Source organism: Escherichia sp. KTE172 (genome assembly GCF_000408845.1).
In the GTDB taxonomy this organism is placed as follows: Bacteria; Pseudomonadota; Gammaproteobacteria; order Enterobacterales; family Enterobacteriaceae; genus Escherichia; species Escherichia coli.
The window spans coordinates 1,105,076-1,220,418 of record NZ_KE137316.1 but is presented as its reverse complement, the minus strand read 5'-3'; the positions used below and the strand labels follow the sequence as shown (position 1 = coordinate 1,220,418).

109 protein-coding genes, 2 pseudogenes and 1 riboswitch are annotated in these 115,343 nt (G+C 51.2%); of the genes and pseudogenes, 72 read left to right on the top strand and 39 right to left on the bottom strand.

The window, feature by feature from the left end; genetic code table 11:
• Positions 1-31: 31 nt before the first annotated feature.
• The 3 genes from cdd to G434_RS17715 all read right to left on the bottom strand — a co-directional run bounded on the left by cdd (position 32) and on the right by G434_RS17715 (position 2,136).
• On the bottom strand, positions 32-916 hold the full coding sequence (cdd, locus tag G434_RS17705) for a cytidine deaminase (protein ID WP_000553553.1): 885 nt from the start codon (positions 914-916) through the stop codon (positions 32-34).
• Between the two features lie 129 nt (positions 917-1,045).
• Positions 1,046-1,741 carry a CidB/LrgB family autolysis modulator gene (locus G434_RS17710; protein WP_000968208.1) on the bottom strand — a complete coding sequence of 232 codons (696 nt, stop codon included), beginning with the start codon at positions 1,739-1,741 and terminating at the stop codon, positions 1,046-1,048.
• Positions 1,738-2,136 (bottom strand): CidA/LrgA family protein, encoded by a 399-nt coding sequence (locus tag G434_RS17715; RefSeq protein ID WP_001295452.1) that lies wholly within the window; start codon positions 2,134-2,136, stop codon positions 1,738-1,740. The genes G434_RS17710 and G434_RS17715 overlap by 4 nt, the downstream gene beginning before the upstream one ends.
• Positions 2,137-2,374: 238 nt before the next feature.
• Here G434_RS17715 and dusC point away from each other — a divergent pair, with 238 nt between their 5' ends.
• The gene (gene dusC, locus G434_RS17720) at positions 2,375-3,322 is read left to right on the top strand and encodes a tRNA dihydrouridine(16) synthase DusC (RefSeq protein ID WP_001264851.1); all 948 of its coding nucleotides are present in this window, start codon (positions 2,375-2,377) and stop codon (positions 3,320-3,322) included.
• Between the two features lie 372 nt (positions 3,323-3,694).
• On the opposite strand, the gene yohP is transcribed toward dusC, so the two are convergent.
• Entirely contained in the window at positions 3,695-3,778 is an 84-nt protein-coding gene (gene yohP, locus G434_RS0125045; protein ID WP_000691708.1) for a small membrane protein YohP, read from the bottom strand.
• Positions 3,779-4,001: 223 nt separating this feature from the next.
• On the opposite strand from yohP, the gene mdtQ reads away from it, so the two are divergent.
• Positions 4,002-5,438, top strand: coding sequence for a multidrug resistance outer membrane protein MdtQ (mdtQ, locus tag G434_RS17725; RefSeq protein ID WP_001078160.1), 1,437 nt, complete (start codon positions 4,002-4,004; stop codon positions 5,436-5,438).
• Between the two features lie 52 nt (positions 5,439-5,490).
• A complete protein-coding gene (locus tag G434_RS17730) occupies positions 5,491-6,252 on the top strand; it encodes an SDR family oxidoreductase (protein WP_000079540.1) in 762 nt (253 codons plus the stop codon).
• 118 nt (positions 6,253-6,370) lie between these two features.
• Here G434_RS17730 and G434_RS17735 read toward each other — a convergent pair whose 3' ends face one another.
• Positions 6,371-6,949 (bottom strand): DedA family protein, encoded by a 579-nt coding sequence (locus G434_RS17735; protein WP_000365433.1) that lies wholly within the window; start codon positions 6,947-6,949, stop codon positions 6,371-6,373.
• A gap of 169 nt (positions 6,950-7,118) precedes the next feature.
• Here G434_RS17735 and G434_RS17740 point away from each other — a divergent pair, with 169 nt between their 5' ends.
• Positions 7,119-7,706 (top strand): Yip1 family protein, encoded by a 588-nt coding sequence (locus G434_RS17740; protein WP_001295454.1) that lies wholly within the window; start codon positions 7,119-7,121, stop codon positions 7,704-7,706.
• A gap of 173 nt (positions 7,707-7,879) precedes the next feature.
• Positions 7,880-8,812: a D-alanyl-D-alanine endopeptidase gene (gene pbpG / locus G434_RS17745; protein ID WP_001295432.1), complete on the top strand. Its 933-nt coding sequence runs from the start codon at positions 7,880-7,882 to the stop codon at positions 8,810-8,812.
• A gap of 37 nt (positions 8,813-8,849) precedes the next feature.
• Here the strand turns inward: pbpG and dld are convergent, their stop codons facing one another.
• A complete protein-coding gene (gene dld, locus G434_RS17750) occupies positions 8,850-10,565 on the bottom strand; it encodes a D-lactate dehydrogenase (RefSeq protein WP_000097398.1) in 1,716 nt (571 codons plus the stop codon).
• Between the two features lie 195 nt (positions 10,566-10,760).
• On the opposite strand from dld, the gene bglX reads away from it, so the two are divergent.
• From bglX to yehW, 5 genes are all read left to right on the top strand, one after another.
• The gene (gene bglX / locus G434_RS17755; protein ID WP_000871518.1) at positions 10,761-13,058 is read left to right on the top strand and encodes a beta-glucosidase BglX; all 2,298 of its coding nucleotides are present in this window, start codon (positions 10,761-10,763) and stop codon (positions 13,056-13,058) included.
• 148 nt (positions 13,059-13,206) lie between these two features.
• On the top strand, positions 13,207-14,124 hold the full coding sequence (gene osmF, locus G434_RS17760; RefSeq protein ID WP_001131232.1) for a glycine betaine ABC transporter substrate-binding protein OsmF: 918 nt from the start codon (positions 13,207-13,209) through the stop codon (positions 14,122-14,124).
• 6 nt (positions 14,125-14,130) lie between these two features.
• Positions 14,131-15,288, top strand: coding sequence for a glycine betaine ABC transporter permease YehY (yehY, locus tag G434_RS17765; protein WP_000220845.1), 1,158 nt, complete (start codon positions 14,131-14,133; stop codon positions 15,286-15,288).
• The gene (yehX, locus tag G434_RS17770; RefSeq protein WP_000569372.1) at positions 15,281-16,207 is read left to right on the top strand and encodes a glycine betaine ABC transporter ATP binding protein YehX; all 927 of its coding nucleotides are present in this window, start codon (positions 15,281-15,283) and stop codon (positions 16,205-16,207) included. Before yehY ends, yehX begins: the two co-directional genes overlap by 8 nt.
• 4 nt (positions 16,208-16,211) lie before the next feature.
• Positions 16,212-16,943 (top strand): glycine betaine ABC transporter permease YehW, encoded by a 732-nt coding sequence (yehW, locus tag G434_RS17775; RefSeq protein ID WP_000783145.1) that lies wholly within the window; start codon positions 16,212-16,214, stop codon positions 16,941-16,943.
• Here yehW and G434_RS17780 read toward each other — a convergent pair.
• Both G434_RS17780 and mlrA read right to left on the bottom strand, forming a co-directional pair.
• Positions 16,924-17,031 (bottom strand): protein YohO, encoded by a 108-nt coding sequence (locus G434_RS17780; protein WP_001216963.1) that lies wholly within the window; start codon positions 17,029-17,031, stop codon positions 16,924-16,926. The two genes, yehW and G434_RS17780, sit on opposite strands and share 20 nt — an antisense overlap.
• 59 nt (positions 17,032-17,090) lie before the next feature.
• Positions 17,091-17,822 carry an HTH-type transcriptional regulator MlrA gene (gene mlrA, locus G434_RS17785; protein ID WP_001240398.1) on the bottom strand — a complete coding sequence of 244 codons (732 nt, stop codon included), beginning with the start codon at positions 17,820-17,822 and terminating at the stop codon, positions 17,091-17,093.
• 221 nt (positions 17,823-18,043) lie between these two features.
• Between mlrA and btsS the strand changes: the two genes are divergently transcribed.
• The 3 genes from btsS to G434_RS17800 are packed head-to-tail and all read left to right on the top strand — an operon-like array spanning position 18,044 to position 20,962.
• Positions 18,044-19,729 carry a two-component regulatory system sensor histidine kinase BtsS gene (btsS, locus tag G434_RS17790; RefSeq protein ID WP_001309587.1) on the top strand — a complete coding sequence of 562 codons (1,686 nt, stop codon included), beginning with the start codon at positions 18,044-18,046 and terminating at the stop codon, positions 19,727-19,729.
• On the top strand, positions 19,726-20,445 hold the full coding sequence (gene btsR / locus G434_RS17795; RefSeq protein ID WP_000598641.1) for a two-component system response regulator BtsR: 720 nt from the start codon (positions 19,726-19,728) through the stop codon (positions 20,443-20,445). The genes btsS and btsR overlap by 4 nt, the downstream gene beginning before the upstream one ends.
• Before the next feature lie 46 nt (positions 20,446-20,491).
• Positions 20,492-20,962, top strand: coding sequence for a YehS family protein (locus tag G434_RS17800; protein WP_001295430.1), 471 nt, complete (start codon positions 20,492-20,494; stop codon positions 20,960-20,962).
• A 41-nt stretch (positions 20,963-21,003) separates the two neighbouring features.
• Here the strand turns inward: G434_RS17800 and G434_RS17805 are convergent, their stop codons facing one another.
• The 12 genes and pseudogenes from G434_RS17805 to metG form a co-directional block, all read right to left on the bottom strand.
• Positions 21,004-21,465 carry a YehR family lipoprotein gene (locus tag G434_RS17805; RefSeq protein ID WP_001295429.1) on the bottom strand — a complete coding sequence of 154 codons (462 nt, stop codon included), beginning with the start codon at positions 21,463-21,465 and terminating at the stop codon, positions 21,004-21,006.
• A gap of 124 nt (positions 21,466-21,589) precedes the next feature.
• Positions 21,590-23,590: an SWIM zinc finger family protein gene (locus G434_RS17810; protein ID WP_001309586.1), complete on the bottom strand. Its 2,001-nt coding sequence runs from the start codon at positions 23,588-23,590 to the stop codon at positions 21,590-21,592.
• The gene (locus tag G434_RS17815) at positions 23,587-24,723 is read right to left on the bottom strand and encodes a VWA domain-containing protein (protein WP_001292789.1); all 1,137 of its coding nucleotides are present in this window, start codon (positions 24,721-24,723) and stop codon (positions 23,587-23,589) included. Before G434_RS17815 ends, G434_RS17810 begins: the two co-directional genes overlap by 4 nt.
• The gene (locus G434_RS17820; protein WP_001294442.1) at positions 24,716-26,995 is read right to left on the bottom strand and encodes a DUF5682 family protein; all 2,280 of its coding nucleotides are present in this window, start codon (positions 26,993-26,995) and stop codon (positions 24,716-24,718) included. The genes G434_RS17815 and G434_RS17820 overlap by 8 nt, the downstream gene beginning before the upstream one ends.
• 10 nt (positions 26,996-27,005) lie before the next feature.
• On the bottom strand, positions 27,006-28,094 hold the full coding sequence (locus tag G434_RS17825) for an ATP-binding protein (protein WP_001309585.1): 1,089 nt from the start codon (positions 28,092-28,094) through the stop codon (positions 27,006-27,008).
• A 1,183-nt stretch (positions 28,095-29,277) separates the two neighbouring features.
• Positions 29,278-29,583 (bottom strand): hypothetical protein, encoded by a 306-nt coding sequence (locus G434_RS17840; protein WP_000116029.1) that lies wholly within the window; start codon positions 29,581-29,583, stop codon positions 29,278-29,280.
• 60 nt (positions 29,584-29,643) lie between these two features.
• Complete coding sequence (yehI, locus tag G434_RS17845) at positions 29,644-33,276, bottom strand: DUF4132 domain-containing protein YehI (RefSeq protein WP_000356851.1); 3,633 nt, start codon at positions 33,274-33,276, stop codon at positions 29,644-29,646.
• A gap of 9 nt (positions 33,277-33,285) precedes the next feature.
• Positions 33,286-37,047: a DUF4132 domain-containing protein gene (locus tag G434_RS17850; protein ID WP_000860760.1), complete on the bottom strand. Its 3,762-nt coding sequence runs from the start codon at positions 37,045-37,047 to the stop codon at positions 33,286-33,288.
• 12 nt (positions 37,048-37,059) lie between these two features.
• Positions 37,060-39,069 (bottom strand): annotated as a pseudogene (locus G434_RS17855) (DUF4132 domain-containing protein); the annotation flags it as partial.
• Positions 39,070-39,126: 57 nt separating this feature from the next.
• Positions 39,127-40,095, bottom strand: a complete 969-nt coding sequence (locus G434_RS17860; protein ID WP_073970534.1) for an IS5 family transposase — start codon at positions 40,093-40,095, stop codon at positions 39,127-39,129.
• A gap of 25 nt (positions 40,096-40,120) precedes the next feature.
• Positions 40,121-41,923 (bottom strand): annotated as a pseudogene (locus G434_RS17865) (WGR domain-containing protein); the annotation flags it as partial.
• A gap of 140 nt (positions 41,924-42,063) precedes the next feature.
• Positions 42,064-44,097 carry a methionine--tRNA ligase gene (metG, locus tag G434_RS17870; RefSeq protein ID WP_001306372.1) on the bottom strand — a complete coding sequence of 678 codons (2,034 nt, stop codon included), beginning with the start codon at positions 44,095-44,097 and terminating at the stop codon, positions 42,064-42,066.
• Between the two features lie 131 nt (positions 44,098-44,228).
• Between metG and apbC the strand changes: the two genes are divergently transcribed.
• The 6 genes from apbC (at position 44,229) to G434_RS17900 (ending at position 51,020) form a co-directional block, all read left to right on the top strand.
• Complete coding sequence (gene apbC / locus G434_RS17875; protein WP_001005448.1) at positions 44,229-45,338, top strand: iron-sulfur cluster carrier protein ApbC; 1,110 nt, start codon at positions 44,229-44,231, stop codon at positions 45,336-45,338.
• A gap of 262 nt (positions 45,339-45,600) precedes the next feature.
• Positions 45,601-45,882 (top strand): YehE family protein, encoded by a 282-nt coding sequence (locus G434_RS17880; RefSeq protein WP_001046488.1) that lies wholly within the window; start codon positions 45,601-45,603, stop codon positions 45,880-45,882.
• A 294-nt stretch (positions 45,883-46,176) separates the two neighbouring features.
• Positions 46,177-46,719, top strand: coding sequence for a fimbrial protein (locus tag G434_RS17885; protein WP_000830468.1), 543 nt, complete (start codon positions 46,177-46,179; stop codon positions 46,717-46,719).
• Between the two features lie 80 nt (positions 46,720-46,799).
• The gene (locus G434_RS17890; protein ID WP_000677328.1) at positions 46,800-47,474 is read left to right on the top strand and encodes a fimbria/pilus periplasmic chaperone; all 675 of its coding nucleotides are present in this window, start codon (positions 46,800-46,802) and stop codon (positions 47,472-47,474) included.
• A 15-nt stretch (positions 47,475-47,489) separates the two neighbouring features.
• A complete protein-coding gene (locus G434_RS17895) occupies positions 47,490-49,970 on the top strand; it encodes a fimbrial biogenesis outer membrane usher protein (protein WP_000945425.1) in 2,481 nt (826 codons plus the stop codon).
• A gap of 15 nt (positions 49,971-49,985) precedes the next feature.
• Positions 49,986-51,020, top strand: a complete 1,035-nt coding sequence (locus G434_RS17900; RefSeq protein WP_000702202.1) for a putative fimbrial-like adhesin protein — start codon at positions 49,986-49,988, stop codon at positions 51,018-51,020.
• An 81-nt stretch (positions 51,021-51,101) separates the two neighbouring features.
• Here the strand turns inward: G434_RS17900 and rcnB are convergent, their stop codons facing one another.
• A complete protein-coding gene (gene rcnB, locus G434_RS17905) occupies positions 51,102-51,440 on the bottom strand; it encodes a Ni(II)/Co(II) efflux transporter accessory subunit RcnB (protein ID WP_000153073.1) in 339 nt (112 codons plus the stop codon).
• 218 nt (positions 51,441-51,658) lie between these two features.
• Positions 51,659-52,483, bottom strand: a complete 825-nt coding sequence (gene rcnA / locus G434_RS17910; protein WP_000134561.1) for a nickel/cobalt efflux protein RcnA — start codon at positions 52,481-52,483, stop codon at positions 51,659-51,661.
• A 120-nt stretch (positions 52,484-52,603) separates the two neighbouring features.
• Between rcnA and rcnR the strand changes: the two genes are divergently transcribed.
• The 5 genes from rcnR to G434_RS17935 all read left to right on the top strand — a co-directional run bounded on the left by rcnR (position 52,604) and on the right by G434_RS17935 (position 56,365).
• Positions 52,604-52,876: a Ni(II)/Co(II)-binding transcriptional repressor RcnR gene (gene rcnR / locus G434_RS17915; protein ID WP_000019944.1), complete on the top strand. Its 273-nt coding sequence runs from the start codon at positions 52,604-52,606 to the stop codon at positions 52,874-52,876.
• A 91-nt stretch (positions 52,877-52,967) separates the two neighbouring features.
• Positions 52,968-53,064: riboswitch (TPP riboswitch) on the top strand.
• Between the two features lie 34 nt (positions 53,065-53,098).
• Positions 53,099-53,887, top strand: a complete 789-nt coding sequence (gene thiM, locus G434_RS17920; protein WP_001195596.1) for a hydroxyethylthiazole kinase — start codon at positions 53,099-53,101, stop codon at positions 53,885-53,887.
• On the top strand, positions 53,884-54,684 hold the full coding sequence (gene thiD / locus G434_RS17925) for a bifunctional hydroxymethylpyrimidine kinase/phosphomethylpyrimidine kinase (protein WP_000822280.1): 801 nt from the start codon (positions 53,884-53,886) through the stop codon (positions 54,682-54,684). The genes thiM and thiD overlap by 4 nt, the downstream gene beginning before the upstream one ends.
• A gap of 64 nt (positions 54,685-54,748) precedes the next feature.
• The gene (locus tag G434_RS17930; protein ID WP_001306379.1) at positions 54,749-55,567 is read left to right on the top strand and encodes a glycoside hydrolase family 25 protein; all 819 of its coding nucleotides are present in this window, start codon (positions 54,749-54,751) and stop codon (positions 55,565-55,567) included.
• A gap of 51 nt (positions 55,568-55,618) precedes the next feature.
• Positions 55,619-56,365, top strand: a complete 747-nt coding sequence (locus tag G434_RS17935; RefSeq protein ID WP_000434038.1) for a GntR family transcriptional regulator — start codon at positions 55,619-55,621, stop codon at positions 56,363-56,365.
• Here G434_RS17935 and G434_RS17940 read toward each other — a convergent pair.
• From G434_RS17940 to G434_RS17950, 3 genes are read right to left on the bottom strand one after another with little or no spacing between them, the layout of a single operon-like run.
• Positions 56,339-57,304 carry a carbohydrate kinase family protein gene (locus G434_RS17940; RefSeq protein ID WP_000011941.1) on the bottom strand — a complete coding sequence of 322 codons (966 nt, stop codon included), beginning with the start codon at positions 57,302-57,304 and terminating at the stop codon, positions 56,339-56,341. The genes G434_RS17935 and G434_RS17940 overlap by 27 nt on opposite strands.
• Positions 57,301-58,305, bottom strand: coding sequence for an ADP-ribosylglycohydrolase family protein (locus G434_RS17945; protein WP_000846212.1), 1,005 nt, complete (start codon positions 58,303-58,305; stop codon positions 57,301-57,303). Before G434_RS17945 ends, G434_RS17940 begins: the two co-directional genes overlap by 4 nt.
• Positions 58,302-59,579: a nucleoside permease gene (locus G434_RS17950; RefSeq protein ID WP_000858471.1), complete on the bottom strand. Its 1,278-nt coding sequence runs from the start codon at positions 59,577-59,579 to the stop codon at positions 58,302-58,304. Before G434_RS17950 ends, G434_RS17945 begins: the two co-directional genes overlap by 4 nt.
• 256 nt (positions 59,580-59,835) lie before the next feature.
• Here G434_RS17950 and fbaB point away from each other — a divergent pair, with 256 nt between their 5' ends.
• The 8 genes from fbaB (at position 59,836) to G434_RS17990 (ending at position 67,364) form a co-directional block, all read left to right on the top strand.
• Positions 59,836-60,888 carry a class I fructose-bisphosphate aldolase gene (gene fbaB / locus G434_RS17955; RefSeq protein WP_000129551.1) on the top strand — a complete coding sequence of 351 codons (1,053 nt, stop codon included), beginning with the start codon at positions 59,836-59,838 and terminating at the stop codon, positions 60,886-60,888.
• A gap of 227 nt (positions 60,889-61,115) precedes the next feature.
• Positions 61,116-61,970, top strand: a complete 855-nt coding sequence (gene gatY / locus G434_RS17960; protein WP_001306380.1) for a tagatose-bisphosphate aldolase subunit GatY — start codon at positions 61,116-61,118, stop codon at positions 61,968-61,970.
• Positions 61,971-61,998: 28 nt separating this feature from the next.
• Complete coding sequence (gatZ, locus tag G434_RS17965) at positions 61,999-63,261, top strand: tagatose-bisphosphate aldolase subunit GatZ (protein WP_000853852.1); 1,263 nt, start codon at positions 61,999-62,001, stop codon at positions 63,259-63,261.
• 9 nt (positions 63,262-63,270) lie between these two features.
• Positions 63,271-63,723 carry a PTS galactitol transporter subunit IIA gene (gatA, locus tag G434_RS17970; RefSeq protein ID WP_000182900.1) on the top strand — a complete coding sequence of 151 codons (453 nt, stop codon included), beginning with the start codon at positions 63,271-63,273 and terminating at the stop codon, positions 63,721-63,723.
• Positions 63,724-63,753: 30 nt separating this feature from the next.
• Positions 63,754-64,038 (top strand): PTS galactitol transporter subunit IIB, encoded by a 285-nt coding sequence (gene gatB / locus G434_RS17975; protein WP_000823282.1) that lies wholly within the window; start codon positions 63,754-63,756, stop codon positions 64,036-64,038.
• 3 nt (positions 64,039-64,041) lie between these two features.
• Positions 64,042-65,397, top strand: a complete 1,356-nt coding sequence (locus tag G434_RS17980) for a PTS galactitol transporter subunit IIC (RefSeq protein WP_000490661.1) — start codon at positions 64,042-64,044, stop codon at positions 65,395-65,397.
• Positions 65,398-65,444: 47 nt separating this feature from the next.
• Positions 65,445-66,485, top strand: coding sequence for a galactitol-1-phosphate 5-dehydrogenase (gene gatD, locus G434_RS17985; RefSeq protein ID WP_000844212.1), 1,041 nt, complete (start codon positions 65,445-65,447; stop codon positions 66,483-66,485).
• A 105-nt stretch (positions 66,486-66,590) separates the two neighbouring features.
• Positions 66,591-67,364 (top strand): DeoR/GlpR family DNA-binding transcription regulator, encoded by a 774-nt coding sequence (locus G434_RS17990; RefSeq protein ID WP_001295426.1) that lies wholly within the window; start codon positions 66,591-66,593, stop codon positions 67,362-67,364.
• Between the two features lie 81 nt (positions 67,365-67,445).
• Here G434_RS17990 and yegS read toward each other — a convergent pair whose 3' ends face one another.
• Positions 67,446-68,345, bottom strand: a complete 900-nt coding sequence (yegS, locus tag G434_RS17995; protein ID WP_000807371.1) for a lipid kinase YegS — start codon at positions 68,343-68,345, stop codon at positions 67,446-67,448.
• A 414-nt stretch (positions 68,346-68,759) separates the two neighbouring features.
• Here yegS and yegR point away from each other — a divergent pair, with 414 nt between their 5' ends.
• Positions 68,760-69,077, top strand: coding sequence for a protein YegR (gene yegR, locus G434_RS18000; protein ID WP_001303579.1), 318 nt, complete (start codon positions 68,760-68,762; stop codon positions 69,075-69,077).
• A gap of 263 nt (positions 69,078-69,340) precedes the next feature.
• Here yegR and G434_RS18005 read toward each other — a convergent pair whose 3' ends face one another.
• Both G434_RS18005 and G434_RS18010 read right to left on the bottom strand, forming a co-directional pair.
• Positions 69,341-70,354, bottom strand: a complete 1,014-nt coding sequence (locus tag G434_RS18005) for a site-specific integrase (protein WP_000985256.1) — start codon at positions 70,352-70,354, stop codon at positions 69,341-69,343.
• A gap of 115 nt (positions 70,355-70,469) precedes the next feature.
• Complete coding sequence (locus G434_RS18010) at positions 70,470-70,769, bottom strand: helix-turn-helix domain-containing protein (RefSeq protein WP_001306384.1); 300 nt, start codon at positions 70,767-70,769, stop codon at positions 70,470-70,472.
• 114 nt (positions 70,770-70,883) lie between these two features.
• Between G434_RS18010 and G434_RS18015 the strand changes: the two genes are divergently transcribed.
• From G434_RS18015 to G434_RS18050, 11 genes are all read left to right on the top strand, one after another.
• Complete coding sequence (locus G434_RS18015) at positions 70,884-71,159, top strand: regulatory phage cox family protein (protein WP_000043869.1); 276 nt, start codon at positions 70,884-70,886, stop codon at positions 71,157-71,159.
• A 10-nt stretch (positions 71,160-71,169) separates the two neighbouring features.
• A complete protein-coding gene (locus tag G434_RS30300) occupies positions 71,170-71,340 on the top strand; it encodes a hypothetical protein (RefSeq protein ID WP_001005162.1) in 171 nt (56 codons plus the stop codon).
• The gene (locus G434_RS18020; protein WP_016239056.1) at positions 71,337-71,837 is read left to right on the top strand and encodes a hypothetical protein; all 501 of its coding nucleotides are present in this window, start codon (positions 71,337-71,339) and stop codon (positions 71,835-71,837) included. The genes G434_RS30300 and G434_RS18020 overlap by 4 nt, the downstream gene beginning before the upstream one ends.
• Positions 71,838-71,900: 63 nt before the next feature.
• Positions 71,901-72,125, top strand: coding sequence for a DUF2732 family protein (locus tag G434_RS18025; protein ID WP_000557701.1), 225 nt, complete (start codon positions 71,901-71,903; stop codon positions 72,123-72,125).
• Entirely contained in the window at positions 72,125-72,427 is a 303-nt protein-coding gene (locus G434_RS18030) for a DUF5405 family protein (RefSeq protein ID WP_000458750.1), read from the top strand. The genes G434_RS18025 and G434_RS18030 overlap by 1 nt, the downstream gene beginning before the upstream one ends.
• Positions 72,427-72,651: a TraR/DksA C4-type zinc finger protein gene (locus G434_RS18035; protein ID WP_001113264.1), complete on the top strand. Its 225-nt coding sequence runs from the start codon at positions 72,427-72,429 to the stop codon at positions 72,649-72,651. The genes G434_RS18030 and G434_RS18035 overlap by 1 nt, the downstream gene beginning before the upstream one ends.
• Positions 72,648-72,923 carry a DUF5405 family protein gene (locus G434_RS18040; protein WP_000027668.1) on the top strand — a complete coding sequence of 92 codons (276 nt, stop codon included), beginning with the start codon at positions 72,648-72,650 and terminating at the stop codon, positions 72,921-72,923. The genes G434_RS18035 and G434_RS18040 overlap by 4 nt, the downstream gene beginning before the upstream one ends.
• Complete coding sequence (locus G434_RS18045) at positions 72,913-75,201, top strand: replication endonuclease (protein WP_016239055.1); 2,289 nt, start codon at positions 72,913-72,915, stop codon at positions 75,199-75,201. The genes G434_RS18040 and G434_RS18045 overlap by 11 nt, the downstream gene beginning before the upstream one ends.
• A 416-nt stretch (positions 75,202-75,617) precedes the next feature.
• Entirely contained in the window at positions 75,618-75,773 is a 156-nt protein-coding gene (locus G434_RS30295) for a hypothetical protein (RefSeq protein WP_001754918.1), read from the top strand.
• Positions 75,774-75,809: 36 nt separating this feature from the next.
• The gene (locus G434_RS27265; protein ID WP_016239054.1) at positions 75,810-76,130 is read left to right on the top strand and encodes a helix-turn-helix domain-containing protein; all 321 of its coding nucleotides are present in this window, start codon (positions 75,810-75,812) and stop codon (positions 76,128-76,130) included.
• On the top strand, positions 76,096-77,046 hold the full coding sequence (locus tag G434_RS18050) for a reverse transcriptase family protein (protein ID WP_023148839.1): 951 nt from the start codon (positions 76,096-76,098) through the stop codon (positions 77,044-77,046). Before G434_RS27265 ends, G434_RS18050 begins: the two co-directional genes overlap by 35 nt.
• 108 nt (positions 77,047-77,154) lie before the next feature.
• Here the strand turns inward: G434_RS18050 and G434_RS18055 are convergent, their stop codons facing one another.
• The 3 genes from G434_RS18055 to G434_RS18065 all read right to left on the bottom strand — a co-directional run bounded on the left by G434_RS18055 (position 77,155) and on the right by G434_RS18065 (position 81,838).
• Positions 77,155-78,519 carry an FRG domain-containing protein gene (locus G434_RS18055; protein ID WP_016239053.1) on the bottom strand — a complete coding sequence of 455 codons (1,365 nt, stop codon included), beginning with the start codon at positions 78,517-78,519 and terminating at the stop codon, positions 77,155-77,157.
• 512 nt (positions 78,520-79,031) lie between these two features.
• Entirely contained in the window at positions 79,032-80,066 is a 1,035-nt protein-coding gene (locus G434_RS18060) for a phage portal protein (protein ID WP_000038161.1), read from the bottom strand.
• Positions 80,066-81,838, bottom strand: a complete 1,773-nt coding sequence (locus G434_RS18065; RefSeq protein WP_000156865.1) for a terminase ATPase subunit family protein — start codon at positions 81,836-81,838, stop codon at positions 80,066-80,068. Before G434_RS18065 ends, G434_RS18060 begins: the two co-directional genes overlap by 1 nt.
• 173 nt (positions 81,839-82,011) lie before the next feature.
• On the opposite strand from G434_RS18065, the gene G434_RS18070 reads away from it, so the two are divergent.
• The 27 genes from G434_RS18070 (at position 82,012) to ogrK (ending at position 101,742) form a co-directional block, all read left to right on the top strand.
• The gene (locus G434_RS18070; protein ID WP_001607695.1) at positions 82,012-82,866 is read left to right on the top strand and encodes a GPO family capsid scaffolding protein; all 855 of its coding nucleotides are present in this window, start codon (positions 82,012-82,014) and stop codon (positions 82,864-82,866) included.
• 58 nt (positions 82,867-82,924) lie between these two features.
• Complete coding sequence (locus G434_RS18075; RefSeq protein ID WP_016239052.1) at positions 82,925-83,998, top strand: phage major capsid protein, P2 family; 1,074 nt, start codon at positions 82,925-82,927, stop codon at positions 83,996-83,998.
• 3 nt (positions 83,999-84,001) lie between these two features.
• Positions 84,002-84,745: a phage terminase small subunit gene (locus G434_RS18080; protein ID WP_016239051.1), complete on the top strand. Its 744-nt coding sequence runs from the start codon at positions 84,002-84,004 to the stop codon at positions 84,743-84,745.
• Between the two features lie 99 nt (positions 84,746-84,844).
• The gene (locus tag G434_RS18085) at positions 84,845-85,354 is read left to right on the top strand and encodes a head completion/stabilization protein (RefSeq protein WP_000988636.1); all 510 of its coding nucleotides are present in this window, start codon (positions 84,845-84,847) and stop codon (positions 85,352-85,354) included.
• Positions 85,354-85,557 carry a tail protein X gene (locus G434_RS18090; protein ID WP_000846409.1) on the top strand — a complete coding sequence of 68 codons (204 nt, stop codon included), beginning with the start codon at positions 85,354-85,356 and terminating at the stop codon, positions 85,555-85,557. Before G434_RS18085 ends, G434_RS18090 begins: the two co-directional genes overlap by 1 nt.
• Positions 85,558-85,560: 3 nt before the next feature.
• On the top strand, positions 85,561-85,842 hold the full coding sequence (locus tag G434_RS18095; RefSeq protein ID WP_000123123.1) for a phage holin family protein: 282 nt from the start codon (positions 85,561-85,563) through the stop codon (positions 85,840-85,842).
• Positions 85,842-86,339, top strand: a complete 498-nt coding sequence (locus G434_RS18100; RefSeq protein WP_001144101.1) for a glycoside hydrolase family 24 protein — start codon at positions 85,842-85,844, stop codon at positions 86,337-86,339. The genes G434_RS18095 and G434_RS18100 overlap by 1 nt, the downstream gene beginning before the upstream one ends.
• Positions 86,340-86,353: 14 nt before the next feature.
• Positions 86,354-86,779, top strand: a complete 426-nt coding sequence (locus G434_RS18105) for a DNZ54_00345 family protein (RefSeq protein ID WP_016239050.1) — start codon at positions 86,354-86,356, stop codon at positions 86,777-86,779.
• Positions 86,767-87,192 (top strand): Rz-like lysis system protein LysB, encoded by a 426-nt coding sequence (lysB, locus tag G434_RS30695; RefSeq protein ID WP_016239049.1) that lies wholly within the window; start codon positions 86,767-86,769, stop codon positions 87,190-87,192. The genes G434_RS18105 and lysB overlap by 13 nt, the downstream gene beginning before the upstream one ends.
• Positions 87,074-87,337, top strand: coding sequence for an Rz1-like lysis system protein LysC (gene lysC, locus G434_RS30460; RefSeq protein ID WP_225855581.1), 264 nt, complete (start codon positions 87,074-87,076; stop codon positions 87,335-87,337). The genes lysB and lysC overlap by 119 nt, the downstream gene beginning before the upstream one ends.
• The gene (locus G434_RS18120) at positions 87,300-87,767 is read left to right on the top strand and encodes a phage tail protein (protein ID WP_000917152.1); all 468 of its coding nucleotides are present in this window, start codon (positions 87,300-87,302) and stop codon (positions 87,765-87,767) included. Before lysC ends, G434_RS18120 begins: the two co-directional genes overlap by 38 nt.
• Positions 87,760-88,212, top strand: a complete 453-nt coding sequence (locus G434_RS18125) for a phage virion morphogenesis protein (RefSeq protein ID WP_001001780.1) — start codon at positions 87,760-87,762, stop codon at positions 88,210-88,212. Before G434_RS18120 ends, G434_RS18125 begins: the two co-directional genes overlap by 8 nt.
• Positions 88,213-88,278: 66 nt before the next feature.
• Entirely contained in the window at positions 88,279-88,914 is a 636-nt protein-coding gene (locus G434_RS18130; RefSeq protein WP_001093757.1) for a phage baseplate assembly protein V, read from the top strand.
• Entirely contained in the window at positions 88,911-89,258 is a 348-nt protein-coding gene (locus G434_RS18135) for a GPW/gp25 family protein (RefSeq protein WP_000127143.1), read from the top strand. The genes G434_RS18130 and G434_RS18135 overlap by 4 nt, the downstream gene beginning before the upstream one ends.
• A 4-nt stretch (positions 89,259-89,262) precedes the next feature.
• A complete protein-coding gene (locus G434_RS18140) occupies positions 89,263-90,171 on the top strand; it encodes a baseplate assembly protein (RefSeq protein WP_016239048.1) in 909 nt (302 codons plus the stop codon).
• Positions 90,164-90,694: a phage tail protein I gene (locus G434_RS18145; protein WP_001285345.1), complete on the top strand. Its 531-nt coding sequence runs from the start codon at positions 90,164-90,166 to the stop codon at positions 90,692-90,694. Before G434_RS18140 ends, G434_RS18145 begins: the two co-directional genes overlap by 8 nt.
• Before the next feature lie 10 nt (positions 90,695-90,704).
• Positions 90,705-93,464, top strand: coding sequence for a phage tail-collar fiber domain-containing protein (locus tag G434_RS18150; protein WP_016239047.1), 2,760 nt, complete (start codon positions 90,705-90,707; stop codon positions 93,462-93,464).
• A gap of 3 nt (positions 93,465-93,467) precedes the next feature.
• Positions 93,468-93,995: a tail fiber assembly protein gene (locus G434_RS18155; RefSeq protein WP_001164156.1), complete on the top strand. Its 528-nt coding sequence runs from the start codon at positions 93,468-93,470 to the stop codon at positions 93,993-93,995.
• A gap of 221 nt (positions 93,996-94,216) precedes the next feature.
• Positions 94,217-94,810: a hypothetical protein gene (locus G434_RS18160; protein WP_042209895.1), complete on the top strand. Its 594-nt coding sequence runs from the start codon at positions 94,217-94,219 to the stop codon at positions 94,808-94,810.
• Between the two features lie 329 nt (positions 94,811-95,139).
• Entirely contained in the window at positions 95,140-96,330 is a 1,191-nt protein-coding gene (locus G434_RS18165) for a phage tail sheath protein (protein WP_001286691.1), read from the top strand.
• 12 nt (positions 96,331-96,342) lie between these two features.
• Complete coding sequence (locus G434_RS18170) at positions 96,343-96,861, top strand: phage major tail tube protein (RefSeq protein WP_001251408.1); 519 nt, start codon at positions 96,343-96,345, stop codon at positions 96,859-96,861.
• A gap of 56 nt (positions 96,862-96,917) precedes the next feature.
• Entirely contained in the window at positions 96,918-97,193 is a 276-nt protein-coding gene (locus G434_RS18175; protein ID WP_001031303.1) for a phage tail assembly protein, read from the top strand.
• Positions 97,190-97,345, top strand: coding sequence for a GpE family phage tail protein (locus G434_RS0125025; RefSeq protein ID WP_000143830.1), 156 nt, complete (start codon positions 97,190-97,192; stop codon positions 97,343-97,345). The genes G434_RS18175 and G434_RS0125025 overlap by 4 nt, the downstream gene beginning before the upstream one ends.
• Positions 97,338-99,785 (top strand): phage tail tape measure protein, encoded by a 2,448-nt coding sequence (locus G434_RS18180; protein WP_016239045.1) that lies wholly within the window; start codon positions 97,338-97,340, stop codon positions 99,783-99,785. Before G434_RS0125025 ends, G434_RS18180 begins: the two co-directional genes overlap by 8 nt.
• A gap of 14 nt (positions 99,786-99,799) precedes the next feature.
• Positions 99,800-100,279: a phage tail protein gene (locus G434_RS18185; protein ID WP_000978896.1), complete on the top strand. Its 480-nt coding sequence runs from the start codon at positions 99,800-99,802 to the stop codon at positions 100,277-100,279.
• Positions 100,279-101,442 carry a phage late control D family protein gene (locus tag G434_RS18190; RefSeq protein ID WP_000882975.1) on the top strand — a complete coding sequence of 388 codons (1,164 nt, stop codon included), beginning with the start codon at positions 100,279-100,281 and terminating at the stop codon, positions 101,440-101,442. Before G434_RS18185 ends, G434_RS18190 begins: the two co-directional genes overlap by 1 nt.
• Positions 101,443-101,523: 81 nt before the next feature.
• Complete coding sequence (gene ogrK / locus G434_RS27260) at positions 101,524-101,742, top strand: prophage transcriptional regulator OgrK (RefSeq protein ID WP_000468308.1); 219 nt, start codon at positions 101,524-101,526, stop codon at positions 101,740-101,742.
• Positions 101,743-102,014: 272 nt separating this feature from the next.
• Here ogrK and yegQ read toward each other — a convergent pair whose 3' ends face one another.
• The 8 genes from yegQ to mdtA all read right to left on the bottom strand — a co-directional run bounded on the left by yegQ (position 102,015) and on the right by mdtA (position 115,018).
• Complete coding sequence (yegQ, locus tag G434_RS18200) at positions 102,015-103,376, bottom strand: prephenate-dependent tRNA uridine(34) hydroxylase TrhP (protein WP_000476039.1); 1,362 nt, start codon at positions 103,374-103,376, stop codon at positions 102,015-102,017.
• A 147-nt stretch (positions 103,377-103,523) separates the two neighbouring features.
• On the bottom strand, positions 103,524-103,856 hold the full coding sequence (locus G434_RS18205) for a YegP family protein (RefSeq protein ID WP_000929408.1): 333 nt from the start codon (positions 103,854-103,856) through the stop codon (positions 103,524-103,526).
• Positions 103,857-104,035: 179 nt separating this feature from the next.
• Complete coding sequence (baeR, locus tag G434_RS18210; RefSeq protein ID WP_000137877.1) at positions 104,036-104,758, bottom strand: envelope stress response regulator BaeR; 723 nt, start codon at positions 104,756-104,758, stop codon at positions 104,036-104,038.
• Entirely contained in the window at positions 104,755-106,158 is a 1,404-nt protein-coding gene (baeS, locus tag G434_RS18215; RefSeq protein ID WP_000675148.1) for an envelope stress sensor histidine kinase BaeS, read from the bottom strand. The genes baeR and baeS overlap by 4 nt, the downstream gene beginning before the upstream one ends.
• Positions 106,155-107,570, bottom strand: coding sequence for an MFS transporter (locus G434_RS18220; protein ID WP_000130817.1), 1,416 nt, complete (start codon positions 107,568-107,570; stop codon positions 106,155-106,157). The genes baeS and G434_RS18220 overlap by 4 nt, the downstream gene beginning before the upstream one ends.
• Complete coding sequence (mdtC, locus tag G434_RS18225) at positions 107,571-110,648, bottom strand: multidrug efflux RND transporter permease subunit MdtC (RefSeq protein WP_000667525.1); 3,078 nt, start codon at positions 110,646-110,648, stop codon at positions 107,571-107,573. It abuts the gene before it with no gap.
• A complete protein-coding gene (gene mdtB, locus G434_RS18230; protein ID WP_001197910.1) occupies positions 110,649-113,771 on the bottom strand; it encodes a multidrug efflux RND transporter permease subunit MdtB in 3,123 nt (1,040 codons plus the stop codon).
• Positions 113,771-115,018, bottom strand: coding sequence for a multidrug efflux RND transporter subunit MdtA (gene mdtA, locus G434_RS18235; RefSeq protein WP_000678993.1), 1,248 nt, complete (start codon positions 115,016-115,018; stop codon positions 113,771-113,773). The genes mdtB and mdtA overlap by 1 nt, the downstream gene beginning before the upstream one ends.
• 278 nt (positions 115,019-115,296) lie before the next feature.
• Between mdtA and G434_RS30290 the strand changes: the two genes are divergently transcribed.
• A partial coding sequence (locus G434_RS30290) for a type I toxin-antitoxin system Ibs family toxin (protein ID WP_157779319.1) occupies positions 115,297-115,343 on the top strand: 47 nt, incomplete at its 3' end.

Below are 115,343 nucleotides of genomic sequence, written 5' to 3'. Positions count from 1 at the left end.
CAAGGCGTTCACGCCGCATCCGGCACCAGGCTTAAGCGAGAAGCACGCGGTCGATATTGTGACAGCCGAGAGCTTTCAGCGTTGCGGAGGTGGCATCCCACTGAATCAACGGCGCATCGGCTTTTTCTGCCAGAACCGCGCGCTGGATATCCGGGTAATCATAACCCTTGAGATTCAACAGAATTAACGCCCCCTGCAACGGTGGCAGAGTCGGGTTGAATGCGGCGTTTTCAGCGTAGCTGCCGCTGAAAATACGACCGTCTTTACATTCCAGCGCGACACCGCTTGGCGACTTACTGTAAGGCATGTGCGAACGGTTTGCCGCTGCAATCGCCGCCTGAGAAAGCGCATCACCCGTCAGCGCATAGCCGTGATCCTGCTCGTCCATCAGCAGCGTTTTAATCTCCAGATCTTTCGGCCCAAAGGCATCCGGCAGATAGTCACGCAGCGCGTGTGCCTCGCGGCCCGGCAGATGAATACGCAGATCCAGACCGCTGTTTAGTTCATTCATAAACTGACGGCAGTGACCACAAGGCGTGTAGTTAACGGTGATGGCTGCAAGCGCTTTTTCACCACTCAACCAGGCGTGGCTGATCGCGCTTTGTTCGGCATGAACGGTTTGCTGCATTGTCGCACCAATAAATTCCATATTGGCACCAAAATACCAGGTTCCGCTCACACCGCGCGCAATTGCGCCAACATTAAAATTCGACAATGGCGTACGCGCACAGGCCGCCGCCAGCGGAAGTAGTGCGAATGCCAGCGCGTCTTCGTCCAGCCCCGTTGCGCTCTTTAGCGATGAGACTTGCTCCCCGGTCAACAAAGCGGGGAAGTACTTGTCTGCCAGAATAGGTTCCAGTGCAGATTGCAAGTTATCCGCAAGTTGGGCAAAAGCGGTTTGAAAACGTGGATGCATGGCGTTGCCTCATAATCATGTAATGGGATAACAGTTTACGAACCCGTTATGGCTTTATATGTGATCTGAATCTCATTAATTATGCAACGCGTGAAACTTACATCAAAAATGCGCGACGCATCGCAAATTTTAGCCCATTACTGCCAGAATAATCGGGAAAAGGAACGGTGCGATCAGCGAAGTAATAATCCCGCATAACACCAGTGCCAGCGAACTAAACGCACCTTCCTGATAATCCAGCTCGGCGCAGCGCGCCGTACCGAGGGCGTGCGAGGCTGTCCCCATCGCCAGACCGCGCGCAGCTTTGGTACGAATACGCATCGCATTAAGCAATGTATGGCCAAACACAGCGCCGAGGATGCCGACGAAAATGACGCAAACTGCGCTGATTGCCGGAATACCGCCAATACTGCCGCCAACCGCCATTGCAATAGGCGTGGTGACTGATTTCGGCAGGATTGACGCGGCGATTTCCGGAGAAGCGCCCATCAACAATGCCACGGAAGTCCCCGTCACCATCGCAACCACGCTGCCGATAAAACAGATGGTGATGATCGATTTCCAGCGCGCGCGGATCTGGTGTAGCTGCTCATATAAAGGATAGGCCAGCGCGACGACCGCCGGTTGCAGCAGATCGTTTAGCACTTCGCTACCTTTAAAGTAGCTGTCGTAGGAGATGCCGGTCAGCATTAAAAAAGGAATGATCACCACCATTGCTACCAGCAACGGGTTAAGCAAGGGAAACTTATACCGTGCCGCCAGTTTGCGGGCGGCAAAAAAGACAATCAATGTCAGCGGTAATGACCACCAGATATTCGCCATCATTCTTCTGATCCTTTCTGACCTACGACTTTACGTTCACCATGCACCAGTTGCGAACTCCAGCTCACCACCAGAAAAACCACCAGCGTACTGACTGCACAGGAAACCACTACCGGGCCAAACTGTGCGCGGAGCAAATCAAAATATTGCATGACGCCTACGCCAATCGGCACAAACAATAGCGCCATATAGCGAATCAGTACGTAGCACCCCGGATTGACCCATTTCGCCGGAAGTATTTGCAAGGCCAGCAGGACAAACAGGATTAGCATCCCGATGATGCTGCCCGGAATGGTTACCGGTAGCAGTGAAGCAATGAAAATGCCTGCATACAGGCAGGCATAAATCAGGACGAAAGCGCGTAAATATTGCCAGATAATGTTCAGTGTCTTACTCATAATCAACACCCCAGATGAGATGGATTCATCATACAATTAATTCGTAAAACGTGCTACCGATCACATTAAGAAATCAGCGCTTATTTTTTCGCTCCCGGGCATTACGCAATGAGCAGCGAACTCAGGCATACATCAAGCATAGAGAGGGAATGCAGTTTGCAGCAATCCCTCTTTGCAGACCTTTAATCCGTTGACCATAGGCGCTAACATAGCGCCTCATTTTTTTGCGGGTGATGATATGCGTGTGTTACTGGCTCCGATGGAGGGTGTACTCGACTCTCTGGTGCGTGAATTGCTGACCGAAGTTAACGACTACGATCTGTGCATCACCGAGTTTGTCCGCGTGGTGGATCAACTGCTGCCAATAAAAGTCTTTCATCGCATTTGCCCTGAGCTACAAAATGCCAGCCGGACACCTTCCGGTACGCTGGTGCGCGTGCAGTTGTTAGGTCAGTTCCCACAATGGCTGGCAGAGAATGCCGCCCGTGCGGTCGAGTTAGGTTCCTGGGGTGTGGATCTCAATTGCGGCTGCCCGTCGAAAACGGTTAACGGTAGCGGCGGCGGCGCGACGTTACTCAAAGATCCTGAACTCATCTACCAGGGGGCAAAAGCGATGCGTGAAGTTGTACCGGCGCATTTGCCCGTCAGCGTAAAAGTGCGTCTGGGCTGGGACAGCGGTGAGAAGAAATTTGAAATCGCCGATGCGGTTCAACAGGCTGGTGCTACAGAGCTGGTGGTGCATGGGCGGACGAAAGAGCAGGGTTACCGCGCGGAGCATATTGACTGGCAGGCGATTGGCGAGATTCGCCAGCGGCTGAATATTCCGGTGATTGCCAACGGTGAAATCTGGGACTGGCAGAGCGCGCAACAATGCATGGCGATCAGCGGCTGTGACGCAGTGATGATTGGTCGCGGGGCGCTCAATATTCCCAACCTGAGCCGGGTGGTAAAATATAACGAACCGCGAATGCCGTGGCCGGAGGTAGTTGCTTTGCTGCAAAAATATACCCGTCTGGAAAAGCAGGGCGATACCGGGTTATATCACGTTGCGCGGATTAAACAGTGGTTGAGTTATTTGCGTAAAGAATACGATGAAGCAACGGAATTATTTCAGCATGTTCGGGTGTTGAATAATTCCCCTGATATTGCAAGGGCTATTCAGGCAATTGATATCGAGAAACTCTAAAAAACCATAGTGATGTTTTTTGACAATGTGTTAGCTCTTTATCAATAGGCCGCACGGTTGTTTGGTGGCGTCAAAATCGCCGAGGCGTTCCCCGAAGGCCGGGGCAGCCCACATGGATGTGGGCTGAGGGCGCGTTTTACAGGGATGTTACCTCGCGCCCGACCCGGTAGCCGTAAGGGATAAGCCGAGGGCACCGCGCAGCGGCGATTTTGTTCGCCAGAGCCCGGGGGTGCAGGGGGCGGCGGCGATTGGTCGCCCCCTGCGCGCTCCTTGCGCCAGTGATTATATGAAGCAATGCACATGACAGGAGCGCAACAGGATGAGAGACTGAAATATTCTCGTTATTTTCGGATCTGATGACATTAATTAATTTTAAAATATCATCTTAAATACGCCAGTCACCACCAGTAGCCCAATCAGGAAAATAATCAATACAGCCCAGAGTATAATTTTCATTGGCGTTCCTTTATTTGTGAGTGCTGAATAAGTATAGGAAAAAACGAAGCCCTTTGCCGTTATCCATAAACGATTAAGATAAATCGGAAGATATCATTCACTTAGTGTATATTTTTCTGGATATGTCGTTTTATTGCTACTGATGTATTGCCACGCGAAACTAAAAAATATATCGCAACACACGGTAATCTCCGCGCACCTTTTCTTACCTGATTATTCCCCCATGAATCGTGATTCCTTTTATCCCGCCATCGCCTGTTTTCCGCTGTTACTGATGCTGGCCGGGTGTGCGCCTATGCATGAAACCCGCCAGGCGTTAAGCCAGCAAACGCCCGCTTCACAAGTTGACACCGCATTACCCACGGCGCTGAAAAATGGTTGGCCAGACAGCCAATGGTGGCTGGAGTATCACGATAATCAACTCACTTCATTAATTAACAATGCACTACAGAACGCACCGGATATGCAGGTGGCTGAACAGCGCATTCAGCTGGCTGAAGCCCAGGCGAAGGCAGTTGCCACTCAGGATGGTCCGCAGATCGACTTTTCTGCGGATATGGAGCGGCAAAAAATGTCGGCAGAAGGGTTAATGGGGCCGTTTGCTCTGAACGATCCTGCCGCAGGTACGACCGGTCCGTGGTACACCAACGGTACTTTTGGCTTAACGGCGGGCTGGCATCTCGATATCTGGGGAAAGAATCGGGCGGAGGTTACTGCTCGCCTGGGTACGGTTAAAGCACGGGCGGCGGAACGCGAGCAAACCCGCCAATTGCTGGCTGGCAGCGTAGCCCGTCTGTACTGGGAGTGGCAAACCCAGGCGGCGTTAAACACTGTCTTACAGCAAATCGAAAAAGAGCAGAACACCATTATCGCCACCGATCGCCAGCTATATCAGAACGGGATTACTTCTTCAGTTGAAGGTGTGGAAACCGATATTAATGCCAGCAAAACCCGGCAGCAGCTCAACGATGTCGCGGGGAAAATGAAAATTATTGAGGCACGGTTAAATGCACTCACAAATCACCAGACAAAGTCACTGAAGCTTAAACCGGTCGCGTTGCCGAAAGTGGCAAGCCAGCTTCCTGATGAACTGGGGTACTCCTTACTGGCCCGGCGGGCAGATTTGCAGGCGGCGCACTGGTACGTTGAGTCATCGCTAAGCACCATTGATGCGGCAAAAGCGGCATTTTATCCTGACATCAACCTGATGGCCTTCCTGCAACAGGATGCGTTGCACTTAAGCGATCTGTTCCGTCATTCCGCGCAGCAAATGGGCGTTACGGCAGGCCTGACGCTACCCATTTTCGATAGTGGTCGTCTTAACGCCAACCTCGATATCGCAAAAGCCGAAAGCAACTTGTCTATCGCCAGCTACAACAAAGCGGTGGTTGAAGCGGTGAATGACGTGGCGCGGGCAGCCAGTCAGGTTCAGACACTGGCGGAGAAAAACCAGCATCAGGCGCAAATTGAGCGCGATGCCTTGCGTGTAGTAGGTCTTGCGCAGGCGCGCTTTAACGCGGGCATCATTGCCGGTTCCCGCGTCAGCGAAGCCAGAATCCCGGCGCTTCGCGAGCGGGCCAATGGCCTGTTATTGCAAGGGCAGTGGCTGGATGCCTCCATTCAACTCACTGGTGCGTTGGGCGGGGGTTACAAACGCTGATGATATGCGCCTTCTATACTTAACGTTTATTCAGCGTTAAGTGGAGAACTCGATGGCACAGGTTGCGATTATTACCGCCTCCGATTCGGGGATCGGCAAAGAGTGCGCGTTATTACTGGCGCAGCAGGGGTTTGATATTGGTATTACCTGGCACTCTGATGAAGAAGGGGCAAAAGATACCGCGCGTGAGGTGGTTAGCCACGGCGTACGTGCGGAGATCGTGCAGCTGGATCTCGGCAATCTACCAGAAGGGGCACTGGCGCTGGAGAAACTCATTCAACGGCTGGGGCGTATTGATGTGCTGGTGAATAATGCGGGCGCAATGACCAAAGCGCCGTTTCTTGATATGGCTTTCGATGAGTGGCGCAAGATTTTTACCGTTGATGTCGATGGTGCATTTTTATGCTCGCAAATTGCTGCCCGCCAGATGGTGAAACAAGGGCAGGGTGGTCGCATCATCAACATTACGTCGGTGCATGAACATACGCCGTTGCCGGATGCCAGCGCCTACACAGCCGCTAAACATGCGCTCGGCGGGTTAACCAAAGCGATGGCGCTGGAGCTGGTCAGGCATAAGATTTTGGTGAATGCGGTTGCACCTTGGGCGATCGCCACGCCAATGAACGGCATGGATGATGGCGACGTGAAGCCCGGCGCGGAGCCTTCGATTCCCTTGCGGCGTTTTGGCGCAACGCATGAGATTGCCAGCCTGGTGGTGTGGCTTTGTTCGGAGGGCGCAAATTACACCACTGGGCAGTCGTTGATAGTGGATGGCGGCTTTATGTTGGCGAATCCGCAGTTCAACCCAGAATAGCGCAGTGAGGTGCGTGGTTATTTCATTGGGTTAGGCCAGATAAGACACGCCAGCGTCGCATCAGGCATGGAACATCCGGTGCCGGATGTGGCGTGAATGCTTATCTGTGGCAACTGCTTTATGCCTGATTATCCGGCTTTTTCTTCCCGCGCCGTTTCAGCCACCAGCGCACGCCTACCACCAGAACCACGACCAGAATCAACCAGACCCAGTGCTTCAAATGCTGGTCGAGATTGTGCAACCACGGCGCAATCACCTGACCACCAGCGTAACCGATAGTGGTAAAAATCAACGCCCAGGCAAATGCGCCAAGGATATTCAGTGGCAGAAAGATTTTCGGCGGCAGCTGGCTGGCACCAATCAGCGTCGGGCCAATCACCCTAAAGCCATACATAAAACGCGTACCAATGACAAACAGATACGGATGGCGTTGGATAAGTTTCTGCGCCCGCTCAATTTTATCCTGATGTTTCGAGAAACGGCGTAATAGCTTGCCGCCAAAGCGCCGCCCGCACAGATAAAGCACCTGGTCGCCAATCATGCCGCCAAGCGCCACAGAAAGTACCACCAGCGGGAACTTTAATAGCCCCTGATGTGCCGCAACGCCTCCCAGCAAAGTCACGGTTTCACCTTCCGCCAGGCTACCGATCACCAGCGCGGCATAACCATATTGTGAGATGAGTGTATTGAGATCCATAGGCCAGTCTGTCTCCCTTTGCTTGCCTGTAAGCATACACCCTGTGAATAGTTCACGCTGAAAAAGGACGTACATCAGACGGTGCAAATTACATGAACGAACAAAAAATAATCACAAGCTGACTTATACTTGAACTGTCAGGTTCATGAACTCACAACAAGGGGGCGGTATGAGCCATGTCTGGGGACTGTTTTCCCATCCCGATCGTGAAATGCAGGTGATTAATCGCGAAAACGAAACGATTTCTCACCATTACACCCACCACGTTTTGCTGATGGCGGCGATTCCGGTGATTTGCGCCTTCATTGGCACTACACAGATTGGCTGGAATTTTGGCGATGGCACTATCCTGAAGTTATCCTGGTTTACCGGACTGGCGCTGGCTGTCTTGTTTTATGGCGTTATGCTGGCTGGGGTCGCGGTGATGGGGCGGGTCATCTGGTGGATGGCGCGCAATTATCCGCAACGTCCATCACTTGCGCACTGCATGGTCTTCGCGGGCTACGTTGCAACTCCGCTGTTTTTAAGCGGTCTGGTGGCGCTTTATCCACTGGTCTGGTTGTGTGCGCTGGTCGGCACGGTGGCGCTGTTTTACACCGGCTACCTGCTTTATCTCGGTATTCCGAGCTTCCTGAATATCAACAAAGAGGAAGGCCTTAGCTTCTCCAGTTCGACGCTGGCGATTGGCGTGCTGGTGCTGGAAGTGCTGCTCGCCCTTACCGTTATACTATGGGGCTACGGTTATCGTTTGTTCTAGAAAGTACTTTTGTGTTGCATTGCTGGCGTAAATGTCAGCAATGCAGCATTTCCTCACGATTCTCCTTTGACGATCGCACTTTTTGCTCGTTATGATGGCGTCGCTAGCCTCAGTAAATCCTTACTCCGGCGGTGCGCAACCCGTGCGCGTGAACCACTATCTGAATGCTCATCATGCCGAAATTTCGAGTTTCTTTATTTAGCCTGGCCCTGATGCTGGCTGTGCCTTTGGCACCGCAGGCCGTTGCGAAAACGGCAGCCGCTACCACCGCTTCACAGCCGGAAATTGCCTCCGGTAGCGCGATGATTGTTGATCTGAATACCAACAAAGTGATCTATTCGAACCACCCGGATCTGGTGCGTCCGATTGCGTCTATCAGCAAATTAATGACCGCGATGGTCGTGCTGGATGCGCGACTGCCGCTGGATGAAAAACTAAAAGTGGATATCAGCCAGACGCCGGAGATGAAAGGGGTCTATTCGCGCGTACGACTGAATAGCGAAATCAGCCGTAAAGATATGCTGTTGCTGGCGCTGATGTCTTCAGAAAACCGCGCGGCGGCAAGCCTTGCGCACCATTATCCCGGTGGTTACAAAGCCTTTATTAAGGCGATGAATGCGAAAGCGAAATCGCTCGGAATGAACAACACGCGCTTTGTTGAACCGACCGGATTGTCGGTGCATAACGTTTCAACCGCCCGTGACTTAACCAAACTGCTCATTGCCAGCAAACAATATCCGTTGATCGGGCAGTTAAGTACCACCCGGGAAGATATGGCAACCTTCTCTAACCCGACGTATACGCTGCCGTTCCGCAATACTAACCATCTGGTGTATCGCGATAACTGGAATATTCAGTTAACCAAAACCGGCTTTACCAATGCGGCGGGCCATTGTCTGGTGATGCGTACGGTTATCAATAATAAACCGGTGGCGCTGGTAGTGATGGACGCGTTTGGCAAATATACCCATTTTGCCGATGCCAGCCGCCTGCGTACCTGGATTGAGACCGGTAAAGTGATGCCTGTTCCGGCAGCAGCGTTGAGCTATAAAAAACAAAAAGCCGCCCAAATGGCGGCGGCGGGGCAGACGGCACAGAACGATTAAGTGAATTCGGATGGCGATACTCTGCCATCCGTAATTTTTACTCCACTTCCTGCCAGTTTTTCCGCTTACTGGTTTTACCGATCCCCGGATTCATACTGTTGGTCGGATCGTTCTCGCGATAAAACTTCTGCAACGTCTCCGGTGCTTTATACAAATGACCGACGTTATGTTCGGCAGGATATTGCGCGCCACGCTGCTGCAGCAGTTCCAGCATCTGTTCTTTCAACGCATGCACATCCACGCCTTTTTTAACGATGTAATCCTGATGGAAGACATAGCACATAAAATGGCCGTAATAGAGCTTGTGCACCAGCTGGCTGTCGATTTCCGGCGGTAAATGCTCATACCACTCGGTGTCGTTACGCCGCAGAGCGATATCCAGTGCCAGAATGTCTTCGACTTCATCGGAATGCACCGCCTGATAACGAATTGCTGCGCCCGCAGCGGCGAAACGGTGTAAAAACGCTTTGCTACCTTCCTCCGGCGTACAGACAAAGAAATCGCCTTCGGCCTGTTTGAAATAATCCACCAGCCACGATTTGGCTTCACCGACGCCATCGCCCGCCATTTTTAACAGCAGATGATGCTCGTATTTATCGCGCCAGTTTTTCATGCGCGGCGGTAAATGGCTGGGGAACAGGTGACCGAATTTTTGCATCGCACGGTCGGTAAAATGCGGACGGAAGAATTTCACTTTCTCCAGCATCGCATCGGTGCGCCCCTTGAGATTAAAGAAGAACGGCATCTTGTCGCTGCCTAACTTATCAATCATCAGGAAGGTGTCTTTGCCGTATTTTTCCGCAATATCGTAGATATCCCGGTGCATATATTCCCCGGCAACCGGCAGATTTTCGAAATTAGCCAGAATATGACGGCGGATTTCGGTCAGTACTTCTGGCTGGTTGGTGCCGATATAAAACACCTGCTGATTTTTTTCCGCTTCGAAGGTATCAAGACGTACCGCAAAGACGGCCAGCTTCCCGGCGCAACCAGAAGATTCAAATAACCGATCCGGATCGGCGTTATAACGTGCGGGCGTGTCGGCTTCAATATCACGAACGCGGTGGACATAGTCATAATCGTGGGCGTGACGACCATCGTGGCGCACATCGTCATCTTTGATGCGATCGTCATCCAGCTTGCTAAGGATCTGCTCCGGCGTTTCGCCCAGATCAATCCCCAGATGGTTCACCAGCGTCAGTTTGCCGTCTTCATTTATACGCGCGAATAACGACATTTCGGTATACGCCGGGCCACGCTGCACCAGCGAGCCGCCGGAGTTGTTACAAATACCGCCGATGACCGATGCGCCTATACACGATGAGCCAATCACCGAGTGCGGTTCGCGTCCCAGCGGTTTGAGGGCTTTTTCCAGCGAATAAAGCGTGGTGCCCGGATAGGCCAGCACCTGTTCGCCCTTGCCAAGAACGTGCAGCTTGTCGAGACGCAGGGTGCTGATGATCACGATATCGCGATCATAGTCGTTACCGTTTGGCGTCGAGCCTTCGGTCAGACCTGTATTGGCTGCCTGCATCAGAATAATTTTGTCGGCGGTGACGCAGGCTTTCAGCACCCGCCACAATTCCAGTAGTGAGCCAGGGAAAACGACAGCCAGTGCATCGCCCTGACCAGAACGGAAGCCCTTGCGATAGCGGGCCGTTTTTGCGGGATCGGTGAGCAGGTGTGAAGAACCCACCAGTCGGGCAAGTTCATTCAAAAAGGCTTTATTATCAGTTGTTGTCATGGAAGACATTTTCCACTCCTTGTGGTGGCGAAAAAATATCACAAACTAGAATAGCGCCTTGTATGACAATTCAGCGAGTGAATATTTTGAAAATTCAGACAATAAACTGAGCATTCTTTTTCTCTCTCTATCATGCTTATGGCAAACTACGGTTTTTGCACTATTTTCGCTGCCTCGTCGGGCAACAGAGGAAGAAAAATCCATATGAAATGGCTATGTTCAGTAGGAATCGCGGTGAGTCTGGCCCTGCAGCCAGCACTGGCAGATGATTTATTCGGCAACCATCCATTAACGCCCGAAGCGCGGGATGCGTTCGTCACCGAACTGCTTAAGAAAATGACAGTTGATGAGAAAATTGGTCAGCTGCGCTTAATCAGCGTCGGCCCGGATAATCCGAAAGAGGCGATCCGCGAGATGATCAAAGACGGTCAGGTTGGGGCGATTTTCAACACCGTAACCCGTCAGGATATCCGCGCCATGCAGGATCAGGTGATGGAATTAAGCCGCCTGAAAATTCCTCTTTTCTTTGCTTACGACGTGCTGCACGGTCAGCGCACGGTGTTCCCGATTAGCCTCGGCCTGGCCTCGTCTTTTAACCTCGATGCGGTGAAAACAGTCGGGCGTGTCTCTGCTTATGAAGCGGCAGATGATGGCCTGAATATGACCTGGGCACCGATGGTCGATGTCTCGCGCGATCCGCGCTGGGGACGTGCTTCCGAAGGTTTTGGCGAAGATACGTATCTCACTTCAACAATGGGTAAAACCATGGTGGAAGCGATGCAGGGTAAAAGTCCGGCAGATCGCTACTCGGTGATGACCAGCGTCAAACACTTTGCCGCATACGGTGCGGTAGAAGGCGGTAAAGAGTACAACACCGTCGATATGAGTCCGCAGCGCCTGTTTAATGATTATATGCCGCCGTACAAAGCGGGGCTGGACGCAGGCAGCGGCGCGGTGATGGTGGCGCTGAACTCGCTGAACGGCACGCCAGCCACCTCCGATTCATGGCTGCTGAAAGATGTTCTGCGCGACCAGTGGGGCTTTAAAGGCATCACCGTTTCCGATCACGGCGCAATCAAAGAGCTGATTAAACATGGCACGGCGGCAGACCCGGAAGATGCGGTGCGCGTGGCGCTGAAATCCGGCATCAACATGAGTATGAGCGACGAGTACTACTCGAAGTATCTGCCTGGGTTGATCAAATCCGGCAAAGTGACGATGGAAGAGCTGGATGACGCTACCCGTCATGTACTGAACGTTAAATATGATATGGGGTTGTTTAACGACCCATACAGCCATTTGGGGCCGAAAGAGTCTGACCCGGTGGATACCAATGCCGAAAGCCGCCTGCACCGCAAAGAAGCGCGTGAAGTGGCGCGTGAAAGCCTGGTGTTGCTGAAAAACCGTCTCGAAACGTTACCGCTGAAAAAATCGGCCACCATTGCGGTGGTTGGGCCACTGGCGGACAGTAAACGTGACGTGATGGGCAGCTGGTCCGCAGCCGGTGTTGCCGATCAATCCGTGACCGTACTGACCGGGATTAAAAATGCCGTCGGTGAAAACGGTAAAGTGCTGTACGCCAAAGGGGCGAACGTCACCAGTGACAAAGGCATTATCGATTTCCTGAATCAGTATGAAGAGGCGGTCAAAGTCGATCCGCGTTCGCCGCAAGAGATGATTGATGAAGCGGTGCAAACCGCGAAACAATCTGATGTGGTGGTGGCTGTGGTCGGTGAAGCTCAGGGGATGGCGCACGAGGCCTCCAGCCGTACCGATATTACTATTCCGCAAAGCCAACGTGACTTGATTGCGGCGTTGAAAGCCACTGGTAAACCGCTGGTGCTGGTGCTGATGAATGGGCGTCCGCTGGCGCTGGTGAAAGAAGATCAGCAGGCTGATGCGATTCTGGAAACCTGGTTTGCGGGTACGGAAGGGGGTAATGCGATTGCCGATGTATTGTTTGGCGATTACAACCCGTCCGGTAAGCTACCGATGTCCTTCCCGCGTTCTGTCGGGCAGATCCCTGTGTACTACAGCCATCTGAATACCGGGCGTCCGTATAATGCCGACAAGCCGAACAAATACACTTCGCGTTATTTTGATGAAGCTAACGGGGCGCTGTATCCGTTCGGTTATGGTCTGAGCTACACCACTTTCACCGTCTCTGATGTGAAACTTTCTGCGCCGACCATGAAGCGTGACGGCAAAGTGACCGCCAGTGTGCAGGTGACGAACACCGGTAAGCGCGAAGGGGCGACGGTAGTGCAGATGTACTTGCAGGATGTGACGGCTTCCATGAGTCGTCCGGTGAAGCAGCTGAAAGGCTTTGAGAAAATCACCCTGAAACCGGGCGAAACTCAGACCGTCAGCTTCCCGATTGATATCGAGGCGCTGAAGTTCTGGAATCAACAGATGAAATATGACGCCGAGCCTGGCAAGTTCAATGTCTTCATCGGCACTGATTCCGCACGCGTTAAGAAAGGCGAGTTTGAGTTGCTGTAATGCTTTAGTAAGGGCGCGACGTTTGCGCCCTTTAAGTATTTATCTGATTCTGCAACTGAATCTGCCCAGACAGGCTAACCCTGTCATTATCAACTATGCTTTTCTCTTAATTCGCTGAAAACAACAGTAAAAGAATGAGGAAAGCATCATGCCACTCTCAAAGCTCTGGGCAGGTTCATTGGTTTTGTTGGCAGCCGTGAGCCTGCCGCTACAGGCGGCTTCCCCCGTTAAGGTCGGTTCAAAAATCGATACCGAAGGCGCGCTGCTCGGCAATATCATTTTGCAGGTGCTGGAAAGTCACGGTGTTCCTACGGTAAATAAAGTGCAACTGGGAACGACTCCCGTGGTGCGCGGGGCGATTACTTCCGGTGAACTGGATATCTATCCGGAATATACCGGCAATGGCGCGTTTTTCTTTAAAGATGAAAACGATGCGGCATGGAAAAATGCCGGGCAAGGCTACGAGAAAGTCAAAAAACTCGATGCAGAGCAAAACAAGTTAATCTGGCTGACGCCCGCGCCTGCAAATAACACCTGGACTATCGCCGTGCGTCAGGATGTGGCAGAGAAAAACAAACTCACTTCGCTTGCCGACCTGAGTCGTTATCTGAAAGAGGGCGGCACCTTCAAACTGGCGGCCTCGGCAGAATTTATTGAACGCGCCGATGCGTTACCCGCGTTTGAAAAAGCCTATGGCTTTAAGCTCGGTCAGGATCAGTTGCTGTCACTGGCTGGTGGCGACACGGCGGTGACGATCAAAGCCGCTGCCCAGCAAACCTCTGGCGTTAATGCGGCGATGGCTTACGGCACTGACGGCCCGGTCGCGGCGCTGGGGCTGCAAACCTTAAGCGATCCGCAAGGCGTGCAACCTATCTACGCGCCTGCACCAGTGGTGCGTGAGTCGGTGTTGAAAGAGTATCCACAAATGGCACAGTGGCTACAGCCAGTCTTCGCCAGCCTCGATGAAAAAACATTGCAGCAACTGAATGCCAGCATTGCTGTGGAAGGACTGGATGCCAAAAAAGTGGCTGCCGACTACCTGAAACAAAAAGGGTGGACGAAGTAATTTCCCGTGACTTATTTCCGTATTAATCCTGTTCTGGCGCTGCTGCTGTTGCTGACGGCAATCGCAGCGGCGCTGCCGTTTATCAGTTACGCGCCTAATCGTTTAGTTTCGGGTGAGGGGCGTCATCTCTGGCAGCTGTGGCCGCAAACGATCTGGATGCTGGTGGGCGTTGGTTGCGCCTGGATGACAGCCTGTTTTATTCCCGCTAAAAAAGGCAGCATTTTTGCACTCATTCTGGCGCAATTCGTCTTCGTATTGCTGGTGTGGGGAGCAGGAAAGGCGGCGACACAACTGGCACAAAATGGCAGTGCGCTGGCGCGTACCAGCCTCGGCAGTGGTTTCTGGCTGGCTGCGGCGCTGGCATTGCTGGCCTGTAGCGATGCCATCCGCCGAATCTCCACGCATCCGCTGTGGCGCTGGTTGTTGCATATGCAGATTGCCATCATTCCGCTGTGGTTGCTGTATTCCGGCGCGCTTAACGATCTCTCGCTAATGAAAGAATACGCCAACCGTCAGGATGTGTTTGACGACGCGCTGGCACAACATCTGACGTTGCTGTTTGGTGCGGTGCTGCCTGCGTTAGTGATTGGTGTGCCGTTGGGCGTCTGGTGCTACTTTTCCACTGCGCGGCAGGGGGCGATTTTTTCGCTACTCAATGTCATTCAGACCGTGCCTTCGGTGGCGCTCTTTGGCCTGTTGATTGCGCCGCTTGCCGCGCTGGTTACGGCCTTTCCGTGGCTGGGTAAGCTCGGCATAGCAGGAACCGGAATGACACCCGCACTGATTGCGCTGGTGCTCTATGCCTTGCTGCCGCTGGTGCGCGGCGTGGTAGTCGGCTTGAACCAGATCCCGCGCGATGTGCTGGAGAGCGCCAGAGCGATGGGGATGAGCGGGGCGCAGCGTTTCCTGCATGTTCAGTTACCGCTGGCGTTACCGGTATTTCTGCGCAGCCTGCGGGTGGTGATGGTGCAAACTGTAGGTATGGCGGTGATTGCGGCGTTAATCGGTGCAGGCGGTTTTGGTGCGCTGGTTTTCCAGGGGCTGCTAAGCAGTGCCATTGATTTAGTGTTGCTGGGGGTGATCCCGGTAATTGTTCTGGCGGTGCTGATCGATGCGCTGTTCGATTTGCTTATCGCACTGCTGAAGGTGAAACGTAATGATTGAATTTAGCCATGTCAGCAAACTGTTCGGCATACAAAAAGCCGTTAACGATCTCAATCTCAATTTTCAGGAGGGGAGTTTTTCGGTGCTGATTGGTACATCAGGCTCCGGTAAATCCACCACTCTGAAAATGATTAACCGCCTGGTGGAGCATGACAATGGCGTGATCCGCTTTGCCGGAGAAGAAATTCGCTCGCTGCCAGTGCTGGAGTTGCGCCGCCGGATGGGCTATGCCATTCAATCTATTGGCCTGTTTCCCCACTGGAGCGTGGCGCAAAATATTGCCACCGTGCCGCAATTACAAAAATGGTCACGGGCGCGGATCGACGATCGTATCGACGAATTAATGGCGCTACTGGGGTTGGAGCCAAATTTGCGTGAGCGTTATCCGCATCAGCTTTCCGGTGGTCAGCAGCAACGTGTGGGAGTGGCGCGCGCACTGGCTGCCGATCCGCAAGTCTTACTGATGGATGAACCTTTTGGCGCGCTGGACCCGGTAACGCGCGGCGCGTTGCAACAAGAGATGACGCGCATACACCGTTTGCTGGGGCGTACCATTGTGCTGGTCACTCATGATATTGATGAGGCGCTACGACTGGCAGAACATCTGGTGTTGATGGATCACGGTGAAGTGGTGCAGCAGGGCAATCCGCTGACGATGCTGACTCGTCCGGCGAATGATTTTGTCCGCCAGTTTTTTGGGCATAGTGAACTGGGTGTCCGCCTGCTTTCGTTACGTAGTGTGGCGGATTACGTGCGTCGCGAAGAACGGGCAGAAGGTGAGGCACTGGCAGAAGAGATGACGCTACGCGATGCGCTCTCCCTGTTTGTCGCGCGGGGATGCGAGGTGCTGCCGGTGGTGAACACGCAGGGCCAGCCTTGCGGCACGCTGCATTTTCAGGATCTGCTGGTGGAGGCGTAAGCGTATGAAGATGTTGCGCGATCCGCTGTTCTGGCTCATTGCTTTGTTTGTGGCACTGCTTTTCTGGCTGCCTTACAGCCAGCCGCTGTTTGCTGCCTTGTTCCCACAACTGCCACGACCCGTTTATCAGCAGGAAAGCTTTGCAGCTCTGGCACTGGCTCATTTCTGGCTGGTGGGAATTTCGAGTTTGTTTGCGGTGATCATTGGTACTGGTGCCGGAATTATTGTTACTCGCCCGTGGGGCGCGGAATTTCGCCCACTGGTGGAAACTATTGCCGCCGTTGGGCAGACTTTTCCGCCCGTTGCGGTGCTGGCGATTGCCGTTCCGGTGATCGGCTTTGGTCTGCAACCCGCGATTATCGCCTTGATCCTTTACGGCGTGCTGCCCGTCCTGCAGGCGACACTTGCCGGGCTGGGAGCGATTGATGTCAGCGTGACAGAAGTTGCGAAAGGTATGGGAATGAGCCGTGGTCAGCGACTGCGTAAGGTCGAGCTACCGCTGGCGGCTCCGGTGATTCTGGCGGGCGTGCGAACTTCGGTGATTATCAACATTGGTACGGCGACGATCGCCTCAACGGTAGGGGCCAGCACGCTGGGTACGCCCATCATCATCGGGCTTAGCGGATTTAATACCGCGTATGTGATCCAGGGGGCGTTACTGGTGGCACTGGCGGCGATCATTGCAGACCGCCTGTTTGAAAGGCTGGTGCAGGCGCTTAGCCAGCACGCAAAATAAAGGTATAACCTGCGAGCATGACGCCACCAATTCCGCCTAACGCCATAAACAGGAACAGGGCGATGACCCCAATTTTAGCTATGCGCATGATGCACTCCTTATGTTAACGAAAGGATTGTACAGTAAAGCGCATTTGTTAACGAATGATTAAATGCCGAGTGGGAAAATATCATGGCCTTGTTCCTGCCAACTGGTGAGTTGCTGCTGTTGGGCGGAGGTTCGATTTTCACCGCACCACACCAGCAATGTACGGCCTTCGAACAGTTCAGGGCGTAGTTGATTGAGCGAGTGGGCGAGGACATCAATGCGCCATCCTTGTTGACTGGCAATCCAGCCCTCCAGCCACAGACGGGTGGTATCGTGAATATTCCAGCCAACCACCAGCGCATCTTTACCCTGTTTTTTACGTGCCGAAGCCAGGCAAATGGCGATGTAGTTGATCAGTACGCCGTCGAGGATCGCCAGCAGCGCCTGGAGAGTCGGTTGTTGGCACTGAAGTCGTCGGCGCAGAGGAATAAACAGATGTGTGGTGAGCGTCTGGGCGGGGTAATCCTGACCGCGCTCTTTGATCCACGTTCGCAGGCTATGCAGATTGCCGCTTTGCAGGTAAGTCAGTAATGTTTCTTGCTGATCGCGCCAGCCGTTCTGCACATCAACATTTTCATTACTGAGCAGCATTTTAACTTTGCTGACCTGCACGCCGTTGTCGATCCAGCGTTTGATCTCGCGGATCCGGTCAATATCGGCATCGTTGAACAGCCGATGGCCGCCGTCTGTCCGTTGCGGTTTCAGCAATCCGTAACGCCTCTGCCACGCGCGTAACGTGACAGGGTTAATATCACAAAGCAACGCCACTTCACCAATTGTGTAAAGCGCCATCGTCTCACCCTTGCTCGCGAGGTCCCGGTTTAACTTTAGACGCAGTTTTGCGAACCAGGTAGTTTTGCCCGTTTTTTGTGCATCTATAGGGTGATTTTATTTTTGCCAGGCGATTTTGAGTGATCGTACTCACGAATTCTCATTTTTCTGCAAGAGTTCAAAGAAAGTTAAACGCAGGCAATGTATGTTACGCGTTTTAAAGGGAAGTGTGGTTTGCGGGTATGTACGATTTTAATCTGGTGTTGCTGCTGCTTCAGCAGATGTGCGTTTTTTTAGTCATTGCGTGGTTAATGAGTAAAACGCCATTATTCATACCGTTAATGCAGGTCACGGTTCGTCTGCCGCATAAATTTCTCTGCTACATCGTCTTTTCCATCTTCTGCATCATGGGCACCTGGTTTGGGTTGCACATTGACGATTCTATTGCCAATACCCGTGCGATAGGCGCGGTAATGGGCGGCTTACTCGGCGGTCCGGTCGTCGGTGGGCTGGTTGGTCTGACCGGCGGGTTACATCGATATTCGATGGGGGGCATGACCGCGCTAAGTTGCATGATCTCGACCATCGTTGAAGGGTTGCTCGGCGGCCTGGTACACAGCATCCTGATCCGTCGCGGGCGCACTGATAAAGTCTTTAACCCCATTACCGCCGGTGCCGTCACGTTCGTCGCTGAAATGGTGCAAATGTTGATCATCCTGGCAATCGCCCGACCTTATGAAGATGCGGTGCGTCTGGTGAGTAATATTGCTGCGCCAATGATGGTCACCAATACCGTCGGCGCGGCGCTGTTTATGCGTATATTGCTCGATAAACGCGCGATGTTTGAAAAATACACTTCGGCTTTTTCTGCCACTGCGCTAAAAGTGGCTGCCTCGACGGAAGGCATTTTGCGCCAGGGGTTTAACGAAGTGAACAGCATGAAAGTGGCACAGGTGCTGTATCAGGAGCTGGATATTGGTGCAGTCGCGATTACCGATCGAGAGAAATTGCTGGCCTTTACCGGAATTGGTGACGATCACCATTTACCCGGCAAACCGATTTCTTCGACTTACACCTTAAAAGCGATTGAAACCGGTGAAGTGGTCTACGCTGATGGCAACGAAGTACCTTATCGTTGCTCTTTGCATCCGCAATGCAAACTGGGGTCGACGCTGGTAATTCCGTTGCGTGGTGAAAATCAGCGGGTGATGGGTACCATCAAATTGTATGAAGCCAAAAACCGTTTATTCAGTTCAATCAATCGCACGCTGGGTGAGGGGATTGCGCAACTGCTTTCGGCGCAGATCCTCGCCGGGCAATATGAGCGGCAAAAAGCGATGCTCACCCAGTCAGAGATCAAACTGCTTCACGCCCAGGTGAACCCCCATTTTTTGTTTAATGCGCTTAACACCATTAAAGCGGTGATCCGCCGCGACAGCGAACAGGCCAGCCAGCTGGTGCAGTATCTTTCCACTTTTTTCCGCAAAAACTTAAAGCGGCCTTCGGAGTTTGTTACTCTCGCCGACGAAATTGAACATGTGAACGCTTATCTGCAAATTGAAAAGGCGCGCTTCCAGTCGCGGTTGCAGGTCAATATTGCTATTCCGCAAGAATTATCCCAGCAGCAATTGCCCGCGTTTACCCTGCAACCGATAGTGGAAAACGCCATTAAACATGGGACATCACAACTGCTGGATACAGGGCGAGTGGCGATCAGCGCCCGACGTGAGGGGCAACATTTGATGCTGGAGATCGAAGACAATGCCGGTTTGTATCAACCGGTAACCAATGCCAGTGGGCTGGGGATGAATCTGGTGGATAAGCGTTTACGTGAACGGTTTGGCGATGACTATGGGATAAGCGTCGCCTGTGAGCCTGATTGTTACACCCGAATAACGTTACGACTACCATGGAGGGACGAGGCATGATTAAAGTCTTAATTGTCGATGATGAACCGCTTGCACGGGAGAACCTGCGCGTATTTTTGCAGGAGCAGAGCGATATTGAAATCGTTGGAGAGTGTTCAAACGCCGTAGAAGGGATCGGCGCGGTGCATAAACTGCGCCCGGATGTGCTGTTTCTCGATATCCAGATGCCGCGCATCAGTGGTCTGGAAATGGTGGGGATGCTCGACCCCGAACATCGACCGTATATCGTTTTTCTCACCGCGTTTGACGAATACGCTATTAAAGCCTTTGAAGAACATGCCTTTGATTATCTGCTGAAGCCAATTGATGAAGCGCGACTGGAAAAAACGCTGGCGCGATTGCGTCAGGAGCGCAGCAAGCAGGATGTTTCGCTGTTACCGGAAAATCAACAGGCGCTGAAGTTTATCCCTTGTACGGGGCATAGTCGGATTTATTTGCTGCAAATGAAAGATGTGGCATTTGTCAGCAGTCGGATGAGCGGTGTCTACGTTACCAGCCACGAAGGGAAAGAGGGCTTTACCGAATTGACATTACGTACCCTGGAAAGTCGTACACCACTACTGCGCTGCCATCGTCAGTATCTGGTTAACCTCGCGCATTTACAGGAGATTCGTCTGGAAGATAACGGCCAGGCCGAGTTGATTTTGCGTAATGGCTTAACCGTGCCGGTCAGCCGCCGTTATCTGAAAAGCTTAAAAGAGGCGATTGGCCTTTAAAAGACTGCTAAAATGGCTTTTTGCCTCATCAACACCTGAAGGCCTCATGCTAAGTAACGATATTCTGCGCAGCGTGCGCTACATTTTGAAAGCCAATAATAATGACCTGGTGCGTATTCTGGCGCTGGGTAATGTCGAAGCCACCGCGGAACAGATCGCCGTCTGGCTACGTAAAGAAGACGAAGAGGGTTTTCAGCGTTGTCCGGACATTGTTTTGTCGTCATTCCTCAATGGCCTGATTTATGAAAAACGCGGCAAGGATGAGTCTGCTCCGGCACTGGAGCCGGAACGTCGCATTAATAACAACATCGTGCTGAAAAAATTACGCATCGCGTTTTCGCTGAAAACCGATGACATTCTGGCGATCCTTACCGAACAGCAGTTCCGCGTTTCGATGCCGGAAATTACGGCGATGATGCGTGCACCGGATCATAAAAACTTCCGCGAATGCGGCGATCAATTTTTACGTTATTTTCTGCGTGGACTGGCAGCGCGCCAGCATGTGAAGAAAAGCTAAGACGGGTATGGCGGCCATGCAAAAACATGGCCGCCGACAGATTATTTCACTTCTTTAAAACCAGCGGCTTTCATCACCAGTTCCATTTGCGCCATAGTGATACCTTTTTTGGCATCTTCAGCAGAAACGTTGATTCCTGAAATACCCTGCAGGGCTTTAAAATCCACTTTTTCCATATCGATAGTCACGTTTTCCTGCGCGTAAGTATCGGTATAGGTTAATTTTTCTTCAACACCCGCGATGTTTTTGTATTTGGCGCTTAACGGCTCAAGTGTCTTGGCAGCATCTTCTTTGGTGGTTGCACCAATGGAGGCAAATTGAATTTTGGTTTCAGAAGATTGCTTAAGCACCTTGTCACCTTTGTAGACATAGGTAATGGCAATTTCAGTACCGTTCAGATTGGCGCTGAATTTTTTCGATTCTTCTTTGTCACCGCAGCCAGCAAGAGAGAAAACCAGAACAGATGCAACAACGAGGGAAAACAGCTTATTGAAAGCCTTCATGTAAAACTCCATTTTATTTAATCAAGAAACTGGTGACTCTCACCAGGGGCTATATAGGATATGCCTAATACCGTGGCGTGAGCAGTCCGGAACTGGAGTGGAACTCTTAGTAAAAAGCACTATTTCATCCTTGTTGCTGAAGCATGGGGAATAATTGTTCGCAAATCAAAACACCGTTATTCATTGCTTCTACCCGTGCCTCGCTTTCTGTATTACGAAATTGTGCCAACACATGTGCCAGCCGATAAAAACCGACCGCGGTGAGGTCATTCGCCAGCAACTCTGCCTGACCAATAGCACTCTGTTCCTGATAGCGCCAGCCGTTATGGAGCAGTTGAATAAGTAACGCCTGGCAGCGCATCAGCAACTGATGAGCGGTAGACGGCACAGGCAAAACGCTGGCAGAAGGTAGCGGTGCCACAGGCGCAGTTTCTGCGTCCAGCGCCCAGGCGCGGGTTTTTGTCATCATCACCCGTGGTTCCAGTGTCAATTGCCCCTCTACAAAGCTGACAAAGCCAGAAACCAGACTCACGGGGTCGTCTGTTTGTTGCAAAAGCGCCGCCATGCGTTCAACGGCAAAAGGAGAACAGGCAGATGCCGGAAGGGATAACGTCAGCACATTATCTTCCCCTTCGCCGCTAATGACCTGCGCATCCAGTGTCTGGCGGCTGCTATCCCAACCGAGCGAAATACACTCAGCGACCGGCAGAATAAATAAGTTATCGACCTGGTTGAGTGGTCGTATGCAGGCGGGGGGACGCTGGCGTAAATATTCCCGCAAAGCCACAATGCCTGGCTGGCGCAGCGGCGCACTCAACATTTGCCAGGCGTCTGGCGACAGTGGAACAACACTACTCAAGCGGTTGCGGGTAGCTAATAGCAGTTCGCCATCGGCACTGCGTTTTGCTGCTTGTGAAACAATTTGCCCACCTGCCAGTGCGCCAGCCTGAAAACTAAACAGCCGACGTTTTGCAGCGGGAGCGTTTTCTTGTTCGCTTCTCGGCCAACTACGCGAAAGATGCAAAATACTGCCGGTGTCGGGATCGGTGAACCAGATGCGTAAACCATACTGCTCAATATCCTGCCAGCAACGCATACCTAAAGACACCAGCCGCAGATGATCAAGCTTTGCTTCTCCGGCAATGCCAGCGCCAACGACCGTGCGCCACGGTACAGGAGGAACTTCACCGATACTGTCGCGCCGGGCCATCTCTTGTGCGCAATTTAATCGACTGTTTAATGCCGCAAGCTGACGTAAGCATTCTCCGGCATGATAGTGGCTGGCGCGGGCGTGGAAGGCATCAACGCTGGCGCGCAGTTGCCGTAGCGATTCACTCACCCATCGCCAGTTGCAGCGTTCCGCCGTCTGCTGTGCGCGGCTGAAAGCGGCCTCGTAATGGATTGGCGGCTGGCTGATGCCGCCCAGCCATAATGCCTGACTTAATTGCTGAACATATTGACGACACGCGTTGCCCTCTTCGCTGGCAAACGGATCGTCAGATGGTGTGACGTGTTCGCTGCGCATCTGCCAGATTAAATGAGTAAATTCCGCTTGCTGAGTTTTGGCCTCGACGAAGGCCTGCACAGCCAGTACGACATGTTCGCAAAGTGTGCCGTCAATACAATCACAACGGGCGAAACGAATACTGCTGCGGGAATAAAAACGCACATCGCTCATCGGTAAGCGGGCAGAGGGAATTTCGCCCGGCGTACAGAACAACTCAATGGTGATGCCTTTAGCGACCAGCGCCTGTGCGCGTTTGCGGGTGGCATCGGGAAGGGTAGCCAGTTCTTCCAGCCAGATTGCCGGATCCCACTCTTCTTCTTTTTCCGTAGGCTGGGTGGTGGCGCAAAGTCGCTGATAACTTAAAACCAGCATCACGCGATGGCGGCACATGCCGCTGGCCCCGCAGCTGCACTGAGCCTCTTTCAGTGCCTGACCGTTCGCCAGCTGGGTGCGGACACCGTCACTGAAGGTGGCGATTAAAGCGCCGTTCTCATGGCTGATCTCCGGGACGTTGCCATTTTCCAGTTCCTTAAGACTGCGCTTAACAAAACCGGCATTGCTTAACGCCGTCAGGGCCTGCGGCGTGAGTTCTAATAATTCCGGACGTAGTGAATTCATGACTGCAAATTCTCCGCAAGCCAGGTAGCGAGTTCGCCCGGCGTCATCGCGGCTATTTGTGCGCCGACATTAACCAGCGTCAGGGCCATATCGCGGTCATAGCAAGGCGTTGCGGTGCTATCGAGCGCCGCCAGTCCCAGCACTTTGATGCCGCTCTGGACACACTTTTTCACCTGATGCGTCAGCATGGATGATGAACCCCCTTCATAAAAATCGCTCACGAGGATAATGACACTTTTCGCTGGTTGTTCAATAAGTTGCCGACCATACTCCACGGCACTGGCGATATTGGTCCCGCCGCCCAGTTGTACTTTCATTAATAACTCTACCGGATCAGCAACGTCTGCCGTGAGATCAACGACGCTTGTGTCAAACGCCACCAGATGGGTACGAATGCCGGGTAACTGCCATAAACAGGCCGCCATCACCGCTGAGTGGATCACCGAGTCAACCATCGATCCGCTTTGATCAACCAGTAAGACCAGTTGCCATTGATCGCTATGGCGCTTAATACGGCTGTTAAAGCGGGGGGATTCGATATACAACTTGCCGTGTTGCGGATGCCAGTGTTGCAGGTTGGCACGCAGCGTACTTTTGAAATCGAAATTACGCGCCAGTGGAATAAATGAGCGACGGCGGCGATCGCGGACACCAGAAAAAGCCTGGCGAACTTCCTTTGCCAGTCGCGCCATAATTTCTTCAACAACCTGGCGCACTATCCGGCGGGCGGCAGCCAGCACTTCGGGATTCATCAGATGTTTGGTGTGCAAAACGGCGCGTAGCAGGCTTTCAGAAGGCTGCATACGTTCCAGCACGTCGAGATTCGTCACCACATCTTCAATGCCGTAGCGCAGTACGGCATCGCTTTCCAGCCGCTCAATCACCTGTTGCGGAAACAGCGTGTGAATACTGTTGATCCACTCAGGGGTAGTGAGATTTGAGCCACCTAATCCACCGGAGCGTTCACCACGCTGGAGCCGTTCAGGATCGCGCCCATACAGCCACTCCAGCGCGTGATCTATTTGCCGGGCATTGCCATCCAGCCCACAAAGCGTCGTTTCTGCCGCTTCGCCAAGAATTAATCGCCAGCGTTGTAGCTCACGGGTGGTCAGAAGATCGTTCAGTTCAGACATGGAAAACTCCCCAGTGTTGCAGCGATCCCAGTGCCTGCTGTTCGAGTTGTTGATGATGTGCAATGGCTTGCGGTGGACAATGCAACGGCATTTGCAGCGCTGAAACGGGAAGCTGTGCGAGCTGGTAATGCTCAAGCACCTGATGCGCCAGCGTCCCGCGTTCTCGTGGCGGTAGCCAGGCCATCGCCGCGCGTAAATCGGGCAGGGCGTTAATAAAATCGGCATCACTCAGTTGATTTAAATGACTACTGAAACCGGCGATAAATGCCGGCTGACAGGCCAGTTGATGGCGGGCCAGCGCCAGCAAACCGTGCAGCGCCTCGCCGGATTGTGCCGGGGATAATTGCGCCAGCATCGTCAGCGCCGCTTCGGCACTGGCGTTGGGATGTTCCAGACGCATCAGTGCGCCAAGAGCCGCGCCGCGATCCAGTGCCGGGGCATGAACCGCCTGACTGCAGCGCTCCAGTAAGGCCACCGCCGCAGAAAGCGAAACGCCGGGTAAATTAACGCCGCTATGTAGATCGCGCAGGATATGGCAAAGCGCCTGCCAGCTATGCAGGTGAGCGTGAAACTCCTTTTCCTCCGGTCTGCCGTTGGATTCACACAGCCAGAGTGTGCGATCGATGGCCGCGCATAATGTCGTTTGTAATATCTGCGCGCCTTGCATACCGCTAATTTCATCCAACCGCCATAAGGCATATAGCACTTCCAGCGCCTGGCCCATTTCGGCAAACTGATTTTCCTGGGCGATTAATAATGTAAGTTGCTCCAGTAATTGTTGACTGAAGGACGCCAGACCCGCTAACGCCGCCTGGCTAAGACATGTGGTGATACTGCCGATTCCACCCGCGTCCAGCATATCGGCTTCTAATTTATTACGTGCGGCTTCCTGGAGTGTGGCGCCAAAGCATGCGGCCTCAATTAATGCCGCATGCTGGCTAAGCGGCTGGGTTAATTTCCACTGTTCTTCACCGTTACCCGCAAGCGTCAGTGTACTTCCGTGCTGGCGCACAATGCCGGGAATCTCCAGTATTGCCAACCGATGCAGCACCTGGCTTTGCGCCAGTCCATCGGGGGTAAAGCGATTTAAGGTAAGCTCCGCCGGAAAAGAGATTCCTGTACGTTCCAGTTCGCAGGTGACATCTTTTGGCAGAGGCGGCTGTGGCGTAGAGGGGGCAAGTTTACCGAATCCGTCACCCGCTAATGTGTCTATCAACGTTAGCAGAATCGGATCGGTATCGGGATGAATAACTCCGCGATAGCTCCACGGCAACGGCGCGTTCAAGGCTTCTTTAATCAGCGAGCCTGCTATGGCATCCAGCCAGTCAGTGCGTAACGGTAGTGTATGACCGCGCAACTGTGCCAGCGCCATCGCATGCAGATGAGCGGCAGCCATATCAGCGGTAGAAGCGGGCAATTTGTGCTGGCGCAAACGGGTAAGAACCGTTTTCAGCAGTTGTTCACCTGCCTGCTGCAAGCCCCACCGCCAGCACCAGTTTTGCCAGACCGGGGCAGGCATACCGGAAAGGTATCCTGCCAGCACATCAAGGCGCTTTTCACTGTAGGGGGTGAGATAACAACCTGTAACGGCATCTGCCAGCGAGGGCAATTCCGGCGTGTTAATTTCCTGCGTGTATTCGCGCCACATCTTTGCCAGTGCCGGAGCATGCCAGCCGCCGCAGACGACTAACACGTCCCCATTATTTTGCTGCATCGCCCATCCAATCCAGCGGGCCATAAAGGCTTCGCGCTGACGATTGAGAGCATCTCCGGGGGAATCGCCCCGCAGTTGTGCAAAATAGTGCGCCAGTGCAGAGGGTAATATAGTTTGCTGGCTTTCATCTTCGAATAAGTGATCCCACAGGGTATCGCTGTTATCCATGCGGGTGGCACGCAGCAGTAAGGTCTGGATTTCCTCTTGCGTATCAGGCGAATCGTCCTCTTCTTCACTCTGTGCCCAGCAAGGCAAATCGATGAAGTAAGTTTGTGCCTGAATACGACGTGCGGCTTGTAGCGCCTGCCACTCCGGCGAAAATTCAGCAAATGGCGTCCAGGCACCACGCCCGGGGGCCGCACCGTCCTGATACTGGCAATAACTGTAAATAGCTACCGGAAGCTGGTGGGCTAACAACAGTTCGTCTACCCGGTCATTAAAATCAGCCGGGCCTTCAATCAACACGTATCGTGGCCGCTGGCTTTCGATTAACGATTTCACCAGCCGGGCGCAGGCCGGACTATGATGCCGGATGCCGACAATTAACGGCTCGCTCATGCATCTTTCCTCACGGCAAGCGGTGGCGAGCTTGATAATAAGCCTGCCAGTGAGCTTCTTTATGTGTGGCGACGCGCTGTTCGAAGTAACGGCGCAGACGCGCGCGATCTTCTTCGTTATCTTTGACGATGGTTCCGGCAATACAGTCCACCAGGTCGGCAGGCTCCCCCGCGCGATTCGCTAAAAACCAGGCGCGGACGCCCACTGCGTGGGCCACGTTCACGGCTTCAGCGGTGGACATAATCGCTGTCAGTGTATCCATTGACGTTTTCTTTTCGCCGTTGGCACGCAGATCGCGGAAGGTGCGGACCAGTAACTCCAGTACCGCGTCAGGCACTTTATGCGGAATACCGCTATGGGCCATCAAACGCGCCGAAGCACTGGCGACAAGCTCCAGCTCCTGAGCGAAATCCATAATCGGAAAGACAGTTTCAAAATCGAAACGACGCTTTAGCGCAGCACTCATTTCATTGACGCCGCGATCGCGGGTATTGGCAGTGGCAATAATGTTAAAGCCTTCTCGCGCATAGAGTTGACTGGCTTCACCAGTGAGTTCCGGCACCGTCATCACCCTGTCAGAAAGCATACCTAACAGACAGTCTTGTACTTCCAGCGGTGTACGCGTTATCTCTTCAAAACGGACGATTTTGCCGTCGCGCATTCCCTGGTAAAGCGGGGCAGGGACCAGTGCTTCCGTTGACGGACCATGGTTGATAAGCAGGGCGTAGTTCCAGCCGTACTTGATTTGATCTTCAGTAGTAGATGCGCCGCCCTGGATGGTTAACCCGGCATCGCCGCTAATAGCGGTTGCCAGTAATTCAGACAGGAGAGATTTTGCGGTGCCAGGTTCCCCCACCAACATCAAACCGCGCCCGGTGGCAAGAGTGACTAACATACGTTCGACAGCGGAGGGACTAATCACCACTTTACGGCTAATATTTTGCGCGCTATCGCCAAGGATAAAAGCACGGGCCGCAGGTAAACTTAACTGCCAACCGGGCGGGCAAGGAGCGTTATCATTTTGTTTTAATTTTGCCAGTTCATCGGCGTATAACACAGCAGCAGGCGGACGCTGCAGATGATTATTCTGCGGTGACATATATTCATCCCTGAAATGTATTAATGAAATAAACGATATTTTACGCGCAATAAATGTTTGGCGCATTAGTTGTTTGAGCGAAAAATATCTGGAAAGCAGATCACAGTAAATAAAAAAACCTGCTGGTGAGGCAGGTTCTTTTATTTACTATTTTCAGGCCCAACACCGCAGCCTGTGCAACATCGTGTTCCAACGAACGAATTATAACCATCGGTGGACCCCGTTGCAATTAAGATAATGAGATTTATAATCCAGACGGTTGGGACGTTGCGCCGGATCGGACCAATTTTAAGTCCTGGCTACCGGACGGGTGGTGCTGCAGGTGGTGCCCTGATCCGGAGTGCAACATCGTGGTCCAACATACGTAAACCGGTATCGACAGGCAGTGTAAGGGTAAGGTGCTGGTGTTGCGCTCCTTAATAAGGAGAGCGAATGGACACGCTGACACAAAAGTTAACCGTGCTCATTGCTGTACTGGAGCTATTAGTGGCTCTGTTACGGTTGATTGATTTGTTGAAGTAACGGGCAAATTGAAACGCATCTAAGGGGGAAAACCGCTTCCCCCTTTAATAAAATGATTACTGTTTTTATTAATTCATCATATAACTCATTTTTATTTATAAATTCATCGATTTTATATTCAACGTACCGTTTAACCGGGATGTGAATATTTATGGTGGGCTATTGGCAAAAAATATCTGGAAAGTAGATCGCAGAAAATAAAAAAACCTGCTGGTGAGGCAGGTTCTTTTATTTACTACTTTGATGTTAAGTTACTGATAGTGCAACATGGCATCTCAACGAACGAATTATAACCACCTCTGGACAGTGTTGCAATTAAGATAATGAGATTTATAATCCTGACTGTTGGGAAGTTGCGCCGGATCGAACCCATTTCAAGTCCTGGCTACCGGACGGGTGGTGCCGCAGGTAGTGCTCTGATCCGGAGTGCAACATGGCGACTCAACATACGTAAACCAGTATCGACAGGCAGCGTAAGGGTAAGGTGCTGGTGTTGCGCTCCTTAATAAGGAGAGCGGATGGACACGCTGACACAAAAGTTAACCGTGCTCATTGCCGTACTGGAGTTATTAGTGGCTCTGTTACGGTTGATTGATTTGTTGAAGTAACGGGCAAATTGAAACGCATCTAAGGGGGAATACCGTTTCCCCCTTTAATAAAGCTATTTTTCTATTTCTTGGTTGAATATATTCTGTAGTTCGCGATTAAAAATTGCTATTACCGTTTCAGGTGATTCACCTCGTAATTTCCGCTCATCAATAAACTCATCTCTTATATAAATCAACGCATCATTTATTAGCGGGTCGGCATCATTAAATGTTGGATGTAGCTGGAACCGTTCCAGTCGGTAGACGGAACCTGTAAATAATTCAGAGCATTTATGGATCTCAAGTCTGAAGGAAAACGGATCTTCAGGTACAGGGACCTCATAATTGTAAATAGCGACCAGCTCTTTTTGCACGCTCATCGCTTTTCCCGATGGTAAGTCGTGTTGATAACGGGCAGTCGCATCACTGCCCGTTGTGTTTTAATGGAAAATGACGTCGGGTGCGCTTAACGCCTCACTCAAATCAAACACATCAAGTTCGGCAAAAGTGACAGATTTATTGTCACGGTATACATGAAGAGAACGGAAGCTCATTAGCGCTTTGCTATCAACATTGTAGTGGTTAAAACCGGGTGAAAACTTAAGGACCAGCCGGTACGCACCCAGGTCATAGACAAATGCGTCCTCATAGCCTGACTCCCAGCCTTTGTATCGCATTCCCATCAGTTGCCCAACGGTAGCGGATTTACCTTCCCAGCGATTCAAACTATTACTGGCTGACTCGTCAGGTGTGAGCAGCACCGTACGCCGTGCCAACTGGCGAAAAGGCGGCATAATTTCGTAATCGGCAAAAAGCTGTGCAAATTCACTGCGCATTTCTGCTGTCATTTCTAACGGGTGGGCAATGCCAATCAGAGCATCGGCAGGCAGGTCAATTGGCTCATCTTGCTCATTGCAGAACTCCCCCTCAGCGGCCACACGAAAGGCGTTGAGTAAACAACGCGGTTCATTTGCCGGATAAACACCCCATATCAATCGCTGAGTAACCAGGCGGGTAAAGGGATGATTAACAAACAGAGAATGAAAATCTGCCAGCGACCAGCGTCGGGTGGTGCGCAGGGCAGTTTCAAGACGCGGGAGCAGGTTTTTGCTCACCTGAGTAGCATCTTTTTTTAGCCCTTTTAGTCGGGCCAGTGCCTCGGGTGCTTTCAGTTGATCGTCATCGGCGCGCAACCGGGGAACGCTTTTCTGGCGAACGTTTTGCTGATCAAAGATAACCGGGTTAAGGTTTTCATCGAAGCGAACGGTAAATTGCCGTGGACCAAAATCAAAAATCAACGCCTGCGGATCATCAAGACCCAGCGTTGGGACTAATCTGTCCGCTAACTGTTCCTGGCTTAGACCGCGATTTTCTGCGACCACATGAAGAAATTCCGCCGCGTTATCACGTAAGGGGCGGGATTTCGCCCGTTGCGATATATGATGCAGCTGTATCAGTGCCATATCATTATTCATCTGAGTAAGTATATTCAGACCACTGACGGCACGGGCAGATTTGCCCTCTTGTGGCCAGGCGAGAATCAGTGTCGTCAGATCCCGTGCCGTGCTTTCGTCGCCAAAGAGACTTAACGCCAGAAATGCCCAGTTGTCTTTTGCGGGAGCACCAGCTTGTTGCCACGCGGTGAAAAGATCCCAGGCAAAGGCTGCCAACGTTTGCGGCTGGCAAAACGTTTTCAGCTGTTCCAGTCCGCAATAAAAACGTCCGCCTTGGGTAAAGCGCAGCATTTCGCCGATAATTTCCAGAGCGTCATCAGTAACAGGCTGATTATTCGTGATAAGGCGCGGCCTGGACCACATTGCCGGCTGCCAGAAATCAGGGGCTTTTGGAATGCGTGTCGGGTAAATCTCTATTGGACTCTGTTTAAGTAAATGCTCCAGGGCAGGCCATACATCTGTACGCTGCCAGCGGTTTGCCACGGTTTGCAGTAACTCGCCATGCCCCTGTTCGTAAAGTAAACGCAGGGCAAGTAATGCAGCTTCGCTATTATCGCTGGATTTGGTGAAGACAAGAGGGATAAGTGCAGTAGCTGTATGTTCCGGCCAATGTAAAATCCACTGGCGAGCCAGATCACGCTGCGCCGCGAAACGTCGCCAGACGCGGGCAACGGGCAGGGCCAGTTCGGTTGCGCCGAAATTTAAAATTAATGGAAATGTTTCTTTTGGACGATGTGAAAAAGCCAACAGCAGACCTGGTAGAGCATCCAATCCGAAGATACTGAGAAAATAGTCCTCACCCGCAGACAGATGCTTTTTCTCATTGATACGTAGCCAGAAAGTCAAAGCTATCTCACGCGGCAACTGCGCCAATAAATACAGGTTCCAGATACTCTTTTCCCGACGATAGCGTGAGTAGCTGTCATTTTCCCATATGTTAATTAACACTTCTACGTGACCGTTGCGAAGCGCCTGTTCTGCTAATTGAGCTTCCGGGGAGCTCCAGCCATTCATGATCTCTTCAACCCGCCCTGGGTAGTAATGCCACTGAACAATGAGTGAATTGCATGCAGCATCCAGTTTTCCGGGGAGTATATAATTCAAAAACAGCCATACATCATCTCCAAAACCCAGCTCCTGTAATACAACTCGTCCACTTTTTTGTTCCATGCGTTCCGCAAGAGATTCCGTGCTGAAATAACGGGCAGACTCAGTGGCGGCAAGCCTCTCTCGTTCGCCTGGTTGCCAGTAAACTTGCGGCGTTAATTCGAACGGTGCCAAATCAAGACGTGGAACTGTCATTTTTTTCTTACTACGCCACGGTGGTGAAACGAGGATTTCAGGCATTTGGCTGTTATCGGTGCTATCAATAACCGTTTTGGACGGTGCCGATAAAAAACTATTCAGCACTGCCCGGGCTTGAGTACTTAACCACGGCATCACCTCTTCTGCCAGTTGTGGCTGCAATGCCATCAGCGTTTGTAACAGCGTACGCCAGTATTCATCTCGAGCTTTTTGCTGTGCAGGCAGCTTTTTGTCTTCGATGATTGGATAACCAGGGCGTGCAGGCGGTTCTTTTAACGCCAGAAGCTCTGCCAGTGCGGCAAGCGTCGCATGGGGGAAGTTTTTACTGTATTTAGCCACACGTTGCAGGCTGGGTTTGTTTTTATCAGCAACTAACAGCAAGATGCGGATGACCTGCGGATGGTTAATTTGTACCAGCAGACTGCCGCAATCTTCTTTATGGGCATACATTGCCAGGCGTGGAACGGCTGCCAGTCCTTGTTCGCGCAAAAGGGCAGCGCAGGCCGCGTAGCCGAAGTGGTTTTCATGCGACATGTAGCTGGCTTCCCGATCGCTAAATATATCCTGGCTCCAGTAGCGTTCGAGTTTTCTCACCGCTCTGGGGTCATTAGCAACAACTTTTAACCACTCCTTAGAATGAAAATGAGTCCACGGGCATTCAAGGCTTACCAACTCATTGGCGATTTCTGGTTTTTCCGGGAGGATCAGAGCAATAAAAGGGCGGCGAACTTTGGTTATTCCTGGCAGTGCGGCAATGAGTTTGTCGGCGCAACGCTGCCAGCTGCTTTCCTCTGCCAGAGAGAGATGCTTACGCAGTCGGAGATCGAATTCGTTATAGGTTTCTGATCGATAACCATAGCCATAATCCTCGTTCTGATACTGCAATGTCACTAGCAGAGGATCACTTTCATAACACCGTGCAATAAACTGGCGTGCAATCACCACCTCAGTCGCATATTCCAGTCCCTCTTGTTGGACGATTTCGTCGAGCAACTGTTGGCTATCATTTTGCGCGATACAGGCTAGCGCCGCCATTGTCCGGGCCGGAACTGAGGGTTTGTGTTCTCCGATCAAGTTGATGGCCTGCGTAATGGCCGACTGCCACTCCAGTGAAAAATTTTCATAACGCCAGACAATGTTTTTTTTCTTCTCAGCTTTTTGTAGCAATTCATCACCCAGTGTCTGGATGAGGCTTTCAGTGATAACAGGCACTGGTTCGCCCGGCCAACTGCGATGGCTGAGCGGCGTTTTGCCTTTTTTATATTTCAGTTCCACTTGGGCGTTATCCGCCAGCCACGGTAATTCCTTGTCCATGCTCTTTCCTTATTCAAACAGGGCTTCAATATCGTTAATGAGTTCGCTGGCGGTGATGTCGTCGAGCACGGAGAACTGCGCTTCCTGTGTTGAATGACTCCCCCAGCCATAGCTTTCCGCTTTGCCTTCCCATAGCCACAGCTTGCTTAAGAGTTGCTCGGCACTGAGTTCGGCTGGCGACATGCCGACCGCAAAACCTTCATCGATTTCCATGATTAACGACCAGCGGCCCAGAGGTTTGATCATCCAGCCGATCCAGCCTGCATCCAGCGGGGTGCCCTTTATCCAACCTTTATTCGCCAGTCCCATGACCCGACCGCTCGGGCATTTTCTGCCTGCCCAGCGGATCAATTCGCTGGCATTGCGCTCGGTTTCTGTCAGGGCGTAACTGTTACGGTCGAGCTGGCGAAACGGCGGTAGCAGTTCGTAGTCGGCAAAAAGCTGACCAAAGGCGGCAGCATCCGTGGGTGATATTTCCAGAACGTGAGGAATACCAACAGAGATATCGCCTTCCGGCAGGGTGAAAAGATCATCGTCTGCGGTGCTGTAGCTGTTATCTTCCGCCACGCGAAAGCAAGCCAGTAGCTCGTTTTCGGTGCTATAAACGCCCCAAATCAGACGGCGGGTTAAGTGACGAACCAGCGGATGCTCAACCAGGAAGAGCTGAAAGTTTTCCGGCGACCAGCGGCGGCGCAGGCACATGGCGGATTCCAGCCTTGCTACCTGCTGGGCGGCGACGGTACGCGCATCTTTTTTCAGCAATTTGTAGCGGTTAACCGCATCGTTCGACCGCGATTCATCATCGCTTTTGTTCGGTTTGGGTAAATCTTTCAGGCGGCTGCCGGAAGCATCGCGCATAAACGGTTTTAAGGTTTCATCAAAGCTGACGGTGAACTGACGTGGCCCGAAATCCAGCAGTAGCGAACCGTTATCATCCAGTCCCAGATCCGGGGCCAGGCGATCTTCAAGCTCCGCCACCGTGAGTTCGCGGCTCTCGGCAATGTCGGCAATTTTCTCTTTCGCCCGCTCCTGTAAGGCTTTGAATTTCAGTTTCTGGGCGATGCCGTTAAGCTGCATCAGGGCGATATCGCTGCTGATAGCGGCGAGGATATCAAGCCCGACGGTGGCGCGTTTATGCTGGGATTCGCCAGGCCAGGCGCGAATCAAAGGCGTCAGTTTGCGGGCGGTGTCATCGTTGCCGAGAACACCTAACGCAGTGAATGCCCAGCTTTCTTTAGACGGTGCGCCAGCGGTCTGCCAGGCGGTAAACAGATCCCAGGCAAATTCAGCCAGTGAGTCGGCGGTACAGGCGGCTTTCACCTGCAATAATCCCGGATACAGTGCCTCTTCCTGAGGGAAGCGGAGCATTTCACCGAGGCGTAGGAGGGCGCTATCTGGCAGTGATTGGGCATTTGCTTTTAATACCGGGCGGGTCCAGAGCGATGGCTGATAAAAGGCCGGAAGAGTGGGGATTTTTGTCGGGTGATTATCTAAGGCATCGAGCGCAAGCAGAGCGTTCACCGCATCGGTTACTTCCGGCTGGTTATAACGCCGGGCGATTTCTTGCAGTAATGGCTGATGACCGTTTTCGGTAAGCATACGCAAGGCAGCGCGGGCGTTATCCTGGGCTTCACCGGCTTTGCCGAGCGCCGCGGGCAGCAGGCCGGTAATGGCGTGTTCCGGGTATTTCAGCAGCCAGCTACGGGCGTCTTGTCGTAGGGTTTTGAGTTTGTTGAAGGCGCGGGCGATCAGTGGCGCTAATTCGATAGCCGCAAAATATTGTGCTACAGGCAGAGCTTCTTGTGGATAGCGTGAAAAGGAGTGAATAAAACCCTGTAACCCAGCGAGTTGCAGGTGCGTCATGACAAACTCGACACCGACGTGTGGCTCTTTACTGAGGACATTCCACGCCTGCGCTGTTTTTTCGATAGGCAGGGCGGCTAACATGTAAAGTTGCCATTCCCGTTGATAGGAGTGCCAGAAGGTTTTAAATTCGCTGATTAGCGCAGAATAATCTCCCCTCTGCCAGAGTTCTACAACAGCATCAGACGCTTTCATATACTGGCCATTATTCCAGCGATTGAAACCCAGACGTGTCAGGTAGTTCTGAATATCCTCTTTTTGGCCGATGTCTATTTGATGTGCGTGCCAGCGATGCCTTGCATGAATCTCTTTTTCTGCCGTCTCGGTCAATGTGCAGCATGACTCCAGCGGTAATGGCGTTAAATCCAATACCGGCATTACAGATTTTTTCTTTTTCGAAAGCCAGGGCGGTGAGACTAATATGGCTGGCAGCATATCGGCGCTGGCATGGTTTGAGGGCTGTTTCAGTTGTTGCTGGCATGATTTCAGTACGGCAACTGCGGGTGTCGAGAGCCAGGGAATGACCTGTTCTGCTAGTATCGGTTGCGAGATAAGCATCGTCATTAGCATCATGCGCCAGCGCTTTTCATCTTTTTGTGCCAGAAGTTCTGCTAATGCCGCCAGCGCTGCGTGTGGGAAGCGAACGAAAGCCTTTGTCATGCGATCGTGGCAACGCTTTCCTTGCTCGCTTGCATGGATAAGTAGTGTAAGTGCCTGCGGGTGGTTGATATGCATCAACACTTCACCACATGTGTCACCAGTAGCGTAATGGGCAAAACGGGCCAGCGCAGTGGCTCCTTGCTCCTGGAGTGCTGTCGCACACCAGATGTTACCGCCATAGTAATCATCAAATACCTGCCCAGGCTGTCCTGGATAGTATTTTTCCAGGTCTGCTAATACCTGAGCATCGGTGACCGTCAGTTTTAGCCATTCCAGCGCATATAACCCTTTTTGCCCGCAAAAATGTCTGGCAATCTCATGAGCTACTTCTGGTTTTTCCGGCAACAATAGTGCAACCAGCGGCTGGTGCCAGGCGGGCATGTTTCCGAGAGCGGCAATCAGTTTGTCGGCGCAGCGCTGCCATACATCGTCATTTGCAAGTGAGAAATGCTTACGCAGGCGCATTTCAACCGAGGCAAAGCGCAACAGATAGCCAGGCTGCCTGTCATCCGGGGTGAACGTAATAAGATGGGCATCATAATCCCAGTCGAAGCGGATGAATTGCAGTGCAATGACAACCTCAGTGGCATATTCCAGACCACCTTCCTGGACAATTTGATCCATTAACTCTTCGTGATCGTTACGATTGAAGCCTTGTTCCAGCGCAACCAGTACCGCCAGAACCATCGGTGGTAGCGTGGTGCTAATCGGCGAGTCGATAAGGCCCACTGCTTGTGTTATCGCCTGCTGCCAGTCCAGTGAACAGGTGCTGTAATCGAAGGTGATCACCTTTTTAAAACGTCGGTGAGTATTCGCGGCGACGGAGCGTAGCAGAGTTAATTCATTCTCCTGTGGCACAGGATCGCCAGGCCAGCGTCGATGACTTAGTGTGGTTGGCGCAACCTCTGTCGGTAAAATGATTTGGGCGTCGTCTGCCAGCCAGGGGAGGTTGTCTCCAACAAATACTGGTTTGTCTTGTGGCAAAGGGGCTATTTCGGGGCATTCGATAACCTGGACGGGGACAGATGTCGGTGTTATCACGGATACTTCTTCTACGTAGCCCTTTTTTGTTTTCTCCGCAATCAACTTCAGTTCCGCTTTTTCCGCCGCCGCAGCATCAGCAAAGCTTTTTACCTGACTTTGCCCGTTGGTGCTGACTTTACCCCAGCTAATATGCAGCTCGTTTCCCTGCTGCTCCACCGCCCAGAATTTATGTGATTTTTCGTCCTGATAAATATAGGTTTTCATTGCTAAATCCTTTTAATCAAACAGTGATTCAATATCGTTAATCAGCTCGCTAGCGGTGATGTTGTCGAGCACGGAGAAAGTGGGGGAGGATTGTTTACCGTAGCGATCATAAGAGGCAGTGATTTTTACGCTTTCGACAGGCAGCAGGTCGCTATACCCCGTTTCGCCATAAATTAATGAAAAATGTTCTGTTTCAAGTTCGAGAGCGCCATAAGGGGTAGATTTGCGCATCGCATAGACGCTGCCGCTTTCTTCCAGACGTTGCCAGCCTCTGCGTTCCAGCCCGACAATGCGACCAGCCTGGCAGAGCCGTCCGTCCCAGCGTGACAATTCATGGACATTACGTTCGTTATCAGCAAGGTGGTAACTACCACGTTCGAGCTGTTGGAAAGGGGGAAGCAGTTCGTAATCAACGTAAATTTGCCTGAATGCAGCGGCGGATTCAGGGGGGATTTCCAGCACATGCGGTATACCGATGTTTCCTGCTGGCAGCGTGAATAACTCATCCTGCGCATCGCTGTAAGTGCTGTCTTCTGCGACCCGGAAGCAGGCAATCAGCGTGTTTTCCTCAGTATATACCCCCCATAACAGCCGTCGGGTTAAGTGACGTACCAGCGGATGCTCCACCAGGAACAGGCGGAACTGTTCTGCCGTCCAGCGTCTGCGCTGGCACATAGCCTGCTCCAGACGATCAACCTGCTGGCTGGCAATGGCGCGCACATCTTTCTTCAATTGTTTAAAGAGGTTAACGGCGTCAGTTGCCAGTGTTTTATCATCGCTCTGGTTTTGTTTGGGTAAATCTTTCAGGACCTTTCCGTTTGCATCGCGCACTACAGGTTTTAAGGTTTCGTCAAAACCAACGGTGAATTGGCGTGGGCCGAAATCAAGTGTCAGCGAGCCACTGCTATCAAGCCCTAAATCTGGAGCCAGGCGGTCTTCCAGTTCAGCCATAGTCAGCCCACGGTTTTCAGCAACTATGTTGATTTTCTCGCGGGCATGTTCCTGTAATGCAACGAATTTAATCTTTTTCGCAATGCCATTAAGTAGCATTAGCGCAACATCGCTGCCAATATCAGCTAATACATCCAGCCCGGACACCGCCCGTTTATGCTGGGATTCCCCAGGCCAGGCGCGGATAAGCGGGGTTAACTTACGCGCGGTGTCGTCATTGCCTAAAATCCCCAGCGAAGTAAATGCCCAGTTTTCTTTTGCGGGTGCGCCAGCTTCTGTCCATGCGGTATACAGATCCCAGCCAAAGTCAGCCAGTGATTCGCGGGTGAAGGTCTCTTTGATGGTCGCCAGCCCAGCGTAGGCGGTAATGTCGCGTGGAAAGCTCAACATTGTGCCTAGGTGGCGCATAGCGTCATCTGGCAGAGGCAGGTTGTTACTTTTAAGCCGTGGTCTGCGCCATAAGGTGAACTGATAAAAGCCGGGCGGTGGGGCGATTTTAGCGGGATATTCTTCCAGCGGATCGCTATCGAACAATGTTGCCAGCGCAGCTAAAACATCAGGTTGGTTGTATCTCCGGGCGATTTCTTCAATCGTTTCTCGCTGGTTTAATTTCACTAGCAGGCGGAGTGCCTGGCGGGCATATTCCCGATTTTGGCACGGTTTGCCCAGCGCCAAAGGCAGTAGCCCGGCGGTGGCATGGCGCGGGTTATTTGCCAGCCAATTAACGGCATCCTTGTAAGCCATTTTTTTCTGTAACCGCTGCGCCATTGGTAAGGCTAGTTCACTGGCCCCAATAAAGAGGGTGAATATCCACAGTCGTTGATGATCTCGTTGCAAGCAGGTCATAAACGCAGGAATGGCTGTACTACCAAAAACCGCCAGAATCTCTTTCTCACCTGAATATCGCTCCTCAATGATTATTTGGTTGAGAAATGAAATCGCCTGTTGTCCCGGTAAGTAACAAAGCGCAGATAGATTCCAGCTTTTGTTGGCATTGTTGTGATATTTCGCAAACTCAGCTTTTAGTGCTGGAAAATCAAAGCGCAACAACGCATCAACAGCGCTTTGCGGTGGCTTTGTTGAATAAATCAGATTTCGGGTAAGTCTCCCCCGTAGCGGGTTGTGTTTTCAGGCAATACGCACGCTTTCAGGCATACCTGCTTTCGTCATTTTGTTCAGCGCTCGTACCAGGGCCATAGCCTCTGCAACCTGACCATCGTAGTCACGCAGTGTCAGTGAACCTCCGAACAGCTGTTTTACCCGGTACATCGCCGTTTCCGCTATCGAGCGACGGTTATAATCTGTTGTCCATTTCCACCGCGCATTACTCCCGGTCAGCCGCTGATTCGCAACAGCACGGTTACGGTCTGCATATTCACCGGGCCAGTAACCCGCGCCTTTTCGGGGCGGGATAAGCGCGCTGATTTTCTTACGCCGCAGTTCATCGTGACAGAGCCGGGTGTCGTAAGCGCCGTCTGCCGATGCTGCCCTGATTTTTCTGTGAGTCTGCCGGATAAGACCCGGGAAGGCTTCTGAGTCCGTCACATTGTTCAGCGACAGGTCTGCACAGATGATTTCATGTGTTTTGCTGTCAACTGCCAGATGCAACTTTCGCCATATACGACGGCGTTCTTTGCCGTGTTTTTTGACTTTCCATTCGCCTTCACCAAAGACCTTCAGCCCGGTGGAATCAATCACCAGATGCGCGATTTCACCTCGGGTGAACGTTTTGAAACTGACATTAACCGACTTTGCGCGCTTGCTGACACTGGTGTAATCCGGGCAGCGCAACGGAACATTCATCAGTGTAAAAATGGAATCAATAAAACCCTGTGCAGCCCGCAGGGTCAACCTGAACACGCGTTTAATGACCAGAACGGTGGTGATGGCGAGATCAGAATAGCGCTGAGGTCTTCCCCGTGATGAAGGCGTTGCCGACTCATACCAGGCCTGAATAGCTTCATCATCCAGCCAGAAAGTTATGGAGCCACGGTTGATGAGGGCTTTATTGTAGGTGGGCCAGTTGGTGATTTTGAACTTTTGCTTTGCCACGGAACGGTCTGCGTTGTCGGGAAGATGCGTGATCTGATCCTTCAACTCAGCAAAAGTTCGATTTATTCAACAAAGCCCTTTGCGGTATATATTTTTTTTCATGTAAGTCATCTTCGCAATGCAGCCATTCATTAAAACCTAATTGCCAAAGGATTTGTTGTTCTGGTGTAAAAGGAATGAAAGATGTCTCCCAGCTTTCTTTTTCAATTAGTGGCAGGTCGGTAAATAAGGTTTGCTGTGATGACTGAAATTGCGCGATTTCACTGAATCTGGATATGTCAGTATGACTGATTAACTCTGTAATTCCTGGCGTGATGTCAGTGACGGCAGGGATGGGAAGCACCGGTAAATCAAATACGGGTATTACATTCGTTTTCTTATTTATTACCCACGGTGGAGCGACAAACAGCTCCGGCAACATATCCGCAGTGGCGTATTCACATTCTTCAGCGACTAACTGAGTACGACATTCAGATAAAATTCCTGCCGCTTTAGCATTAACCCTGGGAATGACGTCAGTGACTAACTCTGGCGTGGCGGTAATCAGTTTGACAAGCGCTTTACGCCACTCTTTGTCTTCATGTATTGCCAGCAAAGTAGCATAAGCGGCAAGAGCCGCAGCGGGATGTTTTTGACAGGCTTTGCTTAAGTATTCCAGGTGCTTTTTCTTGCCAATCACACCGAGGATCAGAATTTGAATCGCATCCGGGTGATTCGTTTTCCATAGCCATTTGACAAGATCTTCAGTCTCGCTGATACGCTCGAAAAGATAAGTGGGATTGTCAGAATGCTCTTCCGTAAACTCAAGAAGTATCCGGCTTACACCGCGCACCCCATTATTTGCCAGCAACATTGCCAGATAAGCGCGAAAATCATGATACAACGGTGGGAAGTCGTATTTTTCTGCTGTAGTCAGAGCGGCGTCATCGGTTACCACCAGTCTTAACCAGGTCATCGCCGGAACGTTTTGATCTGCATAACGTAGCGCCATAGCATTGGCAATATCCGGGCGTTCAGGGAGCAGTAACGCCGCAAAAGGTTGTCGTGCTGGGGATAGCGAGGGAATAGCAGCGAGTACTTTATCTACACAGCGTTGCCACTCATCTTCTGAAGCGAGTGAAAGATGATGACATAGACGTTGATGCCAACTAGGTAGCGATTCTGCTTCGTGATTAGGTGGAATGATGGTGGTTACTGCGCCTTTTACTGGTTTATATTTGAGTTGAAGAGCGAGAAGGGCGATTTCAACGGCACTTTCCAGACCACAGCGAATGACTAAGTCATCGACCAGTTCATCTTGAGAGTAAGAGTTCCAAAAGCCCCAGAGCAATGCTGCATCAGATTGCGCACTCCCTGTCGGTTGATTACCCTTAACTCGAATTTGTAACTCAGCAAAAGCCTGCTGCCAGTTTTCTGGATAAGAGCGGTAATTGTTGTCGGGATCATATGCCCTGGTGTTATTCGCGATGCGCTTCCATATTTGGCCATCTTTGTACAGATAATTGATCTCTCTGGGGCGAGAGCGATGAGGAAAAGCAAATCGATTAATATCGTCAGTGACCGGAATGACTGCATCATCAGCCAGCCATGGGCGTTTGTTTTTACTCTCAAGGGAGGTTTCAACTTCAGGAGTGGCTTTGGTGATGGGGGGGATATGCACGTTTGCTGAAGCATTTTCCACATAGCCTTTTTTCGTTTTCTCTGCGATCAGCTTAAGCTCCGCTTTTGCCGCCGCCGCAGCATCTGCAAAGCTTTTTACCTGACTTTGCCCGTTAGTGCCGACTTTACCCCAGTTAATATGCAGCTCGTTTCCCTGTTGCTCCACCGCCCAGAATTTATGTGATTTTTCGTCCTGAAAGATAAAGTGTCTCATTCTGCATCCCTGTAATTTTATCCAGTTGAATGCTGATGCTACCAGTATTTATGCGGGTTAGAGAGAGACAAAATCGCAAGAAAACAACTTTAGGAATTTATAAAGAAAAGGCGCTGTCGATGCAGCGCCTTGAAGGGGGATTATTTCACCTGATGACCCGGTTTAGCACCAGCATCCGGGCTTAGCAGGAAAATATCTTTCCCGCCAGGACCGGCAGCCATCACCATGCCTTCGGAGATACCGAAGCGCATTTTACGTGGTGCCAGGTTAGCCACCATAATGGTATGACGACCAATCAGTGCCTGCGGATCCGGGTAAGCAGAACGAATGCCGGAGAAGACATTGCGTTTTTCACCGCCGAGATCCAGCGTCAGGCGCAGCAGTTTGTCAGAACCTTCAACAAACTCTGCGTTTTCGATCAACGCCACGCGCAGGTCAACTTTGGCGAAGTCGTCAAAGGTGATGGTTTCCTGAATCGGATCATCTGCCAGTGGGCCAGTTACTGGCGTGGCAGCTGCTTTCACTTCTTCTTTAGACGCTTCCACCAGTGCTTCAACCTGCTTCATGTCAATACGGTTATACAGCGCCTTGAACGGATTCACTTTGTGGCCCAGCAGCGGTTGCTGGATACCATGCCAGGTCAGTTCTGTATTGAGGAATGCTTCTGCACGCTCGGTCAGTTTCGGCAGTACCGGCTTCAGGTAAGTCATCAGCACGCGGAACAGGTTTATGCCCATCGAGCAAATTGCCTGCAGGTCGGCATCGCGTCCTTCCTGTTTCGCCACCACCCACGGAGCCTGTTCATCGACATAACGGTTAGCCAGATCTGCCAGCGCCATGATTTCGCGGATCGCTTTACCAAATTCGCGGCTTTCCCACGCTTCACCAATCACTTCAGCGGCATCCGTGAAGGTTTTGTACAGTTGCGGGTCAGCCAGTTCGCTTGCCAGCACACCGTCAAAACGCTTGTTGATAAAGCCCGCGTTACGGGAGGCCAGGTTAACCACTTTATTCACGATATCGGCATTCACACGCTGAACGAAATCTTCCAGGTTGAGATCGATATCATCAATGCGCGAAGAAAGTTTCGCAGTGTAGTAGTAACGCAGGCTGTCGGCGTCAAAATGATTCAGCCAGGTGCTGGCTTTAATAAAGGTGCCGCGAGACTTGGACATCTTCGCGCCGTTCACCGTCACATAGCCATGAACAAACAGGTTAGTCGGCTTGCGGAAGTTGCTGCCTTCCAGCATGGCAGGCCAGAACAGGCTGTGGAAGTAAACGATATCTTTACCGATGAAGTGGTACAGCTCGGCGGTGGAATCTTTCTTCCAGTATTCATCGAAGCTGGTGGTGTCGCCGCGTTTGTCGCACAGATTCTTGAAGGAACCCATGTAGCCAATCGGCGCGTCCAGCCAGACGTAGAAATATTTGCCCGGTGCGTTCGGAATTTCAAAACCGAAGTACGGCGCATCGCGGGAGATATCCCACTGTTGCAGGCCGGATTCAAACCACTCCTGCATTTTGTTTGCCACCTGCTCCTGCAACGCACCGCTGCGGGTCCATGCCTGCAACATTTCGCTGAAAGAGGGCAGATCAAAGAAGAAGTGTTCGGAATCACGCATTACCGGCGTAGCGCCAGAAACCACCGATTTCGGCTCGATCAGTTCAGTCGGGCTGTAGGTCGCGCCGCAGACTTCGCAGTTATCGCCGTATTGATCCGGGGATTTACATTTCGGGCAGGTGCCTTTTACAAAACGGTCCGGCAGGAACATGCCTTTTTCCGGATCGTAAAGCTGAGAGATGGTGCGGTTTTTAATAAAACCGTTCTCTTTCAGGCGAGAATAAATAAGTTCTGACAACTGGCGGTTCTCTTCGCTGTGCGTCGAGTGATAGTTGTCGTAGCTGATGTTAAAGCCTGCGAAATCAGTCTGATGCTCCTGACTCATTTCGCCAATCATCTGCTCCGGAGTGATACCAAGCTGCTGAGCTTTCAGCATGATCGGTGTGCCGTGGGCATCGTCGGCGCAGATGAAGTTGACCTCGTGGCCGCGCATTCGCTGGTAACGGACCCAGACATCAGCCTGGATGTGCTCCAGCATATGGCCGAGGTGGATTGAGCCGTTAGCGTACGGCAGTGCGCACGTCACCAGAATTTTCTTCGCGACTTGAGTCATAGTAGGCATTACTTCTTAATAGTGAAAAGGGGTTAGATAGTACCAAATGGGAAAATGTTAAGTAAGTACTTCTCTATATTCTTCAGGTAAACTATCAGCTGATGGTTTATCTATACAAAAAAGGAGTCGGGATGAACGAACAATCCCAGGCCAAATCACCAGAAGCCTTGCGCGCAATGGTCGCCGGGACACTGGCCAATTTTCAGCACCCAACCCTGAAGCATAACCTCACCACGCTGAAAGCGTTGCACCATGTCGCCTGGATGGACGACACGTTGCATGTGGAACTGGTTATGCCATTCGTCTGGCATAGCGCGTTCGAAGAGTTAAAAGAGCAATGTAGCGCCGAACTGCTGCGCATCACCGGGGCGAAAGCTATCGACTGGAAACTGTCGCACAATATCGCCACCTTAAAACGCGTGAAGAATCAGCCGGGAATTAACGGCGTGAAGAACATCATTGCGGTCAGCTCCGGTAAAGGCGGCGTGGGTAAATCCTCCACGGCGGTAAACCTGGCGCTGGCACTGGCGGCGGAAGGGGCGAAAGTCGGCATTCTGGACGCCGATATCTACGGCCCATCAATACCCACCATGCTGGGCGCAGAAAATCAGCGTCCAACTTCGCCGGACGGTACCCATATGGCACCGATTATGTCTCATGGACTGGCAACCAATTCAATTGGTTATCTGGTCACTGACGACAATGCGATGGTGTGGCGTGGTCCGATGGCGAGCAAGGCGTTAATGCAGATGTTGCAGGAAACCTTGTGGCCGGATCTCGACTATCTGGTGCTTGATATGCCGCCAGGCACCGGTGACATTCAATTGACACTGGCACAAAACATTCCAGTAACTGGCGCGGTAGTGGTCACCACCCCGCAGGACATTGCGTTGATCGATGCGAAAAAAGGCATTGTGATGTTCGAGAAAGTCGAGGTTCCGGTGCTCGGTATTGTCGAGAACATGAGTGTGCATATTTGCAGTAACTGTGGTCACCATGAACCGATTTTCGGTACCGGTGGTGCAGAGAAACTGGCCGAGAAATACCACACGCAGTTGCTGGGGCAGATGCCGTTACACATCTCCTTACGTGAAGATCTCGATAAAGGCACGCCAACGGTTATCAGCCGTCCGGAGAGCGAATTTACCGCTATCTACCGCCAGCTGGCTGACCGCGTTGCAGCCCAGCTTTATTGGCAGGGAGAAGTCATTCCTGGCGAGATTTCCTTCCGCGCGGTCTAACGCGTATTAACCTTTTTGGTTGCTTTTCATACACCGCAGAGATGTTACATTGATGCGGTGTATTTGTTTTTGCCGCATTAATGAACACTTATTTAATGCTGCGAATATTCTGCGGACCTTCGTCCGAAACTCTATAAAGTCGATTGATCGTACAGGCAATGCTTCATTATCATCCTTCGTGGCTGTGTAGTGGATGTACAGCTATAGTTTGTTATGCACTCATTCTATCCAGGCATAACCTTTACTACAGGGATAACGTTCAATGAATAAGTACTGGCTGTCAGGAATTATTTTTCTTGCCTATGGAATGGCTTCTCCCGCGTTCTCTTCACAGACTGCCACATTAACGATTAATGGCAGGATCAGTCCCCCAACATGCAGTATGGCTATGGTTAATGGTCAACCTCAACAGCATTGTGGTCAGTTAACGTATGATGTTGATACCCGTCATCAGGTTTCTTCGCCAGTCAAAGGTGTAACGACAGAAGTGGTTGTTGCAGGTAGCGATAGCAAACGTCGAATCGTGTTAAATCGCTACGATTAATTTGCCACCCTGGTTTTTTAATCGGATTTAGAAAGCTGAAATCATTCGTGTGAATGATTTCAGCTTTTTTATTGATATCAATAATACCATTTACAAAAATCTGCATTAATTAATAGATGTGATAAATATTTAATATGCTTAAGTATTTGTTGTATTTATATTGCAATAGTTAATTTGTTTTAAATCAATAAAACAATGTGTTTACATTGCGGCAACTTTTTTGATGTGAGAAATTTGTTTCCAAGAGACACAGACTCTTAACAACCAAAAATAAATTTTATTAAGGAACATATTATGAAACGTTCAATTATTGCTGCCGCTGTCTTTTCTTCTTTTTTTATGAGCGCTGGGGTATTTGCCGCAGACGTTGATACCGGAACATTAACCATTAAAGGGAATATTGCAGAATCTCCGTGTAAATTCGAAGCGGGTGGCGATTCAGTAAGTATTAATATGCCAACTGTACCAACCACTGTCTTTGAAGGTAAAGCTAAATACTCGACCTATGATGATGCAGTCGGTGTAACCAGCAGCATGTTAAAAATTAGCTGTCCGAAAGAAGTTGCTGGTGTAAAACTCTCGTTGATTACCAACGATAAAATAACCGGAAACGATAAGGCGATAGCCAGTAGCAACGATACCGTGGGGTACTATCTCTATTTAGGTGATAACAGCGATGTCCTGGATGTTTCTGCACCTTTTAACATTGAGAGTTATAAAACAGCGGAAGGTCAATATGCTATTCCGTTTAAAGCAAAATACCTGAAGCTGACAGATAATTCAGTGCAATCAGGTGATGTGTTATCTTCTCTGGTTATGCGTGTGGCGCAGGATTAATAAATAAAATTTCAAGTTTCTCCAGTTAATAAACATGGCCGCTATCCCCATGGCGGCCTTTTAATTTAAGAGGCATTAAGATGAAAGGATTATTAGCTTTACTCATTTCTTCTATGGTCCTTCCTGCACATGCCGGTATTGTTATCTACGGGACGCGTATTATTTACCCGGCAGAGCACAAAGAAGTGATGGTGCAGTTGATGAACCAGGGAAACCGTTCTTCGCTGCTGCAGGCGTGGATTGATGATGGTGATACGTCGTTACCACCAGAAAAAATTCAGGTTCCTTTCATGTTAACGCCACCAGTGGCAAAAATAGGGGAAAATTCCGGGCAGCAAGTAAAAATCAAAATTATGCCGAATAAACTGCCCACTAATAAAGAGAGCATTTTTTATCTGAATGTTCTGGATATTCCACCAAATAGTCCAGAGCAAGAGGGCAAGAATGCACTGAAATTTGCAATGCAAAACAGAATCAAATTGTTTTACCGGCCTGCGGGTATTGCACCGGTAAATAAAGCGACATTTAAAAAGTTACTGGTAAATCGCAGTGGCAATGGATTGGTGATAAAAAATGACTCAGCAAATTGGGTAACGATTTCGGATGTCAAAGCTAATAATGTCAAAGTCAATTATGAAACTATTATGATTGCCCCCTTAGAAAGTCAGAGTATTAATGTCAAAAGTAATAATGCGAATAACTGGTATCTGACCATTATCGATGACCATGGCAACTATATTAGTGACAAAATTTAATTGCAGGAGCTGCCTATGTTGAGAATGACCCCACTTGCATCAGCAATCGTAGCGTTATTGCTCGGCATTGAAGCTTATGCAGCTGAAGAAACCTTTGATACCCATTTTATGATAGGTGGAATGAAAGACCAGCAGGTTGCAAATATTCGTCTTGATGATAATCAACCCTTGCCGGGGCAGTATGACATCGATATTTATGTCAATAAGCAATGGCGCGGGAAATATGAGATCATTGTTAAAGACAACCCGCAAGAAACATGTTTATCAAGGGAAATTATCAAGCGGTTAGGCATTAATACCGATAACTTTGCCAGCGGTAAGCAATGTTTAACATTTGAGCAACTTGTTCAGGGTGGGAGCTATACCTGGGATATCGGAGTTTTTCGTCTCGATTTCAGTGTCCCGCAGGCGTGGGTGGAAGAACTGGAAAGTGGCTATGTTCCACCGGAAAACTGGGAGCGAGGTATTAATGCGTTTTATACCTCTTATTATGTGAGTCAGTATTACAGCGACTATAAAGCGTCGGGTAATAGCAAGAGTACATATGTACGTTTTAACAGCGGGTTAAACTTACTGGGGTGGCAACTGCATTCTGATGCCAGTTTCAGTAAAACAAATAGCAATCCAGGGGTGTGGAAAAGCAATACCCTGTATCTGGAACGTGGATTTGCCCAACTTCTCGGCACGCTTCGCGTGGGTGATATGTACACATCAAGCGATATTTTTGATTCTGTTCGCTTCAGCGGTGTGCGGTTGTTTCGTGATATGCAGATGTTGCCTAACTCGAAACAGAATTTTACTCCACGGGTGCAGGGGATTGCTCAGAGTAACGCGCTGGTAACTATTGAACAGAACGGTTTTGTGGTTTATCAGAAAGAGGTTCCTCCTGGCCCGTTTGCGATTACAGATTTGCAGTTGGCCGGTGGTGGAGCAGATCTTGATGTCAGCGTGAAAGAGGCGGACGGTTCGGTAACCACCTATCTGGTGCCTTATGCAGCGGTGCCGAATATGCTGCAACCTGGCGTGTCGAAATATGATTTTGCGGCGGGTCGTAGCCATATTGAAGGGGCGAGCAAACAAAGTGATTTTGTCCAGGCGGGTTATCAGTATGGTTTTAATAACTTATTGACGCTGTATGGCGGATCGATGGTCGCGAATAATTATTACGCGTTCACTTTGGGGACTAGCTGGAATACACGCATTGGTGCCATTTCCGTCGATGCCACGAAGTCGCATAGTAAACAAGACAACGGCGATGTGTTTGACGGGCAAAGTTATCAAATTGCCTACAACAAATTTGTGAGCCAAACGTCGACGCGTTTTGGTCTGGCGGCCTGGCGTTATTCGTCGCGTGATTACCGGACATTTAACGATCACGTTTGGGCAAACAATAAAGATAATTATCGCCGTGATGAAAACGATATCTATGACATTGCCGATTATTACCAGAACGATTTTGGCCGTAAAAATAGCTTTTCTGCCAATATGAGCCAGTCATTGCCAGAAGGCTGGGGTTCTGTGTCCTTAAGTACGTTATGGCGAGATTACTGGGGGCGTAGCGGCAGCAGTAAGGATTATCAGTTGAGTTATTCCAACAACCTGCGACGGATAAGCTATACCCTCGCGGCAAGCCAGGCTTATGACGAGAATCATCATGAAGAGAAACGTTTTAATATTTTTATATCGATTCCCTTTGATTGGGGTGATGACGTTACGACGCCTCGTCGGCAAATATATATGTCTAACTCAACGACGTTTGATGATCAGGGTTTTGCCTCAAATAATACGGGATTATCGGGAACCGTTGGAAACCGGGATCAATTTAACTATGGGGTCAACCTGAGTCATCAGCATCAGGGAAATGAAACAACAGCTGGAGCGAATTTAACCTGGAACGCGCCGGTGGCAACGGTGAATGGCAGTTATAGTCAGTCGAGTACTTATCGACAGGCTGGAGCCAGTGTTTCAGGGGGCATTGTCGCCTGGTCGGGTGGCGTTAATCTGGCGAACCGTCTTTCCGAAACGTTTGCAGTGATGAATGCGCCAGGAATTAAAGATGCTTATGTCAATGGGCAAAAATATCGCACAACAAACCGTAATGGAGTGGTGGTATACGACGGAATGACACCTTATCGGGAAAATCACCTGATGCTGGATGTGTCGCAAAGCGATAGCGAAGCAGAATTGCGCGGTAACCGGAAAATTGCCGCACCTTATCGCGGCGCGGTTGTACTGGTTAATTTTGATACCGATCAGCGCAAGCCCTGGTTTATAAAAGCGTTAAGAACGGATGGGCAACCATTAACGTTTGGTTATGAAGTCAATGATATCCATGGTCATAATATTGGCGTTGTCGGCCAGGGAAGCCAGTTATTTATTCGCACCAATGAAGTTCCGCCATCGGTTAATGTAGCAATTGATAAGCAACAAGGACTTTCATGCACAATCACCTTCGGTAAAGAGATTGATGAAAGTAGAAATTATATTTGCCAGTAATAGTCAGGTGGTTCTATGAAAATTCGCATAATGCTATTTATATTAATGATGATGGTTATGCCAGTGAGCTATGCAGCATGTTATAGTGAGTTATCTGTTCAGCACAATTTGGTTGTTCAGGGGGATTTTGCACTTAGTCAAACACAAATAGCGACATATGAGCATAATTTTAATGATTCGTCATGCGTGAGTACAAATACTATCACCCCTATGAGCCCGTCGGATATTATTGTTGGACTTTATAACGATACCATTAAATTAAATTTACATTTTGAATGGACCAATAAAAACAACATCACGTTGTCAAATAATCAGACCAGTTTCACCAGTGGTTATTCGGTAACGGTGACACCTGCGGCCAGTAATGCAAAAGTGAATGTTTCTGCGGGGGGCGGCGGTTCAGTAATGATTAATGGTGTTGCAACATTATCCAGTGCTTCATCATCGACACGCGGGAGTGCTGCAGTACAATTTTTACTGTGTTTATTCGGTGGCAAGTCATGGGATGCATGTGTAAATAGCTACAGAAATGCATTGGCACAAAATGCAGGTGTCTATTCCTTTAATCTGACATTGTCATACAACCCGATAACCACAACCTGCAAACCGGACGATTTATTAATTACTTTAGAGAGTATTCCCGTTTCACAATTACCAGCCAAAGGTAACAAAGCAACAATAAATAGTAACAAAGGGGATATTGTTCTGCGTTGTAAAAACTTATTAGGTCAACAAAATCAAACATCACGGAAAATGCAGGTGTATTTATCAAGTTCTGACTTGTGGGGCAGTAGTAACACGATCCTGAAAGGTGCGGAAGATAATGGCGTAGGATTTATTCTTGAAAGTAATGGTTCGCCAGTCACACTTTTAAATATCACTAACAGCAGTAAAGGATATACAAATTTAAAGGAAGTTGCTGCGAAGTCAAAACTTACAGATACAACGATTTCAATTCCGATAACTGCCAGTTACTACGTCTACGATACAAACAAAGTTAAATCTGGCGCACTGGAGGCAACCGCATTAATCAACGTGAAATACGACTAATAACAAGCAAGACGAGCAAGTGGCTAATAATAAAAATAATAAGGTGTCTGCATTTCCCCCTCTCTTCGAGGGGGCTTTTTTTCAGCGATGATAAAAAATCTCACCGTCGTAGGCTTTAATGATTTTACCGTCGGTGTCGTTGATCAACACGTACGCGCCACCCATATAGGTCCAGTGTGTCCCGGCATCAGGCGCGGGCAGGTTACGTAACTGCCACTGCTTAATGTTGTACTCATCGGTGCGGTACATCTCTGGGACGGTATCGCCTGGTTTGAAATGCTTAAAGTCAGCAATGAAACTGCTTAACTCATACTTAGAAATTCCCGAGGTATTGGTCGAACCCGCGGTGGCTGGTGCGGCCCAGGCGGCACTGGTAACCAGCAAAAGCACACCCAGCAACATCTTATTTTTAATGGTCATAAACTCTCCACTTTGGGGATCTGTAATATCAGTCGCATATCTTTCCTGCCATACAATATAACTGACAAGCGATATTTTGTTAGTGATCCCATGATTTCGTAAAAAGTGTAAATGAAAGGATGCCCTAAAAGCATCCTTAGCGAGCAGAGAGTCAGCGGAAATAGCTGATTTAAGAATCATCCTGGGCTGAAGATAACATGCAAGCCTAAAGGATTGAGTTATCGCATTATGCCCATGAAGCCATGTACGCCCATATACACACCAACTAAGCCAATCAACAGACTGGAAAAATAGGGGGCGCGTTTAGCGAGAGTGTTAAATCCGCTCCAGCGTTTTGCGACCTGCTGAACGCTGATTGCTGCGCCAACGCCTACGGTGACAAGCGTTAACGCCAGGCCAATGCTGAAACTGACGACCAGTGTTGCGCCCAGTGTCAGGGCTTTCAACTGAATGCATATCAACAGCACGGTAATTGCTGCCGGGCAGGGGATAAGGCCACCGGTTAAGCCAAATAGCAAAATTTGCCAGTTGGTGACCTCTCTACCATCAAAGCGTCGTTTAATGTCATTGGCATGGGCTCGTGCATGGGCATCCTGATACTCGCCATGTTCGTGATGGTGATGATGTCCATGGTCGTGGTGATCTTCGTGATCGTGGTGATGATGCTCATGATCATGCTCGTGCATATTCTCCAGCCAGTTGCGTTCGCCGCGCCAGGTACGCCAGAACATCCAGAACGCGGTGCCAATAATGATCACTGCGGAAATCAACTGGAGCCACGGTTCTGCTGATTGAGCAGTAAAGCGCTTGCTGATCACCATCCCGCCAAAGGCAATCAACCAGACCACCGCGGTATGCGAAATGGTTGCTGCCAGTCCGAGCATCACCGCCTGTTTAATGGTGTCTTTGATGGCGATGATAAACGCCGCCATCATCGTTTTTGAGTGCCCTGGTTCCAGGCCATGAAGCGCACCAAGTAAGATGGCGCTGGGGATGAAGAACCAGGCGTTTCCTTGCTGAAGAAGAGTGGTAAATTCGGTCATGATAATAATTCTTAGTATTAATTCGGCAATCTTATTCTACTCCCCCCCAGTACCTGATACTACCCCCCAGTAGATTAATAGTGCTATGATTTTTCATATTCTTGTTAACCAGGTGTTGCCATGTCTCATACCATCCGTGATAAACAGAAACTGAAAGCGCGTGCCAGTAAGATTCAGGGCCAGGTCGTGGCGCTCAAGAAAATGCTCGACGAGCCGCACGAATGCGCTGCAGTTTTACAACAGATTGCTGCTATCCGTGGCGCGGTAAACGGTCTGATGCGGGAAGTGATTAAAGGTCATCTGACGGAACACATCGTTCACCAGGGGGATGAGCTAAAACGTGAAGAAGATCTGGATGTCGTTCTGAAGGTGCTGGATTCTTATATCAAATAATTTATTAACGCGATTGTAAAACTGCGGTTTTTACTCGTTTACAACGCGTGCGCTGGACATTACCATCCTCCTCTGCGATTTATCATCGCAATCAAACGACTCGGGGTGCCCTTCTGCGTGAAGGCTGAGAAATACCCGTATCACCTGATCTGGATAATGCCAGCGTAGGGAAGTCACGGACCACCAGGTCATTGCTTCTTCACGTTATGGCAGGAGCAAACTATGCAAGTCGACCTGCTGAGTTCCGCGCAATCTGCGCACGCGTTACACCTTTTTCACCAACATTCCCCTCTTGTGCATTGCATGACCAATGATGTGGTGCAAACTTTTACTGCCAATACCTTACTGGCGCTCGGTGCATCGCCAGCGATGGTTATCGAAACCGAAGAAGCCAGTCAGTTTGCGGCTATCGCCAGTGCGTTGCTGATTAACGTTGGCACACTGACGCAGCCACGCGCACAGGCGATGCGTGCCGCCGTTGAGCAAGCAAAACGCTCTCAAACACCCTGGACGCTTGATCCGGTTGCGGTTGGTGCACTCGACTATCGCCGCTGTTTTTGTCTGGAACTTCTGTCTCATAAGCCAACAGCCATACGTGGTAATGCTTCGGAAATCATGGCATTAGCTGGCATTGCTAATGGCGGACGGGGAGTGGATACCACTGACGCCGCAGCTAATGCGATACCCGCTGCACAAACACTGGCACGGGAAACTGGCGCAATCGTCGTGGTCACTGGCGAGGTGGATTATGTTACCGATGGACATCGTATCATTGGCATTCACGGTGGCGATCCGTTAATGACCAAAGTGGTAGGAACTGGCTGTGCATTATCGGCGGTTGTCGCTGCCTGTTGTGCGTTACCCGGCGATATGCTGGAAAACGTCGCATCTGCCTGTCACTGGATGAAACAAGCCGGAGAACGCGCAGTCGCCAGAAGCGAGGGGCCAGGCAGTTTTGTTCCACATTTCCTTGATGCGCTCTGGCAATTGACGCCGGAGGTGCAGGCATGAAACGAATTAACGCTCTGACGATTGCCGGTACTGATCCGAGTGGTGGTGCGGGGATTCAGGCCGATCTTAAAACCTTCTCGGCGCTAGGTGCGTATGGTTGCTCGGTAATCACCGCGCTGGTGGCGCAAAATACCCGTGGCGTACAGTCGGTTTATCGCATTGAGCCTGATTTTGTCGCCGCCCAGCTCGATTCGGTGTTCAGCGATGTGCGAATCGATACCACTAAAATCGGTATGTTGGCGGAAACCGATATTGTTGAAGCGGTGGCAGAACGGCTGCAACGTTATCAGATCCAAAACGTGGTACTCGACACCGTTATGCTGGCAAAAAGCGGCGACCCGCTGCTTTCACCTTCGGCAGTTGCCACGCTACGCAGTCGATTATTGCCACAGGTTTCATTAATAACGCCAAACTTGCCCGAAGCAGCCGCCTTGCTCGACGCGCCACACGCGCGCACCGAACAGGAAATGCTGGAACAAGGGCGATCGCTGTTGGCGATGGGCTGTGGCGCAGTGCTAATGAAAGGTGGTCATCTGGATGATGAGCAAAGCCCGGACTGGCTGTTTACCCGCGAGGGTGAACAACGGTTTACCGCACAGCGCATTATGACCAAAAACACTCACGGCACTGGTTGTACGCTCTCTGCGGCGTTGGCTGCACTGCGCCCGCGCCATACAAACTGGGCTGACACCGTACAGGAGGCAAAAAGCTGGCTTTCATCGGCATTAGCCCAGGCCGACACGCTGGAAGTTGGTCACGGTATTGGTCCGGTTCACCACTTCCACGCCTGGTGGTGAGCACCGTACTATAGCCGCTTTGGTTATTGTCAGCCTTTGGTGCTGACATTCAGGGATGAAACCAATGCAGTTGAGAATCACCAGTCGAAAAAAATTCACCGCTTTATTATGCGCTCTTGGGCTAATTTCCATCGTTGCAATTTATCCGCGTCAGACGGTGAATTTTTTCTATTCGACAGCAATTCAGATTAAAGACTACATCCACTTCTACGGTTATCGCCCGGTTAAATCTTTCGCTATTCGCATTCCTGCCAGTTACACCATTCACGGAATAGATGTTTCGCGCTGGCAGGAGCGGATCGACTGGCAGCGGGTGGCAAAAATGCGCGATAACGGTATTCGCTTACAATTTGCCTTTATTAAGGCGACGGAAGGCGAAAAGCTGGTGGACCCCTATTTTTCGCGTAACTGGCAACTAAGCCGCGAAAATGGCCTGCTGCGCGGGGCGTATCATTATTTTTCCCCGTCGGTATCCGCTTCAGTTCAGGCGCGATTATTTCTGCAAACGGTGGATTTTGCCCACGGCGATCTCCCTGCCGTGCTGGACGTAGAAGAACGGGGAAAATTATCGGCAAAAGAATTACGCAAGCGGGTAAGTCAGTGGCTAAAAATGGTCGAAAAACGCACGGGAAAAAAGCCGATTATTTACTCAGGAGCCGTTTTTTATCACTCGAATCTGGCGGGCTATTTTAATGAATATCCGTGGTGGGTGGCTCACTATTATCAACGTCGTCCGGACAATGACGGAATAGCCTGGCGCTTCTGGCAGCATTCCGACCGTGGACAGGTAGATGGCATTAATGGTCCGGTGGATTTTAATGTGTTTAATGGCACGGTGGAGGAGTTGCAGGCATTCGTTGATGGGATTAAAGAAACGCCTTAAATAAGAAGCAGTGATATACTCCCACCAGACTCCCTGGCAGGAAAAAGACAAATGGAACAAGCGCATACCCAGCTGATTGCACAACTGAACGAACGTATTTTAGCGGCGGATAACACGCCGCTTTATATTAAGTTTGCCGAAACGGTAAAAAATGCCGTGCGCAGCGGGGTGCTGGAGCATGGCAATATTTTGCCCGGTGAGCGTGATTTAAGTCAGTTAACCGGCGTTTCGCGCATTACGGTGCGCAAGGCGATGCAGGCGCTGGAAGAAGAGGGCGTGGTGACGCGTTCGCGTGGTTACGGCACGCAGATCAACAACATCTTCGAATACTCGTTGAAAGAAGCGCGAGGTTTTTCTCAGCAGGTGGTATTGCGCGGGAAAAAGCCCGATACACTATGGGTTAACAAGCGTGTCGTGAAATGTCCCGAAGAAGTCGCGCAGCAGCTGGCGGTCGAAGCGGGAAGTGATGTCTTTTTGCTTAAGCGTATTCGCTATGTCGATGAAGAAGCGGTATCGATTGAGGAATCGTGGGTTCCGGCACATTTAATTCATGATGTTGATGCCATCGGGATTTCTCTTTATGACTACTTCCGCAGCCAGCACATTTACCCACAACGTACGCGTTCCCGCGTTAGTGCCCGGATGCCGGATGCCGAGTTTCAGTCACATATTCAGTTAGATAGCAAAATACCGGTGCTGGTGATCAAGCAAGTGGCGCTTGACCAACAGCAACGGCCTATTGAGTACAGCATCAGCCACTGTCGCAGCGATCTATACGTTTTTGTGTGCGAGGAGTAGTTCCTCGCGCGTTGGCGCACAATCACCGCCCCGATGCCCGACAACCCACGACGCCACTGCATTGCCCAGTAATACAGCATCCGCCAGTGGCAGACCAGAGGCCAGCCCGGCAAGTACGCCACCTGCATGACTGTCGCCCGCCCCAATGGTGTCTACAACTTGCGTTGGATATGCCGGAATGCAGCCAGAAGCGTCGTTGCTGAAATACCATGCGCCTTCTTTATCGAGACGAACGATCAACGGCGCGGCAAATTTCTCCTGCCATTGCTTGCCAAGTGTTGTTATCTCTGCGGATAAAGCAAAACGTTCGGCGGCAATCTCAGCCTCCTGACGATTGAGTGACACTAAAGGTCGACAGGCCATGATCCGCGCCAGTAATGCGTCCGGGATATCGCCAATACGTGGGCCAAAATCGATAAACGGCGTCACGTCTTGCAGCTCTTCCAGCCATTCCACTAACAATTCGCCGCAGGGCGAGGCCAGTTGATAACCGGAAAAATAGAGCAGGCTGCCAGGCGCAACGGTTAATCGTGCCAACCATTGGCGATTCCATTGATTTTCCACACCGCTGAATGACATAAAAGTGCGTTCGCCATCCGGCTCAACCAGCGCCAGACACCAGCCGTTATCGCCTTCGGCGTTATCGATCAGGCTGATTAACCCCTCTTTCGCCATCCGGTTGCGAATAATCTCCGCCCACACGCCCTGACCGAGCGGCAAGGCATTACCCGCTTCGATGCCGAGGCGCTTTAACGCCACGGCAATATTCAGTGCGCAGCCGCCAACGTTAACGCTCTGCTGTTTCAGTTCGATATCGCACCCACGCCAGGGGAGGGCATAAGCGTCGGCGATCACATCAATGACCGCCGCGCCGACGACCATCACCGGCTGACGCGTGGCTAATTCAGGCAGCAGCGTGTGTAATCGAGCGCCGCTCATATCGCCTCCCGTTGTTGGCGATACTTCGCCAGCGCCGTGGCATAGCGGTTGAAATCAAGCTGATTTACCGCATCCAGTTCCGTCTTTAACGCAGGATCGATTGCGTTAACGCCATGCAATGCGCCGCAAATTGCCGTCGCCATAGCACCGATGGTGTCTGTGTCGCCGCCAAGGTTAGCGCACAGGACGGCGCAACGGTTCGGGTCGGTTTGTGCCAGTTCAACCAGCGCAATGGCGCACGGAACGGACTCAATAGTGCTGGTACCTGCGCCAACGACCTGGTAAAGCTGTTCGCTGGCGGATTCGATGCCGTCGGCATTGCGCACAATTTTCAGCGCAATCTCCAGACGTGCTGCCAGTGAGGCGCTGAAGGTAGTGATGCGTTTTTGTTGAGCATGTCGCGCAATTGAAGGCAGTGAATCAACAATTGCTGACCAGCTTTCTCCGTCAATGGCACGAGAAATCGCCCATGCGATGACTACCGCCCCCGCAACCGCCAGATCGGATTTATGTGTCGGGCTGGAGGCCAGCGCCACATCATCAATAAAGGAATCAACATCACGCGCTGGAAGCAAACAACCTAATGGCGAGACGCGCATCGCTGCGCCGTTGGTCACGCCGTTATTTTCCAGTTCAGCAACGGGTTTACCGTCGCGAATGGCGTTAAGCGCAATCTTCGAGGTCGGACCTAGTACGTTTTTGTTAAAGGCGTCGAAACGCAGCGCCCAGTCGAGAATATTACGCCCAATCAGATCTGGATCGATCTTGCCTTCACGTTCCAGTAACGCATCCGCCAGACACAGCGCCATCGAGGTATCGTCGGTGAATTCGGCGCGGTTAAAATAACAGGCTGCGTTATTCTCCTTTGGTCCAGGCAGAAAACGATCAATCCAGCCAAAGTGTGCTTTAACGCGGCTGCGTGGCCAAAGCTCGGAGGGCATCCCCATCGCATCCCCTAACGCCTGCCCATAAAGAGCACCGAGAATACGTTCTGTTTTCATTTAACTTCCCCTTGTGTCAACGCAATATCGCGATCATCGACCTTGATAGCCGTAATTTCGTTGTCGGATTCGCGGAAAAAAATCATGAACAGCACGGCGATAATGGCAATCATCACCGCGCCAAAAGTCCACATCCCGGACCAGTTGAAAGTCAGTCCGTTTACCGGTTCCTGATAAGCGAACATCTTTTCCATCATCACACCGCCAAGACGATAGCCGAGCAAACTGCCGAAGCCCTGGCAGCAGAGCGTGATCAGCCCCTGCGCGGCGGTACGCATATGCACGGGGGCTTTTTTATCGACATAGATGTAAGCGGTAACGTAGTAAAAATCGTAACTTACGCCGTGAAGCAAAATACCGAGGAACAGTAACGCGTAGGTGAAATATTCATCCGCACTACCGTAAATAAAGAAGCCATAGCGGATCGCAGCGGTGACCAGACCAAGTAATAATACCTTTTTGATACCAAAGCGTTTGGTGAAAAACGGCAATGCCAGCATAAAGAAGATTTCAGAGAACTGGCCGAGCGTCATCCAGCCAGTGGCGTTTTTCATACCGACTTCGGTCAGATAACCGTTGGCAAAGATGTAATAGAACGCCAGTGGCATCGCAAACAGGAATGAACAGAAGAAAAAGACGAGGAAGTTTTTATCGCGCAGCAGGATCAGCGCATCCAGGCCGAGCATGACTTTAATGTCCATTTTGCCGGTGCTTTTTGGCGGCGTGTCGGGCAGGAAAAACGCAAACACACCGAGCAGAGCAGAACTTCCGGCAGTAATCAGCAGCGGGATGTTAGTCGGAGAGATATCGGCATAACCCAGCATTTGCGGCAAAAATCCACATGCCAGACCAGAGGCAATCCAGCCGATAGTGCCCATCACACGAATGCGTGGGAAATCACGCTCCACATCCGGCACGTTGGCAAAAGCGATACTGTTAGTCAGCGCAATGGTCGGCATATAGGTTAGCGAGTAGGCCAGCAGTAACGGGAAGAACCCGGCAAAAGTGGTCTGTTGCGCAGCGAAATACATCAGCGCCGCACCAGCGAACATCAATACCGCCAGCACTTTCTGCGCCGAGAAAAAGCGGTCAGTGATGGAGCCAACCAGAATTGGCGACAGGATCGCCGCAATGGCGGTACAGGCATACGACCAGCCAATTTCTCCGGCACTAAAACCGCTTTTACTTAACCACAACCACAATGGCACAAACCACGCGCCCCAGATAAACCATTCAACAAACATCATGAACGACAGCTTTGCTGTTGTTTTCATCTTTTAATTCCTTCATGACAGGTAATGTAAGGTACGCGATGACAATACCATTTAATAATACCTTTTAAATACCTTTGCGGTGAAAACTTGACCGCGGTAACATTTTTTCTGATGAATCGAGCCAACAGAAAACGCTGATAAAACATCCAAAAGATGGAAAAACTCGCCTGTAACGACCAGGATTATGATTGCCCGCAAAAGGCGGGCCAGGACAATCCATAGCCGATATCCAATCGGAATTTACGGGAGCATAGTAATGACAGATATTGCGCAGTTGCTTGGCAAAGACGCCGACAACCTTTTACAGCACCGTTGTATGACTATTCCTTCTGACCAGCTTTATCTCCCCGGACATGACTACGTAGACCGCGTGATGATTGACAATAATCGCCCGCCAGCGGTGTTACGTAATATGCAGACGTTGTACAACACCGGGCGTCTGGCTGGCACAGGATATCTTTCTATTCTGCCGGTTGACCAGGGCGTTGAGCACTCTGCCGGAGCTTCATTTGCCGCTAACCCGCTCTACTTTGACCCGAAAAACATTGTTGAACTGGCGATCGAAGCGGGCTGTAACTGTGTGGCGTCAACTTACGGCGTGCTGGCATCGGTATCGCGGCGTTACGCGCATCGCATTCCATTCCTCGTCAAACTTAATCACAACGAGACGCTAAGTTACCCGAATACCTACGATCAAACGCTGTATGCCAGCGTGGAGCAGGCCTTCAACATGGGCGCGGTGGCGGTTGGTGCGACTATCTATTTTGGTTCGGAAGAGTCACGTCGCCAGATTGAAGAAATTTCTGCGGCTTTTGAACGTGCGCACGAGCTGGGCATGGTGACAGTGCTGTGGGCCTATTTGCGTAACTCCGCCTTTAAGAAAGATGGCGTTGATTACCATGTTTCCGCCGACCTGACCGGTCAGGCAAACCATCTGGCGGCGACCATAGGTGCAGATATCGTTAAACAAAAAATGGCGGAAAATAACGGCGGCTATAAAGCGATTAATTACGGTTATACCGACGATCGCGTGTACAGCAAGTTGACCAGCGAAAACCCGATTGATCTGGTGCGTTATCAGTTAGCTAACTGCTATATGGGCCGCGCAGGGTTGATAAACTCCGGCGGTGCTGCAGGCGGTGAAACTGACCTCAGCGATGCAGTGCGTACTGCGGTTATCAACAAACGCGCAGGCGGAATGGGGCTGATTCTTGGACGTAAGGCGTTCAAGAAATCGATGGCTGACGGCGTGAAACTGATTAACGCCGTGCAGGACGTTTATCTCGATAGCAAAATTACTATTGCCTGATACGCCTTATACGAACAGCACTACCACGTATGACGGAAAAGGCGTTTACGTCGCATCCGGCATAAAAACACGCGCACTTTGCTACGGCTTCCCTATCGGGAGGCCGTTTTTTTGCCTGTCATTCTGATTAATTTTCGAATTGTCGTTTTTGTGATCATTATCTCGACATTTGAAAACAAATCATTTCATTATGTTTTGAAATCGAAAGTAAACGACAGGATATGAAAATGTACGTGGTATCGACAAAGCAGATGCTGAACAACGCACAGCGCGGCGGTTATGCGGTTCCGGCATTCAATATTCACAATCTCGAAACGATGCAAGTGGTGGTAGAAACCGCTGCCAACCTGCATGCACCGGTCATCATCGCCGGAACGCCTGGCACATTTACTCATGCTGGTACAGAAAATCTGTTGGCGCTGGTCAGCGCGATGGCGAAGCAATATCACCATCCACTGGCAATTCATCTCGACCATCACACGAAATTTGACGATATCGCTCAGAAGGTTCGTTCTGGCGTGCGCTCAGTCATGATTGACGCCTCGCATTTGCCTTTTGCGCAAAATATTTCACGGGTCAAAGAGGTGGTGGATTTTTGCCATCGCTTTGATGTCAGCGTCGAAGCGGAGCTGGGGCAACTTGGCGGCCAGGAAGATGATGTGCAAGTCAATGAAGCCGATGCGTTGTACACCAACCCTGTTCAGGCGCGTGAATTTGCCGAGGCAACCGGGATTGATTCCCTGGCGGTCGCCATCGGCACGGCTCATGGTATGTATGCCAGCGCACCGGTGCTTGATTTTTCTCGACTGGAGAACATTCGCCAGTGGGTGAACTTACCGCTGGTGCTGCATGGCGCGTCAGGGTTATCGACTAAGGATATTCAGCAAACCATCAAACTGGGGATATGCAAAATCAACGTTGCAACGGAGCTGAAAAATGCCTTCTCGCAGGCGTTAAAAAATTACCTGACCGAGCACCCCGAAGCGACCGATCCCCGGGATTATTTGCAGTCGGCTAAATCCGCAATGCGCGATGTGGTGAGCAAAGTGATTGCCGATTGTGGCTGCGAGGGCAGGGCATAACGCACCTGCCATTTAACAAGGAAAAAACATGAAAACGTTAATTGCCCGGCATAAAGCTGGTGAACATATTGGCATATGTTCAGTCTGTTCTGCCCATCCGTTGGTTATCGAAGCGGCGCTGGCATTTGATCGCAACAGCACGCGCAAAGTGCTGATTGAAGCAACGTCAAACCAGGTCAATCAATTTGGCGGTTATACCGGCATGACACCGGCGGACTTTCGCGAATTTGTTTTTGCGATTGCCGATAGAGTTGGGTTTGCGCGCGAACGCATTATTCTCGGCGGCGACCATCTGGGGCCAAACTGCTGGCAGCAAGAAAATGCGGATGCGGCGATGGAAAAATCCGTCGAGCTGGTAAAGGCATATGTTCGTGCCGGCTTCAGTAAAATTCATCTTGATGCGTCAATGTCCTGCGCGGGGGATCCCATACCGTTAGCACCAGAAACGGTTGCGGAACGAGCTGCTGTGCTTTGCTTTGCTGCGGAAAGTGTGGCGACAGATTGCCAGCGTGAGCAACTGAGCTATGTCATTGGCACCGAAGTGCCGGTTCCGGGCGGTGAGGCCAGCGCCATTCAGTCAGTACACATCACCCATGTTGAAGATGCCGCCAATACTTTACGTACGCATCAAAAGGCCTTTATTGCCCGTGGGCTGGCAGAGGCGTTAACACGCGTGATTGCCATTGTGGTGCAGCCAGGCGTGGAATTTGATCACAGCAATATTATCCATTATCAGCCGCAGGAAGCACAGCCGCTGGCGCAATGGATAGAAAACACCCGAATGGTTTATGAAGCACATTCTACCGATTACCAGACCCGGACGGCTTATTGGGAATTAGTCCGCGATCACTTTGCAATATTGAAAGTCGGTCCCGCATTAACCTTTGCTTTACGTGAGGCGATATTTGCGTTGGCACAAATTGAGCAGGAACTTATCGCCCCCGAAAATCGCAGCGGTTGCCTGGCTGTAATTGAAGAAGTGATGCTCGACGAACCGCAGTACTGGAAGAAATATTATCGCCCGGGTTTTAACGATTCATTACTGGATATTCGTTACAGCCTGTCGGATCGTATTCGTTATTACTGGCCGCATAGTCGGATTAAAAATAGCGTCGAAACGATGATGGTGAATCTGGAAGGCATGGAAATCCCTCTGGGCATGATTAGTCAGTATCTTCCTAAACAATTTGAACGCATTCAGTCCGGGGAATTATCAGCAATACCGCATCAGTTGATTATGGATAAAATTTATGATGTTTTGCGCGCCTATCGCTACGGCTGTGCGGAATAAGGACGGTATATGACTAACCTGTTTGTTCGTAGCGGAATTTCTTTTGTCGATCGTAGCGAAGTTTTAACCCATATCGGTAATGAGATGCTCGCGAAAGGTGTGGTTCATGATACCTGGCCACAGGCATTAATTGCCAGAGAAGCAGAATTCCCTACCGGGATAATGCTTGAGCAGCACGCCATTGCAATACCGCATTGTGAGGCGATTCATGCTAAGTCGTCAGCCATTTATCTGTTAAGGCCAACAAATAAAGTTCATTTTCAGCAAGCGGATGATGATAATGACGTGGCGGTATCGTTGGTTATTGCGTTGATTGTGGAAAATCCGCAGCAGCAATTGAAACTTTTACGCTGTTTATTTGGCAAGTTACAACAGCCCGAGATCGTCGAGACACTAATTACTCTTCCTGAAACTCAGTTAAAGGAATACTTCACAAAGTATGTTTTAGATTCAGACGAATAAATCCCTCTGTAACAATAAAAAGGACTATTTATGAAACGCAAGATTATTGTCGCTTGCGGAGGCGCGGTTGCGACCTCTACGATGGCGGCGGAAGAAATTAAAGAGTTGTGTCAGAGTCATAATATTCCTGTTGAATTAATCCAGTGTCGGGTTAATGAAATAGAGACCTATATGGATGGCGTGCATTTGATATGTACTACCGCCAAAGTTGACCGTAGTTTTGGCGATATTCCGTTAGTTCACGGCATGCCTTTTGTTTCTGGTGTCGGTATCGAAGCATTACAAAATAAAATTCTGACTATCTTACAGGGGTGACCTATGTTTTCAGAAGTCATGCGTTATATTCTCGACCTCGGCCCTACGGTGATGCTGCCGATTGTCATCATTATTTTTTCTAAAATATTAGGCATGAAGGCAGGCGATTGCTTTAAAGCGGGTCTGCATATCGGGATTGGCTTTGTTGGCATTGGCCTTGTGATTGGCTTAATGCTGGATTCCATTGGTCCGGCGGCGAAAGCGATGGCGGAAAATTTTGACCTGAATCTGCATGTGGTCGATGTCGGTTGGCCGGGCTCTTCACCAATGACCTGGGCGTCGCAAATTGCGCTAGTGGCGATTCCGATTGCGATTCTGGTTAACGTGGCGATGCTACTGACCCGTATGACGCGGGTGGTAAATGTTGATATCTGGAATATCTGGCATATGACCTTCACCGGCGCGTTGCTGCATCTGGCAACCGGTTCATGGATGATAGGGATGGCGGGTGTGGTAATTCACGCGGCGTTTGTTTATAAGCTCGGCGACTGGTTTGCCCGCGATACCCGAAATTTCTTTGAGCTGGAAGGCATTGCTATTCCGCACGGTACGTCGGCGTATCTGGGGCCAATTGCGGTGCTGGTGGATGCTATCATCGAGAAAATCCCAGGCGTTAACCGTATTAAATTTAGCGCCGACGATATTCAGCGCAAATTTGGTCCGTTTGGCGAGCCTGTCACCGTGGGTTTTGTGATGGGGCTGATTATCGGCATCCTCGCGGGTTACGATGTCAAAGGTGTATTGCAGCTGGCGGTAAAAACGGCGGCAGTTATGCTGCTGATGCCACGGGTGATTAAACCTATCATGGATGGTTTAACGCCCATCGCTAAGCAGGCCCGTAGTCGTTTACAGGCGAAGTTCGGCGGTCAGGAGTTCCTGATTGGCCTTGATCCGGCGTTGCTGCTGGGGCATACGGCGGTGGTATCGGCAAGCCTGATTTTTATCCCTCTCACCATTTTAATTGCTGTTTGTGTGCCGGGTAATCAGGTGTTGCCGTTTGGCGATCTTGCCACCATCGGCTTCTTCGTGGCGATGGCGGTCGCGGTGCATCGTGGAAATCTGTTCCGCACCTTAATCTCGGGTGTCATCATTATGAGCATCACCCTGTGGATCGCGACGCAAACTATTGGTTTGCACACCCAACTGGCGGCTAATGCTGGGGCGTTAAAAGCCGGGGGTATGGTGGCTTCAATGGATCAGGGCGGTTCTCCCATTACCTGGTTACTGATTCAGGTTTTCTCCCCGCAAAATATTCCCGGTTTCATTATTATCGGTGCCATTTATCTTACCGGTATTTTCATGACCTGGCGTAGAGCGTGTGGTTTTATTAAACAAGAGAAAGCCGTTCTCGCAGAATAATTTTTACCTGAGGGGGAGTTTATCCCCCTTAACAATCAGGAGTTTTTATGAAATCAGTGGTGAATGATACTGATGGTATCGTGCGCGTTGCAGAAAGCGTCATTCCTGAAATTAAACATCAGGATGAGGTACGGGTAAAAATTGCCAGCTCGGGCTTATGTGGTTCCGATTTACCCAGGATATTTAAAAATGGTGCACATTATTATCCAATAACGTTAGGCCATGAATTTAGCGGCTATATTGATGCGGTGGGATCCGGTGTTGATGATTTACACCCTGGCGATGCGGTTGCCTGTGTGCCGTTATTACCCTGTTTTACTTGTCCAGAGTGTTTGAAAGGGTTTTATTCCCAGTGCGCAAAATATGATTTTATTGGCTCACGGCGTGATGGTGGATTTGCTGAATATATTGTCGTTAAGCGAAAAAATGTCTTTGCTCTACCCACGGATATGCCTATTGAGGATGGGGCTTTTATTGAACCGATTACCGTTGGCCTGCATGCTTTTCATTTAGCGCAAGGTTGTGAGAATAAAAACGTTATTATTATTGGTGCCGGAACCATTGGCCTGCTGGCTATTCAGTGCGCTGTCGCGCTGGGAGCAAAGAGTGTGACGGCTATCGACATTAGCTCAGAAAAACTGGCACTGGCAAAATCTTTCGGTGCGATGCAAACATTTAACAGCCTTGAAATGAGCGCGCCGCAAATGCAGGGCGTTTTACGCGAGCTGCGCTTTAATCAGCTTATCCTCGAGACGGCTGGCGTACCGCAAACTGTCGAACTGGCGGTAGAGATTGCCGGTCCTCATGCCCAACTGGCGCTGGTGGGCACGTTGCATCAGGATCTGCATTTAATATCGGCAACGTTTGGCAAAATATTGCGTAAAGAGCTGACGGTTATCGGCAGTTGGATGAACTACTCCAGCCCTTGGCCGGGGCAGGAGTGGGAAACGGCGAGCCGGTTGCTGACAGAACGTAAGTTAAGCCTGGAGCCATTAATCGCTCACCGTGGAAGCTTTGAAAGCTTCGCCCAGGCGGTGCGTGACATCGCTCGTAATGCTATGCCGGGCAAAGTGTTGCTTATTCCCTGAAACCGCGGGCCAGCGTGATGCTGGCCCGGTATTGTGCAAAACAGATCATTCACCAATGGTCCCCCTTCGTTTACACTAGCCACAATTGAATATGGGTAAATGACGATGAATTCATTCGAGCGAAGGAATAAGATCATCCAATTAGTGAATGAACAGGGAACCGTGCTTGTTCAGGATCTGGCGGGAGTATTTGCTGCCTCGGAAGCGACAATCCGTGCCGATTTGCGCTTTCTCGAACAAAAAGGCGTGGTTACGCGCTTTCATGGCGGTGCGGCGAAAATAATGTCCGGTAATAGTGAAACCGAGACCCAGGAAGTTGGGTTTAAAGAGCGATTTCAGCTCGCCAGTGCGCCAAAAAACAGAATAGCGCAAGCGGCAGTCAAAATGATCCACGAAGGGATGACCGTTATTCTCGACAGCGGAAGTACGACAATGCTTATCGCCGAAGGTTTAATGACCGCCAAAAATATCACGGTGATTACCAACAGTCTCCCGGCGGCGTTTGCCCTTTCCGAAAATAAAGACATTACTCTGGTCGTCTGTGGTGGCACCGTCCGCCATAAAACGCGCTCGATGCATGGTTCCATTGCCGAGCGTTCATTGCAGGATATTAATGCCGATTTAATGTTTGTCGGTGCTGATGGTATTGATGCGGTTAATGGTATTACGACCTTTAATGAAGGTTATTCGATTAGCGGGGCGATGGTCACAGCCGCTAATAAAGTGATTGCCGTTCTCGATTCATCGAAATTTAACCGTCGCGGTTTTAATCAGGTACTCCCAATCGAAAAAATTGACATTATTATTACCGATGATGCCGTGTCAGAGGTGGATAAACTGGCATTGCAGAAGACACGGGTAAAATTAATTACGGTGTAGTATTGTTCTGTATGCCGGATAAGGTGTTTATACCGCATCCGGCATTACGGATTCTCCCTGGTTCAAGAGAGAATAGTGTGATTAACGCAACAATGGGCAATCTGGTGGTAATCGACAACGCAACGCCGCCGGAAGTATTTCAATATGAAAGTTTTGTCCGCTCAACGGTTCGCCATCAAGATTAAAAGTGATTTCGTGTGGGGCTTGTATATCAAACCACGACGAAGCGCCTTCGATAATATTCGGGTTATCTTCGTCAGATTTTAATGTTGATACGAGAGCCGGAAGAATTTCATCGCCGGTAAAAATGCGCAGTTGCAGCAAGCCATCGTTAATTAACGCGTTCGGGCACAATTGCTGACCGCCACCGGCCTGACGCCCGTTACCAATACCAATGACCAGGGCGTCACCTTGCCAGTGAAAGTTTTCACCGCGGATCTCACAACGGTCCGGTTGCAGAGTATCCATGCGCATTAAGCCATGAATGATGTAAGAGACGCCACCCAGCGCGGCTTTTAATTTTTCCGGCGTTTCTGTGGTAATACGCGTCCCAAATCCGCCTGTCGCCATATTAATAAAACAGGTTTGTTTGTTGACCTGCGCCATATCTATCGCAATGGCGTCACCGGCAATTGCCAGTTTCAGCGCCTTATCCAGTGCCTCAGGAATCCTTACACTGGTGGCAAAATCATTGGCGGTTCCTAATGGCAAAATTCCTAGCGCGGGTATGTCATCCCCCTCACACTGAATCAACGCCGTAGAAACTTCATTAATGGTGCCATCGCCACCACCGGCAATCACCGTTGCGACGCCCAACTTCCGGGCCTCCTCTACATATCGTGCGGCATCGCCTTTCTCCCAGGTGACCCGCACATGGATCGTCATTCCTTCCTCACGCAACAGCATAATTGCTTCGCGCAATGGTAAATTGTCAGTACTTTTGCCATTAAGAATCAGTAAGCTGGCGGGAAATTCTGCCATGATCGTATGTGCCTTTATGATTGGTCTGTAGATAGTGTAGAGCAGAAAAGAAAAGGTGGAGTCAGAACAGGATGAAAGTCGGAGGATAAAAAATCAGTTCAAGTATAGAGGATTCAGTGGTTACCACCAGGAGCTTGCAATGGGGACAGTGAATGTTAACGGTAGCCATAGGTAAATTTCAAAAAAGAGCATATACCTAATATTCAACTAAACAGTGGCATCTTCAATATACTATTAAAAATATATTAACCCCCCCATGGGGTTACCCGGAAGGGCCTCCGTGTATGTAATTCCTACTTATGTAGGAAATGTTGTACAGAACATTTATTATAATCCTATTCAATTATAATAATCATGCCATTATTATATTTTAACACCAGAGCGTGTCGTTGGTATTTAATGGGGGAAGGTAAGATGAAAAAGATAGCTGCTATATCATTAATTAGTGTTTTTCTTATGTCTGGGTGTGCTGTACATAATGATGAGACAAGTATCGGTAAATTTGGTCTTGCATATAAAAGTAATATTCAGCGTAAACTCGATAACCAATACTACACCGAAGCCGAAGCTTCTTTAGCCAGGGGCAGAATTTCTGGTGCAGAAAATATAGTAAAAAATGATGCAGCTCATTTCTGTGTTACTCAGGGCAAAAAAATGCAGATAGTTGACCTGAAGACAGAAGGTGCAGGATTACATGGCGTCGCTCGTCTGACATTCAAATGTGGAGAGTGAGAATATTTTTTGGTAAGCGTCAAACATGCGCGTTCTGGTTGTGCGTAGCCGGAATCTGTACGAGCACGATGCCGTTACGTGAAAGGCATCGTGTTATGAAGGGGGATTCTATCGATGTGGTCAATGGAAGACGGTGACCAGGATACGGCTTATGCATAAAAAATAAGCCCGTGTAAGGGAGATTTAGGGTGTCACCAGTAGGGGCTTTCAACGGTACAATGCGGGTTTGAGCGGCATAAATTACCACTGAAAGCCCTTAAACGTTACTCTACTGTGGACACTGTGTGGACACTCTCGGCCTCAGTACCACCTCTTAGCGGATTAAGAGAAATGGCGTCCTGAAGGTACTCTGGCGCAAAATGAGCGTAAACCATAGTTTGCTCAATCCGCGTGTGACCTAGTATCCGTTGTAGCGTGATAATACTTCCTCCATTAATCATGAAATGAGTGGCAAAGCTGTGCCTTAGTGCATGTGTGGCTTGCCCCATTGGCAAATCCGGTTTTATTGCTTTCATTGTTCGTCTGAAGCGAGGGTAATCAGCATCAGGGAATAAAAAACCTCGTTTGTTATCCGCGATCATTTTGGCAACAGCCTCTGAGATCGGGACGGTGCGTGGTTTGTTTGTTTTCGTTTTAACAAACGTGACGCGGTTATGGATGATATTTTCTGCTTTCAAACGAGCTGCTTCTCCCCAACGTGCTCCAGTACTCAGGCAAAGAATCGCAATCTTTTTGTTGTCGCCGTCAAGAGCAGCAAGCAGTAAGGCAATTTCTTCCTGCGTGAGATAGCCTGTGTCTGGTTTTTCCTCCTTAAGCCTTTTTGTCCCTCTGATAGGGTGCTCACCAAAGAATAACTCCGCTTCAATCAGGGCTGTAAACATGCCGCTAATACATGTTAAATCACGATTGATACTCGAAGGTTTAATACCCTGACTTCTTCGGGTGGCGCAGTACTGGCTGATAAGCGATTTCGTAATTTGAAATGCGCATGGGTCATTCGTTATTTTTGTGAAGATTTCAATTTTTCCAAGATTAGATTTCCCATGCTCTTCGTGTTTACCCTTTAAATCCCACCAGATCTGTGTCAGCTCCGACAGACGTCGCTTGTCTGTTGGTTTTGATAGCCATTCTTTATTGTGGTGGTTGTACAACGTGTATTTCTCGAAAGCGACAGCTTCGCTTTTCTTATCAAACTTCCTACGGATGCGTTTTCCATTACGTCCAGTAGGGCGGATGTCCACTTCATATCGACCATCATCGAGTTTTTTGATTGCCATCAGAAAACCCTCCGAGTGGTGTGTTTTTTTGCGACTACTAATCGCTTTTTTCGTGGTGGCTGAAATTTAGCCACCAATAGTAGGCACTTGTGATGAATATATTCACGATGAATTGTTAACCAGTCTTTTGACCGGAGTGGGGCGACGTTGTTTCGTTTTGCCCAAAGTGTGCGAGAGCGGGCGCAATTTGCCCGGACTCAGGAGCGATCTGATTGGTCATGAACCATAAAGTGTATTTGGTGAATTGTGGGGTCTGCAGGATGTTCATCATGACATCTGTTGGAGGTGTTGAACGACCACTTTCATAGTAACTCAGCGTGCCATACGGAACCCCTGTTAAATCAGCAAGTTGTTGTCTGCTCAAATACTCTGATTTTCGCATTAAGACTATCTTCTCGCTTATCGTGTTTGACATGGTGTTTAGATCTCAATAGTATTTAGTTTAGATGTAGATTGTTTAGTGCTTGGATGTGGGCACTAAAAGGCATTATAAGACATTAAACGCAATTCATGAGGGCTAGAGGACGACATGAGCAAGCAAGTAACACTCATGACTGATGCGATTCCTTATCAGGAGTTCGCAAAACTAATAGGAAAATCGACAGGAGCGGTTCGTCGGATGATCGATAAAGGAAAGCTGCCTGTAATTGATATGACCGATCCACAATCAGCTTCAGGTCGTGCAGGTGAATATTGGGTATACCTTCCGGCATGGAATAACGGACTAAAACTGGCTTATGAAAGCCGCCCTAAAGAGATTCGTGACGGCTGGTTGATGTGGTTAGGTCTCGGTGAACCACGTTAAGGAGAACCGTATGAATGAGCCTCGTTGTATTGCTCAGTTACTGCGTAACGAAAGCCCCAGGGCGATTGACTTCACCATCACCCACGGTAAGGGGCGTAAGGGAATCATTATCCGCACCAAAAAACAGAGTCCGTTAAAAAAGGCTCTGACCTTTCTGAAAAGCCGGAGGGTATGGAAATGACAGTGATGACGCTCAATCTCGTTGAAAAACAGCCAGCAGCTATGCGCCGGATAATTGGTAAGCATCTTGCCGTTCCTCGCTGGCAGGATACATGTGATTATTATAATCAGATGATGGAGCGCGAACGGTTAACGGTTTGCTTCCATGCTCAGTTAAAACAGCGTCACGCAACGATGTGTTTTGAAGAAATGAACGACGTCGAACGTGAACGACTGGTATGTGCAATTGATGAATTGCGTGGTGCATTCTCAAAACGCCGTCAGGTTGGCGCAAGTGAGTATGCATATATTAGTTTTTTAACAGTCAGTCAGCGTCGTACTTTATTTATGCATGCCGGATTGACTGAAAAAGAATTCAACCAGCCATACTGGCGAATTAATGAAGAGTCATGTTACTGGCGTGATGCTTTATTCCGTGCATTACGTGAATTATTCAGTCTGTTTGAGTATGCACCGATAATTCTGACGTCGGTAAAACCGGAGCAATATCTGCATTAAGTAATTAACCAGAGTTTTTAACGCACTTAATTGTGCGGGGCTTCTTTTTGCCTGGAGAAAGTTATGCATACAGTTTCTGAAAATCAGTGCGGTATATACGCATTACTGCTGCAACAGGCCAGAACCGAAGCACAGGCCGACGCTGCGACGCGCTTTTCTTCTCATCTTGATGCCATGATTCGCCACATCACAAAGGCGGAGTTATCCCGCGTGGAGATAGTCGAGCTGCTCAGTCAGGAGTCGGAAAAATTTCACAATATCGGATTGTCTCGCGGGGAGGTGCTTTGATGTTCTGTTCTCGTTCAGTTGTATTACTGAATAACGCCTTAAAAATCGCCGTTATGAAAAATGGCGATTTGTCTCTTATTCAACTTGGTCTTGATAAAGAAAAACGCGAAATAACTGAGTCTGTTATCGCGATTTATCAGAACGAATTAAACCTCCTGTCTGATGTGGTCAATTTACTTGTTAAACGCGCTGTGTTTCACAAGCAAATCTCCTCCGTGGATGAACTGACGAAATTAACGACAGAAATCGCCAGCTATTGCGCTGATGAATTTAAAAACCTTAACGACAAAAGGAACTGGTAATGCCGGACAACGTAGATTTTATTCAGGAACAACAGGCTGAATTACTGGAGCGCCAGATTAACGCGGCAAGGGTAAAACATTGCGGTGCTTCTGCGCTGGTTTGCGAAGAGTGTGACGCGCCAATACCTGCTGCCCGTCGTGCGGCTTACCCGTCAGCCACGCGTTGTGTTTCCTGTCAGTCAGTCTTTGAAGCAAAAAACAAACATTACCGGAGAACGGCATGAGTATTCGTATTGAAATTGGCGAACGTTATGTCGTTACCAGTGACAGCTTTCAGTTTATTCTCCACGAGAAAAAGAGAGCGGAAAGCGGTAAAAACGCCGGTCAGGAATGGCTGGCGGTGGTTGGTTATTACCCGAAATTAAGCCAGCTCGTTTCAGGCCTGATGCATCACGATATTCTGACCGGAAGCGCAAAGTCTTTTGCTGATTTAAACGTGCAGGTTGAGCAACTCAGCAAGCGTTGTTCAGAGGCTTTTGGCTCATATGGCCGTTAAAGCCTCCGGGCGTTTTGTCCCTCCGTCAGCATTTGCCGCAGGCACCGGTAAGGCGTTTACCGGTGCTTATGCATGGAACGCGCCACGCGAGGCTGTCGGGCGCGAAAGACCCCTTACACGTGACGAGATGCGTCAGGTGCAAGGTGTTTTATCCACGATTAACCGCCTGCCTTACTTTTTGCGCTCGCTGTTTACTTCACGCTATGACTACATCCGGCGCAATAAAAGCCCGGTGCACGGGTTTTATTTTCTCACATCCACTTTTCAGCGTCGTTTATGGCCGCGCATTGAGCGTGTGAATCAGCGCCATGAAATGAACACCGACGCGTCGTTGCTGTTTCTGGCAGAGCGTGACCATTATGCGCGTCTGCCGGGGATGAATGACAAGGAGCTGAAAAAGTTTGCCGCCCGTATCTCATCGCAGCTTTTCATGATGTATGAGGAACTCTGCGATGCCTGGGTGGATGCGCATGGCGAAAAAGAATCGCTGTTTACGGATGAGGCGCAGGCTCACCTCTATGGTCATGTTGCTGGTGCTGCACGTGCTTTCAATATTTCCCCTCTCTACTGGAAAAAATACCGTAAAGGGCAGATGACCACGAGGCAGGCATATTCTGCCATTGTCCGTCTGTTTAACGATGAGTGGTGGACCCATCAGCTTAAAGGCCAGCGTATGCGCTGGCATGAGGCGTTACTGATTGCTGTCGGGGAGGTCAATAAAGACCGTTCTCCTTATGCCAGTAAACATGCCATTCGTGATGTGCGTGCACGCCGCCAGGCAAATCTGGAATTTCTTAAATCGTGTGATCTCGAAAACAGGGAAACCGGCGAGCGCATCGACCTTATCAGTAAGGTGATGGGCAGTATTTCTAATCCTGAAATTCGCCGGATGGAGCTGATGAACACCATTGCCGGTATTGAGCGTTACGCCGCAGCAGAGGGTGATGTGGGGATGTTTATCACGCTGACCGCGCCGTCAAAGTATCACCCGACACGTCAGGTCAGAAAAGGCGAAAGTAAAACCGTCCAGCTAAATCACGGCTGGAACGATGAGGCATTTAATCCAAAGGATGCGCAGCGTTATCTCTGCCGTATCTGGAGCCTGATGCGCACGGCATTCAAGGATAATGATTTACAGGTCTACGGTTTGCGTGTCGTCGAGCCACACCACGACGGAACGCCGCACTGGCATATGATGCTTTTTTGTAATCCGCGCCAGCGTAACCAGATTATCGAAATCATGCGTCGCTATGCGCTCAAAGAGGATGGCGACGAAAGAGGAGCCGCGCGAAACCGTTTTCAGGCAAAACATCTTAACCGGGGCGGTGCTGCGGGATATATCGCGAAATACATTTCAAAAAACATCGACGGCTATGCACTGGATGGTCAGCTCGATAACGACACCGGCAGGCCGCTGAAAGACACTGCAGCGGCTGTTAGCGCATGGGCGTCAACGTGGCGCATCCCGCAATTTAAAACGGTTGGCCTGCCGACAATGGGGGCTTACCGTGAACTACGCAAATTGCCGCGCGGCGTCAGCATTGCTGATGAGTTTGACGAGCGCGTCGAGGCTGCACGCGCCGCCGCAGACAGTGGTGATTTTGCGTTGTATATCAGCGCGCAGGGTGGGGCAAATGTCCCGCGCGATTGTCAGACTGTCAGAGTCGCCCGTATCCCGTCGGATGACGTTAACGAGTACGAGGAAGAAGTCGAGAGAGTGGTCGGCATTTACGCGCCGCATCTCGGCGCGCGTCATATTCATATCACCAGAACGACGGACTGGCGCATTGTGCCGAAAGTTCCGGTCGTTGAGCCTTTGACTTTAAAAAGCGGCATCGCCGCGCCTCGGAGTCCTGTCAATAACTGTGGAAAACTCACCGGTGGTGATACTTCGTTACCGGTTCCCACACCTTCTGAGCACGCCGCAGCAGTGCTTAATCTGGTTGATGACGGTGTTATCGAATGGAGTGACCCGGAGGTCGTGAGGGCGCTCAGAGGTGCATTAAAACACGGTCGGAGAACGCCAAATCGTCAGCAAAGAAACGGAAGCCCGTTAAAACCACATGAAATTGCACCATCGGCCAGACTGGCCCGGTCGGAACGAATGCAAATTACCCGTATCCGCGTTGACCTTGCTCAGAACGGTATCAGGCCGCAGCGATGGGAGCTTGAGGCGCTGGCGCGTGGCGCGACCGTAAATTATGACGGGAAAAAATTCACGTATCCGGTCGCTGATGAGTGGTTCGGATTTCAAGATGAAGTGTCATTTTTTATATAAAAAACGTTAAAATTCAATGCAATGAAGGCATAGAGGAGGTCGCTTTAATATGTTTTATGTTTAATATTTATTAATTGTTTATTTAATATAAAAAAATATTATATATAGGGAGATCAAATACAACGGTTTACTTGTTATGATGCAAACATTGGTTAGTTAGTGAGATACATCGCCATCAATTGGGTAACTTTACCCGTGGAAAGTTAACGCTTTCTAACATTTACCCCGCGCAACGCCCCTGCCAGCGACAAGAGTCACAGGATCAGGCGGTATGGCGTATGGGTATTCGAACCCTTTGGGCGACCAAGGGTTCGTGGAGCAGGGGGCTAGTGCTGTTCAATCTCATCCTTATGAGGGCGAACCATAGTGTTGGAGCAGACATATCGTTTGCACACTATGGGCATAAGGAGCAAATCATGAAGAATGATAAATTAACCAACGAACAGCAGGCGCAGAACAAGTCAAACCTGAAAAAGTGGGCTGGTTATGTTTGGAAATTAATCAAATGGGGTATTAGACTGTTTGATTTAGCCACTCGAGCACTGGACTACTTTGAAGGGGGTGATGAGTAATGCGTCCTCCCTAGTTTCAATAGCATGGAGTTGCCTATGTTACACAGAGCCCTTCGTTTAATAAGGCAATACCATAAAGAGTCATTGGTTGATTTATCAACATCTTTAGGTATTCCAAAAGAAAAAATAGTAGAACTCGAAAGTGGGGTTTGGTCGCCTACAATTGATGTTTTACAGCGTTACGCCTCCCATTTCGATATGCCGGTATCTTCTTTAGTATTTTTTTCAGAATCGTTAGGTACGCAGGGGCGTTTATCTAAGCGTTTCCGTTTAAATTTAGCTGGTAAAGTATTAGATGTTATTGAGTGGGCGAATAAGAAAAATGAAAAGACGAATAAAACTCAAAATTTCCACTAAAAATAAATCTTACGATATAATTGATTCGCCGTTTTATAAAATGAGAAGTAAAAGGAAATTGGCTTCTTTATTGGGGGTTGATGTAGGGGATTTATCAACCTTAAAAAAAGATGAAGGCAATTATTCTATTTTTGAACAGTTATCTAAAAACGGAAAGCCACGTAAGATACAAAAACCATTAGAAAAATTAGATGTGGTGCATACTCGTATTGCAAGTCTGCTATCGCGAATTACCTTGCCAGATTATCTACATTCTGGAAAGAAGGGATGTTCTAATGTTACTAATGCTAAAATCCACCTTAATAATGAAAGGTTGATGACAACCGACATCAGGGCTTTTTTTCCATCAACTACTAGAGAAATGATATTTTCATTCTTTTTTTCTGTTATGAAGATGTCATCTGATGTTGCGGATGTATTATCGTATATATGTACTTGCTATGGGCGTTTGCCTACAGGTAGCAGGATTAGTATGCCTCTTGCATATTTTGCAAATTCAAGAATGTTCGGAGAAATACACCAACTTTGTAATAAACTACACGTAAATATGTCTGTTTATGTTGATGATCTAACTTTTTCAGGACAAAACGTTAATAGACTATTTTGTTCAGTGATTCGCAAAATAATAAATAAGCATGGTCATGTGATGCATGCGGATAAAACAAAAATTTATAGTAGAGAAAAGCCTAAGTTGGTAACAGGTGTTATTGTTTTGGGCGGTTCTTTAAAAGTCAGGAATAAGCAGCATCTTTTAATGTCTCAAGAAATTGAATATTGGAAAATGATAAAGGATGCAGCGTGTGCAAGAGAAACTCATACTGCCAAAAAGTTATTTGGACGATTGCATTCTATGGGGGTAATTGAACAACGTTATAGATCAAAGGTGCTTACATTAAAAGCAAGTACTGCACTTTAATACAGGTTCCTGTAAGTGATTATATTGTTCTTAAGATACTTACTGATGTTATTTCCCCGTAGCCTTAATTTCTGCGGGGAAGTATGGAGATATTTTGGTTATGGAATGCTAATTTTTTAATGTGTATTTTTCTGTGATTAGTTTCATTGTTCTTTCCAATCCTAAATATACAGTGGCATCAGTAATATTGAGCACGGCAAGTTCTTTTAAAATTTTCTTTTTGTCTCTGATGTTTATTTTTTCTGTCTTAAAGTTGTATGGTGAATTATCTGCCTGATCGTTGGATATCTCAGGAAAAACGGCGTTATTACCGAATAATAAAAAGGCACCGGATTGAGATGATATTCTTTCATTATTTATCCTGCTTTTTACAAAAATTATCTTTTCCAAATCATCTGGATTTATTATGCTTTGAAAATATGGTTTTTCATGCTTTATGGATTCTAAGAGTTTAAGGCAAGCATGAGAGTTGTTAAAATCATTATTTCTTTCTTCGAAAGAAAGCTTGTCTTTCATGTCTTTTGATAGCATGCATAAATTAGATATGCAACTGACAGTGTCGGAATCGAAAAATTTAATGTTCTCTCTGTGTGTTTTAAATATTATTACTTGACCATCGATATCGTTTTTGTCGGAATTTATACTACTGCATGCAAAATAAAGTGCAATTAATGGATTTGATGTGATGTCAAGTAAGCGAGTAGGTATGCCATAATGTTGCATTCTTACAAGTTTATCAAGCATTGATGTATCATCAATGAATTCTGAGGGTCTTGCGCTCAATGCTTCTTTAACAAGGTTGATTTCATTATGTAGAAATTTATAGTTCCCATTTTCATATTTTCTGAAAAGAGATGGTGCAAGTTCATAAGATGAATCTGAATGACCCCTGTAAAAAATCTCCTCATCCATATCTGCTGTTATATGGAGAACTTTTTCAATAAATTCTTGTAAACTATTTACGGTTAATAATGTGCTATCTTCGTCTGGGAGAGGCGCTGGACTGCTATCCACTTGTGCATTTTGGTTAATACCAAATGTCTTAAGGATATCATCTATATTTTTGTCTTTTATGGCCCAGTGTGTTCTTTTAAGGCCATAAGTTCCGAGTTCTAAACTGCTTTCAACACTTTTGGCGTCTGATATTTTGATTTCATTGTGTGTATGGGTGATTGCAAATTGGAAGTTGATTTCTTTTCCCTTAATGTGAATATTTGAAATTCTTCCAATTCGTATGTCGACATAATAAGGTTTTGCTCCCTCTATTTGATAAGCTTCACTCATGAATATTGTTGGGAGTTTTTCAAGATAAGATAGTACATTGCTGCTTAATGGGGATAGTTTTTTGCGAATACCATCGGAGGTGTTTTCAAACATTCGTGATAAAAGAAATGAGAATTCTCCATTATTTTGGCTGAATGGTTTCCAGTGGTCGTAGTGGTCGGGAAAACCACCCATAATTAAATTAATCATAATTACCTGTTCATCTGATGTAGGTGTAGGAATGCTTGTTGTTTGTTATGGTAATGTTAACGCTTGTTGGTGGCAACTACTATTACTACTTGCTGTTAGAGCTAAGACATTTTTTGATTGCTTGTAATGATAGCGAGCCTTTAACTAACTGGGATTTTGAAAAAATAAATGAATTGTCAATTTCCTGAGATTTTTATTACTGCATTCATTAAGTGCATTTTTTTGCGTGTGTTAGTTGCCATGCTTTTCCATGTTTGTTACCAGTGTTGATGCGGTTACTGTGTTTTAATGCAATTGCATTAAAAGCGCCCTATGAAGCGGGCGGGCGAGGCGGGGAAAGCACTGCGCGCTGGCGGTGGTGCGGATTTTATTTTTTCAGCGTCTGAGCGCGTCGTGAAGGCGTTTACTTGGCCTGCTAGGGCGTTGGTGTGTCTGCGGGGTGTTTTGTGCGGTGGTGAGCGTGTGAGGGCGTGATGACGGGGTGTAAAAAAGCCGCCCGCAGGCGGCGATGTTCAGCCGTTGTCAGTGTCCAGTGAGTAGTTTTTAAAGCGGATGACCTCCTGGCCGAGCCAGCCGTTTATTTCCCGAATCCTGTCCTGTAACGGGATTAGCTCATTGCGGACAAAGACCTTTGCCACTTTCTCAATATCACCCAGTGACCCGACGTTCTCCGGCTTGCCACCCATCAACTGAAAGGGGATGCGGTGTGCGTCCAGCAGGTCAGCGGCGCTGGCTTTTTTGATATTAAAAAAATCGTCCTTCGTCGCCACTTCACTGAGCGGGATAATTTTAATGCCGTCGGCTTTCCCCTGCGGGGCATAGAGAAACAGGTTTTTAAAGTTGTTGCGGCCTTTCGACTTCACCATGTTTTCGCGAAGCATTTCGATATCGTTGCGATCCTGCACGGCATCGGTGACGTACATGATGTATCCGGCATGTGCGCCATTTTCGTAATACTTGCGGCGGAACAGCGTGGCCGACTCATTCAGCCAGGCAGAGTTAAGGGCGCTGAGATATTCCGGCAGGCCGTACAGCTCCTGATTAATATCCGGCTCCAGCAGGTGAAACACGGAGCCGGGCGCGAAGGCTGTCGGCTCGTTGAAGGACGGCACCCACCAGTAAACATCCTCCTCCACGCCACGGCGGGTATATTTTGCCGGTGAGGTTTCCAGTCTGATGACCTTACCGGTGGTGCTGTAACGCTTTTCCAGAAACGCATTACCGAACACCAGAAAATCCAGCACAAAGCGGCTGAAATCCTGCTGGGAAAGCCACGGGTGCGGGATAAACGTTGAAGCCAGAATATTACGTTTGACGTAAATCGGTGAGCTGTGATGCACGGCAGCACGCAGGCTTTTTGCCAGACCGGTAAAGCTGACCGGCGGCTCATACCATCTGCCGTTACTGATACATTCGACGTAATCCAGAATGTCACGGCGGTCGAGCACCGGCACCGGCTCACCAAAGGTGAATGCCTCCATTTTCGGGGCGCTGGCGGTCATTTTTTTTGCCGCAGGTTGCGGTGTTTTCCCTTTTTTCTTGCTCATCAGTAAAACTCCAGAATGGTGGATGTCAGCGGGGTGCTGATACCGGCGGTGAGTGGCTCATTTAACAGGGCGTGCATGGTCGCCCAGGCGAGGTCGGCGTGGCTGGCTTCCTCGCTGCGGCTGGCCTCATAAGTGGCGCTGCGTCCGCTGCTGGTCATGGTCTTGCGGATAGCCATAAACGAGCTGGTGATGTCGGTGGCGCTGACGTCATATTCCAGACAGCCACGGCGGATAACGTCTTTTGCCTTGAGCACCATTGCGGTTTTCATTTCCGGTGTGTAGCGGATATCGCGCGCGGCGGGATAGAACGAGCGCACGAGCTGGAACACGCCGACACCGAGGCCGGTGGCATCAATACCGATGTATTCGACGTTGTATTTTTCGGTGAGTTTGCGGATGGATTCAGCCTGAGTGGCAAAGTCCATGCCTTTCCACTGGTGACGCTCAAGTATTCTGAATTTGCCACCGGCCACCACCGGCGGTGCCAGCACCACGCATCCGGCACTGTCGCCACGGTGTGACGGGTCGTAACCAATCCATACCGGGCGGGAGCCGAACGGATTGGCGGCAAAGGGTGCATAGTCTTCCCATTCTTCCAGCGTGTCGACCATGCAGCGTTGCAGCTCCTCGAACGGGAACACCGACGCCTTGTCGTCAACAAATTCACACATGAACAGGTTTTTAAAATCGTCGGCGCTGTTTTCACGTTTGAGCTGCTCAATGTCGAACAGTGTGCAGCCGCCTTTCAGGGCGTCCTCAATGGTGACAATCTGCCGCCACTGGCCGTCCGCACAGAGAAGCCCGCTGGCAAGGGCGTTATGACTGACGTCGATTTCCACACGTTCGGCGGCGCTGGCACGTCCCCGGTTGAACAGTTCACCTGACCAGAACGGGTAGGCGTCGTGCGCCAGCGTGGACGGGGTGGAGAAATAGGTCGAGCGCAGGTGACTCTGTGAGGCCATACCTGATGCCACCTTACGCAGTACCTGAAAATTCGGGATCCAGAAAATCTCATCGACGTACAGGTCGCCGTTATGGCTCTGCGCGGTGTTGGAGTTGGTGCCGAGAAAAATCAGTTTTGCGCCGTTATTGCCCAGGACAATCGGGTCACCGGTAAGGTCAACGTCCACCAGACGGGCAAAGGCGATGATGTATTCGCGGAACACATACGCCTGCGTTTTACTGGCCGACAGAAAAATCTGGTTATGACCGGTTTTCAGGGCGCGCAGCAGTGCCTCGCGGGAAAAATAAAACGTCGCGCCAATCTGGCGGGATTTCAGGATATCGCGGATGCGGTGCTCAAGCCCGGCGCGATACCAGTGCAACTGATAGTCGAAAGACTGCTCAAAGAAAATCTGCTCCAGCTTTTCGATGGCTTCGTCACTGAAAAAATTCTTTTTCGGTTTGCGACGCCCGCCTTTGTTGCGGTTAGCGACGTTCGGATTAAGGTCTGCCTCGTTGCCGGTCTGGCTGTAGCGGTTTACCCGTGCCAGTCGTTCAATCTGGCGTCCCAGCAGGTCAATTTCCTTGAAGTCACCGCCGGTTTTCTGCGGTTTGATGATGAGCTGGGTCAGCCGCGCTTCCAGGCTCATTTCGACACGGCTGATGGGGGCAACGCTGTCCCAGCCGTCGCGCTGTTTCCAGCTCTGCACCGTCGGGCGTTTCATCTGCAACATGGCGGCAATCTGCGGCACGGAAAACCCCTGCCAGTACAGCAGCGCCGCCTGACGACGCGGGTCGTGTAAAAGAGTGGTGTCTGTGGTGATGGTCATGAATACCTCGCCGTGATGAATACACGGCAAGGCTACTGAGTCGCGCCCCGCGATTCGCTAAGGTGCTGTTGTGTCAGTGATAAGCCATCCGGGACTGATGGCGGAGGATGCGTATCGTCGGGAAACTGATGCCGACATGTGACTCCTCTAATCACTATTCAGGACTCCTGACAATGGCAAAAAAAGTCTCAAAATTCTTTCGTATCGGCGTTGAGGGTGACACCTGTGACGGGCGTGTCATCAGTGCGCAGGATATTCAGGAAATGGCCGAAACCTTTGACCCGCGAGTCTATGGTTGCCGCATTAACCTGGAACATCTGCGCGGCGTCCTGCCTGACGGTATTTTTAAGCGTTATGGCGATGTGGTCGAACTGAAGGCCGAAAAGATTGACGATGATTCGGCGCTGAAAGGCAAATGGGCGCTGTTTGCGAAAATCACCCCGACCGATGACCTTATCGCGATGAACAAGGCCGCGCAGAAGGTCTATACCTCAATGGAAATTCAGCCGAACTTTGCCAATACCGGCAAATGTTATCTGGTGGGTCTGGCCGTCACCGATGACCCGGCAAGCCTCGGCACGGAATACCTGGAATTCTGCCGCACGGCAAAACACAACCCCCTGAACCGCTTCAAATTAAGCCCTGAAAACCTGATTTCAGTGGCAACGCCCGTTGAGCTGGAATTTGAAGACCTGCCTGAAACCGTGTTCACCGCCCTGACCGAAAAGGTGAAGTCCATTTTTGGCCGCAAACAGGCCAGCGATGACGCCCGTCTGAATGACGTGCATGAAGCGGTGACCGCTGTTGCTGAACATGTGCAGGAAAAACTGAGCGCCACTGAGCAGCGCCTCGCTGAGATGGAAACCGCTTTTTCCGCACTTAAGCAGGATGTGACTGACAGGGCGGATGAAACCAGCCAGGCATTCACCCGCCTGAAAAACAGTCTCGACCACACCGAAAGTCTGACCCAGCAGCGCCGCAGCAAGGCCACCGGTGGTGGCGGTGACGCCCTGATGACGAACTGCTGACCGGCGTCAGTCAGTCCGGGAAAACCTTCACGATTAACCCTTAATTTCAGGAAAAACTATGCGCCAGGAAACCCGCTTTAAATTTAATGCCTACCTGTCCCGTGTTGCCGAACTGAACGGCATCGACGCCGGTGATGTGTCGAAAAAATTCACCGTTGAACCGTCGGTCACCCAGACCCTGATGAACACCATGCAGGAGTCCTCTGACTTTCTGACCCGCATCAACATTGTGCCGGTCAGCGAAATGAAAGGGGAAAAAATTGGCATCGGTGTCACCGGCTCCATCGCCAGCACCACCGACACCGCCGGTGGCACCGAGCGTCAGCCGAAGGACTTCTCGAAGCTGGCGTCAAACAAGTACGAATGCGACCAGATTAACTTCGATTTTTATATCCGCTACAAAACGCTGGACCTGTGGGCGCGTTATCAGGATTTCCAGCTCCGTGTCCGTAACGCCATTATCAAACGCCAGTCCCTTGATTTAATCATGGCCGGTTTTAACGGCGTGAGGCGTGCCGGAACCTCTGACCGCAGCAGCAATCCGATGCTGCAGGATGTGGCGGTCGGCTGGCTGCAGAAATACCGCAATGAAGCCCCGGCGCGCGTGATGAGCAAGGTCGCTGACGAGGAAGGTCGCACCACCTCTGAGGTCATCCGCGTGGGTAAGGGCGGTGATTATGCCAGCCTTGACGCACTGGTGATGGATGCGACCAACAACCTGATTGAGCCGTGGTATCAGGAAGACCCTGACCTTGTGGTGATTGTGGGACGTCAGCTACTGGCGGACAAGTATTTTCCCATCGTCAACAAGGAGCAGGACAACAGCGAAATGCTGGCCGCTGACGTCATCATCAGCCAGAAACGCATCGGTAACCTGCCGGCGGTACGCGTCCCGTACTTCCCGGCGGATGCGATGCTCATCACAAAGCTGGAAAACCTGTCCATCTACTACATGGATGACAGCCATCGCCGCGTGATTGAGGAAAACCCGAAACTCGACCGCGTGGAGAACTACGAGTCAATGAACATTGATTACGTGGTGGAAGACTACGCCGCCGGTTGTCTGGTGGAAAAAATTAAGGTCGGTGATTTCTCCACACTGGCTAAAGCGACCGCAGAGCCGGGAGCGTAACCGATGACGAGTCCCGCACAGCGCCACATGATGCGGGTCTCGGCAGCGATGACCGCGCAGCGGGAAGCCGCCCCGCTGCGACATGCAACTGTCTATGAGCAGATGCTGGTTAAGCTCGCCGCAGACCAGCGCACACTGAAAGCGATTTATTCAAAAGAGCTGAAGGCCGCGAAAAAACGCGAACTGCTGCCGTTCTGGTTGCCGTGGGTGAACGGCGTGCTGGAGCAGGGCAAAGGTGCACAGGATGACATTCTGATGACGGTCATGCTGTGGCGTCTGGATACCGGCGATATTGCCGGTGCGCTGGAGATTGCCCGTTATGCCCTGAAGTACGGTCTGACCATGCCGGGTAAACACCGCCGTACCCCGCCGTACATGTTCACCGAGGAGGTAGCGCTTGCGGCCATGCGCGCTCACGCTGCCGGTGAGTCTGTGGATACCCGCCTGCTGACGGAGACCCTTGAACTGACCGCCACGGCTGACATGCCTGATGAAGTGCGCGCAAAGCTGCACAAAATCACCGGTCTGTTTCTGCGTGACGGTGGTGATGCCGCCGGTGCGCTGGCTCACCTGCAACGTGCGACACAGCTCGACTGTCAGGCAGGCGTCAAAAAAGAGATTGAACGACTGGAGCGGGAGCTGAAACCGAAGCCGGAGCCGCAGCCCAAAGCGGCCACCCGCGCCCCGCGTAAGATCCGGAGCGTGACACCGGCAAAACGTGGACGCCCGAAAAAGAAAGCCAGTTAACAACCGAATGCGCCCCGCGCCAGGGCGGCACGCCGGTCAGTGAGGGTGAATCACCTGACACTGCACCGGCGTCCACCGCCCGACTTTTCAGAGGTAGTCATGATGACGCTGATTATTCCGCGAAAGGAGGCTCCCGTGTCCGGTGAGGGTACGGTGGTCATCCCGCAACCGGCAGGCGACGAGCCGGTGATTAAAAACACGTTCTTTTTTCCCGATATCGACCCGAAGCGCGTCCGGGAACGTATGCGCCTTGAGCAGACCGTCGCCCCCGCCCGTCTGCGTGAGGCCATCAAGTCAGGCATGGCGGAGACGAATGCGGAGCTGTACGAGTACCGCGAACAGAAAATTGCCGCCGGTTTTACGCGTCTGGCGGACGTCCCGGCGGACGACATCGACGGTGAAAGCATCAAAGTTTTTTACTACGAGCGCGCCGTGTGTGCGATGGCGACCGCGTCGCTTTATGAACGTTATCGCGGTGTGGATGCCAGTGCGAAAGGCGACAAGAAGGCCGACAGCATTGACAGCACCATTGATGAGCTGTGGCGGGATATGCGCTGGGCAGTGGCGCGCATCCAGGGCAAGCCGCGCTGCATCGTGAGTCAAATCTGATGAAGACCTTTGCGCTACAGGGCGACACGCTCGACGCCATTTGTGTCCGGTATTACGGGCGCACTGAGGGCGTGGTTGAGACCGTGCTCGCCGCAAATCCGGGACTGGCTGAACTGGGTGCGGTGCTGCCACACGGCACCGCCGTCGAACTGCCCGACGTTCAGACCGCGCCCGTGGCTGAAACTGTCAATCTGTGGGAGTAACGCATGACAGCAGAAGAAAAAAGCGTCCTGTCGCTTTTCATGATTGGGGTGCTGATTGTTGTCGGCAAGGTGCTTGCCGGTGGTGAACCCATCACCCCGCGTCTGTTTATCGGGCGCATGTTGCTCGGTGGTTTTGTCTCGATGGTTGCCGGTGTTGTTCTGGTGCAGTTTCCTGACCTGTCACTGCCTGCGGTGTGCGGCATCGGCTCCATGCTGGGTATCGCCGGTTATCAGGTGATTGAGATTGCCATTCAGCGCCGCTTTAAGGGCAGGGGGAAACCGTAATGCCGGTTATTAACACGCATCAGAATATCGCCGCCTTTCTCGACATGCTGGCCGTGTCCGAAGGGACGGCAAACCATCCGCTGACGAAAAACCGGGGCTATGACGTGATAGTCACCGGACTGGACGGGAAGCCGGAAATTTTCACCGACTACAGTGACCACCCGTTCGCGCATGGCCGACCGGCGAAGGTGTTTAACCGTCGCGGTGAAAAGTCCACGGCATCCGGTCGCTATCAGCAGCTTTACCTGTTCTGGCCGCACTACCGCAAACAGCTTGCCCTGCCGGATTTCAGTCCGTTGTCACAGGACAGGCTCGCCATTCAGTTGATCCGCGAACGCGGTGCACTGGATGACATCCGGGCGGGACGCATTGAGCGCGCTATTTCACGCTGTCGCAATATCTGGGCGTCCCTGCCGGGAGCCGGTTACGGTCAGCGTGAGCATTCACTGGAAAAACTGGTCACCGTCTGGCGTACCGCTGGCGGCGTACCGGCTTAAACGGAGTAAACACCATGAAGAAATTATCCCTTTCACTGATGCTGAACGTGTCGCTGGCGCTGATGCTGGCACTGTCCCTGATTTACCCGCAGAGCGTGGCCGTCAGTTTTGTCGCCGCCGGGGCGATTCTGGCGACGGTTATCTGTGTGGTTGCCGGTGGTGTCGGCGTGTATGCCACAGAGTATGTACTGGAGCGCTACGGGCGGGAGCTGTCGCCGGAATCGCTGGCCGTGAAGATTGTCGCGTCGCTGTTTTTGCAGCCGGTGCCGTGGCGCAGACGGGCGGCGGCTCTGGTGGTGATGGTGGCGACGTTTATCTCGCTGGTCGCTGCCGGGTGGATTTTTACTGCGCTGATTTACCTCGTGGCGTCGGTGTTTTTCCGGCTGATACGTAAAGCCTGTCGTCAGCGTCTTGAGGGGCGGGAATTATGTCAAAGCTGATGATTGTGCTGGTCGTGTTGTTATCGCTGGCGGTGGCGGGGCTGTTTCTGGCGAAGCATGAAAACGCCAGCCTGCGCACCTCACTGGACAGGGCGAACAGCGTCGCCAGCGGGCAGCAGACGACCATCACCATGCTGAAAAATCAGCTTCATGTTGCACTCACCAGGGCAGACAAAAACGAGCTGGCGCAGGTGGCACTGCGTCAGGAACTGGAGAACGCCGCGAAGCGTGAAGCACTGCGCGAGAAAACCATCACGAGGTTACTTAATGAAAACGAGGATTTTCGCCGCTGGTATGGCGCTGACCTGCCTGATGCTGTGCGCCGGTTGCACCAGCGCCCCGCCTGCACCGACGCCAGTGATTGTCCACAACGCCTGCCCGAAAGTGAGTCTTTGCCCGATGCCGGGCAGTGACCCGGAGACGAACGGCGATTTAAGTGCCGATATCCGGCAGCTTGAGAACGCGCTGGCACGCTGTGCCAGCCAGGTAAAAATGATTAAACACTGTCAGGACGAAAACGATGCTCAAACCCGACAGCCTGCGCAGGGCGCTGACTGATGCCGTCACGGTGCTGAAAACTAACCCCGATATGCTGCGGATATTCGTGGATAACGGGAGTATTGCTTCCACACTGGCGACGTCGCTGTCATTCGAAAAGCGTTACACGCTCAATGTCATTGTGACCGACTTTACCGGTGATTTTGACCTGCTCATCGTGCCGGTGCTGGCGTGGCTGCGGGAAAATCAGCCCGACATCATGACCACCGACGCAGGTCAGAAAAAGGGCTTCACGTTTTATGCAGACATCAACAATGACAGCAGCTTTGATATCAGCATCAGCCTGATGCTGACCGAGCGAACGCTGGTCAGTGAGGTGGACGGCGCACTGCATGTGAAGAATATCCCGGAACCTCCGCCGCCGGAGCCGGTCACCCGCCCGGTGGAGCTTTATATCAATGGCGAACTGGTGAGCAAGTGGGATGAATGAGTTTAAGCGTTTTGAAGACCGGCTGACCGGACTTATTGAATCGCTGTCACCGTCAGGGCGTCGACGACTGAGTGCCGAACTGGCGAAACGTCTGCGTCAGAGTCAGCAGCGTCGGGTGATGGCACAGAAAGCCCCGGACGGCACACCCTACGCGCCACGCCAGCAGCAGAGCGCCAGAAAAAAGACCGGTCGCGTTAAGCGAAAAATGTTTGCGAAACTTATCACCAGTCGTTTTTTGCATATCCGCGCCAGCCCGGAACAGGCATCAATGGAGTTTTACGGCGGGAAGTCACCGAAAATCGCCAGCGTGCATCAGTTCGGTCTGTCGGAAGAAAACCGGAAAGACGGTAAGAAAATTGATTATCCGGCGCGTCCTCTGCTCGGCTTTACCGGTGAGGATGTGCAGATGATTGAAGAGATTATCCTGGCTCACCTCGACCGTTAGTTGTGCCATTCCCGACACCTCATCGTCACATTGCCGCCGGTATGACCCGGCGGCATCCTTCCCGTTATGAACACTCTCGCAAATATTCAGGAACTCGCGCGCGCACTGCGCAACATGATTCGCACCGGCGTTATCGTCGAAACCGACCTTAACGCCGGTCGCTGCCGTGTGCAGACCGGCGGCATGTGTACCGACTGGCTGCAGTGGCTGACCCATCGCGCCGGACGTTCGCGCACATGGTGGGCACCTTCCGTGGGGGAACAGGTGCTGATTCTGGCCGTGGGCGGTGAACTCGACACGGCGTTCGTTCTGCCGGGGATTTATTCCGGCGATAACCCCGCGCCGTCTGCGTCGGCGGATGCCCTGCATATCCGTTTCCCTGACGGGGCGGTGATTGAGTATGAACCCGAAACCAGTGCACTCACGGTAAGCGGAATTAAAACGGCCAGCGTGACGGCTTCTGATTCTGTTACTGCCACGGTGCCGGTGGTCATGGTGAAAGCATCAACCCGCGTCACCCTGGACACACCGGAGGTGGTCTGCACTAACAAACTGACTACCGGCACGCTGGAAGTGCAGAAGGGTGGGACGATGCGCGGCAACATTGAACACACCGGTGGTGAACTCTCATCAAACGGTAAGGTGCTGCATACCCATAAACACCCCGGCGACAGCGGCGGCACAACCGGGAGCCCTCTATGACAGCGCGTTATCTCGGAATGAATTGCAGTGATGGCCTGACTGTCACTGACCTTGAGCATATCAGCCAGAGTATCGGCGATATCCTGCGCACACCGGTCGGCTCGCGGGTGATGCGTCGTGATTACGGCTCGTTGCTGGCGTCAATGATTGACCAGCCGCAGACTCCGGCGCTTGAGTTGCAGATTAAGGTCGCCTGTTACATGGCGGTGCTGAAATGGGAACCCCGCGTCACCCTGTCATCCGTCACCACGGCGCGCAGCTTTGACGGTCGAATGACAGTTACGTTAACCGGCCAGCATAACGACACCGGCCAGCCACTTTCGTTAACCATCCCTGTGAGTTGAAACCATGCCGATTATCGACCTGAACCAGCTACCCGCACCGGATGTGGTTGAGGAGCTGGACTTTGAAACCATTCTCGCCGAACGCAAGGCGACACTGATTTCCCTTTACCCGGAAGACCAGCAGGAGGCGGTCGCCCGTACCCTGACGCTGGAATCTGAGCCTCTCGTCAAACTGCTGGAGGAAAATGCTTATCGTGAGCTTATCTGGCGTCAGCGTGTGAATGAGGCTGCACGGGCGGTAATGCTGGCCTGTGCCGCCGGTAATGACCTTGATGTGATTGGTGCCAATTACAACACCACGCGCCTGACTATCACCCCGGCAGATGATTCGACCATTCCGCCGACACCGGCAGTGATGGAATCTGACACCGATTATCGTCTGCGTATTCAGCAGGCCTTTGAAGGTTTAAGCGTCGCCGGGTCGGTGGGTGCCTATCAGTATCATGGTCGCAGTGCTGACGGGCGTGTCGCGGATATCTCTGTTACCAGTCCGTCTCCGGCCTGCGTCACCATCTCCGTGCTGTCACGTGAAAATAACGGTGTGGCATCCGAAGACCTGCTGGCTGTGGTGCGTAACGCCCTTAATGGCGAGGACGTCAGGCCGGTGGCTGACCGTGTGACCGTGCAGTCTGCCGCCATTGTTGAATACCAGATAAACGCCACGCTGTATCTTTACCCTGGTCCAGAAAGCGAACCCATCCGCGCTGCTGCCGTGAAAAAACTGGAAGCGTACATCACGGCACAGCACCGGCTGGGGCGCGACATCCGTCTGTCTGCCATTTATGCCGCTTTGCATGTGGAAGGCGTGCAGCGTGTCGAACTGGCTGCACCGCTGGCCGACATCGTGCTTAACAATACGCAGGCGTCTTTCTGCACCGAATACCGCGTCGTGACCGGAGGCTCGGATGAGTGATTCGCGCCTGCTGCCAACCGGCTCATCGCCGCTTGAAGTTGCCGCCGCAAAAGCCTGTGCGGAAATTGAAAAAACGCCGGTCAGTATTCGTGAGCTGTGGAACCCGGACACCTGCCCGGCAAATCTGCTGCCGTGGCTGGCGTGGTCATTTTCGGTCGACAGGTGGGATGAAAAGTGGCCGGAAGCGACAAAACGCGCCGTTATCCGCGATGCCTATTTCATCCACTGTCATAAAGGCACTGTCGGCGCAATCCGGCGTGTGGTGGAGCCGCTCGGCTATCTCATTAACGTAAAGGAATGGTGGGAGACAAACGACCCGCCCGGAACCTTCCGCCTTGATATCGGCGTACTGGAAAGCGGCATCACGGAGGAGATGTATCTGGAAATGGAACGGCTTATTGCCGATGCCAAACCCGCAAGTCGCCACCTTATCGGTCTGAACATTATCCAGGACATTCCCGGCTGTCTGTATACAGGCGGTGTGGTCTGTGATGGTGATGTTATTACTGTTTATCCCGGATAAGTGAGAAACAATGAGCACGAAATTTAAAACCGTTATCACTACTGCCGGAGCCGCGAAGCTGGCAGCCGCCACTGTTCCCGGCGGGAAAAAAGTAAACCTGTCTGCAATGGCTGTGGGTGACGGTAATGGCCAATTGCCGGTGCCGGATGCCGGTCAGACGAAACTGGTGCATGAAGTCTGGCGTCATGCACTGAATAAAGTCAGTGTGGATAACAAGAATAAAAACTATATCGTGGCTGAACTGGTTGTTCCGCCAGAAGTGGGCGGCTTCTGGATGCGTGAGCTTGGTCTGTATGACGATGCCGGAACACTGATTGCGGTATCCAACATGGCAGAAAGCTATAAGCCAGAACTGGCTGAAGGCTCCGGACGTGCGCAGACCTGCCGCATGGTTATTATTCTCAGCAACGTGGCGTCCGTTGAGCTGAGTATTGATGCCAGCACAGTGATGGCGACGCAGGATTACGTCGATGACAAAATCGCAGAGCATGAGCAGTCCCGCCGCCATCCTGACGCCACGCTGACAGAAAAAGGTTTTACTCAGTTAAGCAGTGCAACAAACAGCACCAGTGAAAAGCAGGCTGCAACGCCAAAGGCAGTAAAAGCAGCCTATGACAATGCTGAGAAACGTCTGCAGAAAGACCAGAACGGTGGCGATATTCCAGATAAGGACGCTTTTCTGGACAATGTTGGCGTTACCAGCCTGACGTTTATGAAAAACAATGGCGAAATGCCGCTTGATGCTGATCTGAATACATTTGGTCCCGTTAAGGCTTATCTGGGAATCTGGTCTAAAACTACCTCAACTAACGCAACACTGGAGAAAAATTTCCCGGAAGATAATGCTGTCGGTGTGCTTGAGGTTTTTGCTGCCGGCAATTTTGCAGGTACGCAACGCTTCACCACGAGAGACGGCAATGTATACATACGCAGACTCGCCAATAAGTGGAATGGCTCTGATGGTCCGTGGGGCATATGGCGTCACACTCAATCAGCTACCCGCCCTTTGAGTACGACTATAGACCTGAATACGCTTGGAGCCGCCGAACATCTTGGTTTATGGCGTAACAGTAGCTCGGCTATAGCTTCATATGAACGCAATTATCCAGAGGAAGGCGGCTTTGCTCAGGGGATGCTTGAGATCCTCGAAGGCGGAAATTATGGAAGAACGCAACGTTATACCACTCGCCGTGGAAATATGTATGTCCGCTGCCTTGCGGCAAGCTGGGATGCATCAAATCCGCAGTGGGAACCGTGGTTAAGAGTCGGTCATCAGTCAGAGAGTCGTTATTACGAAGGTGATTTGAATGATGTAACCTCACCAGGTATTTACAGCGTTACAGGTAAAGCGACCAACGGTCCAGTACTGGACGGAAACGGCGTGACTGTACTCGGCATTCTGGAAGTGTTGAGGCGGTTTGATGGTGTTAATGTATGGCAGCGTTATACAACTGCCGGAACAGGTACAACCCTTAAAGGCCGCACCTTTGAGCGCGTCTTTACCGGCAGCTCATGGAGCGAATGGCGGGAAGTCTACACCTCGTATTCACTTCCCCTGAATCTGGGTATCGGCGGTGCTGTGGCAAAGCTCACCAGCCTGGACTGGCAGACCTACGATTTTGTGCCGGGCAGTCTGATAACCGTTAGGCTGGATAATATGACCAATATTCCCGACGGTATGGACTGGGGCGTCATTGATGGCAACCTGATAAACATCGCAGTTGGTCCGAGTGATGATTCCGGTACGGGGCGCTCAATGCATGTATGGCGCAGCACTGTAAGTAAAGCGAACTACCGATTTTTTATGGTGCGTATTTCAGGAAATCCGGGAAGCCGCACGATCACAGCAAGACGAGTACCAATCATTGACGAAGCCCAGACATGGGGCGCGAAACAGACATTCAGTGCTGGCCTTTCTGGTGAACTGTCCGGCAATGCGGCGACAGCAACAAAGCTGAAAACAGCCCGTAAAATTAATAACGTTTCGTTTGATGGAACATCAGATATTAACCTGACGCCGAAAAATATTGGTGCATTTGCTTCAGGAAAAACAGGAGACACCGTTGCGAATGATAAAGCCGTTGGGTGGAACTGGAGTAGCGGAGCCTATAACGCAACTACTGGTGGGGCATCAACGTTAATTCTTCATTTTAATATCGGTGAAGGAAGTTGTCCCGCCGCCCAGTTCCGCGTTAATTATAAGAACGGCGGTATTTTTTATCGTTCTGCTCGTGACGGTTACGGATTCGAGGCTGACTGGTCTGAGTTTTATACCACAACGCGAAAACCTACAGCGGGAGATGTCGGTGCACTGCCGTTATCTGGTGGTCAATTGAATGGTGCTCTGGGTATAGGAACATCCAGTGCTCTTGGCGGTAATTCGATTGTTTTGGGTGATAATGACACGGGCTTTAAACAAAATGGTGATGGTAATCTGGATGTTTATGCTAATAGCGTCCATGTTATGCGCTTTGTCTCGGGAAGTATTCAAAGTAATAAAACCATAAATATTACGGGGCGTGTTAATCCCTCGGATTACGGTAACTTTGATTCCCGCTATGTCCGGGATATCCGGCTTGGTGGTGCTGCCACATACAAACCTGCGAACAATGGCATGACATGGACACATCAGGCACCGTCCGGGTGTGTATATTCCGGCATTATTGTTCAGGATACCGGCTCAAACTCTGCCGATAACATTGGTGGTGTATATTACAGACCGGTTCAGAAATACATTAACGGGACATGGTATAACGTGGCGCAGGTATAATTTATGCAGCATTTAAAAAATATTACGGCGGGTAATCCAAAAACGGTTGAACAATATCAATTGACAAAAGACTTTGATGTTGTCTGGTTTTTTTCAGAAGATGGTAAGAACTGGTACGAAGAACAAAAGTATTTTGCTGATGACACGCTAAAAATAGCGTACGACAAAGATAATATCATCCGCTATGTGGAAAAGGATGTGACAGCTATCAGACCGGATGGATTAAGTGTTGTTGAAGTGGCGGATATTACTGCTAACCGACGGGCGGACATTTCAGGGAACTGGATGTTTAAGGACGGCAAAGTGATTAAACGCATTTATACGGCAGAGGAATTGCTGCAGCAGGCAGAAAACCGGAAAGCCAGACTTCTTGCAGATGCTGAATCCGTGATTTTGCCGCTGGAGCGCGCGGTCAGACTGAACATGGCAACAGATGAGGAGCGTAGCCGACTGGATGCATGGGAGCGTTACAGCGTTCTGGTCAGTCGTGTGGATCCTGCAAATCCTGAATGGCCGGAAATGCCGCAATAAGTTGTATGATCTCTGGAGTGAGCAAACATATCTATGGCACAGAGTAAAGCCTAATCTGACAGGCCGCTCTGTGTCTGGAGTAGATTTTAGTAAAGCATTATTTTATTAGTGCAAATTCTAATCAATACATTTTATGTATATGATATCCTGCAGACTTTAATGACTTGGTTTAGGCTAACCAGATAACACTGAAGGAATATTTTTGATAATTAAGGTGCGGTATGTTTACTAAGCGACGATTAAAAAATATTAACTGGGAGGCAAGTTCAGTGATTCTTGCTATGGTTCTCTTTGTTGGAAATATATTTTATACAAATCATCGTGATGATATAACTATGGAGGCTGAGAGGGACAGTATCAGAACAATGTTTGCATATGAAATCGCTAATAACCATCGCGCTCTCACTTTTCTTGATAAAACGAGATATATTGGCTTTGACGAAAATTCGGAGCATTTTGTTGGCGAGCCTTTTGCCATTAATGTCAAATCATTAGGGGGGCCTCGCTTACAGATTGCATTAAACCAGACTGATAAAGTGTTTAAATCCTACTTCAGCGAATTAAGTAAGCTTGATAAAGAGGATGTTACTCTTCTTATGGACTATTACCATGAGCAAAGCATCCTGCTGGAGCGTGTAAAATCTACGTTACAGAAGATGAAAAGTGGTAATGATATTAAAGTTGATATTGATGGTTACTTATTAGAAGAACACTTCATGAATGAGCTTAATCTTTCTAATATTTTGCTTAAACGCTATAGCCATTTGTTGTCACAACACACCAAAGAACATAAAACAAAAGATTTACATAATTGATAATCTGCTAATGGTTATTCATGGGGTAACTATGTTTTATATGTAATCCAACTCAGATGAATTATTGATTCTGGATAATAACCGCAGAGCGGTATATACCCTGACAGGCAAATGTCCGCTTCTTGTTCAAAGCAGACCGTCAGATTTGATAACTTTTGGGCTATGTAAATTGTCAGTCGGAAAATGAGTGAGTTCAAATCAGGACAGGCGGGCGAATTGCCCGCCTTTTCTTTATCTGTTGTTTCATCCACTGACCAGCCAGGTCAAATAGCGTCTCATGCTCTGCACAACAGAAAATAGTTGCACCCATTAACCACGGAGTTAAACGGATGAGTGACTATCATCATGGCGTGCAGGTGCTGGAGATTAACGACGGCACCCGCGTCATTTCCACCGTATCCACTGCCATTGTCGGCATGGTCTGCACGGCCAGCGATGCGGATGCGGAAACCTTCCCCCTCAATAAACCTGTGCTGATTACCAATGCCCAGAGCGCAATTGCAAAGGCCGGTAAAAAAGGCACGCTGGCGGCATCGTTACAGGCCATCGCCGACCAGTCAAAACCGGTCACCGTTGTCGTGCGTGTGGAAGACGGCACCGGCGAAGACGAAGAAACGAAACTCGCGCAGACCGTTTCCAATATCATCGGCACCACCGACGAAAACGGTCAGTACACCGGACTGAAAGCCCTGCTGGCGGCGGAGTCGGTAACCGGTGTTAAACCGCGTATTCTCGGCGTGCCGGGACTGGACACCAAAGAGGTGGCTGTTGCACTGGCATCAGTCTGTCAGAAGCTGCGCGCTTTCGGGTATATCAGCGCATGGGGCTGTAAAACCATTTCCGAGGTGAAAGCCTACCGCCAGAATTTCAGCCAGCGTGAGCTGATGGTCATCTGGCCGGATTTCCTCGCATGGGATACGGTCGCCAGTACCACCGCCACCGCGTATGCCACCGCCCGTGCGCTGGGGCTGCGTGCTAAAATCGACCAGGAGCAGGGCTGGCATAAAACGCTGTCCAACGTCGGGGTGAACGGTGTTACCGGCATCAGCGCATCTGTATTCTGGGATTTGCAGGAGTCCGGCACCGATGCTGACCTGCTGAACGAGGCAGGCGTCACAACGCTGATTCGCCGCGACGGTTTCCGCTTCTGGGGTAACCGTACCTGCTCTGATGACCCGCTGTTCCTCTTTGAGAACTACACCCGCACTGCGCAGGTGCTGGCCGACACGATGGCTGAGGCGCACATGTGGGCTGTGGATAAGCCCATCACCGCAACGCTGATTCGCGACATCGTTGACGGCATTAATGCCAAATTCCGTGAGCTGAAAACAAACGGCTATATCGTGGATGCGACCTGCTGGTTCAGCGAAGAATCCAACGATGCGGAAACCCTCAAGGCCGGAAAACTGTATATCGACTACGACTATACACCGGTGCCTCCTCTCGAAAACCTGACCCTGCGCCAGCGTATTACCGATAAATACCTGGCAAATCTGGTCACCTCGGTTAACAGCAATTAAGGAGCCTGACCGATGGCAATGCCGCGCAAACTCAAGTTAATGAACGTCTTTCTGAACGGCTACAGCTATCAGGGCGTCGCGAAGTCCGTCACGCTGCCAAAACTGACCCGTAAGCTCGAAAACTATCGCGGTGCGGGGATGAACGGCAGCGCACCGGTAGACCTCGGCCTTGATGACGATGCGCTGTCAATGGAGTGGTCGCTCGGTGGCTTCCCGGATTCGGTTATCTGGGAGCTTTACGCCGCAACCGGTGTGGATGCCGTACCGATTCGTTTTGCAGGCTCTTACCAGCGCGACGATACCGGCGAAACGGTGGCCGTCGAGGTGGTCATGCGTGGACGTCAGAAAGAAATCGACACCGGCGAGGGCAAACAGGGAGAAGACACCGAGTCGAAAATCTCCGTGGTCTGCACCTATTTCCGGCTGACGATGGACGGTAAGGAGCTGGTCGAAATCGACACCATCAACATGATTGAGAAGGTGAACGGCGTCGACCGGCTGGAGCAACACCGCCGCAATATCGGCCTGTGATTTTCATCCGGTCAGCCTGGCTGACCGGTTAACCCCGATTCAGAAGTGAGAAAACCATGAACAAAGAAAACGTCATTACCCTGGACAATCCGGTCAAACGTGGTGAGCAGGTTATCGAACAGGTCACGCTGATGAAACCCAATGCCGGGACGCTGCGCGGTGTCAGTCTGGCTGCAGTCGCGAACTCCGAAGTCGATGCACTGATTAAAGTGCTGCCGCGCATGACGGCACCGATGCTGACCGAGCAGGAAGTCGCCGCGCTGGAACTGCCTGACCTTGTGGCGCTGGCCGGTAAGGTGGTCGGTTTTTTGTCGCCGAACTCGGTGCAGTGACGTTTCCGAAAAATCTCTCGGTCGATGACCTGATGGCGGATGTGGCAGTGATATTTCACTGGCCGCCATCAGAACTGTATCCCATGAGCCTGACCGAACTCATCACATGGCGCGAAAAGGCGCTCCGGCGAAGCGGAAACACGAATGAGTAACAATGTAAAATTACAGGTATTGCTCAGGGCTGTTGACCAGGCATCCCGCCCGTTTAAATCCATCCGTACAGCGAGCAGGTCGCTGTCGGGGGATATCCGGGAAACACAAAAATCACTGCGCGAGCTGAACGGTCACGCATCCCGTATTGAGGGATTTCGCAAGACCAGCGCACAGCTCGCCGTGACTGGTCATGCACTTGAAAAGGCACGGCAGGAGGCCGAAGCCCTTGCCACACAGTTTAAAAACACCGAACGTCCGACACGTGCTCAGGCGAAAGTGCTGGAATCCGCGAAGCGTGCGGCGGAGGACTTACAGGCGAAATATAACCGCCTGACGGATTCCGTTAAACGCCAGCAGCGGGAACTGGCCGTTGTGGGAATTAATACCCGCAATCTTGCACATGATGAGCAGGGACTGAAAAACCGTATCAGTGAAACCACCGCACAGCTTAACCGTCAGCGCGACGCGCTGGCGCGTGTCAGTGCACAACAGGCAAAACTTAACGCAGTAAAACAGCGTTATCAGGCCGGAAAGGAACTGGCCGGAAATATGGCCTCAGTGGGTGCTGCCGGTGTGGGGATTGCGGCGGCGGGAACGATGGCCGGAGTTAAGCTGCTGATGCCCGGTTATGAGTTTGCGCAGAAAAACTCAGAATTGCAGGCCGTGCTCGGAGTGGCAAAAGACTCCGCCGAAATGACCGCACTACGCAAACAGGCGCGCCAGCTCGGCGACAATACCGCCGCCTCGGCGGATGATGCAGCCGGTGCACAGATTATCATTGCGAAAGCCGGTGGGGATGTTGATGCCATTCAGGCGGCAACGCCGGTCACGCTGAATATGGCACTGGCGAACCGCCGCACGATGGAAGAAAACGCCGCCCTGCTGATGGGGATGAAATCCGCCTTTCAGCTTTCAAACGATAAGGTCGCTCATATCGGGGATGTTCTCTCCATGACGATGAACAAAACCGCCGCTGATTTTGACGGCATGAGCGATGCGCTGACCTATGCCGCACCTGTGGCAAAAAATGCCGGTGTCAGCATTGAAGAAACCGCCGCAATGGTCGGGGCGCTGCATGATGCAAAAATCACAGGTTCAATGGCGGGGACGGGAAGCCGTGCCGTGTTAAGCCGCCTGCAGGCACCGACGGGAAAAGCATGGGATGCACTCAAAGAGCTTGGCGTGAAAACCTCAGACAGCAAGGGGAATACCCGACCAGTATTTACCATTCTGAAAGAAATGCAGGCCAGTTTTGAGAAAAACCGGCTCGGTACTGCCCAGCAGGCTGAATACATGAAAACCATTTTCGGGGAGGAGGCCAGCTCAGCCGCCGCCGTGCTGATGACTGCCGCCTCAACTGGAAAGCTGGACAAACTGACCGCTGCGTTTAAAGCCTCAGACGGGAAGACCGCCGAGCTGGTAAATATCATGCAGGACAACCTCGGCGGTGACTTTAAGGAGTTTCAGTCCGCTTATGAGGCGGTGGGGACTGACCTGTTTGACCAGCAGGAAGGCGCACTGCGTAAGCTCACGCAGACGGCCACAAAGTATGTGTTAAAACTCGACGGCTGGATACAGAAAAACAAATCACTGGCGTCAACCATCGGCCTCATTGCCGGTGGTGCACTGGCGCTGACTGCTGTCATCGGTGCCATTGGCCTCGTAGCCTGGCCGGTTATCACTGGCATCAATGCCATCATCGCGGCAGCAGGCGCAATGGGGGCAATCTTCACGACGGTTGGCAGTGCTGTTATGACGGCCATCGGGGCGATTAGCTGGCCGGTTGTGGCCGTGGTGGCCGCCATTGTCGCCGGGGCGTTGCTTATCCGTAAATATTGGGAGCCTGTCAGCGCATTCTTTGGCGGTGTGGTGGAAGGGCTGAAAGCGGCATTTGCGCCGGTGGGGGAACTGTTCACGCCACTTAAGCCGGTGTTTGACTGGCTGGGCGAAAAGTTACAGGCCGCGTGGCAGTGGTTTAAAAACCTGATTGCCCCGGTCAAAGCCACCCGGGACACCCTGAACCGTTGCCGTGACACGGGCGTCATGTTCGGGCAGGCACTGGCTGACGCGCTGATGCTGCCGCTTAATGCGTTCAACAAACTGCGCAGCGGTATTGACTGGGTACTGGAAAAACTCGGTGTTATCAACAAAGAGTCAGACACACTTGACCAGACCGCCGCAAGGACTCATGCCGCCACGTATGGCACCGGTGGGTATATTCCGGCGACCAGCTCTTATGCAGGCTATCAGGCTTATCAGCCGGTCACGGCACCGGCTGGCCGCTCTTATGTAGACCAGAGTAAAAACGAATATCACATCAGCCTTACGGGTGGTACTGCGCCGGGGACACAGCTTGACCGCCAGTTACAGGATGCACTCGAAAAATACGAGCGGGATAAACGTGCGCGCGCCCGTGCCAGCATGATGCATGACGGTTAAGGAGGTGACGAACAATGATGCTCGCGTTAGGTATGTTTGTTTTTATGCGCCAGACGCTGCCACACCAGACCATGCAGCGTGAATCAGATTATCGCTGGCCGTCAAATTCCCGTATCGGTAAACGGGATGCCTTTCAGTTTCTCGGTGTGGGTGAGGAAAACATCACGCTTGCCGGTGTGCTTTATCCCGAACTGACCGGCGGCAAGCTGACGATGACCACGCTCAGGCTGATGGCAGAGGAAGGCCGGGCGTGGCCGTTGCTGGATGGCACCGGCATGATTTACGGCATGTATGTCATCAGCAGGGTGAGTGAAACAGGGAGTATTTTCTTTGCAGACGGCACACCCCGGAAAATTGATTTTACGCTGTCACTTACCCGCGTTGATGAATCACTGGCCGCGCTTTATGGCGATATAGGTAAACAGGCGGAATCGCTCATCGGTAAGGCTGGCAGTATGGCGACTAAATTCACGGGTATGACGGGGGCGGGATAATGCTGGATGCGCTGACATTTGATGCAGGCAGTACGCTGACACCGGATTACATGCTGATGCTCGACAGCAGGGATATTACCGGCAATATCAGCGACCGTCTGATGAGCATGACCCTGACGGATAACCGGGGCTTTGAGGCTGACCAGCTTGATATTGAACTGAACGATGCCGACGGGCAGGTCGGGCTGCCGGTTCGTGGCGCTGTCCTGACGGTGTATATCGGCTGGAAAGGTTTTGCCCTGGTATGCAAAGGGAAATTCACCGTTGATGAGGTTGAACACCGGGGCGCACCGGATGTGGTTACCATCCGCGCCCGGAGTGCAGATTTTCGCGGGACGCTCAATTCCCGCCGTGAAGGCTCCTGGCATGACACCACGCTCGGTGCGATTGTTGAGGCGATAGCCTCCCGTAACAGGCTGGAAGCCAGTGTCGCGCCGTCACTGGCAGGAATTAAAATCCCGCACATCGACCAGTCGCAGGAGTCTGATGCGAAATTCCTGACCCGTCTTGCAGAACGCAACGGTGGTGAGGTCTCGGTAAAAATGGGAAAACTGTTGTTTCTCAAAGCGGGGCAGGGGGTGACGGCCAGCGGTAAAAAAATCCCGCAGGTCACCATAACCCGCAGCGACGGCGACCGCCACCATTTTGCGATTGCTGACCGTGGAGCCTATACCGGCGTAACGGCAAAGTGGCTTCACACCAAAGACCCGAAGCCGCAAAAGCAGAAGGTAAAACTGAAACGCAAAAAGAAAGAAAAACACCTGCGCGCACTGGAGCACCCGAAAGCGAAACCAGTCACGCAGAAGAAAGCGCCAAAAGTACCGGAAGCGCGCGAAGGTGAATACATGGCCGGTGAGGCTGACAACGTTTTTGCCCTGACCACGGTATATGCCACGAAAGCGCAGGCCATGCGCGCCGCTCAGGCGAAGTGGGACAAACTGCAACGGGGCGTCGCGGAGTTCTCCATCAGTCTGGCTACCGGTCGGGCAGATATTTACACGGAAACGCCGGTCAAAGTGTCAGGCTTTAAGCGCGTCATAGACGAGCAGGACTGGACAATCACTAAGGTGACACATTTTCTGAATAATAGCGGCTTCACGACGTCCTTGGAGCTTGAGGTCAGGCTTTCTGATGTGGAGTACGAAACAGAAGATGATGAGTGATGTTTTTATTTTATCTGTTTGTTTTATAAGGATAAATTAACTAAAATGGCACCATCAACAAAACCGGAAGAGGTGCTCGCGATGTTTCATTGTCCTTTATGCCAGCATGCCGCACATGCGCGTACAAGTCGCTATATCACTGACACGACAAAAGAGCGTTATCACCAGTGCCAGAACGTGAATTGCAGCGCCACGTTCATCACTTATGAGTCGGTACAGCGATACATCGTGAAGCCGGGAGAAGTCCACGCCGTAAGGCCGCACCCGTTACCGTCAGGGCAGCAAATTATGTGGATGTAATTACAAACAGAAAGCCCCTCAGTCGAGGGGCTTTTTTGTCGATGTGGTCAATGTGTGGACGTGACCAGAAATAAATCCTTTTATTTCATTGTATTACGCGTAAAAAATAAGCCCGTGTAAGGGAGATTACACAGGCTAAGGAGGTGGTTCCTGGTACAGCTAGCATTTTATGGGTTATGTTTTTCAGCGAAACGGATGATAACCTTAATAAATGCAGCTGTATGTGATCGGTTTCTAAGAATTTTCCATCCGGGAAAAATAATCGAAATTAATCACTTACCGTGGGGGTTACGCGTGGTTTCCCCGGAGAAATTACGCATCAGGAGCGCGTAATTTAGCTCAAGATCCTGCGGGACCGGGAGCCACACAGTATAACCATCGCCTGGTGCGACCGGCATAGCTTCACCTTTGGCGTTTTCCATGTGCTCAAGGGTAAAGTTAATGTTGCCTTGCGGCGTCATCAGCTCAAGGCTGTCACCAACGGAGAATTTATTTTTCACCGCTACCGCCGCGAGGTCGCCCTTGCGCTCACCGGTAAACTCACCAACAAACTGCTGGCGGTCAGAAACTGAATAACCGTATTCGTAGTTCTGATAATCGTCGTGAGTATGACGACGCAGGAAACCTTCGGTATAGCCACGATGCGCCAGACCTTCCAGAGTTTCCAGCAGGCTGGTATCGAATGGTTTTCCCGCAGCTGCGTCATCGATAGCTTTACGGTAAACCTGCGCGGTGCGTGCGCAATAGTAGAAAGATTTGGTACGGCCTTCGATTTTCAGCGAATGCACTCCCATTTTGGTCAGGCGTTCTACATGGGCGATGGCGCGCAGATCTTTCGAGTTCATGATGTAAGTGCCGTGCTCATCTTCAAACGCGGTCATATACTCGCCCGGACGCTGGGCCTCTTCGATCATAAACACTTTGTCGGTTGGTGCGCCGATACCCAGCGTCGGCTCAACATTTTGCACCGGAATCGGCTCGTACTTGTGTACGATGTTGCCAACGTCATCTTCTTTCCCTTCCTGGACGTTGTATTCCCAGCGGCAGGCGTTGGTGCAGGTGCCCTGGTTCGGGTCGCGCTTGTTGATATAGCCAGAGAGCAGGCAGCGACCGGAGTAGGCCATGCACAGCGCGCCGTGAACGAAGATCTCTACCTCCATATCCGGCACCTGATTGCGGATCTCTTCAATCTCTTCCAGCGACAGCTCGCGAGAGAGGATCACGCGGGTCAGGCCCATTTGCTGCCAGAATTTCACCGTCGCCCAGTTCACGGCGTTAGCCTGTACCGAGAGATGGATCGGCATTTCAGGGAAGTGCTCACGCACCAGCATAATCAGCCCTGGATCGGACATAATCAGCGCATCCGGCCCCATTTCCACCACCGGTTTCAGGTCACGGATAAAGGTTTTCAGCTTGGCGTTGTGCGGTGCAATGTTGACCACGACATAAAACTTTTTCCCCAGCGCGTGGGCTTCATTGATGCCGAGCTGGAGATTTTCGTGGTTAAATTCGTTGTTGCGCACACGCAGGGAGTAACGCGGCTGGCCCGCATAAACAGCATCTGCGCCATAAGCGAAAGCGTAACGCATATTTTTCAGCGTTCCCGCCGGGGAAAGGAGTTCCGGTTTAAACATAATTCTCTCGTTCTGATGACAGGTCAGATCCGCTTCACCTGATGAAGCGGCCAGGGGAGTGCCCCCACTTTAAGGGCGGGCATTGTAGCGCTGTAGGGGGGAGCTGGTAAAGCGCCGGACGCCAACAACCCACGCCCGGCATCGTAATTACGTATTGTCTTTCACCGTCTGGCTTGTGCCATTGGCTTTAACGGAGGCAATTCCGGTTTCACGAGATTGCGCGGTGGCGTACATCTGGCTGGAGCCGATAATTTGATGATTAGCGGCTTTCAGATTGAAATAGAATTTGCCGTTGCTTGCCGTTTTTTTCTCATAGCGTTCTTCTTGCGGGCTGTTGCTACGCACCGACGCGATGCCCTTTTCCGCAGAGGCTTTTGAGGTATACAGCTCGCTGGTAAGGATAGTCTCACCATTGCCCGCTTTTAGCACAAACCGAAATTGATTATCACTGCTTTTACTGAGTTCAAACCAACCAGCCATAATGACTCCTTGATTGAAATTGCGTATCGAAAACAGCATCTAAAAGGACTGTTTACCGATTAAAGTATGAGCGATTTTCTGGTGCCTGCCAGGGCGGAGAGATAATGTCAGTTTGCTGACCATGCGTGGGATTATGTTGCCGGATGCGGCGTGAATGCCTTCTCCGGCAGGTAAAAATGTTAAACGATGCGGCAGGCGTCGGCTTCCCAGCGGTAACCGACGCCGTAAACGGCACGGATAAAGGACTGTTCGGCGTCGAGAGATTCCAGCTTGCGGCGCAGGTTTTTAATGTGGCTGTCGATGGTGCGGTCGGTTACTACGCGGTAGTCGTCATAAAGATGATTGAGCAATTGCTCGCGGGAGAACACTTTTCCTGGTTCATGAGAGAGCGTTTTCAGCAGACGAAATTCCGCAGGCGTCAGGTCAAGCATTTTACCGCGCCATGAAGCCTGAAAACGACCTTCGTCGATAATCAACGGGCTTTCAGCATCCTGTTGCTGCAACTCACGCTGCGGTTTGCAACGGCGCAAAATGGTTTTGACGCGCGCTACCACTTCCCGTGGGCTGTACGGCTTACAGATATAATCATCTGCGCCAATCTCCAGTCCGAGCAGGCGGTCGATCTCTTCTATTTTTGCCGTCACCATCACGATAGGAATGTCAGAAAAACGACGAATTTCCCGGCACAGCGTCAAGCCATCGGTGCCAGGGAGCATCAGATCCAACAGGATCAGATCCGGTGGTGTCTGGCGCACATACGGCAGTACCTGATCGCCGTGGCTGATAAGCGTCGGCGCATAGCTCGCAGCACGCAGATAATCAATGAGCAACTGTCCCAGCTTCGGTTCATCTTCCACGATCAAAATACGCGGTGTGTTTTCGTCGATTGGTAACTCGGTCATACTTCTCTCTGTAAATCCCGTTCCAGCGGTAACTCTACTGTAATGCTTACCCCGCCAAAAGGCGAATGGGCAGCAATAATGCGACCATTATGTGCTTCAACAATGTTCAGGCAAATCGCCAGCCCCAGCCCGGAACCGCCGCTGGCTCGGTTGCGGGAACCTTCGGTGCGATAAAAACGTTCAAACAATTTTTGTAGCTGATCGTCACTGACGCCCGGCGCGCTGTCGGCAAAGGTCAGTCGCACCGTTTTGTCGTGCTGCCCGGCAGAGATTTTCAGGCTACCGCCGCTGTCAGTGTAGCGCAGGCTGTTTTCCAGTAAGTTATTGAATAACTGCATTAAACGGTCGCGATCGCCAAATACGGTAATACTGTCTGGCAGGGAAAATTGCAGTTTCAGGCCACGGCTGGCGAATCGTTCGCGAAATGCGCCGCCCGCCACTTCCAGCAGTGGGATCAAATCTACCGGTGCTTTTTGATAGGCGAGAGCGCCTTCATCAGACATCGACAACTGATGGAGATCGTCAACCAGTTTGGTCAGTGTACCGACCTCCGCCTGTAAAGACGCCACCGTCTCCGGCGTGAATTTACGCACGCCATCCTGAATGGCTTCCAGTTCACCGCGCAGCACCGCTAATGGCGTACGCAGTTCGTGAGAAATATCGGCCATAAAATCGCGCCGCATTTGCTGGTTTTTCTCCAGCGTGCTGGCAAGCTGGTTGAAGTCTTGCGCCAGTTTGCCCAGTTCATCTTCACTGGTGGGCGTTACGCGGGTAGTGAAATCGCCCGCCGCCAGTTTGTGCGTGCCGTCCACCAGCCGTTTTACCGGTGCCAGCAAACCACGCGCCAGCAGAAAGGTAGCGAGTGCCGCGAGTAACGTTGCCAGAGCAACAATCAGCCAGCTGGTTTGCCGCTGTTGTTTATCGAAATTGATATCAGTATTGCGGGTCAGTCGCTCAACAGGGGAGGCAATCACCGCACCCACTTCCGCACCGTTGACCAGAATGGGTCGCCGTGTACCGTCAGGTGGAATCGGCGCTCGCGGACCAACCAGCACTTTGTTGTTTTGATCGACCACCCAGAACTGGGTACGCCAGCCGTGCGGCGGCATACCCGGGCCGGGTTTATCTTCCGAATTATCGTGTTCAAATGAACGCAAGATCTGAAAGACAAAGCGATCATTGTTGCGCAGGAAGCGCCAGTTGCCATGCTGCGCATACTGCTCGCCAAGCGCATCACTTAACAGTTGTAATCGCTGTTCATTACCATGCTTGATGTAATCAATAAAGCCACGCTCAAAACTGATACGCACCGCCCAGTGCATACTGATCAGCAAGACAATGCAGGTGGCGAAAATCGCCAGAAACAGTTTGCCGGTAATACCGGGTCGCCAGAACTTCATTGCGCGCTCCTTTTTCGCCGCGAAATAGCTACATTTTGATGCGTATCGTTCGGCACTCTGGCAAAGATGAACGCCGGAAGGGCGATGATAAACGCCATGCTAAGCCAGGTGTACATAAAGACGGTTTGTGTGGTGCCGCTGTCGACGCTGACATGCTGCGAACCAAAAAGTCCCAGCAACAGCCCGGCGATGGTGACGCCGATACTCATCGACAATTGCATAATCATCGACAGCAGACTATTGCCGCTGCTCGCCAGATTGTCCGGGAGATCTTTCAGCGTCAGGGTGTTCATGGAGGAGAAACGCGTCGAGTTGACCATCCCTTGTAAAAACAGGACGAACGGCAAAACGTAGTACCAGCCCAGCAGAGCGGTAGTCATAAACAACAGGGTGACCAGCGACAGACCCAGCGTGGTTGCCACCAGTACCCGACGATAACCAAAGCGATTCACTACCTGTACCACAATTCGCTTCATCCCCATGCTGCCGAGCACCATCGGGATCATCATCAGTCCGGCATGAAACGGTGAGAAGCCAAGGCCAATTTGCAGGAAAACCGGTGTCATAAAGGGCAACATGCCGCTACCGATACGTCCGGCAAAACTCCCCGCCAGGCCCAGCGAAAAGGTACGAGTGCGGAACAGTTTCAGACTGAAAAGAGCGCGGTTGTTATTTCTGGCGTGCAGCAGATAAAGCACCAGTGCTACCACGCCAACAGCGACCAGGCCAGTAATCGCCAGCGGCGATAAACCTGTACCTTTACTGCCATCCAGCGCCAGGGTTAATACCGCCATGCCAATCGCCAGCAATAAAAAGCCGGAGAGATCGAAGCGCCGCGTCTGCATGGTGTAGTTCGGCATTAACATTAGTGTGGCGATCGCGCCGATAATTCCCACCGGAATGTTGATCAAAAAGATCCAGTGCCACGACGCGTACTCCACCAGCAGGCCGCCGAGCGCCGGACCGAGCAGCGGACCGACCTGACCGGGTAACGTGACAAAGGTCATCGCCGCCATATATTGCTCGCGCGGTACGATTTTCATCACCGTCAACCTGCCGACCGGCACCATCATCGCACCGCCAACGCCCTGTAACGCGCGTGCCAGCAACAGTTCGTTCAGCGTGCCGGAAAGTGCGCAAAATAGTGAACCGAGAGTAAACAGCACGATGGCGGTAAAGAAAATATTGCGCACGCCGACTTTGTCCGCCAGCCAGCCGCTGGCAGGCAACATCACCGCCACGGTCAGCACATAAGAGACAATGACCATGTGCATATGCAACGGACTTTCCCCGAGGCTTTGCGCCATTGAGGGAAGCGCGGTGTTGACGATGGTGGTGTCCAGCGACTGCATAAAGAAGCCGAAAGCCACAATCCACAATTGCCAGCGGGTGTTGTCGGGAAGATCTGTCATTTACTCTGTTACCGTTTGTTTAGGTTTACGCGAAAAACGCAGCCGCAGACGGTCGAAAAAGAGATACACCACCGGCGTGGTATACAGCGTCAGAAGCTGGCTCATTACCAGACCGCCGACAATGGTGATCCCCAGGGGTTGGCGCAGCTCCGAGCCGTCACCGCCCGACAACACCAGCGGCAGCGCACCAAACAGCGCCGCCAGGGTAGTCATCATAATCGGGCGAAAACGCAGCAGACAGGCCTGGAAAATAGCTTCCTGCGGCGTCAGGTTACCGTGCCGTTGGGCTTCAAGCGCAAAATCGACCATCATAATGGCGTTTTTCTTCACGATGCCGATTAATAGCATGATCCCTATCAGGGCGATTAGGCTGAACGGGGCATTGAACAGCTCCAGCGCCAGCAGCGCTCCAACGCCCGCCGAGGGCAGGGTGGAGAGAATCGTCAGCGGATGTACGTAACTCTCGTAAAGGATACCCAGCACGATATACACCGTGGCGATGGCGGCGATAATCAGAATCACCTGCGAGTTCATCGTCTCCTGGAACACCTGCGCCGTGCCGGCAAAACTGCCGCGTACCGTCGAAGGCACACCAAGCTGGGTCATTGCGCGATCGATCGCCGCACTGGCGTCCGAGAGCGATTTCCCGGTCGGCAGGTTAAACGAAATGGTCGAGGCTGCCGATAATCCCTGATGATTCACCGACAGCGGAGCATTCGCCGGTTGCCATTTAGCGAAATACGACAGCGGGATCGCTTTTCCTTCGTTATTGATAACGAACATTTTTTCCAGCGCACTGATGTCCTGGGTATAGCGCGGATCCACTTCCATCACCACTTTATACTGGTTCATCGGCTGGTAAATGGTCGAGATCTGCCGCTGACCGAAGGCGTTATTTAACAGGCTGTTGGCGGCCTGCACGTCGATTCCCAGCCGTGCCATGGTGTCGCGGTCGTAAACCAGATTCATCTCCGCGCCGTTATCCTGCTGATCGGAGTTCACGTCCGCCAGTTCCGGCAACGTCGCCAGTTTTTTGCGGATTTTCGGCTCCCATTCGCGCAGTGCCGCCAGGTCGTCGGATAACAACGTGTACTGGTAGCTGGCGTTCGACTGACGCCCACCAACGCGAATATCCTGTACCGCCATCAGGAACAGATTCGCCCCCGGTTCTTTCGCCAGCTTTACGCGCAGACGGTCGATAATTTGCTGCGCCGTTTCGCTGCGTTCGTCGTGTGGCTTGAGGGTGATAAACATCATCCCACTGTTCACCCGCGAACCGCCGGTAAAGCCGGTGACATTATCCACCGCCGGATCGTCACGGATAATTTTCATAAAATCCTGCAACTTGCCGCGCATCGCCTGAAACGAAATACTCTGATCCGCCTGTATCCCGCCCATCAGTACGCCAGTGTCCTGCTCCGGGAAGAAGGTTTTCGGGATCGAGATATATAGCCAGATATTCAGCGCAATGGTGCCAAGCAACACCACGCCCACCAGACGGGTATGATTAAGCCCCCATTTCAGCGACTTACCATAGCCTTGTTGCAGGGCTACCAACATGCGACCAAAACCACGTAGTCGCTTTTGCTCGCGCGGCTTGCTGGCTTTTAGCATCCAGCCGCACATCATCGGCGTTAGCGTCAGGGAAACCAGCAACGAAATCCCAATGGCGACAGAAAGCGTCACGGCAAATTCGCGTAACAGTCGGCCCGGCAATCCGCCCATCAACAGCAGCGGCAGGAACACCGCCACCAGTGACAGACTCATCGACAGCACCGTAAAACCGACTTCGCGAGTGCCTTGCAGCGCGGCCTGTAGCGGTTTCATCCCCGCCTCCAGATGACGGGCGATGTTTTCCAGCACCACGATGGCGTCATCCACCACGAAACCAGTAGCGATGGTGAGCGCCATTAACGAAAGATTATTGAGACTGAATCCGCACAGGTACATCGCCGCAAACGTACCAATCAGCGAAACCGGCACCGCAACGGCGGGAATAATAGTGGCGCGACCCGAGCGCAGGAATAAAAAGACCACCAGAATCACCAGCGCCACCGAGATAATCAGCGTTTGCTCGACTTCTTCCAGCGAGGCGCGAATGGTGGGGGAGCGATCCTGAGCAATTTGCAGATCAATCGCCGCCGGAATGGTTTCCTGCAACTCCGGTAATTTTGCCCGGATGCTGTCTACCGTCTGGATAATATTGGCTTCCGGCAGCTTGCGGATCATCAGCAAAATAGCCGGTTTGGCGTTGGTCATCCCGGCGTTGCGCACATCCTGCACTGAGTCGGTCACCGTCGCTACATCGCCCAGACGAACCGCGCCGCCGTTGTTGTAATGAATAATCAGCGGCTGATATTCAGCGGCAGTTTTCAGTTCATCGTTAGTCTGGATCTGCCAGCGGTGAGTGCCATCTTCCAGCGCCCCTTGCGGTTTACGCACGTTGGCATTGCTGATGGCAGTGCGTACGTCGTCCAGCGAGACGCCCTGATTAAACAGCGCCTGCGGGTTCAGCCCGACGCGCACCGCAGGTAGCGAGCTGCCGCCAACATCGACATCACCGACACCGTCGATTTGCGAAATCGTCGGAGCCAGCTGCGTCGAGGCAAAATCGTACAGTTCACCTTGCGAATAAGTATCGGATGTTAGCGTCAGGATCATAATTGGCGCATCCGACGGGTTCGCTTTGCGATAGGTCGGACGGCTTGGCATCCCGCTGGGCAGCAAACTTTGCGCGGCGTTGATCGCCGCTTGCACATCGCGCGCTGCGCCGTTGATATCGCGGTCAAAATCAAACTGCAAAATAATGCGCGTGCTGCCGAGCGAACTGCTGGAGGTCATTTCACTGACCCCGGCAATGCGCCCAAGCGAACGTTCCAGCGGCGTGGCAACGGAAGACGCCATTGTTTCTGGTGACGCACCGGGCAGCGAGGCGCTGACCATAATCACCGGAAAATCGACCTGCGGCAGTGGGGCGACCGGCAGCATACGGAAGCCCAGTATGCCGCACAGGGTAATGGCGACCGACAGTAAAATCGTCGCCACCGGGCGGTAAATGAAGAGGGCAAAAAACTTCACTTACGCCTCCTCTTCATGACGAGCAAAGCGGCTTTTGGTCCACAATGCCAGGCGGTCGAACAGCAAATAAATCACCGGCGTGGTAAACAGCGTCAGCACCTGGCTGACTATCAGACCGCCGACCATGCCGATACCTAACGGACGACGCAGTTCCGCGCCGACCCCGGTACTTAACATCAGCGGCAACGCGCCAAGCAGAGCCGCCAGAGTAGTCATCAGGATCGGACGAAAACGCAACAGACAAGCCTGGTAGATTGCATCGCGCGGCGACATGCCTTGCTCGCGCTCAGCAGCCAGCGCGAAGTCGATCATCATGATGGCGTTCTTCTTCACGATACCGATCAGCAAAATAATGCCGATAATGGCGATTACATCCAGTTCGCTACCGGCAATCAGCAACGCCAGCAGTGCGCCGACCCCTGCCGTTGGCAACGTCGAGAGAATGGTGATCGGGTGAATAAAGCTTTCGTAAAGAATGCCGAGTACGATATACATCGCCACCACCGCCGCGACAATCAGCCAGACAGTGCTGCCCAGCGCCGACTGGAAGGCGAGGGTGCTGCCCTGGAACTGCGTGGTGATATCCACCGGCAGATTCAGCGTCTTTTCGGTGTCCATAATCGCCTGCACCGCATCGCCCAGCGAATAGTTATCTGGCACGTTAAAGGAGATGGTCGTTACCGGGAACTGATCCAGATGGTTGATGGAGAGCGGCGCAAAACGCTGCTCAATTTTGGCAATTGAGCTTAACGGCACCACGCCACCGTCGCTGCTGGTCAGGCGAATGGTATCCAGCGCCGCGAGGCCTGGGGTATTTTCAGTGTTGTGTTCCAGCACCACGCGATACTGGTTAGCCTGAGTATAAATAGTGGAAATCAGCCGCTGACCAAACGCGTTGTACAGGGCGTTATCGACATCCGCCATGTTGATCCCCAGACGGCTGGCGCTGTCGCGATCAACATTGACATACGCCACCAGCCCTTTGTCCTGCCAGTCGCTGGAGACATCAGAAAGCTGTGGCAGTTGCTGGAGTTTTTCCATCAACTGTGGCACCCAGGTACTGAGCGCATCCAGTGACGTGGCCTGCAAGGTAAACTGGTACTGGGTGCGGCTGACCTGAGTATCGATGGTCAGGTCCTGCGTTGGTTGCAGGAAGAGATCGACGCCCGGCACTTTATCCACCGCCGTTTGCAGACGGGCGATGACTTTTTGCACCCGATCATCACGTTCATCCAACGGTTTGAGGTTGATCTGCAAACGCGCACTGTTCAGCGACGGGTTAGTGCCATCAACGCCAACAAATGAGGTCAGACTTTGCACTGCCGGATCCTGCAAAATCACATCCGCGACCTGGCGTTGCCGCTGGGCCATATTGGTAAAGGAGCTGGATTGCGGTGCCTGCAAAGTACCCTGAATAATGCCGTTGTCCTGTACCGGGAAGAAACCTTTCGGAATAAACACCCACAAGAGAACGCTAAGCAGCAGCGTGCTGAGCGCTACGCTTAAAGTCAGCCACGGATGATTCAGCACTTTCGCCAGTCCGCGACCATAGGCGGCGATTATCCTTTCGAACATTTTCTCTGAGGCACGGGAGAAGCGGTTCTGTTTACGCAGCGACTCCTGGCTGAGCATCCGTGCGCACATCATCGGCGTCAGGGTCAGCGACACCACGGCTGAGATCAAAATCGCTACCGCCAGTGTAATAGCAAATTCGCGGAACAGTCGCCCGACGATATCGCCCATAAACAGCAGTGGGATCAACACCGCAATCAGTGAGAAGGTCAGCGAGATAATGGTAAAACCGATTTCACCTGCGCCTTTGAGCGCCGCCGCCAGCGGTTTTTCGCCTTTTTCGATATAGCGGGAAATGTTTTCGATCACCACGATGGCGTCATCGACCACGAATCCGGTGGCGATAGTTAACGCCATCAGCGTCAGGTTATTGATTGAAAAATCGAGAAACACCATAACCGCAAAGGTGCCAATTAACGACAGCGGCACTGCGACGCCAGGAATGATGGTCGCCGGAATATTGCGCAAAAACAGGTAGATAATCATGACTACCAGCGCGATAGCCATCATCAGTTCAAACTGGGTATCGTTGACCGATGCGCGGATATTGGTGGTACGGTCAGAAAGTACCGTCACCTTCACCGATTTCGGCAGACTCTCGGTGAGCTGTGGCAGCATCTGCCGGATGCTGTCGGCGGTGGAGATAATGTTAGCACCGGGCTGGCGCTGAACATTCATCACAATGGCCTGTTCTTTATTTGCCCACGCCCCAAGCCAGCTATTTTCTGCACCTTGCTCTACGGTTGCGACATCGCCCAGACGAATCGGTGCGCCGTTCTGGTAGGCGATGATTAGCTGGCGATATTCTTCGGCGGATTGCATCTGGTCGTTCGCGGAAAGCGTGACCGCACGGGAAGGGCCGTCGAGGCTACCTTTAGCCGAGTTAACGTTAGCACCGGTAATGGCGGTGCGCACGGTTTCGCTGGTCAGGCCGAGGGCGGCAATCGCCTGGGCGTTAAGTTTGACGCGAACAGCCGGACGCTGGCCGCCGGAAAGCGTCACCAGGCCGACGCCGGAAATCTGCGAGATTTTCTGCGCGACGCGGGTTTCCACCATATCTTCCACTTGCGTCATCGGCATGGCGGTTGAGGTGACAGCGAGCGTCATGATTGGCGGATCTGCCGGGTTCACTTTGCTGTAAACCGGCGGGTTAGGCAGATCGCTCGGCAACAGGTTGGTCGCAGCGTTAATCGCGGCCTGCACTTCCTGCTCGGCGACATCCAGCGGTAATGTTAGCTGGAACTGCAAAGTGATAACTGACGCACCGCCGGAACTTTGCGACGACATCTGTTTCAGGCCGGACATCTGCCCGAACTGGCGTTCGAGCGGTGCGGTAACGGCAGAGGTCATGACATCTGGGCTGGCACCTGGGTAGAGGGTGACCACCTGAATGGTTGGATAGTCCACTTCCGGCAGCGCCGAAACGGGCAGGGCACGATAACCGATAATCCCGGCGAGTAAGATCGCCACCATCAGCAGCGTGGTGGCGACAGGACGCATAATAAACAGGCGCGACGGGCCGCCTGTGCTGCTCGGGGGTAACACCTGCATCAGGAGCGTGCTCCTTTTTTCGCGTATTCGCGGCTGGTGGCTTTCTCTTCCGAAGTGGTGGCGCTTTGAGCTTCTACCACTTCCACTTTCGCCCCTTCGGTCAGGCGATCAATTCCGTCCGTCACTACGCGGTCGCCCGCAGAAATACCTGCGCGGATCACCACTTTCTGACTGTCCTGAATGCCCGGCGTCACCAGATGTTTGCTGACCTTGTTTTCGCTATTCAGCACCCAGACAAAATGGCCTTCATTGCCCATTTGCAGGGCGGCGGTGGGGATCACCACGGCGTTTTGTTCGGTGTCGACTAACATACGCGCGTTAACAAACTGATTGGGAAACAGTGCATCATCCTGATTATTAAAGCGTGCTTTCACTTTAATCGTACCGGTAGTGGCATCGATTTGGTTATCGAGGCTTAACAGCGTGCCTTCACTTAATTTCTTCGAGTTGGTGCGATCCCAGGCTTCAACAACCAGCGGTTTTCCGGCTTTTTGCGCCTGTACTACGGTAGCGATATCGCTTTCCGGCAGGGTAAAGACTAAATCGATAGGGTGCGTCTGGGTGATCACCACAATCCCGGTGGTATCACCACTGGAGATTTGGTTACCAACATCAACCTGCTTGAGACCAACGCGACCATCGACTGGTGCGGTGATGCGGCTCCAGTCGAGTTGCAGCTGCGCGCTGGCGACGCTTGCTTCATCAGCCTTAATGGTGCCTTCGGTTTCACTGACCAGCGCCTGTTGGGCATCCAGCTCCTGACGAGATACGAGATTGGTTTTTACCAGTTGTTGATAACGCGCCAGGTCACGGCGGGCGTTGGCAAGCGTGGCTTTATCTTTTGCCAGTTGGCCCTGGGCTTGTGCTAATGCAACTTTGAACTGGCTTGGGTCAATTTCTGCCAGTAAATCGCCTGCTTTGACCTGCTGGCCTTCCTGGAAATGTAACGCTATCAGTTGGCCGTCCACGCGGCTGCGCACCGTAACGGTATTAGCGGCGGTAATGGTGCCAAGCCCGGTGAGGTAACGCGGAACTGCCTGTTCTACGGCGGTCGCCGCCTGAACCGGGGCTAATGGGCCGGAACGCATACCACGGCGACCACCCGCTGGCGATTGCTGCGCTTGTTTCGTCGCCCCTGGGGCTGCACTCCGGGAGTCATTGCGGCCTTGCCAGAACCAGAATGCGGCGATGGCGGCGATAACCACCACGATTACGATTACCCAACGGGATTTATAACTGCCTTTCATCGTTAAGAGTTTCTCTTCCTGAAACGTTTCGCGGAATGATACTAGTGTAGCCAGCCAATAAGGGAGAAAAATGGAGGAATTATGAAACACTGTCGGGAATCGTCTGAATGACGGGCACATTTGCGAGCACGCATCCAGTAATAACACATGAAACTATTTTATCTACGCGTTAGCGATAGACTGCTTGCATGGCGAAAGGAGGTAAGCCGACGATTTCAGCGGGACGCTGAAACGGGAAAGCCCCTCCCGAGGAAGGGGCCTTAAATAAGGAAAGGGTCATGATGAAGCTACTCATCATCGTGGTGCTCTTAGTGATTAGCTACCC

Excerpts from the sequence above, each read along its gene's own strand:
- cdd (WP_000553553.1), bottom strand. The coding sequence starts at position 916 with ATGCATCCACGTTTTCAAACCGCTTTTGCCCAACTTGCGGATAACTTG.
- G434_RS17710 (WP_000968208.1), bottom strand. The coding sequence starts at position 1,741 with ATGATGGCGAATATCTGGTGGTCATTACCGCTGACATTGATTGTCTTT.
- G434_RS17715 (WP_001295452.1), bottom strand. The coding sequence starts at position 2,136 with ATGAGTAAGACACTGAACATTATCTGGCAATATTTACGCGCTTTCGTC.
- dusC (WP_001264851.1), top strand. The coding sequence starts at position 2,375 with ATGCGTGTGTTACTGGCTCCGATGGAGGGTGTACTCGACTCTCTGGTG.
- yohP (WP_000691708.1), bottom strand. The coding sequence starts at position 3,778 with ATGAAAATTATACTCTGGGCTGTATTGATTATTTTCCTGATTGGGCTA.
- mdtQ (WP_001078160.1), top strand. The coding sequence starts at position 4,002 with ATGAATCGTGATTCCTTTTATCCCGCCATCGCCTGTTTTCCGCTGTTA.
- G434_RS17730 (WP_000079540.1), top strand. The coding sequence starts at position 5,491 with ATGGCACAGGTTGCGATTATTACCGCCTCCGATTCGGGGATCGGCAAA.
- G434_RS17735 (WP_000365433.1), bottom strand. The coding sequence starts at position 6,949 with ATGGATCTCAATACACTCATCTCACAATATGGTTATGCCGCGCTGGTG.
- G434_RS17740 (WP_001295454.1), top strand. The coding sequence starts at position 7,119 with ATGAGCCATGTCTGGGGACTGTTTTCCCATCCCGATCGTGAAATGCAG.
- pbpG (WP_001295432.1), top strand. The coding sequence starts at position 7,880 with ATGCCGAAATTTCGAGTTTCTTTATTTAGCCTGGCCCTGATGCTGGCT.
- dld (WP_000097398.1), bottom strand. The coding sequence starts at position 10,565 with ATGTCTTCCATGACAACAACTGATAATAAAGCCTTTTTGAATGAACTT.
- bglX (WP_000871518.1), top strand. The coding sequence starts at position 10,761 with ATGAAATGGCTATGTTCAGTAGGAATCGCGGTGAGTCTGGCCCTGCAG.
- osmF (WP_001131232.1), top strand. The coding sequence starts at position 13,207 with ATGCCACTCTCAAAGCTCTGGGCAGGTTCATTGGTTTTGTTGGCAGCC.
- yehX (WP_000569372.1), top strand. The coding sequence starts at position 15,281 with ATGATTGAATTTAGCCATGTCAGCAAACTGTTCGGCATACAAAAAGCC.
- yehW (WP_000783145.1), top strand. The coding sequence starts at position 16,212 with ATGAAGATGTTGCGCGATCCGCTGTTCTGGCTCATTGCTTTGTTTGTG.
- G434_RS17780 (WP_001216963.1), bottom strand. The coding sequence starts at position 17,031 with ATGCGCATAGCTAAAATTGGGGTCATCGCCCTGTTCCTGTTTATGGCG.
- mlrA (WP_001240398.1), bottom strand. The coding sequence starts at position 17,822 with ATGGCGCTTTACACAATTGGTGAAGTGGCGTTGCTTTGTGATATTAAC.
- btsS (WP_001309587.1), top strand. The coding sequence starts at position 18,044 with ATGTACGATTTTAATCTGGTGTTGCTGCTGCTTCAGCAGATGTGCGTT.
- btsR (WP_000598641.1), top strand. The coding sequence starts at position 19,726 with ATGATTAAAGTCTTAATTGTCGATGATGAACCGCTTGCACGGGAGAAC.
- G434_RS17800 (WP_001295430.1), top strand. The coding sequence starts at position 20,492 with ATGCTAAGTAACGATATTCTGCGCAGCGTGCGCTACATTTTGAAAGCC.
- G434_RS17805 (WP_001295429.1), bottom strand. The coding sequence starts at position 21,465 with ATGAAGGCTTTCAATAAGCTGTTTTCCCTCGTTGTTGCATCTGTTCTG.
- G434_RS17810 (WP_001309586.1), bottom strand. The coding sequence starts at position 23,590 with ATGAATTCACTACGTCCGGAATTATTAGAACTCACGCCGCAGGCCCTG.
- G434_RS17815 (WP_001292789.1), bottom strand. The coding sequence starts at position 24,723 with ATGTCTGAACTGAACGATCTTCTGACCACCCGTGAGCTACAACGCTGG.
- G434_RS17820 (WP_001294442.1), bottom strand. The coding sequence starts at position 26,995 with ATGAGCGAGCCGTTAATTGTCGGCATCCGGCATCATAGTCCGGCCTGC.
- G434_RS17825 (WP_001309585.1), bottom strand. The coding sequence starts at position 28,094 with ATGTCACCGCAGAATAATCATCTGCAGCGTCCGCCTGCTGCTGTGTTA.
- G434_RS17840 (WP_000116029.1), bottom strand. The coding sequence starts at position 29,583 with ATGAGCGTGCAAAAAGAGCTGGTCGCTATTTACAATTATGAGGTCCCT.
- yehI (WP_000356851.1), bottom strand. The coding sequence starts at position 33,276 with ATGGACAAGGAATTACCGTGGCTGGCGGATAACGCCCAAGTGGAACTG.
- G434_RS17850 (WP_000860760.1), bottom strand. The coding sequence starts at position 37,047 with ATGAAAACCTATATTTATCAGGACGAAAAATCACATAAATTCTGGGCG.
- metG (WP_001306372.1), bottom strand. The coding sequence starts at position 44,097 with ATGACTCAAGTCGCGAAGAAAATTCTGGTGACGTGCGCACTGCCGTAC.
- apbC (WP_001005448.1), top strand. The coding sequence starts at position 44,229 with ATGAACGAACAATCCCAGGCCAAATCACCAGAAGCCTTGCGCGCAATG.
- G434_RS17880 (WP_001046488.1), top strand. The coding sequence starts at position 45,601 with ATGAATAAGTACTGGCTGTCAGGAATTATTTTTCTTGCCTATGGAATG.
- G434_RS17885 (WP_000830468.1), top strand. The coding sequence starts at position 46,177 with ATGAAACGTTCAATTATTGCTGCCGCTGTCTTTTCTTCTTTTTTTATG.
- G434_RS17890 (WP_000677328.1), top strand. The coding sequence starts at position 46,800 with ATGAAAGGATTATTAGCTTTACTCATTTCTTCTATGGTCCTTCCTGCA.
- G434_RS17895 (WP_000945425.1), top strand. The coding sequence starts at position 47,490 with ATGTTGAGAATGACCCCACTTGCATCAGCAATCGTAGCGTTATTGCTC.
- G434_RS17900 (WP_000702202.1), top strand. The coding sequence starts at position 49,986 with ATGAAAATTCGCATAATGCTATTTATATTAATGATGATGGTTATGCCA.
- rcnB (WP_000153073.1), bottom strand. The coding sequence starts at position 51,440 with ATGACCATTAAAAATAAGATGTTGCTGGGTGTGCTTTTGCTGGTTACC.
- rcnA (WP_000134561.1), bottom strand. The coding sequence starts at position 52,483 with ATGACCGAATTTACCACTCTTCTTCAGCAAGGAAACGCCTGGTTCTTC.
- rcnR (WP_000019944.1), top strand. The coding sequence starts at position 52,604 with ATGTCTCATACCATCCGTGATAAACAGAAACTGAAAGCGCGTGCCAGT.
- thiM (WP_001195596.1), top strand. The coding sequence starts at position 53,099 with ATGCAAGTCGACCTGCTGAGTTCCGCGCAATCTGCGCACGCGTTACAC.
- thiD (WP_000822280.1), top strand. The coding sequence starts at position 53,884 with ATGAAACGAATTAACGCTCTGACGATTGCCGGTACTGATCCGAGTGGT.
- G434_RS17930 (WP_001306379.1), top strand. The coding sequence starts at position 54,749 with ATGCAGTTGAGAATCACCAGTCGAAAAAAATTCACCGCTTTATTATGC.
- G434_RS17935 (WP_000434038.1), top strand. The coding sequence starts at position 55,619 with ATGGAACAAGCGCATACCCAGCTGATTGCACAACTGAACGAACGTATT.
- G434_RS17940 (WP_000011941.1), bottom strand. The coding sequence starts at position 57,304 with ATGAGCGGCGCTCGATTACACACGCTGCTGCCTGAATTAGCCACGCGT.
- G434_RS17945 (WP_000846212.1), bottom strand. The coding sequence starts at position 58,305 with ATGAAAACAGAACGTATTCTCGGTGCTCTTTATGGGCAGGCGTTAGGG.
- G434_RS17950 (WP_000858471.1), bottom strand. The coding sequence starts at position 59,579 with ATGAAAACAACAGCAAAGCTGTCGTTCATGATGTTTGTTGAATGGTTT.
- fbaB (WP_000129551.1), top strand. The coding sequence starts at position 59,836 with ATGACAGATATTGCGCAGTTGCTTGGCAAAGACGCCGACAACCTTTTA.
- gatY (WP_001306380.1), top strand. The coding sequence starts at position 61,116 with ATGTACGTGGTATCGACAAAGCAGATGCTGAACAACGCACAGCGCGGC.
- gatZ (WP_000853852.1), top strand. The coding sequence starts at position 61,999 with ATGAAAACGTTAATTGCCCGGCATAAAGCTGGTGAACATATTGGCATA.
- gatA (WP_000182900.1), top strand. The coding sequence starts at position 63,271 with ATGACTAACCTGTTTGTTCGTAGCGGAATTTCTTTTGTCGATCGTAGC.
- gatB (WP_000823282.1), top strand. The coding sequence starts at position 63,754 with ATGAAACGCAAGATTATTGTCGCTTGCGGAGGCGCGGTTGCGACCTCT.
- G434_RS17980 (WP_000490661.1), top strand. The coding sequence starts at position 64,042 with ATGTTTTCAGAAGTCATGCGTTATATTCTCGACCTCGGCCCTACGGTG.
- gatD (WP_000844212.1), top strand. The coding sequence starts at position 65,445 with ATGAAATCAGTGGTGAATGATACTGATGGTATCGTGCGCGTTGCAGAA.
- G434_RS17990 (WP_001295426.1), top strand. The coding sequence starts at position 66,591 with ATGAATTCATTCGAGCGAAGGAATAAGATCATCCAATTAGTGAATGAA.
- yegS (WP_000807371.1), bottom strand. The coding sequence starts at position 68,345 with ATGGCAGAATTTCCCGCCAGCTTACTGATTCTTAATGGCAAAAGTACT.
- yegR (WP_001303579.1), top strand. The coding sequence starts at position 68,760 with ATGAAAAAGATAGCTGCTATATCATTAATTAGTGTTTTTCTTATGTCT.
- G434_RS18005 (WP_000985256.1), bottom strand. The coding sequence starts at position 70,354 with ATGGCAATCAAAAAACTCGATGATGGTCGATATGAAGTGGACATCCGC.
- G434_RS18010 (WP_001306384.1), bottom strand. The coding sequence starts at position 70,769 with ATGTCAAACACGATAAGCGAGAAGATAGTCTTAATGCGAAAATCAGAG.
- G434_RS18015 (WP_000043869.1), top strand. The coding sequence starts at position 70,884 with ATGAGCAAGCAAGTAACACTCATGACTGATGCGATTCCTTATCAGGAG.
- G434_RS30300 (WP_001005162.1), top strand. The coding sequence starts at position 71,170 with ATGAATGAGCCTCGTTGTATTGCTCAGTTACTGCGTAACGAAAGCCCC.
- G434_RS18020 (WP_016239056.1), top strand. The coding sequence starts at position 71,337 with ATGACAGTGATGACGCTCAATCTCGTTGAAAAACAGCCAGCAGCTATG.
- G434_RS18025 (WP_000557701.1), top strand. The coding sequence starts at position 71,901 with ATGCATACAGTTTCTGAAAATCAGTGCGGTATATACGCATTACTGCTG.
- G434_RS18030 (WP_000458750.1), top strand. The coding sequence starts at position 72,125 with ATGTTCTGTTCTCGTTCAGTTGTATTACTGAATAACGCCTTAAAAATC.
- G434_RS18035 (WP_001113264.1), top strand. The coding sequence starts at position 72,427 with ATGCCGGACAACGTAGATTTTATTCAGGAACAACAGGCTGAATTACTG.
- G434_RS18040 (WP_000027668.1), top strand. The coding sequence starts at position 72,648 with ATGAGTATTCGTATTGAAATTGGCGAACGTTATGTCGTTACCAGTGAC.
- G434_RS18045 (WP_016239055.1), top strand. The coding sequence starts at position 72,913 with ATGGCCGTTAAAGCCTCCGGGCGTTTTGTCCCTCCGTCAGCATTTGCC.
- G434_RS30295 (WP_001754918.1), top strand. The coding sequence starts at position 75,618 with ATGAAGAATGATAAATTAACCAACGAACAGCAGGCGCAGAACAAGTCA.
- G434_RS27265 (WP_016239054.1), top strand. The coding sequence starts at position 75,810 with ATGTTACACAGAGCCCTTCGTTTAATAAGGCAATACCATAAAGAGTCA.
- G434_RS18050 (WP_023148839.1), top strand. The coding sequence starts at position 76,096 with ATGAAAAGACGAATAAAACTCAAAATTTCCACTAAAAATAAATCTTAC.
- G434_RS18055 (WP_016239053.1), bottom strand. The coding sequence starts at position 78,519 with ATGATTAATTTAATTATGGGTGGTTTTCCCGACCACTACGACCACTGG.
- G434_RS18060 (WP_000038161.1), bottom strand. The coding sequence starts at position 80,066 with ATGAGCAAGAAAAAAGGGAAAACACCGCAACCTGCGGCAAAAAAAATG.
- G434_RS18065 (WP_000156865.1), bottom strand. The coding sequence starts at position 81,838 with ATGACCATCACCACAGACACCACTCTTTTACACGACCCGCGTCGTCAG.
- G434_RS18070 (WP_001607695.1), top strand. The coding sequence starts at position 82,012 with ATGGCAAAAAAAGTCTCAAAATTCTTTCGTATCGGCGTTGAGGGTGAC.
- G434_RS18075 (WP_016239052.1), top strand. The coding sequence starts at position 82,925 with ATGCGCCAGGAAACCCGCTTTAAATTTAATGCCTACCTGTCCCGTGTT.
- G434_RS18080 (WP_016239051.1), top strand. The coding sequence starts at position 84,002 with ATGACGAGTCCCGCACAGCGCCACATGATGCGGGTCTCGGCAGCGATG.
- G434_RS18085 (WP_000988636.1), top strand. The coding sequence starts at position 84,845 with ATGATGACGCTGATTATTCCGCGAAAGGAGGCTCCCGTGTCCGGTGAG.
- G434_RS18090 (WP_000846409.1), top strand. The coding sequence starts at position 85,354 with ATGAAGACCTTTGCGCTACAGGGCGACACGCTCGACGCCATTTGTGTC.
- G434_RS18095 (WP_000123123.1), top strand. The coding sequence starts at position 85,561 with ATGACAGCAGAAGAAAAAAGCGTCCTGTCGCTTTTCATGATTGGGGTG.
- G434_RS18100 (WP_001144101.1), top strand. The coding sequence starts at position 85,842 with ATGCCGGTTATTAACACGCATCAGAATATCGCCGCCTTTCTCGACATG.
- G434_RS18105 (WP_016239050.1), top strand. The coding sequence starts at position 86,354 with ATGAAGAAATTATCCCTTTCACTGATGCTGAACGTGTCGCTGGCGCTG.
- lysB (WP_016239049.1), top strand. The coding sequence starts at position 86,767 with ATGTCAAAGCTGATGATTGTGCTGGTCGTGTTGTTATCGCTGGCGGTG.
- lysC (WP_225855581.1), top strand. The coding sequence starts at position 87,074 with ATGGCGCTGACCTGCCTGATGCTGTGCGCCGGTTGCACCAGCGCCCCG.
- G434_RS18120 (WP_000917152.1), top strand. The coding sequence starts at position 87,300 with ATGCTCAAACCCGACAGCCTGCGCAGGGCGCTGACTGATGCCGTCACG.
- G434_RS18125 (WP_001001780.1), top strand. The coding sequence starts at position 87,760 with ATGAATGAGTTTAAGCGTTTTGAAGACCGGCTGACCGGACTTATTGAA.
- G434_RS18130 (WP_001093757.1), top strand. The coding sequence starts at position 88,279 with ATGAACACTCTCGCAAATATTCAGGAACTCGCGCGCGCACTGCGCAAC.
- G434_RS18135 (WP_000127143.1), top strand. The coding sequence starts at position 88,911 with ATGACAGCGCGTTATCTCGGAATGAATTGCAGTGATGGCCTGACTGTC.
- G434_RS18140 (WP_016239048.1), top strand. The coding sequence starts at position 89,263 with ATGCCGATTATCGACCTGAACCAGCTACCCGCACCGGATGTGGTTGAG.
- G434_RS18145 (WP_001285345.1), top strand. The coding sequence starts at position 90,164 with ATGAGTGATTCGCGCCTGCTGCCAACCGGCTCATCGCCGCTTGAAGTT.
- G434_RS18150 (WP_016239047.1), top strand. The coding sequence starts at position 90,705 with ATGAGCACGAAATTTAAAACCGTTATCACTACTGCCGGAGCCGCGAAG.
- G434_RS18155 (WP_001164156.1), top strand. The coding sequence starts at position 93,468 with ATGCAGCATTTAAAAAATATTACGGCGGGTAATCCAAAAACGGTTGAA.
- G434_RS18160 (WP_042209895.1), top strand. The coding sequence starts at position 94,217 with ATGTTTACTAAGCGACGATTAAAAAATATTAACTGGGAGGCAAGTTCA.
- G434_RS18165 (WP_001286691.1), top strand. The coding sequence starts at position 95,140 with ATGAGTGACTATCATCATGGCGTGCAGGTGCTGGAGATTAACGACGGC.
- G434_RS18170 (WP_001251408.1), top strand. The coding sequence starts at position 96,343 with ATGGCAATGCCGCGCAAACTCAAGTTAATGAACGTCTTTCTGAACGGC.
- G434_RS18175 (WP_001031303.1), top strand. The coding sequence starts at position 96,918 with ATGAACAAAGAAAACGTCATTACCCTGGACAATCCGGTCAAACGTGGT.
- G434_RS18180 (WP_016239045.1), top strand. The coding sequence starts at position 97,338 with ATGAGTAACAATGTAAAATTACAGGTATTGCTCAGGGCTGTTGACCAG.
- G434_RS18185 (WP_000978896.1), top strand. The coding sequence starts at position 99,800 with ATGATGCTCGCGTTAGGTATGTTTGTTTTTATGCGCCAGACGCTGCCA.
- G434_RS18190 (WP_000882975.1), top strand. The coding sequence starts at position 100,279 with ATGCTGGATGCGCTGACATTTGATGCAGGCAGTACGCTGACACCGGAT.
- ogrK (WP_000468308.1), top strand. The coding sequence starts at position 101,524 with ATGTTTCATTGTCCTTTATGCCAGCATGCCGCACATGCGCGTACAAGT.
- yegQ (WP_000476039.1), bottom strand. The coding sequence starts at position 103,376 with ATGTTTAAACCGGAACTCCTTTCCCCGGCGGGAACGCTGAAAAATATG.
- G434_RS18205 (WP_000929408.1), bottom strand. The coding sequence starts at position 103,856 with ATGGCTGGTTGGTTTGAACTCAGTAAAAGCAGTGATAATCAATTTCGG.
- baeR (WP_000137877.1), bottom strand. The coding sequence starts at position 104,758 with ATGACCGAGTTACCAATCGACGAAAACACACCGCGTATTTTGATCGTG.
- baeS (WP_000675148.1), bottom strand. The coding sequence starts at position 106,158 with ATGAAGTTCTGGCGACCCGGTATTACCGGCAAACTGTTTCTGGCGATT.
- G434_RS18220 (WP_000130817.1), bottom strand. The coding sequence starts at position 107,570 with ATGACAGATCTTCCCGACAACACCCGCTGGCAATTGTGGATTGTGGCT.
- mdtB (WP_001197910.1), bottom strand. The coding sequence starts at position 113,771 with ATGCAGGTGTTACCCCCGAGCAGCACAGGCGGCCCGTCGCGCCTGTTT.
- mdtA (WP_000678993.1), bottom strand. The coding sequence starts at position 115,018 with ATGAAAGGCAGTTATAAATCCCGTTGGGTAATCGTAATCGTGGTGGTT.